102 protein-coding genes, 3 tRNA genes and 4 pseudogenes (1 of these 109 cut by a window edge) are annotated in these 112279 nt (G+C 72.4%); 47 read left to right on the top strand and 62 right to left on the bottom strand.

The genetic code is table 11. The features are described 5' to 3' along the window. From ACTT8P_RS06105 to ehuB, 5 genes are all read right to left on the bottom strand, one after another. Nucleotides 1-208, bottom strand: the 5' portion of a protein-coding gene (locus ACTT8P_RS06105) for an IclR family transcriptional regulator (RefSeq protein WP_442830484.1). It extends 551 nt beyond the left edge of the window; the window shows 208 of its 759 coding nt (coding positions 1-208); it begins with the start codon at nucleotides 206-208; its stop codon lies off the left edge, out of view. A gap of 106 nt (nucleotides 209-314) precedes the next feature. Continuing rightward, nucleotides 315-1100 (bottom strand): ectoine/hydroxyectoine ABC transporter ATP-binding protein EhuA, encoded by a 786-nt coding sequence (gene ehuA, locus ACTT8P_RS06100; protein WP_361159463.1) that lies wholly within the window; start codon nucleotides 1098-1100, stop codon nucleotides 315-317. Then, nucleotides 1090-1740 (bottom strand): ectoine/hydroxyectoine ABC transporter permease subunit EhuD, encoded by a 651-nt coding sequence (gene ehuD, locus ACTT8P_RS06095; RefSeq protein WP_442830483.1) that lies wholly within the window; start codon nucleotides 1738-1740, stop codon nucleotides 1090-1092. The genes ehuA and ehuD overlap by 11 nt, the downstream gene beginning before the upstream one ends. Further along, entirely contained in the window at nucleotides 1737-2444 is a 708-nt protein-coding gene (ehuC, locus tag ACTT8P_RS06090; protein ID WP_442830482.1) for an ectoine/hydroxyectoine ABC transporter permease subunit EhuC, read from the bottom strand. Before ehuC ends, ehuD begins: the two co-directional genes overlap by 4 nt. Then, entirely contained in the window at nucleotides 2441-3334 is an 894-nt protein-coding gene (gene ehuB, locus ACTT8P_RS06085; protein ID WP_442830481.1) for an ectoine/hydroxyectoine ABC transporter substrate-binding protein EhuB, read from the bottom strand. The genes ehuC and ehuB overlap by 4 nt, the downstream gene beginning before the upstream one ends. Before the next feature lie 152 nt (nucleotides 3335-3486). On the opposite strand from ehuB, the gene ACTT8P_RS06080 reads away from it, so the two are divergent. Continuing rightward, on the top strand, nucleotides 3487-3984 hold the full coding sequence (locus ACTT8P_RS06080; protein ID WP_442830480.1) for a DUF3830 family protein: 498 nt from the start codon (nucleotides 3487-3489) through the stop codon (nucleotides 3982-3984). Here the strand turns inward: ACTT8P_RS06080 and ACTT8P_RS06075 are convergent. Genes ACTT8P_RS06075 through ACTT8P_RS06065 form a run of 3 tightly spaced genes read right to left on the bottom strand, consistent with a single transcriptional unit; the run spans nucleotide 3962 to nucleotide 6831 of the window. Beyond that, complete coding sequence (locus ACTT8P_RS06075) at nucleotides 3962-4453, bottom strand: hypothetical protein (protein ID WP_442830479.1); 492 nt, start codon at nucleotides 4451-4453, stop codon at nucleotides 3962-3964. The genes ACTT8P_RS06080 and ACTT8P_RS06075 overlap by 23 nt on opposite strands. 16 nt (nucleotides 4454-4469) lie before the next feature. Then, on the bottom strand, nucleotides 4470-5858 hold the full coding sequence (locus ACTT8P_RS06070) for an amidase (RefSeq protein ID WP_442830478.1): 1389 nt from the start codon (nucleotides 5856-5858) through the stop codon (nucleotides 4470-4472). A 16-nt stretch (nucleotides 5859-5874) separates the two neighbouring features. Next, entirely contained in the window at nucleotides 5875-6831 is a 957-nt protein-coding gene (locus ACTT8P_RS06065) for a D-2-hydroxyacid dehydrogenase (RefSeq protein WP_442830477.1), read from the bottom strand. A 194-nt stretch (nucleotides 6832-7025) separates the two neighbouring features. Between ACTT8P_RS06065 and ACTT8P_RS06060 the strand changes: the two genes are divergently transcribed. From ACTT8P_RS06060 to ACTT8P_RS06050, 3 genes are all read left to right on the top strand, one after another. Then, the gene (locus ACTT8P_RS06060) at nucleotides 7026-7811 is read left to right on the top strand and encodes a maleate cis-trans isomerase family protein (protein WP_442830476.1); all 786 of its coding nucleotides are present in this window, start codon (nucleotides 7026-7028) and stop codon (nucleotides 7809-7811) included. Continuing rightward, nucleotides 7808-8539 carry a maleate cis-trans isomerase family protein gene (locus ACTT8P_RS06055; protein WP_442830475.1) on the top strand — a complete coding sequence of 244 codons (732 nt, stop codon included), beginning with the start codon at nucleotides 7808-7810 and terminating at the stop codon, nucleotides 8537-8539. The genes ACTT8P_RS06060 and ACTT8P_RS06055 overlap by 4 nt, the downstream gene beginning before the upstream one ends. A gap of 227 nt (nucleotides 8540-8766) precedes the next feature. Continuing rightward, entirely contained in the window at nucleotides 8767-9567 is an 801-nt protein-coding gene (locus tag ACTT8P_RS06050; RefSeq protein WP_442830474.1) for a hypothetical protein, read from the top strand. Between the two features lie 511 nt (nucleotides 9568-10078). Here ACTT8P_RS06050 and ACTT8P_RS06045 read toward each other — a convergent pair. The 5 genes and pseudogenes from ACTT8P_RS06045 to ACTT8P_RS06025 all read right to left on the bottom strand — a co-directional run. Beyond that, a tRNA-Gly gene (locus tag ACTT8P_RS06045) sits at nucleotides 10079-10151 on the bottom strand. 84 nt (nucleotides 10152-10235) lie between these two features. Further along, complete coding sequence (locus ACTT8P_RS06040) at nucleotides 10236-10886, bottom strand: hypothetical protein (protein WP_442830473.1); 651 nt, start codon at nucleotides 10884-10886, stop codon at nucleotides 10236-10238. A 9-nt stretch (nucleotides 10887-10895) separates the two neighbouring features. Next, nucleotides 10896-11140, bottom strand: a pseudogene (locus tag ACTT8P_RS06035) (ATP-binding protein); the annotation flags it as partial. A gap of 127 nt (nucleotides 11141-11267) precedes the next feature. Further along, complete coding sequence (locus ACTT8P_RS06030) at nucleotides 11268-12884, bottom strand: reverse transcriptase/maturase family protein (RefSeq protein ID WP_442830493.1); 1617 nt, start codon at nucleotides 12882-12884, stop codon at nucleotides 11268-11270. Between the two features lie 454 nt (nucleotides 12885-13338). Further along, nucleotides 13339-13512 (bottom strand): annotated as a pseudogene (locus ACTT8P_RS06025) (ATP-binding protein); the annotation flags it as partial. Between the two features lie 150 nt (nucleotides 13513-13662). Between ACTT8P_RS06025 and ACTT8P_RS06020 the strand changes: the two are divergent. The 3 genes from ACTT8P_RS06020 to ACTT8P_RS06010 all read left to right on the top strand — a co-directional run bounded on the left by ACTT8P_RS06020 (nucleotide 13663) and on the right by ACTT8P_RS06010 (nucleotide 16112). Then, nucleotides 13663-14514, top strand: coding sequence for a helix-turn-helix domain-containing protein (locus ACTT8P_RS06020; protein ID WP_442830472.1), 852 nt, complete (start codon nucleotides 13663-13665; stop codon nucleotides 14512-14514). A gap of 8 nt (nucleotides 14515-14522) precedes the next feature. Further along, nucleotides 14523-14714, top strand: a complete 192-nt coding sequence (locus tag ACTT8P_RS06015; protein ID WP_442830471.1) for a DUF397 domain-containing protein — start codon at nucleotides 14523-14525, stop codon at nucleotides 14712-14714. A gap of 291 nt (nucleotides 14715-15005) precedes the next feature. Further along, the gene (locus tag ACTT8P_RS06010; RefSeq protein ID WP_442830470.1) at nucleotides 15006-16112 is read left to right on the top strand and encodes an LLM class flavin-dependent oxidoreductase; all 1107 of its coding nucleotides are present in this window, start codon (nucleotides 15006-15008) and stop codon (nucleotides 16110-16112) included. Here ACTT8P_RS06010 and ACTT8P_RS06005 read toward each other — a convergent pair. After that, a complete protein-coding gene (locus ACTT8P_RS06005; RefSeq protein WP_442830469.1) occupies nucleotides 16088-17947 on the bottom strand; it encodes a putative bifunctional diguanylate cyclase/phosphodiesterase in 1860 nt (619 codons plus the stop codon). The genes ACTT8P_RS06010 and ACTT8P_RS06005 overlap by 25 nt on opposite strands. A gap of 285 nt (nucleotides 17948-18232) precedes the next feature. Here ACTT8P_RS06005 and ACTT8P_RS06000 point away from each other — a divergent pair, with 285 nt between their 5' ends. Next, nucleotides 18233-19609 carry a M6 family metalloprotease domain-containing protein gene (locus tag ACTT8P_RS06000; protein ID WP_442830468.1) on the top strand — a complete coding sequence of 459 codons (1377 nt, stop codon included), beginning with the start codon at nucleotides 18233-18235 and terminating at the stop codon, nucleotides 19607-19609. 58 nt (nucleotides 19610-19667) lie between these two features. Here ACTT8P_RS06000 and ACTT8P_RS05995 read toward each other — a convergent pair. The 8 genes from ACTT8P_RS05995 to ACTT8P_RS05960 form a co-directional block, all read right to left on the bottom strand. Continuing rightward, a tRNA-Lys gene (locus ACTT8P_RS05995) sits at nucleotides 19668-19741 on the bottom strand. Further along, a complete protein-coding gene (locus ACTT8P_RS05990; protein WP_442830492.1) occupies nucleotides 19732-20400 on the bottom strand; it encodes a bifunctional DNA primase/polymerase in 669 nt (222 codons plus the stop codon). The genes ACTT8P_RS05995 and ACTT8P_RS05990 overlap by 10 nt, the downstream gene beginning before the upstream one ends. A gap of 46 nt (nucleotides 20401-20446) precedes the next feature. Further along, a complete protein-coding gene (locus ACTT8P_RS05985) occupies nucleotides 20447-20794 on the bottom strand; it encodes a hypothetical protein (RefSeq protein ID WP_442830467.1) in 348 nt (115 codons plus the stop codon). A 101-nt stretch (nucleotides 20795-20895) separates the two neighbouring features. Then, nucleotides 20896-21042, bottom strand: coding sequence for a hypothetical protein (locus ACTT8P_RS05980; RefSeq protein ID WP_442830466.1), 147 nt, complete (start codon nucleotides 21040-21042; stop codon nucleotides 20896-20898). Next, nucleotides 21030-22376, bottom strand: coding sequence for an AAA family ATPase (locus ACTT8P_RS05975; RefSeq protein WP_442830465.1), 1347 nt, complete (start codon nucleotides 22374-22376; stop codon nucleotides 21030-21032). Before ACTT8P_RS05975 ends, ACTT8P_RS05980 begins: the two co-directional genes overlap by 13 nt. Continuing rightward, nucleotides 22373-23968, bottom strand: coding sequence for a hypothetical protein (locus ACTT8P_RS05970; protein ID WP_442830464.1), 1596 nt, complete (start codon nucleotides 23966-23968; stop codon nucleotides 22373-22375). Before ACTT8P_RS05970 ends, ACTT8P_RS05975 begins: the two co-directional genes overlap by 4 nt. A gap of 102 nt (nucleotides 23969-24070) precedes the next feature. Further along, nucleotides 24071-25300 (bottom strand): hypothetical protein, encoded by a 1230-nt coding sequence (locus ACTT8P_RS05965; RefSeq protein WP_442830463.1) that lies wholly within the window; start codon nucleotides 25298-25300, stop codon nucleotides 24071-24073. Beyond that, a complete protein-coding gene (locus ACTT8P_RS05960) occupies nucleotides 25197-26186 on the bottom strand; it encodes a phosphatase PAP2 family protein (RefSeq protein WP_442830462.1) in 990 nt (329 codons plus the stop codon). The genes ACTT8P_RS05965 and ACTT8P_RS05960 overlap by 104 nt, the downstream gene beginning before the upstream one ends. A gap of 214 nt (nucleotides 26187-26400) precedes the next feature. Here ACTT8P_RS05960 and ACTT8P_RS05955 point away from each other — a divergent pair, with 214 nt between their 5' ends. Further along, entirely contained in the window at nucleotides 26401-27000 is a 600-nt protein-coding gene (locus tag ACTT8P_RS05955; RefSeq protein WP_442830461.1) for a histidine phosphatase family protein, read from the top strand. Between the two features lie 3 nt (nucleotides 27001-27003). On the opposite strand, the gene ACTT8P_RS05950 is transcribed toward ACTT8P_RS05955, so the two are convergent. Together ACTT8P_RS05950 and ACTT8P_RS05945 are read right to left on the bottom strand one after the other, a co-directional pair. Next, entirely contained in the window at nucleotides 27004-27129 is a 126-nt protein-coding gene (locus ACTT8P_RS05950) for a hypothetical protein (protein ID WP_442830460.1), read from the bottom strand. Nucleotides 27130-27142: 13 nt separating this feature from the next. Next, entirely contained in the window at nucleotides 27143-28597 is a 1455-nt protein-coding gene (locus ACTT8P_RS05945; RefSeq protein WP_442830459.1) for a hypothetical protein, read from the bottom strand. Nucleotides 28598-28879: 282 nt separating this feature from the next. Between ACTT8P_RS05945 and ACTT8P_RS05940 the strand changes: the two genes are divergently transcribed. Together ACTT8P_RS05940 and ACTT8P_RS05935 are read left to right on the top strand one after the other, a co-directional pair. Next, the gene (locus ACTT8P_RS05940; RefSeq protein ID WP_442830491.1) at nucleotides 28880-29278 is read left to right on the top strand and encodes a hypothetical protein; all 399 of its coding nucleotides are present in this window, start codon (nucleotides 28880-28882) and stop codon (nucleotides 29276-29278) included. Between the two features lie 240 nt (nucleotides 29279-29518). Then, on the top strand, nucleotides 29519-30388 hold the full coding sequence (locus ACTT8P_RS05935; protein WP_442830458.1) for a spermidine synthase: 870 nt from the start codon (nucleotides 29519-29521) through the stop codon (nucleotides 30386-30388). Nucleotides 30389-30412: 24 nt separating this feature from the next. Here the strand turns inward: ACTT8P_RS05935 and ACTT8P_RS05930 are convergent, their stop codons facing one another. Continuing rightward, nucleotides 30413-30955 carry a hypothetical protein gene (locus ACTT8P_RS05930; RefSeq protein ID WP_442830457.1) on the bottom strand — a complete coding sequence of 181 codons (543 nt, stop codon included), beginning with the start codon at nucleotides 30953-30955 and terminating at the stop codon, nucleotides 30413-30415. 97 nt (nucleotides 30956-31052) lie between these two features. On the opposite strand from ACTT8P_RS05930, the gene ACTT8P_RS05925 reads away from it, so the two are divergent. The 3 genes from ACTT8P_RS05925 (at nucleotide 31053) to ACTT8P_RS05915 (ending at nucleotide 34762) form a co-directional block, all read left to right on the top strand. Next, nucleotides 31053-31757, top strand: coding sequence for a response regulator transcription factor (locus ACTT8P_RS05925; protein WP_442830456.1), 705 nt, complete (start codon nucleotides 31053-31055; stop codon nucleotides 31755-31757). Beyond that, entirely contained in the window at nucleotides 31754-33172 is a 1419-nt protein-coding gene (locus ACTT8P_RS05920; protein WP_442830455.1) for a sensor histidine kinase, read from the top strand. The genes ACTT8P_RS05925 and ACTT8P_RS05920 overlap by 4 nt, the downstream gene beginning before the upstream one ends. Before the next feature lie 132 nt (nucleotides 33173-33304). After that, on the top strand, nucleotides 33305-34762 hold the full coding sequence (locus ACTT8P_RS05915) for a glycoside hydrolase family 18 protein (RefSeq protein WP_442830454.1): 1458 nt from the start codon (nucleotides 33305-33307) through the stop codon (nucleotides 34760-34762). Nucleotides 34763-34839: 77 nt separating this feature from the next. On the opposite strand, the gene ACTT8P_RS05910 is transcribed toward ACTT8P_RS05915, so the two are convergent. Beyond that, complete coding sequence (locus ACTT8P_RS05910) at nucleotides 34840-36276, bottom strand: GH1 family beta-glucosidase (protein WP_442830453.1); 1437 nt, start codon at nucleotides 36274-36276, stop codon at nucleotides 34840-34842. Between the two features lie 275 nt (nucleotides 36277-36551). Beyond that, a complete protein-coding gene (locus ACTT8P_RS05905; RefSeq protein ID WP_442830452.1) occupies nucleotides 36552-37592 on the bottom strand; it encodes a LacI family DNA-binding transcriptional regulator in 1041 nt (346 codons plus the stop codon). A 524-nt stretch (nucleotides 37593-38116) separates the two neighbouring features. Between ACTT8P_RS05905 and ACTT8P_RS05900 the strand changes: the two genes are divergently transcribed. From ACTT8P_RS05900 to ACTT8P_RS05880, 5 genes are all read left to right on the top strand, one after another. Beyond that, nucleotides 38117-39442, top strand: a complete 1326-nt coding sequence (locus tag ACTT8P_RS05900) for an ABC transporter substrate-binding protein (RefSeq protein WP_442830451.1) — start codon at nucleotides 38117-38119, stop codon at nucleotides 39440-39442. Between the two features lie 423 nt (nucleotides 39443-39865). After that, a complete protein-coding gene (locus ACTT8P_RS05895; RefSeq protein ID WP_442830450.1) occupies nucleotides 39866-40861 on the top strand; it encodes a carbohydrate ABC transporter permease in 996 nt (331 codons plus the stop codon). A gap of 41 nt (nucleotides 40862-40902) precedes the next feature. Next, nucleotides 40903-41799 carry a carbohydrate ABC transporter permease gene (locus tag ACTT8P_RS05890; protein WP_442830490.1) on the top strand — a complete coding sequence of 299 codons (897 nt, stop codon included), beginning with the start codon at nucleotides 40903-40905 and terminating at the stop codon, nucleotides 41797-41799. 236 nt (nucleotides 41800-42035) lie between these two features. Next, nucleotides 42036-43502: a GH1 family beta-glucosidase gene (locus ACTT8P_RS05885; protein ID WP_442830449.1), complete on the top strand. Its 1467-nt coding sequence runs from the start codon at nucleotides 42036-42038 to the stop codon at nucleotides 43500-43502. 237 nt (nucleotides 43503-43739) lie between these two features. Continuing rightward, a complete protein-coding gene (locus ACTT8P_RS05880; protein WP_442830448.1) occupies nucleotides 43740-44798 on the top strand; it encodes a LacI family DNA-binding transcriptional regulator in 1059 nt (352 codons plus the stop codon). A gap of 18 nt (nucleotides 44799-44816) precedes the next feature. Here the strand turns inward: ACTT8P_RS05880 and ACTT8P_RS05875 are convergent, their stop codons facing one another. The 5 genes from ACTT8P_RS05875 to ACTT8P_RS05855 all read right to left on the bottom strand — a co-directional run bounded on the left by ACTT8P_RS05875 (nucleotide 44817) and on the right by ACTT8P_RS05855 (nucleotide 50929). After that, a complete protein-coding gene (locus ACTT8P_RS05875) occupies nucleotides 44817-46073 on the bottom strand; it encodes an RICIN domain-containing protein (RefSeq protein ID WP_442830447.1) in 1257 nt (418 codons plus the stop codon). A 37-nt stretch (nucleotides 46074-46110) separates the two neighbouring features. Continuing rightward, the gene (locus ACTT8P_RS05870; protein ID WP_442830446.1) at nucleotides 46111-48615 is read right to left on the bottom strand and encodes a hypothetical protein; all 2505 of its coding nucleotides are present in this window, start codon (nucleotides 48613-48615) and stop codon (nucleotides 46111-46113) included. Nucleotides 48616-48859: 244 nt separating this feature from the next. After that, nucleotides 48860-48932, bottom strand: a tRNA-His gene (locus tag ACTT8P_RS05865). A gap of 84 nt (nucleotides 48933-49016) precedes the next feature. Further along, nucleotides 49017-49619 carry an oligoribonuclease gene (gene orn / locus ACTT8P_RS05860; RefSeq protein ID WP_442830445.1) on the bottom strand — a complete coding sequence of 201 codons (603 nt, stop codon included), beginning with the start codon at nucleotides 49617-49619 and terminating at the stop codon, nucleotides 49017-49019. Nucleotides 49620-49708: 89 nt separating this feature from the next. Next, a complete protein-coding gene (locus tag ACTT8P_RS05855; protein WP_442830444.1) occupies nucleotides 49709-50929 on the bottom strand; it encodes a helix-turn-helix domain-containing protein in 1221 nt (406 codons plus the stop codon). 832 nt (nucleotides 50930-51761) lie between these two features. Here ACTT8P_RS05855 and ACTT8P_RS05850 point away from each other — a divergent pair. Continuing rightward, nucleotides 51762-52289, top strand: a complete 528-nt coding sequence (locus tag ACTT8P_RS05850) for a universal stress protein (protein WP_361159953.1) — start codon at nucleotides 51762-51764, stop codon at nucleotides 52287-52289. A 139-nt stretch (nucleotides 52290-52428) separates the two neighbouring features. Here the strand turns inward: ACTT8P_RS05850 and glmS are convergent, their stop codons facing one another. Together glmS and ACTT8P_RS05840 are read right to left on the bottom strand one after the other, a co-directional pair. Then, nucleotides 52429-54246 (bottom strand): glutamine--fructose-6-phosphate transaminase (isomerizing), encoded by a 1818-nt coding sequence (gene glmS, locus ACTT8P_RS05845; RefSeq protein WP_442830443.1) that lies wholly within the window; start codon nucleotides 54244-54246, stop codon nucleotides 52429-52431. 14 nt (nucleotides 54247-54260) lie between these two features. Next, on the bottom strand, nucleotides 54261-54518 hold the full coding sequence (locus tag ACTT8P_RS05840) for a hypothetical protein (RefSeq protein WP_442830442.1): 258 nt from the start codon (nucleotides 54516-54518) through the stop codon (nucleotides 54261-54263). Between the two features lie 165 nt (nucleotides 54519-54683). Between ACTT8P_RS05840 and ACTT8P_RS05835 the strand changes: the two genes are divergently transcribed. Next, nucleotides 54684-56246 (top strand): purple acid phosphatase family protein, encoded by a 1563-nt coding sequence (locus ACTT8P_RS05835; RefSeq protein WP_442830489.1) that lies wholly within the window; start codon nucleotides 54684-54686, stop codon nucleotides 56244-56246. Between the two features lies 1 nt (nucleotide 56247). Here the strand turns inward: ACTT8P_RS05835 and ACTT8P_RS05830 are convergent, their stop codons facing one another. The 8 genes and pseudogenes from ACTT8P_RS05830 to ACTT8P_RS05795 all read right to left on the bottom strand — a co-directional run bounded on the left by ACTT8P_RS05830 (nucleotide 56248) and on the right by ACTT8P_RS05795 (nucleotide 65564). Further along, complete coding sequence (locus ACTT8P_RS05830) at nucleotides 56248-57120, bottom strand: DUF4429 domain-containing protein (protein ID WP_442830441.1); 873 nt, start codon at nucleotides 57118-57120, stop codon at nucleotides 56248-56250. 46 nt (nucleotides 57121-57166) lie between these two features. After that, entirely contained in the window at nucleotides 57167-57637 is a 471-nt protein-coding gene (locus ACTT8P_RS05825; protein ID WP_442830440.1) for a GNAT family N-acetyltransferase, read from the bottom strand. Then, nucleotides 57621-58637 (bottom strand): annotated as a pseudogene (locus ACTT8P_RS05820) (pyridoxal phosphate-dependent decarboxylase family protein); the annotation flags it as partial. The pseudogene ACTT8P_RS05820 and the gene ACTT8P_RS05825, both read right to left, overlap by 17 nt. Nucleotides 58638-58803: 166 nt before the next feature. Beyond that, the gene (locus ACTT8P_RS05815) at nucleotides 58804-59847 is read right to left on the bottom strand and encodes an ABC transporter substrate-binding protein (protein ID WP_442830439.1); all 1044 of its coding nucleotides are present in this window, start codon (nucleotides 59845-59847) and stop codon (nucleotides 58804-58806) included. 77 nt (nucleotides 59848-59924) lie between these two features. Next, nucleotides 59925-61085 carry an acyl-CoA dehydrogenase family protein gene (locus ACTT8P_RS05810; RefSeq protein WP_442830438.1) on the bottom strand — a complete coding sequence of 387 codons (1161 nt, stop codon included), beginning with the start codon at nucleotides 61083-61085 and terminating at the stop codon, nucleotides 59925-59927. 5 nt (nucleotides 61086-61090) lie between these two features. Beyond that, nucleotides 61091-62011, bottom strand: a complete 921-nt coding sequence (locus tag ACTT8P_RS05805) for a hydroxymethylglutaryl-CoA lyase (protein ID WP_442830488.1) — start codon at nucleotides 62009-62011, stop codon at nucleotides 61091-61093. An 8-nt stretch (nucleotides 62012-62019) separates the two neighbouring features. Continuing rightward, nucleotides 62020-63933 carry an ATP-binding protein gene (locus ACTT8P_RS05800; RefSeq protein ID WP_442830437.1) on the bottom strand — a complete coding sequence of 638 codons (1914 nt, stop codon included), beginning with the start codon at nucleotides 63931-63933 and terminating at the stop codon, nucleotides 62020-62022. Between the two features lie 14 nt (nucleotides 63934-63947). Beyond that, nucleotides 63948-65564: a carboxyl transferase domain-containing protein gene (locus tag ACTT8P_RS05795; RefSeq protein WP_442830436.1), complete on the bottom strand. Its 1617-nt coding sequence runs from the start codon at nucleotides 65562-65564 to the stop codon at nucleotides 63948-63950. A gap of 96 nt (nucleotides 65565-65660) precedes the next feature. On the opposite strand from ACTT8P_RS05795, the gene ACTT8P_RS05790 reads away from it, so the two are divergent. The 4 genes from ACTT8P_RS05790 (at nucleotide 65661) to ACTT8P_RS05775 (ending at nucleotide 69340) form a co-directional block, all read left to right on the top strand. After that, entirely contained in the window at nucleotides 65661-66245 is a 585-nt protein-coding gene (locus tag ACTT8P_RS05790; RefSeq protein ID WP_442830435.1) for an SACE_7040 family transcriptional regulator, read from the top strand. A gap of 98 nt (nucleotides 66246-66343) precedes the next feature. Further along, nucleotides 66344-67501 (top strand): acyl-CoA dehydrogenase family protein, encoded by a 1158-nt coding sequence (locus ACTT8P_RS05785; protein WP_442830434.1) that lies wholly within the window; start codon nucleotides 66344-66346, stop codon nucleotides 67499-67501. A gap of 10 nt (nucleotides 67502-67511) precedes the next feature. Then, nucleotides 67512-68384: an acyl-CoA thioesterase gene (locus ACTT8P_RS05780; RefSeq protein WP_442830433.1), complete on the top strand. Its 873-nt coding sequence runs from the start codon at nucleotides 67512-67514 to the stop codon at nucleotides 68382-68384. 5 nt (nucleotides 68385-68389) lie between these two features. After that, nucleotides 68390-69340 (top strand): cation diffusion facilitator family transporter, encoded by a 951-nt coding sequence (locus ACTT8P_RS05775; RefSeq protein WP_442830432.1) that lies wholly within the window; start codon nucleotides 68390-68392, stop codon nucleotides 69338-69340. Here ACTT8P_RS05775 and ACTT8P_RS05770 read toward each other — a convergent pair. Further along, entirely contained in the window at nucleotides 69337-70125 is a 789-nt protein-coding gene (locus ACTT8P_RS05770; RefSeq protein ID WP_442830431.1) for a phosphatase, read from the bottom strand. The two genes, ACTT8P_RS05775 and ACTT8P_RS05770, sit on opposite strands and share 4 nt — an antisense overlap. Nucleotides 70126-70240: 115 nt before the next feature. On the opposite strand from ACTT8P_RS05770, the gene speB reads away from it, so the two are divergent. Beyond that, entirely contained in the window at nucleotides 70241-71209 is a 969-nt protein-coding gene (gene speB, locus ACTT8P_RS05765; protein ID WP_442830430.1) for an agmatinase, read from the top strand. Continuing rightward, nucleotides 71206-72849 carry a thiamine pyrophosphate-binding protein gene (locus ACTT8P_RS05760; protein WP_442830429.1) on the top strand — a complete coding sequence of 548 codons (1644 nt, stop codon included), beginning with the start codon at nucleotides 71206-71208 and terminating at the stop codon, nucleotides 72847-72849. Before speB ends, ACTT8P_RS05760 begins: the two co-directional genes overlap by 4 nt. 10 nt (nucleotides 72850-72859) lie before the next feature. Here the strand turns inward: ACTT8P_RS05760 and ACTT8P_RS05755 are convergent, their stop codons facing one another. The 3 genes from ACTT8P_RS05755 to ACTT8P_RS05745 all read right to left on the bottom strand — a co-directional run bounded on the left by ACTT8P_RS05755 (nucleotide 72860) and on the right by ACTT8P_RS05745 (nucleotide 76641). Next, nucleotides 72860-73669: an endonuclease I family protein gene (locus tag ACTT8P_RS05755; protein WP_442830428.1), complete on the bottom strand. Its 810-nt coding sequence runs from the start codon at nucleotides 73667-73669 to the stop codon at nucleotides 72860-72862. 154 nt (nucleotides 73670-73823) lie between these two features. Further along, entirely contained in the window at nucleotides 73824-75962 is a 2139-nt protein-coding gene (locus ACTT8P_RS05750) for an ArnT family glycosyltransferase (RefSeq protein ID WP_442830427.1), read from the bottom strand. A gap of 70 nt (nucleotides 75963-76032) precedes the next feature. Further along, nucleotides 76033-76641 carry a hypothetical protein gene (locus ACTT8P_RS05745; protein WP_442830426.1) on the bottom strand — a complete coding sequence of 203 codons (609 nt, stop codon included), beginning with the start codon at nucleotides 76639-76641 and terminating at the stop codon, nucleotides 76033-76035. Between the two features lie 326 nt (nucleotides 76642-76967). On the opposite strand from ACTT8P_RS05745, the gene ACTT8P_RS05740 reads away from it, so the two are divergent. Continuing rightward, nucleotides 76968-77972, top strand: coding sequence for a S66 peptidase family protein (locus tag ACTT8P_RS05740; protein ID WP_442830425.1), 1005 nt, complete (start codon nucleotides 76968-76970; stop codon nucleotides 77970-77972). Nucleotides 77973-78256: 284 nt separating this feature from the next. Further along, nucleotides 78257-78631, top strand: coding sequence for a VOC family protein (locus ACTT8P_RS05735; protein WP_442830424.1), 375 nt, complete (start codon nucleotides 78257-78259; stop codon nucleotides 78629-78631). Here the strand turns inward: ACTT8P_RS05735 and ACTT8P_RS05730 are convergent. The 3 genes from ACTT8P_RS05730 to ACTT8P_RS05720 are packed head-to-tail and all read right to left on the bottom strand — an operon-like array spanning nucleotide 78622 to nucleotide 79878. Further along, nucleotides 78622-78837: a DUF397 domain-containing protein gene (locus ACTT8P_RS05730; RefSeq protein WP_442830423.1), complete on the bottom strand. Its 216-nt coding sequence runs from the start codon at nucleotides 78835-78837 to the stop codon at nucleotides 78622-78624. The genes ACTT8P_RS05735 and ACTT8P_RS05730 overlap by 10 nt on opposite strands. A 38-nt stretch (nucleotides 78838-78875) precedes the next feature. After that, complete coding sequence (locus tag ACTT8P_RS05725) at nucleotides 78876-79091, bottom strand: DUF397 domain-containing protein (RefSeq protein ID WP_442830422.1); 216 nt, start codon at nucleotides 79089-79091, stop codon at nucleotides 78876-78878. Beyond that, complete coding sequence (locus ACTT8P_RS05720) at nucleotides 79084-79878, bottom strand: helix-turn-helix domain-containing protein (protein WP_442830421.1); 795 nt, start codon at nucleotides 79876-79878, stop codon at nucleotides 79084-79086. Before ACTT8P_RS05720 ends, ACTT8P_RS05725 begins: the two co-directional genes overlap by 8 nt. A 125-nt stretch (nucleotides 79879-80003) precedes the next feature. Between ACTT8P_RS05720 and ACTT8P_RS05715 the strand changes: the two genes are divergently transcribed. The 6 genes from ACTT8P_RS05715 (at nucleotide 80004) to ACTT8P_RS05690 (ending at nucleotide 87267) form a co-directional block, all read left to right on the top strand. Continuing rightward, the gene (locus tag ACTT8P_RS05715; protein ID WP_442830420.1) at nucleotides 80004-80141 is read left to right on the top strand and encodes a hypothetical protein; all 138 of its coding nucleotides are present in this window, start codon (nucleotides 80004-80006) and stop codon (nucleotides 80139-80141) included. Continuing rightward, the gene (locus tag ACTT8P_RS05710) at nucleotides 80138-80416 is read left to right on the top strand and encodes a hypothetical protein (RefSeq protein ID WP_442830419.1); all 279 of its coding nucleotides are present in this window, start codon (nucleotides 80138-80140) and stop codon (nucleotides 80414-80416) included. The genes ACTT8P_RS05715 and ACTT8P_RS05710 overlap by 4 nt, the downstream gene beginning before the upstream one ends. A gap of 50 nt (nucleotides 80417-80466) precedes the next feature. Beyond that, nucleotides 80467-81516, top strand: coding sequence for an esterase-like activity of phytase family protein (locus tag ACTT8P_RS05705; RefSeq protein WP_442830418.1), 1050 nt, complete (start codon nucleotides 80467-80469; stop codon nucleotides 81514-81516). A gap of 97 nt (nucleotides 81517-81613) precedes the next feature. Then, on the top strand, nucleotides 81614-85345 hold the full coding sequence (locus tag ACTT8P_RS05700; RefSeq protein ID WP_442830417.1) for an ABC transporter ATP-binding protein: 3732 nt from the start codon (nucleotides 81614-81616) through the stop codon (nucleotides 85343-85345). A 47-nt stretch (nucleotides 85346-85392) separates the two neighbouring features. Then, nucleotides 85393-85773, top strand: a complete 381-nt coding sequence (locus ACTT8P_RS05695; RefSeq protein WP_442830416.1) for a hypothetical protein — start codon at nucleotides 85393-85395, stop codon at nucleotides 85771-85773. A gap of 69 nt (nucleotides 85774-85842) precedes the next feature. After that, nucleotides 85843-87267 carry a S28 family serine protease gene (locus ACTT8P_RS05690; protein ID WP_442830415.1) on the top strand — a complete coding sequence of 475 codons (1425 nt, stop codon included), beginning with the start codon at nucleotides 85843-85845 and terminating at the stop codon, nucleotides 87265-87267. Between the two features lie 12 nt (nucleotides 87268-87279). Here ACTT8P_RS05690 and ACTT8P_RS05685 read toward each other — a convergent pair whose 3' ends face one another. From ACTT8P_RS05685 to ACTT8P_RS05675, 3 genes are all read right to left on the bottom strand, one after another. Further along, nucleotides 87280-87924 carry a hypothetical protein gene (locus tag ACTT8P_RS05685; RefSeq protein WP_442830487.1) on the bottom strand — a complete coding sequence of 215 codons (645 nt, stop codon included), beginning with the start codon at nucleotides 87922-87924 and terminating at the stop codon, nucleotides 87280-87282. Between the two features lie 162 nt (nucleotides 87925-88086). After that, a complete protein-coding gene (locus ACTT8P_RS05680) occupies nucleotides 88087-89952 on the bottom strand; it encodes a glycoside hydrolase family 3 protein (protein WP_442830414.1) in 1866 nt (621 codons plus the stop codon). A 564-nt stretch (nucleotides 89953-90516) separates the two neighbouring features. Further along, nucleotides 90517-91434, bottom strand: a complete 918-nt coding sequence (locus ACTT8P_RS05675; RefSeq protein WP_442830413.1) for a LysR family transcriptional regulator — start codon at nucleotides 91432-91434, stop codon at nucleotides 90517-90519. Between the two features lie 93 nt (nucleotides 91435-91527). Between ACTT8P_RS05675 and ACTT8P_RS05670 the strand changes: the two genes are divergently transcribed. Both ACTT8P_RS05670 and ACTT8P_RS05665 read left to right on the top strand, forming a co-directional pair. Further along, nucleotides 91528-92454 (top strand): EamA family transporter, encoded by a 927-nt coding sequence (locus tag ACTT8P_RS05670; protein WP_442830412.1) that lies wholly within the window; start codon nucleotides 91528-91530, stop codon nucleotides 92452-92454. Nucleotides 92455-92792: 338 nt separating this feature from the next. Continuing rightward, nucleotides 92793-93872, top strand: coding sequence for a hypothetical protein (locus tag ACTT8P_RS05665; protein WP_442830411.1), 1080 nt, complete (start codon nucleotides 92793-92795; stop codon nucleotides 93870-93872). Between the two features lie 18 nt (nucleotides 93873-93890). Here ACTT8P_RS05665 and ACTT8P_RS05660 read toward each other — a convergent pair whose 3' ends face one another. Further along, complete coding sequence (locus ACTT8P_RS05660; protein ID WP_442830410.1) at nucleotides 93891-94691, bottom strand: sugar phosphate isomerase/epimerase family protein; 801 nt, start codon at nucleotides 94689-94691, stop codon at nucleotides 93891-93893. A gap of 136 nt (nucleotides 94692-94827) precedes the next feature. After that, nucleotides 94828-95874 (bottom strand): LacI family DNA-binding transcriptional regulator, encoded by a 1047-nt coding sequence (locus tag ACTT8P_RS05655; RefSeq protein WP_442830409.1) that lies wholly within the window; start codon nucleotides 95872-95874, stop codon nucleotides 94828-94830. Between the two features lie 163 nt (nucleotides 95875-96037). On the opposite strand from ACTT8P_RS05655, the gene ACTT8P_RS05650 reads away from it, so the two are divergent. The 3 genes from ACTT8P_RS05650 to ACTT8P_RS05640 are packed head-to-tail and all read left to right on the top strand — an operon-like array spanning nucleotide 96038 to nucleotide 99167. Then, on the top strand, nucleotides 96038-97189 hold the full coding sequence (locus ACTT8P_RS05650) for a Gfo/Idh/MocA family protein (protein WP_442830408.1): 1152 nt from the start codon (nucleotides 96038-96040) through the stop codon (nucleotides 97187-97189). Further along, nucleotides 97186-98337, top strand: a complete 1152-nt coding sequence (locus tag ACTT8P_RS05645; protein ID WP_442830407.1) for a dihydrodipicolinate synthase family protein — start codon at nucleotides 97186-97188, stop codon at nucleotides 98335-98337. Before ACTT8P_RS05650 ends, ACTT8P_RS05645 begins: the two co-directional genes overlap by 4 nt. Further along, nucleotides 98334-99167 (top strand): sugar phosphate isomerase/epimerase family protein, encoded by an 834-nt coding sequence (locus ACTT8P_RS05640; protein WP_442830406.1) that lies wholly within the window; start codon nucleotides 98334-98336, stop codon nucleotides 99165-99167. The genes ACTT8P_RS05645 and ACTT8P_RS05640 overlap by 4 nt, the downstream gene beginning before the upstream one ends. Before the next feature lie 188 nt (nucleotides 99168-99355). On the opposite strand, the gene rbsD is transcribed toward ACTT8P_RS05640, so the two are convergent. Next, nucleotides 99356-99742: a D-ribose pyranase gene (rbsD, locus tag ACTT8P_RS05635; RefSeq protein WP_442830405.1), complete on the bottom strand. Its 387-nt coding sequence runs from the start codon at nucleotides 99740-99742 to the stop codon at nucleotides 99356-99358. Further along, nucleotides 99739-100641, bottom strand: a complete 903-nt coding sequence (locus ACTT8P_RS05630; protein ID WP_442830404.1) for a ribokinase — start codon at nucleotides 100639-100641, stop codon at nucleotides 99739-99741. Before ACTT8P_RS05630 ends, rbsD begins: the two co-directional genes overlap by 4 nt. Before the next feature lie 242 nt (nucleotides 100642-100883). On the opposite strand from ACTT8P_RS05630, the gene ACTT8P_RS05625 reads away from it, so the two are divergent. Then, nucleotides 100884-101504 (top strand): TetR/AcrR family transcriptional regulator, encoded by a 621-nt coding sequence (locus tag ACTT8P_RS05625; RefSeq protein WP_442830403.1) that lies wholly within the window; start codon nucleotides 100884-100886, stop codon nucleotides 101502-101504. On the opposite strand, the gene ACTT8P_RS05620 is transcribed toward ACTT8P_RS05625, so the two are convergent. Further along, entirely contained in the window at nucleotides 101481-102341 is an 861-nt protein-coding gene (locus ACTT8P_RS05620; RefSeq protein WP_442830402.1) for a helix-turn-helix domain-containing protein, read from the bottom strand. The genes ACTT8P_RS05625 and ACTT8P_RS05620 overlap by 24 nt on opposite strands. Before the next feature lie 90 nt (nucleotides 102342-102431). On the opposite strand from ACTT8P_RS05620, the gene ACTT8P_RS05615 reads away from it, so the two are divergent. Both ACTT8P_RS05615 and ACTT8P_RS05610 read left to right on the top strand, forming a co-directional pair. Then, complete coding sequence (locus ACTT8P_RS05615) at nucleotides 102432-103346, top strand: alpha/beta hydrolase (RefSeq protein ID WP_442830401.1); 915 nt, start codon at nucleotides 102432-102434, stop codon at nucleotides 103344-103346. Nucleotides 103347-103383: 37 nt separating this feature from the next. Then, nucleotides 103384-104238: a MerR family transcriptional regulator gene (locus ACTT8P_RS05610; protein WP_442830400.1), complete on the top strand. Its 855-nt coding sequence runs from the start codon at nucleotides 103384-103386 to the stop codon at nucleotides 104236-104238. On the opposite strand, the gene ACTT8P_RS05605 is transcribed toward ACTT8P_RS05610, so the two are convergent. Together ACTT8P_RS05605 and ACTT8P_RS05600 are read right to left on the bottom strand one after the other, a co-directional pair. Beyond that, a complete protein-coding gene (locus tag ACTT8P_RS05605) occupies nucleotides 104213-104596 on the bottom strand; it encodes a hypothetical protein (protein ID WP_442830399.1) in 384 nt (127 codons plus the stop codon). The two genes, ACTT8P_RS05610 and ACTT8P_RS05605, sit on opposite strands and share 26 nt — an antisense overlap. Before the next feature lie 173 nt (nucleotides 104597-104769). Then, nucleotides 104770-105180, bottom strand: coding sequence for an ATP-binding protein (locus tag ACTT8P_RS05600; protein ID WP_442830398.1), 411 nt, complete (start codon nucleotides 105178-105180; stop codon nucleotides 104770-104772). A 135-nt stretch (nucleotides 105181-105315) separates the two neighbouring features. On the opposite strand from ACTT8P_RS05600, the gene ACTT8P_RS05595 reads away from it, so the two are divergent. After that, nucleotides 105316-106152, top strand: a complete 837-nt coding sequence (locus tag ACTT8P_RS05595; protein WP_442830397.1) for a helix-turn-helix domain-containing protein — start codon at nucleotides 105316-105318, stop codon at nucleotides 106150-106152. An 8-nt stretch (nucleotides 106153-106160) separates the two neighbouring features. Then, the gene (locus ACTT8P_RS05590; protein WP_442830396.1) at nucleotides 106161-106373 is read left to right on the top strand and encodes a DUF397 domain-containing protein; all 213 of its coding nucleotides are present in this window, start codon (nucleotides 106161-106163) and stop codon (nucleotides 106371-106373) included. Between the two features lie 39 nt (nucleotides 106374-106412). Here the strand turns inward: ACTT8P_RS05590 and ACTT8P_RS05585 are convergent, their stop codons facing one another. Continuing rightward, nucleotides 106413-107093 carry a hypothetical protein gene (locus tag ACTT8P_RS05585; RefSeq protein WP_442830395.1) on the bottom strand — a complete coding sequence of 227 codons (681 nt, stop codon included), beginning with the start codon at nucleotides 107091-107093 and terminating at the stop codon, nucleotides 106413-106415. Between the two features lie 119 nt (nucleotides 107094-107212). After that, complete coding sequence (locus ACTT8P_RS05580; protein WP_442830394.1) at nucleotides 107213-107785, bottom strand: Uma2 family endonuclease; 573 nt, start codon at nucleotides 107783-107785, stop codon at nucleotides 107213-107215. Between the two features lie 68 nt (nucleotides 107786-107853). Here ACTT8P_RS05580 and recD2 point away from each other — a divergent pair, with 68 nt between their 5' ends. Beyond that, a complete protein-coding gene (recD2, locus tag ACTT8P_RS05575; RefSeq protein ID WP_442830393.1) occupies nucleotides 107854-110115 on the top strand; it encodes an SF1B family DNA helicase RecD2 in 2262 nt (753 codons plus the stop codon). Nucleotides 110116-110319: 204 nt separating this feature from the next. Next, entirely contained in the window at nucleotides 110320-111609 is a 1290-nt protein-coding gene (locus tag ACTT8P_RS05570) for a citrate synthase (RefSeq protein WP_442830392.1), read from the top strand. Nucleotides 111610-112168: 559 nt separating this feature from the next. Here ACTT8P_RS05570 and ACTT8P_RS05565 read toward each other — a convergent pair. Continuing rightward, nucleotides 112169-112279, bottom strand: a pseudogene (locus tag ACTT8P_RS05565) (HAD-IC family P-type ATPase); the annotation flags it as partial.

Here is a 112279-nt window from a genome sequence, read left to right as displayed (position 1 = left end):
CCAGGTACGTCCCGTCGGCGGTCTGCCCGACGTATCCCTCGCGGCGCAGCATCCGCAGCAGCGGGGTCAGCCGCTCCCGGCCGAGGCCCGTGCGCCGGGCCAGCTCGGTGTCGGTGACGCCGGTGGTCTGCCGCGCCACCGTCTCCAGTACGCGCAGGGCGTCCTGGACCGAGTGGTGCGGCGCGGTCGGCTCGTGGTGCAGCGCCACGGTGGTCTCCCCCTGCGCTCGCCGGTGAAGCTCCCTCCACGATAGGGGCGGGCGGCCGGAAGCGGGCGGTGGTTGACCACATCCACCGCCCGCCCGGCCCGCCGCGTCACAGCACGGCGCTGAGGAACTCCCGGGTCCGGTCGTGCTCCGGCTCGTTGAAGATCTTCTCCGGCGAGCCGGCCTCGATGACATGCCCGGAGTCGAACATCAGTACCTGGTCGGAGATGTCCCGGGCGAAGTTCATCTCGTGGGTCACGCAGAGCATCGTGATGTCCGTGGAGCGCGCGATGTCCCGCAGTACGTCCAGGACGCCGGCCACCAGCTCCGGGTCGAGCGCGGAGGTCACCTCGTCAAGGAGCAGCACCTGCGGCCGCATCGCCAGCGCGCGGGCGATCGCGACGCGCTGCTGCTGGCCGCCGGAGAGCTGGGTGGGCCGGGCGTCGCACTTGTCGGCGAGCCCCACCAGGTCGAGCAGCTCCCGGGCCCGGACCTCGGCCTCGTCCTTGGACATGCCGAGCACGGTGACCGGCGCCTCGGTGATGTTGCGCAGTACCGACATGTTCGGGAACAGGTTGAACTGCTGGAACACCATCCCGATCTTCTTGCGGACCTCGCGGACCTGCTTGTCGGGCGCCGGGAAGAGCTGCTGCCCGGCCACCGTGATGGTGCCCTCGTCGGGCTTGAGCAGCGTCATCAGCAGCCGCAGGATCGTCGTCTTGCCGGACCCGGACGGGCCGATCAGCGTGACGTGCTTGCCGGCGTCGACGGAGAAGTCGAGGTGGTCCAGGACGGTGTTGGTCCCGAACCGCTTGGTGACCTGCTCCAGACGGATCAGCTCACCGGCCGGCTTCTCGGGGCTCTTCTCGGGCTGGGGGAGGGTGTCAGTGGGCAAGGCGTCGCTCCAGGGCTCGCAGGGCAAGGGAGGCCAGATAGGAGATGACGATGAAGGCGAGGCCGATCACCGTCAGGGGTTCGGTGAACCGGAAGGTCTCCTGGGAGAACAGGCGGGCCTCACCGAGCATCTCCAGCACGGTGATCGCCATCAGCATCGGCGTGTCCTTCAGCATGGAGATCACGTAGTTGCCGAGCGCGGGCACCACCCGGCGCACCGCCTGCGGCAGGATCACCGCGGTCCAGGTGCGGCGCAGTGGCAGGTTCAGCGCCGTCGCGGCCTCCCACTGGCCGACCGGCACCGCCTCGATGCCGGCCCGGTAGACCTGCATCGTGTACGTCGAGTAGTGCAGGCCGATGCCGATCACACCGGTGGTCATCGCGGAGGCGGTGATCCCCCACTCGGGCAGCACGTAGAAGAGGAAGAACAGCTGCACCAGCAGCGGGGTGTTGCGGACGAACTCCGTGACCACCCCGACCGGCCAGGTCACCCAGCGCGACGGCACCCGCATCAGCAGCGCCCACACCAGGCCCAGCAGGAACGAGATCACCGAGCCGAGGACGAGGATCTGCAGGGTGACCAGCAGCCCGTCCCAGAAGTGCGGCATGAAGTCGGACACCGCGTCCCAGTCCCAGTTCATCGCGCACCCGCCTCGATCTCGACCGGCTCGGGCAGGACCGTCTTCTTCTTGGCCGGCGCCTTGCCGACCCCCGCCTTCAGCTTCTTCTCCAGTCCGCGCATCACCCGCGTGAGAGCGAAGGCGATCACGAAGTAGATGAGGAGGATGTACGTGTAGATCTCCGCGCTCTCCTGGAGCGCGAGGCGCACCAGGTTGCCGCTGAACGCCAGGTCGCCCATGCCCATGACCGACACCAGGGCGGTGCCCTTGAGCAGTTCGATCAGCAGGTTGGAGAACGGCGGGATCATCTCCGGCACCGCCTGCGGCAGCAGGATCAGCCGCATCCGCTGCCAGGGCGTGAAGCTGAGCGCGATGCCGCCCTCCTTCTGCGCCGGGTCGACGGCGCGCAGTCCGCCGCGCACGATCTCGGCGCCGTACGCGCCGTAGGTCAGGCCGAGCGCCAGGGTGCCCGCCCACAGCGGGACGAGCTGCCAGCCGAACGCCGGGGGCAGCACGAAGAACACCCAGAAGATCATCACCAGCGCCGAAGTGCCGCGGAACACCTCGGTGTAGAAGCCCGCCAGGAAGCGGACGATCCACAGCCGGTGGGTGCGCGCGACGCCGACCACGAAGGAGACGGCGGTCGCGAGCAGCGCCGAGCAGACGAGCAACTGGATGGTGACCCAGACGCCCTTGAGTACGAGTTCCCACAGTCCCGAGGTCATCCGCCGCACAGCTCCTTCGCGGTCAGATCCGTCATCTCGTCCTCGGTGAACCCGAACGGCTTGAGGATGCGCAGCAGTTCGCCGCTGTCCTTCAGCTTGTGGAGTTCCTCGTTGAAGGCGTCCCGGAGGTTGGTCTCGGTGGGCCGGAAGGCGAACCCGCCGCCGTCCACGTGCGGTTCGCCGTCGACGACCGGCTTGAACGCCTCGGTCACCTCGGCCTTGCTGGACTTCTTCACCACCTCGCGGGTGGTCAGCGCGGTCCCCGCGAACACGTCCACCCGCCCGGCCTCGACGGCGTTGAGGCCGGCCACCTGGTCGGGGACGATCAGGATGTCGCTCTCCTTGTAGCCCGCCTCCACCGCGTAGGCGATCTCCGCGTATCCGGTGCCGGTGGCGAACTTCGCCTTCTTCGCGACGACGTCCGCGTAGTTCTCGATCCCCAGCGGATTGCCCTTGCGGACGATGAAGGAGTCGAGCATCTGGTAGTCGGGGTCGGAGAAGATGACCTGTTCGCAGCGCTCGGGGTTGATGTACATCCCGGCCGCCACGACGTCGAACTGCTGGGAGGCCAGCCCCGGGATGAGCGAGCCGAACTCGGTCGGCACCGGCTGCACCCGGTCCACGCCGAGCCGCTTGAAGATGACCTTGGCCAGCTCCGGCGCCTCGCCGGTCAGCTCCCCGTTCTTGTCGATGTACCCGAACGGGATCTCCCCGGCGATACCGAGCCGCGCCACGCCCTGCGCCCGCAGCCGGTCCAGGAGGTCACCGCCCTCGGTGTCGGAGGCGGTGGCCACCCGCGAACATCCGGCGGCGCCCAGCGCGCCGAGCGCCGCGACCCCCGCGAGCAGCGTTCGGCGACTGGGCCCGGGGGTCCCGGATATCCCGCGCATGCGGTCGAATCGTCCCCGTGTCGGGGTTCTGTGTGGTGGAGCCATGGGCGCGCGCCTTCCCGACTCCCGGGAAGTTATGCCGGTCTTTTCCGGCCCCTTCGCGCGGGCGGGCCCTCTTGACCCGCGCGGCCGGGGGCACTGCCATGGACGGCATGACCGATCGCTACCTCGAGGTCTCGCTGGTCAAGCGCGGGATCCAGTGCACCGCCCGGCTGCTCGACGACCGCGCCCCGCGCACCTGCGCGGCCGTCTGGGACGCGCTCCCAGTGTCCGGCGACGTCTACCACGCCAAATACGCCCGAAACGAGATCTACGCCCTCTTCTCCCCGTTCGCGACAACCGAACCACCCATGGAGAACCCGACCGTTACCCCCATCCCCGGCGACCTGTGCTATTTCGCCTTCGCCGGCGCCGAGCTGGGCACCAAGGCATACGGCTACGACCGCCGGGTCGACGCCGGCACCACCCTGGTCGACCTGGCCCTCTTCTACGAACGCAACAACCTGCTGCTCAACGGCGACGTCGGCTGGATCCCCGGCACCGTCTGGGGCCAGGTGACCGAGGGCCTGGACGAGATGGCCGCGGCCTGCAACGACCTGTGGCGCACGGGCGCGCAGGGCGAGACCCTCAGCTTCCGCCGGCGGGCTTAGCGGACGTCACGGAGAACCCCTCACCGCCGTACAGCGACTCGTACTCGACCTCGATGACCAGCCGCCGGTCGATCAGGCTCCAGAACTCCTGGAGCCGGTCGGGACCGGGCCCGTCCAGCCGCACCAGAAAAACCTCCTGCCCGGCGAGCACCACCGAGCCCGCCCGCAGGGAGTACGTCCTCGGCCACCGGCCGGGAGTGAACAGGACCGCTTTGACCTCCCGGTTCCACTCCCCGGCCGGCACGCCGTCCAGGAACACCACGCTGCGCGTCACGACGGCCGGCCCCAGCCCGGCGTTGACGAGCTTCAGCCCGACCAGGTCGTCCTGCCGTATCCGGCGGATCCGCAGCAGCGGTCTGACCGACTGCCGGTTGTGCAGCCGGGTCGCCCTGGTCTGCGCCCAGCTGACCCAGAGCGAGCCGAGCGCGATGACGGTGGCGGCGACCGCGATGACCGTCTCCGCGCTCACCCCGCTCTCCGCACGGTCATGCGGCGGCCCCCGCCTCGTACAACGCGTGCGCCGCCCGCAGCACCAGGTCGTCGCGGTGCCGGGCGGCCACGATCTGCATCCCGATCGGCAGCCCGTCGCCGTCGTGGCCGACCGGGACCGTGGCGGCCGGCTGCTGGGTCAGGTTGAAGGGGTAGGTGAACGGCGTCCAGCCCGTCCAGCGCCGGTGCCCCGAGCCCTTCGGCACCTCCGCGCCCGCCTCGAACGCCGTGATCGGCAGGGTCGGGGTGAGCAGCAGGTCGTACACCTCGTGGAAGCGGCCCATCCGCCGGCCCAGCTCCATCCGGGCGTCCACCGCGGCGAGGTACTCCAGCGCCGAGTACCGCGCGCCCTGCCCGCAGATCTCCCGCAGCCCCGGGTCGAGCACCTCCCGGCGGCCCGGCCCGAGGTGCTGCACGACCCGAGCCGCCCCGCTGAACCACAGCGTGTGGAAGGCGTCCACCGGGTCGGTGACGTCCGGGTCGGCCTCCGTCACGTACGCGCCCAGCTCCGCCAGCCGCTCCACCGCCCGCCGTACCGCCGCCGTCACGGCCGGCCGCACCGCCACCTGCCCGCCGAGGGTGGGGGAGTACGCCACCCGCAGCCCCCGCACCCCGGCGCCGAGCACCTCGCGGTACGACACCGCCGGCGGCCCCAGCGCCGACCAGTCCCGGGCGTCCGGCACCCCGATCACGTCCAGCAGCAGCGCCGCGTCCGCCGCGTCCCGGGTCATCGGACCCACGTGCGCGAGGGTCCCGAAGGCGCTCGCGGGGTACAGCGGCACCCGCCCGTACGTCGGCTTCAGTCCGAAGATCCCGCAGAACGACGCCGGGACGCGCACACTGCCGCCGCCGTCCGTGCCCAGCGCCAGCGGCCCCGCGCCGAGCGCCACGGCCGCCGCCGCGCCCCCGCTGGAGCCGCCCGCGGTGCGGGTCGGGTCGCGGGGGTTGCGGGTCACGCCGGACAGCGGCGAGTCGGTCACCGCCTTCCAGCCGTACTCGGGTGTCGTCGTCTTGCCGAGGAACACCGCGCCGTGCTCGCGCAGCCGGGCCACCGACGGCGCGTCCTCGTCCCAGGCGCCCTGTTCCGCGACGGCCCGGGACCCCTTCAGCGTCGGATGCCCGCGCATCAGCAGGATGTCCTTCACCGTCACCGGCACCCCGTCCAGCAGCCCGCGCGGCTCCCCGCGCCGCCACCGCTCCTGCGACTCCCGGGCCCGGACCAGCGCCTCCTCGGCGGTGATCCGCACGAACGCGTTCACCTCCGGCTGGATCTCCGCGGCCCGCGCCAGCGCCGCGCGAGCCGCGTCCACGGGGCTGAAGGCGCCCGTACGGTAGCCGTCGAGGAGTTGCGATGCGGTCAGTGTGCTGAGGTCATGGTCGGTCATGCACCCTCCAGGGGCGTCAGTGTCCGGGTACGTACCCGCGCTTCTTGTCGACCACGTTCGGCAGCGGCCGGCCCGTCGCCCACAGCTCGAACAACTCCACGAACTGCGCGCCCAGTTGGTCCCGCCAGCCCACCGTGTCGCCGCTCATGTGCGGCGACACGAGCAGACCGGGAACGTCCCACAGCGGGCTGTCGGCGGGCAGCGGCTCGCGCGCGAACACATCGAGGGCGGCCCCCGCGATACCGCGCTCGCGCAACGCCCGGACCAGCGCCTCCTCGTCGACCAGCGGCCCCCGCCCGACGTTGACGAACCGCGCGGACGGCTGCATCACCCCGAACCGCCGGGCGTCGAACATCCCCCGGGTCCGCTCGGTCAGCGGCGCCGCCGCGACCACCCAGTCGGCGCGGGCGAGCAGCCGGTCCAGCTCCTCCGGACCGTGGGCGCCGGGGCGCGCGACCCGTCCCACCAGCGCCGTCCTGATACCGAGCGCCCCCAGAGTGCGCCCGATCGCCCGCCCGATCGGCCCCGTACCGACCACCACCGCCCGGCCACCCGCCACCCGCTGCGACTCCCGGTGGTGCCAGACCCGCTCCCGCTGGAGCTCCAGCGTCCTCGGCAGATCCTTGGCCAGCGCCAGCACCAGCGCGGCCACGTACTCCGCGATGGGCTCGTCGAAGACGCCGCGCGCGTTGGTCACCACCGTGTCGCAGGCGGCCAGCTCCGGGCCCATCAGATGGTCCACGCCCGCGCTCGCCGTGTGCACCCAGCGCGGCCGCGGCCCCGGGCCCGGCCAGGCCCGGCGCACGGCGTCCGAGAAGAAGTCCCACACCAGCAGCACGTCGGCCGACGGCAGCCGCCCGGCGAGCGCGGCGGGAGCCACGTACTCGACGACGGCCCGCCCGGTCAGCCGGCCGAGCCGGGGCCGGGGATCGGCGTCGAGCACGAGGACACGGGGACGGCCGGAAAGGGACACGGATGATCTCCACGAAGAGGGCCTGAGTGATGGGCCTGAGCGATGGATTAACCAGCTGTTGACCTGCCGGTGACGCGGGCGGATTGACCACGCTCGCACCGGAACCTACCTTCGTCAACACGGCCGTGCGCACGGTGCGTTGTCCACTCCTCGCTCAGTGTGAGGCTCCTTCGGTGTGAGGTGGGTGCGTGCCCATGGACATCTCCTTTCTCGGCGGTCCGGCCCCGCAGCGCGGGGTCGGTGTCGTCGCTCCCTTCGACTTCGCACTCGACCGCGAGCTGTGGCGCTGGGTCCCCGACGAGGTCTCCCTGCACATGACCCGGACCCCGTTCGTCCCCGTCGAGGTCGGCCTCGACCTGGCCCGCCTGGTCAGCGAGCACGAGACCCTTCAGGAAGCCACCCGGACCCTGAACGCCATCTCCCCCGACGTGGTCGCCTACGCCTGCGCCTCCGGCAGCTTCGTCGGCGGCGTCCCCGGCGAGCGCGCGATGTGCGCGGCGATGACCCGGGCCGGCGCCACCCCGTCCGTCACCACCTCCGGCGCGCTCCTGGAGGCCCTCGCCGAGCTGCGCGCCCGCCGGGTGGCGCTGGTGACGCCGTACACCGTGTCGGTCACCCGCTCCCTGGCGGAGTACGTCGCCGAGGGCGGCGTCACGGTCACCGGCTGCGCCTTCATGGGCCTGACCCGGCACATCTGGAAGGTCCCCTACCGGGAGGTCGCCGCCATGGCCCGGCAGGCCGTCCCGCGCCCCGGCGCGGCGGACGCGCTGTTCATCTCCTGCACCAACCTGCCCACCTACGACGTCATCCCGCAACTGGAGGCCGAGCTGCGGCTCCCGGTGATCTCGGCCAACCAAGTGACGATGTGGGCGGCACTGCGCCGACTGGGTACCCGTGCCGTGGGGCCGTACCAGGCGCTGACCGATCCGGCGGCGCGGTGCGTGCCGGAAGAAGAGCAGCAGCAGGAAGGGTGGACATGACAGCACTGGGATTCCTGTACCCGGGCCACTCCGGCGAGGACGACTACCCACGCATCGAGCAGCTGCTGGGCAGCGACATCCGGGTGGACCTGGTGCACACCGACATCGGCGAGGACGCGCACCGGGTGGACGCGCTGCTGGAGATGGGCTCCTCCGCGCGGCTCGCGGCGGGCGTCGAGGAACTGCGGCACGCGGGCGCCGACGCCGTGGTGTGGGCCTGCACCAGCGGCAGCTTCGTGCACGGCTGGGACGGCGCCCACGAGCAGGTCCGCGCGCTGGCGGCGACGGCCGGCCTGCCGGCCTCCTCCACGTCCTTCGCCTTCGCGCACGCGGTACGGGAGCTGGGCGCGCGCCGGGTCGCGATCGGCGCGACATACCCCGAGGACGTGGCCCTCCTCTTCGCGGACTTCCTCCGCGCGGCCGGCCTGGAGGTCCTCGGCGTCCGCGGCGCGGGCGTGGTCACGGCGGCCGAGGTCGGCACCTGGGGCGAGACCGAGGTGCTGTCCCTGGCCCGCGCCGCGGACCACCCGGACGCGGAGGTCCTCCTGCTCCCGGACACGGCCCTGCACACGGCCGCGTACATCCCCGCCCTGGAGAAGGAGCTGGGCAAGCCGGTCCTCACCGCCAACCAGGTCACCGTCTGGGAGGGCCTGCGGCTGGCGGACCGCCGGGTGAACGCGCCGGAACTGGGCGCGCTGTTCACACGGGAGCCACTGGTCCAGGCGTGAACGAGGAAGGGCCCGGTACCGCTCTCGACGAGCGGTACCGGGCCCTTCCTTCGGTGGAGCGCCGGGCAGGCCTTGCACCTGCATCTCCCCGCAGGAAGCGGGACGTCTTTCCTTGGACCACCAACGCGTCGCTGGCTGACCAGCAAGATGATCATAACGCACGCCGGCGGGGAACGCACATCCGAATACCCGTACAACCTTGAACGGTCCATGCCGGTCTTGCTCACGTGAACAGCACCATACGATCCACCGTCCTGTCCGCCGGCACGGTCACCCTGGCCCTCCTCGTCACCGCGTGCGGCGGCGGAGACGACGACACCGCCGACGCGAAGCCGAAGGCAAGCGCCACCACCACCGCCTCCGCCGCGAAGGCGCTGACCGCGGCCGAACTGGACGAACTCATCGTCGCCAAGGGCGACATCAAGGGCCAGGAAGTGGCGAAGCCCACCGAGGACGACGTCTCCGACGCCGCCTCGCTCTCCGTGCCGAAGACCGAGTGCGAACCCGTGGCCCAGGTGCTGTCGGCGCTGCCCGCGGGCAAGCCGGCGGCGACCGTCCAGCGACTGGTCACCGAGGAGTCCGAGGCGTACAGGGCGGGCCTGCCCTCGATGGAGGAACTGGCGCAGATGACGGAGGAGGAGGCCGCCGATGCCACCCTCGCCTCCCTCGACATCACCAAGACGATGACCTCCCTGTGGTCCTACGACGCGGACGGCGCCGAAGCCGCCCTCACCGCGCTGCGGCAGGCCGGCGAGAAGTGCGCCTCGGGCTTCGCCATGTCGCTCGACGGGGACGAGCAGCAGGTCACGAAGATCACCGAGGAGCAGGTCTCGGCCGGCGAGGACGCCGTCGCCTGGACCGTGGCCACGAAGATCGACGGCGACCCCGTCGAGACGAAGGTGGTCGTCTTCCGGCAGGGCAGCACCCTCGCCGGCTTCTCGTCCTTCAACATCGCGGCGGTGGGCCGCGGCGAGTCCTTCCCGCAGCCGACGGCGGTCATCGAGGCCCAGGCCGCGAAGCTCGGCTGACCCCGGACTCAGAGCACGCCGGGGGGGTCGTGCAGTACCACGCTCCGCTGTCGTACATCGGTGAGGACCGGTCGCCGGGCCCGAAGGAGATGCCGAAGCGCAGTTTCAGCTCCGCGGGAACGCCCAGCGCCGCACGGAACGTGTCGGCGTACACGCCGAGGATCGTCTGCGGGATGCCGTGGAAACCGCGGGCGGTGAGCGAGAGCAGGAAGTTCCGCGCGTCCTCCAGCACACCTCGGATGTCCGAGGCGGACAGCGGGGTGGGCAGGAACTGCCGGGGGGGAGTGCCGGGTCCGCGCGAGCTCGGCGAAGTACTCCTCCAGGGCCCGCAGCCACTGCCGCAGCGCCTCACCGGCGTCACCGAGCCCGGCGATCTCCGCCCGGCGGGCCACCAGTTCCTCGGTACGGGTCTGGACGGAGGCGCCCTCCGGTCAACCCGCCCCCGGCTTCGCCAACGCCAAAGAACCCCGGCCCGCCGAAGCGGCGGACCGGGGTTCTTCGTTTCCTTCTCTGGAGCGCCGGGCAGGCCTTGCACCTGCATCTCCCCGCAGGAAGCGGGGCGTCTTTCCTTGGACCACCAACGCACTGCCGGCTGTTCGGAGTTGCTCCGTCGACCAGCGCATGATGATCGTACCGAATGCCTGCCCGATCCGCACATCAAGCCGCCGTCACCCCCGGAGGGCGGCGTGATAGGCGTCGGCGAGCGCGTCGAACTTCCTCCGCTGCTCGTTCCGCGGCTCGCGAGCCTCGGCGCTTCTCGGATCCAGAAGATGCCCGAGCGGCCTGACGCACCGCCGGAAGCCGATGTCCTCCCACAGTCCCGTGAGCTGCTCGCTGACGTGCGTCGCCACGGTGACGGCGCTGCACCCGCCCGCAAGCGCCCAGACCGCCTGGCAGGCAAGGACCGGCCCCAGCCCGAACCCACGCCACGCCTTGTCCAGCGTGATGTCGTAGAGGGCCAGCAGATCGCCGTCGGCGGACGTAACGCTGTCACGGAACTCCTGCCGATAACCGCCGCGCCCGAGGTCGTAGACGCCGAGGACGAGCTGGAAGAGGTCATGGTCGGCTCCGTCCCGCTCCGCGTCGGACCACGGCCAGGGGCTGAACCGTTCGTCCTGCCGCAGACGGAAGAACGTCATGGAGCCGACAGCGGCGCCTGCGTCCCGGTCCCCGGGCCGTCGCAGCCGCACGGAGACCGACCACTCGTCGAGCCCGTCCAGGTCGTCCTCGCGGCGCGCGTACTCCCAGGAGTGGTATTCCAGGGTCAGCTGTCGAGGGTCCCCTGGCAGCTCACGCACCGAACGTTTGAACGACTCCATCTCGGCAGCCTAACCTGCCGCCCGTCCCAGCTCGCACCATACGAACTTGCCCCGGTTGCCCTCCCTGACCAGCGGCTGCCACCCCACCCGTCCGAGCACGCCCGCACCAGCGCCAGCCCCCGTCCGTCCTCCGCGCGCGCGGCCGGCTCGGACGGCCGAGGCGGCGACGGATCCGCGTCCCACGCGCCGATCCGCAGCACCCCGTCCCTCGACCAGCGCACCCGCAGCGCCGCCGGCCCCTTGGTGTGCCGTAGTACCGGTAGGCCACTGGCGAGGTTTCTGCTGTGCAGATCCTTTTCCAGTGGCCCCCGGCCCGAACCCGCCGTGCACCCTTTCTGTGCAGCGGGCTCTCCAGTGACTGCTGCGTGATCCTGACTCCCGTTATGCATGGATGCCTTGATGGCAGGGCGGGCAGACCACGAGGGTTCTGCGCCGCTTCTTGACCATCAATTGGACCCATGCGGGCTGCTCTTTCCACGCTTGGAGCTCTGCGAGGTGACGAATTTGGTGGACTTGCACCTGGGTTCGTCTGTCGCAGAGTTCACACCACCCCCTGCGAAGCCGGTCAATGAGCTGGCTTCCGCGTGGGCGGCTGCGGGGAGTGAACGGGGTGGACGGAAGGTCGTCGATGACGGCTTTCCGTTGCCGGGTCAGGGGAATGCCACGATACTGCGCTCCATAGATTCTGACGATGTCGAAGGGTGTGCAGCTCGCCAGCTGGGGCAGGTGCGCGGGTTTTCCGCGCCGGAGGAACGGGGCACATTTGGCCTTGATCACGTCCTTGGGCACGCAGAGTTTGATTTTCCCGTTGATGGTGCGTCTGCCGCGGTTGATACGGCTGCTCCGGGTGATCTTGGCGTCGGCGTGCTGAACGCTGATCTCGTAGCCGAGGAATCGGGCCGACTGGGTGCGGCCGTGGGTGATCAGTGTTTTGTCCTGGTTCAGTTCCAGCTTGAGATCATCGTGCAGGAATTCGGCCAGGCGCTGTTTGATCGTCTCGGCTTCGGCCTTGGGTCCGATGAACCCGAGGATGTGGTCGTCCGCGTAGCGGAGGTAGCGCAGTCGCCGGTAGCCGGGATCCTGTGGGTCTCCGGACGGCAGGCGTCGCAGCTCCTTGCGCCATTGGCGGACTTGGGCGGTCTCTGTGTGCTCCTTCCTTCTTCTGAGCCGCTTCCGGGTGTTTCCGATCGCGTTGTCCAGCTTCTGGTAGGCCGGGTTCCTGCGCCGGGTGGCACCTCGGGTGCATTCCGGAATGAGGACTGTTTCGACGAATTTGTCCAGCCGGTCCATGTAAATATTGGACAGGAGTGGAGAGAGGACGCCGCCTTGCGGGGATCCCGACAGGGTGGCGTGCCATTTCCAGTCCTCCAGGTATCCCGCCTTCAGCATCTGTTGGATGAGGCGAAGGATCCGGTTGTCGTGGATTTTCTCAGACAAGATAGCCAGCAGGACCTTATGGTCGAGCGAGCCGAAGCAGTCGGAGATGTCTCCTTCGATGAACCAGGTTGTCCCGGTCCAGTTGTGTGCCAGGTCGGACAGTGCCGTGTGGCAGCCCCGGCCGGGTCGGAAACCGTGGGAGCGGGCGGAAAACCGTGGCTCATAGTATGCCTCCAGCAGGAGGCGGATCACTTCGCCGACGAGTTTGTCCGACCAGGACGGCAGACCGAGCGGCCGCGTCTTTCCGTTGGGTTTCGGAATGTGGACACGTCGTACCGGACGGAAGCGGTAACGCTCGTGGCGCAGCGCTTCGATGATGCGCCCGATCTTGGCCTCCGACATGCCGTCCGCGGTTTCCCCGCAGGCCCCGGGGGTCATCGCGCCCTGATTGGCATAGATGCGCCCGTAAGCCGGCAGATACAGGTTCGGGTTGAACAGCTGTCGATACAGCTCATCGCACGGCAGGTTCCGCCTGCCGCGTTCACGCAGGACATCAAGTACCGCTTCCGAATCACCTGGCCCCCTTCGCCCTGCGGGCGGCTTTCCCGCCCTCCTTGGCAGGTCGTTGCTCCTGCGACTACTACGGGGCCTCCGTCACCTTGGGGCTCGCGCCCTTTAGGTGGTCCCATGTTCATCTCTGTTGTACGTATCTAGCGCGACTTAGGCGCCCCACTCATCTCCTTGAATTCCCTCACTGGGAATCATTCCGCGACCCGAAGGGTGCGATGGATACGCAGTTACTCCACCGCAGGGTGCGGCGCCGGTGTCACGTGCAGATTTCCGGCGGATGTGACTCGTTTCATCTTTTGGAGATTGGGGTTCAGGCAGTACAGCTTTCGCCATATCGCGCGGGTCCCTCCGCGCCTCGCTTCTACACGTGAACACGAGCACTGATTTCCTGGCATGCTGCTGTCCCCTTCACCTTTCAGATCCAGGTAAGCCATCGGACCCAGGAACCTCCCTTCAATTCCTCCCGGCTCAGCCGGGGATACAACAGAGCGCCTCATGGCGCACCGGCATTGGACACCAACTCCGCCGCGAGCAGCTCCGCGACGTCGACGAGCCCGATCAGTCCGTGCATCGTGAGGATCAGCCGCAGGGTGCGGCGACACACGGTGACGGCGCGGACGTCGTTGGGGATGTGGAGGGAGTACTCCCACGGTTCGCACACGGCCAGCTCTTCGGACATACGGGTGCCTCCGTCGACGGAAATGTGGTTGCGCACGGTGCGTGCCGCATCACTGACGGTAGGGCATAGATTTATTACTGAGCAAGCCGATCGCGTAACCTGGGCTCGAACGGGTCGCTCAGGAACGGCCATTGAGGCGAGGGGGAAGTTGTGCCTCCCAGACGTCAGCCCACAGCGCGCCAGGAGCGGCTGGGAGTTGAGCTGCGAAAGATGCGGGACGCCGCCGGACTCAAGGCGACCGAGGCGGCGAGTCGGCTCGGAGTGAATTCCGTGCAGATCAGTCAGATCGAGTCCGGGATCGCCGGCGTGAGTGAAGAACGCTTGCGGCGACTGGCCGCGCACTACGCCTGTACGGACGAGGAGTTGGTCGCGGCGCTGGTGGCGATGGCGACGGACCGCACGCGTGGCTGGTGGGAGGAGTACCGGGGTTTGCTGCCCCACTCGTTCCTCGACCTCTCCGAGCTGGAGCACCACGCCGACTGCCGATGGGACGTGGACTTCCTGCACGTGCCAGGACTCCTGCAGACCGAGGACTACGCCCGCGCCCTCTTCTCCTACGTGAACCACGAGTCCCCGGCGAGCGAGGTGGAACGCCGGGTGGAGCATCGGATGCGGCGCAGGGCCATCATCGAACGCCCCGACCCGACCCCGTACGAGACCGTGATCCATGAAGCGGCGCTGCGGATCAGGGTCGGTGACCGGGCCGCGATGAGGGCCCAGCTGGCTCGTGTCCTGGAGCTGTCCACCGCCGATCACATCACCGTCCGCGTCATCCCGTTCGACGTCGACGGCTTCGCCGGAGCCGGTGGCGACATGGTGTACGCCTCAGGTCCGGTCCCCAAGCTGGACACCGTCGTACGCGATGGACCGCAAGGCACCGTCTTCGTCAACGCCGAAGCCCAACTCGGCCGCTTCCGCGACCTCTTCCATAGGCTGGAAGCGGTGGCGCTCGAACCCGTGGGTGCCCGTGACTTCATCCACAAGCTGGCGAAGGAGCTGTGAGGCACGCTATGACGACGCCCCCCGACATCTGGAAGAAGTCTTCCTACTCCGGCGGAGGCGACGGCAACGCATGCGTAGAAGTCGCTCAGCGCCGCACCTGCATAGCCATCCGGGACTCGAAGGCGCCGGATCGGGCGGTGCTCACGTTCCGGGGTCCCCTGTTCACCGTCTTCCTCGACTCCCTGAAGACCGTCCGATAACCGGTGAACACTTCGGCCCGAAGTGTTCACCGTTTCCAGACCACCCACCGCCGCCCGCCGCCCCTCCCCACTCACCGTTCGCCGCCGAACCGGCCCGGCGTGCAGGCGAGGCGCCGTCGCGCCCGTCCTCGCCGCCGCCCGCCCGGCCGACGGAGGGGCCCAGTGACCGGGGCCACCACTCCCCCACCCCGCAGAGACACCCCGTAGATCCCGTAGGGAATAGCCACCCGCCCCCTCCCGTTGAACCCCGGGCGAGCGCAGCACACCCGGAAACACAGGAGGCACCCCACCATGGCCACGTCCACAGACGCCGCAGAGGAAATCCGGGGCACCACCCACGGCACCGCCCCCGTCCCCCTCTCCGTCCTGGACCTGGTCACCGTCGGCGCCGGCCGCACCGCCACCGACGCCCTCCACACCAGCGTGGACATCGCCCGCCTCGCCGAGACCCGCGGCTACCACCGCTACTGGGTCGCCGAGCACCACTCCATGCCGGGCGTCGCCTCCTCCTCACCTGCCGTGATCCTCGCCCACCTCGCCGCCCACACCGACCGCATACGCCTCGGCTCCGGCGGCGTCATGCTCCCCAACCACGCCCCGCTGGTCATCGCCGAACAGTTCGGCACCCTCGAAGCCCTGGCCCCGAACCGGGTCGATCTCGGCCTCGGCCGAGCCCCCGGCACCGACGGCGCCACCGCCGCCGCCCTGCGTCGCAGCGACCGACTGCACGAGGGCGCCGATGATTTCCCCCAGCAGCTCATCGAGCTGACCCGGTTTCTCGACGACGACTTCCCCGACGGGCACCCCTACAGCCGCATCCACGCCGTCCCCGGCCCGGTCCAGGCGACCTCCCCCGGCGGCGTCCAGTCCCCGCACCGCCCCCCGGTCTGGCTGCTCGGCTCCTCCGGCTTCAGCGCCCGGCTGGCCGCCACCCTCGGCCTGCCGTTCGCCTTCGCCCACCACTTCTCCGCGCAGAACACCATCCCCGCGCTGGACCTGTACCGGGAGAGCTTCCGCCCGTCCGAGCTGCTCGCCGAGCCCTACGCCCTGATCGGCGTCGCCGCCCTCGCCACCGACGACGAGCAGGAGGCCCGCCGCCAGGTGCTCGCCGCGGCCCTCAACATGGTGCGGCTGCGCACCGGCCGCCCCGGCCTGGTCCCCACCCCGGCCGAGGCGGAGGCGTACGACTTCAGCCCGCTGGAGCAGGAGTTCGTCGCGTCCTGGAACAGCAACGTCATCCACGGCACCCCGGACGCCGTCCGGGCCGGCCTCGACGACCTCCAGAAGCGTACCGGCGCCGACGAACTGATGATCACCGCCAACGCACACGGCGGCGACGTGCGCCTGCGCAGTTACGAACTGATCGCCGACGCCTACGGCCTGCCCGCGACCGCCTGAACCAACAGCTCGGAGATCCGGTCCGGCGGCACGGGACGGGAGTACAGCCAGCCCTGTCCCGTGTCGCAGCCGATCCGCCGCAGCCGGGTGGCCTGGTCCGACGTCTCCACGCACTCCGCCGTGACCGTCAGCCCGAGCCGGTGCGCGAGCTGCACCATCGCCTCGACGATGACCTCGTCCGCCGGATTGGCGCTCTCGTCCTCACCGTCCCGCTCGGCGCCCCGCGCGTCGTACTGGAACCCCCGTACGAACGACCCGTCCAGCTTCAGCACCGACACCGGCAGCCGGCTCAGATACGCCAGGTTCGAATACCCCGTGCCGAAGTCGTCGATGGCGATGTGCACCCCCATGTCGCTGAGCGCCTTCAACGCCTGCAACGGCCGCCCCGCCGACCCCATCACCGCCGACTCGGTCAGCTCCAGTTGCAGCAGCTCCGGCGCCAGCCCCGTCTCCGCCAGCGTCCGCGCCACGTCCGCCACCAGGTCGGAGTCCCACACCTGCCGCACCGCGACATTGACACTGACGAAGATCGGCGGCTCGTCGGGACGGTCCAGCTGCCAGCGCCGCGCCTGCTCGCACGCCGTGCGCAGCACCCAGCGGCCCAGTGGAACGATCGAGCCGTCCTCCTCCGCCAGTGCGATGAACCGATTCGGCGCCAGTACGCCGAACTGAGGATGTTTCCAGCGGATGAGCGCCTCGACGCCGCGCAGCCGCCCGTCCTCCATGCCGACCAGCGGCTGGTACTCGAGCGCGAACTCGCCGCGGTCGATCGCCGGACGGAGCGTCGCGGCCAGCGCCTGCCGGGTCATCCGGTGCGCGTTGCGCTCCGGGTCGAAGAGCGTCCAGCGGGCCTTGCCGTCGGCCTTGGCCCAGTACAGTGTGGTGTCGGCGGCCTGCATCAGGGCGGTCGGGGTGGTCCCCGCGGCATGCCGCTCGACGACGCCGACCGACGCGGTGACCGACAGATGACGGCCGGCCAGATCGACCGGCTCGCGCAGCGCGGCCAGCGCCGACTCGGCGAGATCGGCGAGCTGGTCGGTGCCGGTCGACCCCTCCACCAGCAGCGCGAACTCGTCCCCGCCGAGCCGGGCCACCAGCGGCGTACCGGCCCCGGTGCGCGGCGGCGCGGCCTCCTCGGCACAGCGCGTCAGCCGTTCGCCGACGGCCGCAAGCAGCCGGTCCCCGGCGCGGTGGCCGAGGGTGTCGTTGACCGCCTTGAAACCGTCCAGGTCGAGATAGCACAGCCCGATCCGTCCGGTGCCGCCCGCGTAGGACTCCGGCTCCAGGGCGGCGGTCAGCCGCTCGAAGAACAGCGCCCGGTTGGGCAGCCGGGTTACCGGGTCGTGCATCTGCAAGTGCCGCAGCCGGGCCTGGAGTTCGTGCCGGGCACTGATGTCGGCGACCGACAGCAGCAGCCCGGACGCCGCCCCGGCCAGCGGCTCCACGGTGACCTGCGCCCACAGGAACTCGCCGTCCGGCCGCTTCAGCCGCCGGGTGCAGCGCAGCCGGGCCCGGCTGCCGCACAGCACCTCGCGGTAGGCCCGCCAGGCCCGGGTGTCGGCGGCCAGGTCCACCAGCTCCGCCGCCGCGCGCCCGGTCAGCGCCTGGGGCGGGGTGCCGAACAGCGCGCCCAGGGTGTCATTGGCGCTGACCACCGTCCCCTCGGCGTCGACGACGGCCATCGCCAGCGGTGCCGCCGTGAACGCCGAGCGATAGGCCGGGGGTTCCGTACGGCATGGACGTACAGCACTGGGCGCCATGTCAGTGTCACTCTCTGTGACGGCCGACCTGTCGAGGTCTGCCGCGGGCGCCGGCCCTTCGGACGTTCCGCTCACCGCTAGCTCCCGCAGTGCCTCGATCTCTGTCCGTGTCTCTGTCCGCGCAGGAAAGTGTGCCGATCATAGAGGGTGGCTCCCGGCCCTTCCAGCCGCACAGCGGTCACCGGCTCCCGCGGATCCTCCTGACAGATCGTTTCTGCTCGCAGCTGGCCGGGTTCTAAACACCCCCGACCAGTTGTGACGTTCTGTGAGGGGAGTGAAGGGGTACTTTCGGCAATCCGCGGACGGCTCACGGACGGCTCACCCGTCCGGCCCATGCGAACAGGGCGCAGTACGACAAATATGCACAAGCTGGATGCGGTGTTCCGCGAACCGCACCCGGAGGTCCATGTGCCGCGCCAGCTCCCCCTGAGGCGACTTCCCCGTGAGGCCCTCAAGGGCCTCGGCGCGGGCGGCCGGCCGGGCGGCGGGGCCCGGCCGGGACTGCGCAAGTCCGCGGCGGTCGCCACCATCATGACGGCACTGGCCGCGACCTCCCTGATCAGCGCCCCCTCGGTCGCCGAACCCTTCTCGCCCCAGCCGTGCGCCCTGCGGCGCACCGCGGCGCACCACTCCGAGGGCGTGCACACCTGGAACGCCGCCTACCCCCGCCCGTCGCGCGCGCTGGACGCGGTGATGGTGTTCCTGTCCTTCCCCGACTCCCGCCCCCTGACCGCGCCCCGCGAACTGGCCGCCGACCACTTCCCGGCCACCACCCGCTTCTTCCGGCGCGCCTCCTACGGCAAGTTCACGCTGCGCCCGCACCCGCTGCGGCACTGGGTCCGGATGCCGCGCCCGTCGACCGCGTACGCCATACAGCGCGACTGGAGCGCCGAGCATCGCGCCGCCTATCTGCGCGACGCGCTGACCGCCGCCGACACCGAGGTCGACTTCTCCCGCTACGACGTCGTCTACTTCGTCGCCGACCCGCACGCGCCCGGCGTGGACTCCGACGCCACCAAGGTCGTCAACCTGAACACCCCGCTGCGGGCCGACGGCACCGACATCCACCGGGTCGTCACGGTGTTCGAGAACCACCCGCCCGACCGTCTGGTCCTCGCCCACGAGACCGGCCATGTCTTCGACCTCCCCGACCTCTACCACCGGCCCGTCGACGGCAAGGGCGACTGGGACACCCATGTCGGCGACTGGGACCTGATGGGCAGCCAGTTCGCGCTGGCACCGGACCTGTTCGGCTGGCACAAGTGGAAACTGGGCTGGCTGGAGCCCCGGCAGGTGGCCTGCGTACGGGGGACCGGGCCGGTCCGGCTGACCCTGGAGCCGCTCGGCGCCGGGCCCGGGGTGCCGGTGACCGGCGCGGCGGGGGCGCCGGCCTTCGGGCTCGGCCGGGGCACCAAGCTGGCGGTGGTGCGCACCGGCGCCGACGAGGTGCTCGCCTTCGAGGCGCGCGGGCCGGTCGGCAACGACGCCGCCGCCTGCCGGGCGGGGGTGCTGGTGTACCGGGTGCGCGGCGGTACGGAGTCCGGCGGCGGGCCGGTCGAGGTGATCGACGCGCACCCGCGCACCGAAGCGTGCTGGGAGCGTTCGGTCTACCCGCCGCTGGCGGACGCGCCGGTCGCGCTCGGCGAGAGCTTCACGGTGCCGGGGGAGGGCGTCCGGGTGGAGGTGGAGGGGCGCACGGTGTCGGGGGCCTGGACGGTGAAGATCACGCCCGGCTGAGCAGGACGGGACGCCACGCGAAAGGCCCCCCGCTCACGCGAGGGGCCTTCACTGTCGGTGCGCCGCCAGGGACTCGAACCCCGGACCCGCTGATTAAGAGTCAGCTGCTCTAACCAACTGAGCTAGCGGCGCCTGCTGACGTCGTAGACATTAGCACCCAGGTCGGCGGGAGGAAAAATCGATATCCGCACGGCCGCGCGGGCCGCCCGCACCGCCGCCCACAGCAGGATCTCCGGGCCGGGCAGCCAGGGCCGGCGGATGTCCGGGGCGACCAGCCAGCGGGCCGCCGCACGGTCGGGCCCGGCCGGGGCCGGCACGGTCACCGCGTCCCCGGTGCCGTGACAGAGCAGCGGCGGTACGGTGCCGGTGCGGCCGTCCCCCTCGGACCGGCCGCGGGTTCCCCACTCCTCCCACTCCAGCAGCGAGGGCAGCCGCTGGGCCGTGCCGGGCGCGGCGAACAGCAGCATCCGGCCGCGGTACTCCGCCACCGGCCCGGAGCCGGGGCCCTCGGCCCACATCCGGTCCAGCATCCGGCGTCCGAACATCGCCGGGGCGCTCACGACATCGAACACCGAGCCGCACGGCAGGACCACCGGGGCCTCGGGGTGCTCCTCCCAGAGGGCGAGCGTGCTGCGCGGATACGTTCCGGCGGAGGCCAGCCAGGCGGCGCCGGCCGAGGTGACGTGGGAAGCGTGCGGAGTGCTGCTCATGGGATTCATGTCTACCGACGGTGCGGGAACCGTCTCCCTGAGTTGCCGGAATCCGGGACAGACGCCGGGGCGGGAAGGTATCTTGCCCACCCCCGTGGCATATGCCGATCGGCTCGGGACGCCGCCCTCAGGCGGGCTCTTCCCGGCGCATCAGCTCCCGGCCGAACTCCACCATCTTCTTGGCATAGTCCTCGGTCCACTCGGCCCGTTCCGCGATGTCCGCGGTGGTCAGCCGGTCGAACCGGCGGGGATCGGCGAGCTGCGCCGCCGCCATCGCCTGGAACTCCACCGCGCGGTCCGCCGCCGCGCGGAACGCGTGGGTCAGCTCCGTGGCCCGCTCCAGCAGGGCCCGCGGATCGTCGATCGACTCGAGATCGAAGAAGTGCTCCGGATCGGCGGCGGCCGCCGCCGGCTCGAAGAGCAGGGGCGCGGGGCGTAGCCGCGGTTCGTGGTGACGCGGCGTGGGCTCCGCCATGTCTCTCCTCCTGGTACGTCGCACATGACCCGAGTGGAATGGGCCACCGTCCATTGTCCCGCGCCTGTGCAAGAGGGCGTCCCGCCGGCCGGGAACGAGGGTCAGGGCCGGGGCGGCCAGGTGACCCGGTGCCGGGCGAGGTGGGTGAGTACCGCGTGGTTCGCCTCCCAGCCGTCCGGGCTGTGTCCGTTGGCCGCCTCCGGCGGCGTGCCGGACTCCGTCCGGCGGGCCCCGGTCAGGGCCGCCAAGTGACGCGGTGCCGGGACAGGTGGGCCAGTACCGCGTGGTTCGCCTCCCAGCCGTCCGGGAACTTCACGTCCGTGCCCAGCTGGACCGGCTCCGTGGACGGGTACGCGTCCAGGAGTTCGTCGACGCCCGCGCGGCAGACGACCACGCAGGCGTGCCGGTGCCGGGAGGCCAGCACGCACAGGCGGCCGGTCTCCAGGTGGAACGCCGTTGCGTCGGGGCGGCCGGACAGCGGATGCAGGACGACCGTCACGTCGTACTCCCGGCCCTGGAGCCGGTTGGCCGTGTCGACCGTGACCCCGGTGACACCGAGGTCGGCCAGCGCGGCGCGCACCGCCGCCGCCTGGTCGCGGTGCGCGGTGCCGACGGCGATCCGGCCGGCGGTGAGGGGAATGGGGGAAGGGGAGCGTTCGGAGCGCGCCGCGCCCCGCCGGTCCAGGAACCGGCGGACCACCGCCGCCACCGCCCCTACCGCCTCCGGGTCCGTGCGCGGGGTGTGCCGCGGCGGCAGTTCCAGCAGGCCCCAGCCCGAGGCGGCGGCCTCGTCGATCACCCGGTCCGGGCCCGAGCCGTCGGAGGGGACGGCGAAGGAGAGCCGGCGGTCGTCGGGGCCGGTGCCGCTGCGGAACGGCGTAAAAGGGTAGAACGCGTCGGAGACCAGGGGGGCCGCCGACGCCGGCAGCCGCCAGGAGACCGGCAGCCGGTGCTGCGGCAGCCCCGGGTTGTGCGCGAGCAGCGTGGCGACGGCCGAGGCGGACGGGTCGTAGGACAGGCCCGCCCACTGCTCGCCGCCCACGATCGAGAACGGGTCGAGCTGTCCCGGGTCGCCCACGAACAGCGCCCGCTCGAACAGCCCGGCCACCGCCAGCAGCGCGTCCGACCGCATCTGGTACGCCTCGTCGACGATCGCGTGCCGCCACGGCTCGTCCACCGTCACGTGCGCCCACTTGGCGGCGGTGGACACCACCACCGCCTGCCCGGCCAGCTCCGCCGCCTTCGCCGACTTCCGTACGCTGTCCAGCGCGTCCAGCGCCTTGTCGTAGGGGTCGGCGTCGCTGCTGTGCAGCCGGCCCACCGGCAGCTCGGGGTTCTCCTCGGCCAGCCGCAGCACCAGGTCGTCGACCTGCGCGTTGGTCTGCGCCACCACCATCAGCGGGCGGCCCGCCGCCGCCAGTTCCAGCGCCGCCCGCACCACCAGCGTGGACTTGCCGGCGCCCGGCGGGGAGTCGACGACCACCCCGCGCTCGGTGCCGTGCAGCGTGTCGTCGAGGATCGCGGCGGTGGCCCGGGCGGCCGCCGCGCCCGGGGCGTCGTCCACCAGGGTCTCGGTGGTCACAGGACGTCCTCCTCGGTCAGCGGATCGGCGGCCTCCGGTACGGCGGACCGCTCGCCGGGCGGCCCGCCGTGCGTCCACGGCGTCTGGTCCGGGTCGGGCAGCCTCGCCCCGCCGCGCTGCTCGTGCTCGAAGAGGGTGAAGCAGACCAGGTCGCCCTTCTCCGGCACCGACCCGGCCTCCGGCTCCCGGCCGCGGCCCATCTTGTCGACGATCCGCAGGACCAGGACGCCGTCCTCCGGCCGCTCGACGTACTCGGCCGCCTGCGGCTTGCCGCCCAGCGACCGGTACACCTTCATCCGCTCGGCGAGCTGCGGCTGGTCCGCCGTGCGCACGGTGACCAGCGGGCGGGGGCTCGGCCGTTTGCCCTCGCTGTACGTCAGCACCACGTCCGTGACCTCCCCGGCGAACGCCTCCCCGGCCAGCCGCCGCCCCGCCATCACCAGCGGATCGTCCAGTGCCTCCTGGGCGTCCAGCCGGGCCTGCTCGCGCTCCCGGGTGGCCAGCTTGTTGGCCGCCGTCACCGCGTCGTCGCGGCGCGGCTGCGGGGGCTCGCCGGAGACGATCCGGTCGCGGTGCCCGGTGAACGACCAGCGGTCCCGGGTCCACCGGTCACCGACATGCGCCCCGGCGGGCAGCCGCCGCAGCAGGTCCAGGCCGTGCCACACCGCGTCCCAGGCGGGCCGGGTGCGGCTGAGCACCAGGTCGCGGACGTCCTGCTCGGCGGCGCGCACCGCCCCGTACCGCGCGTCGGCCTCCAGGCCGTCCTCGGCGGCGGCGAGCGCGGTGCGGGCCCGGTCGTAGCGCTCGATGGCGGGCGCCAGCAGCCGGTTGTCGAACGCCGGGTCGGTGGCCGGTCCGGCCGGCGGGCACAGCAACTGGCCGTCCGGGTCCCGGGCCAGCTCCGCCCGCAGCGCCGCCGCGGCGCCCGAGATGCCGTCCGGCGGGTCGATCCAGGCCAGCAGCGCGCCCAGGTGCTGGTCCTCCAGGGCGGACTGCCCACTCGCCCAGTGCCGGCCCAGCAGCTCGGTCATGGCGAGCAGGAGGGAGGAGCCCGGCACGCGGGCGCGTTCCCCGTAGTGGGTGAGCCAGCGGCCGAGCAGCGGCACCCGCGGCGGCGCGGGGTGCGGCGTCTCCGGGTCCTGGTCGGCCGTACGCCGGAACCGCATCGAGCGGCCCAGTAGCCGGACCAGGTCGACGCCCGCGCGGCTCGGCACGATCAGCTGCGCGGCGTCCGCGCACAGCTCGACCTCCACCTTGACCCGCTTGCCGGTCTCCGGGTCGGTCTCGGTGCGCTCGGCGGGCTCGACCGCGGCGGCGGACGCCTCGATGTGCGGCAGTACGACGTCGGCCAGCTCGGCCAGGAACGCGAACCGCAGGTCGCGGTCGCGGGGCTGCGGGACCACCAGCAGCCGCGGCGCGTCCCGGTCGGTGCCGACCAGGGCGCCGAGCGGGGCGCCCACCTCACCGGCCGTGACCAGCGGGACCAGCACCAGCGGTGTGTCCGACAGGTGCCGGTGCCGGACCGTGGCGGCGGGCTGCGCGCGGCCGGTGCGCACCGCCTCAAGGCGGGCCAGCGTGCCGATCAGGGACATGCCGCCTCCAGTGCCCGTACCGGGTCCAGCCGGGCGAGCGTGCCGATCAGGGACATGCCGCCTCCAGTGCCCGTACCGGGTCCAGCCGGGCGAGCGTGCCGATCAGGGACATGCCGCCTCCAGTGCCCGCACCCGGTCCGCCGCCGCCAGTGTCTCGGCCCGCGGTTCCGCCGTCTCCAGCGCCTCGGCCCGCAGCTGAGCCGCCCGGCGCAGTGCCGCCACCGCCGGGTCGGCCGGGTCGCCGGCCGTGCCGTCGGCCGCCGCCAGTACGTCGTCGACCGTCGCCAGGTCGCCCAGCTCGGCGCGGGCCGGCCGGCCCAGCGTGGTGACCGCGCCGGCCGCCCGGGACCCGGCCCGGCAGTGGAAGGCCAGCTCGCAGGCGGCCAGGCACTCGGGCGCGTACGCCGCCGGGACCGACTCCACCGCGGCCGTCAGCTCCTCGGCCGGCCGGTCGGGGGCGAAACAGGTGCCCTCGGGGAGCGCGTCGGCGATCTCCTCGATCCGGGTGAGCCGGGTCAGCTGGCGGGCGGTCACCGCGCGCTGCTTGCGGACGTCGACCGCGGCGGCGGTGGGCAGATTGGAGAAGTCCTTGGGGCACACGAGCAGCACCCGGTGACGCACCCGCGGCGCGGGGCGCAGCCGGGCGGCGACCTCCTCCAGCGCCAGTACGTACACCGCGGCCTGCCGGGCGGCGGCGCCGACCTTCGCCGGGTCGGCCGAGCCGTCCAGCATCGGGAACGACTTGATCTCCACGACCGTCCAGCTGCCGTCCGGGTGCACCACCACCGCGTCCGGCTCCAGATAGGCGGCGGAACCGGCCACGTCCAGGGCGAGCATCGGATGGTCCAGGAGGGTCCAGCCGGCCGCCCCGGTCGCCTCCCGCAGCGCCAGCTCGGTGCGCGCCGCACGCCCCTGCGGGCCCGGCGCGGTCAGATCCGGCACCCGCGCCTCGCGCGGCGGCTCGGCGCCCCGGTCCAGCGTCTCGCGCACCAGCCGCAGCAGCTCCGCGCCGCCGTCCGCCTTGACCCGGGCCTCGAACGCGTTGCCCCGCACGAAGGCGAACTGGGACTGGCCGAACACCGACGGCGCGCCCAGCGCGCTCGCCAGGCCGGTCTTGTCCACCCCGGCGCCGTCCAGGAGCGCGCGCCGTCTGCACCCCGGGTTGGCCGCGAGGGCGGCCAGGGCGCGGGCGTCCAGGGCCTTGGGCGGTACGTCGGGGCCGCGCAGCTCAGCGAGCCGGTGCCGGAGCGCCGTCTCCCGTGTCCGCGGGGGAGGCGTCCGGCTCGGCTCCGGACCGGGGCCGCTCGTCGCGCTGGCGTGGAAATCGCTCACCCGCCGAAGTCTCGCATCCCCCACTGACAACAGGACCGACAACCGGACCGGCGACGCGGGAGACCGGGCCGGCCGAGCGCCGGGTGAACGCGCCGGCCGCCGGGCCGGACCGTTCCACCGCCCGGACACGCCCCCACCGCGCGCAGCGCAGCACGTACGGCGTCAGCAGCAGTCCCGCGCCCATCGCGGCGGCGCCCGCGACCGCGTCGAGGAAGTAGTGGTTGGCGGTGCCCATCACCACGACCGTGGTCACCAGCGGGTAGACCACGCCGGCCACCCGCGTCGCGCGCGTACCGCCGAACCGCCACAGCATCACCCCGCACCACAGTGCCCAGCCGACGTGCAGACTCGGCATCGCGGCGTACTGGTTGGTCATCCCGCCCAGCCCGCGCGGCGCGCTGGCCTCACCGCCCCACCAGCCCCACGAGCTGTAGTGGGCCATCGTGTCCACGAAGCCGTGGCCCGCGTCGAGCAGCCGCGGCGGGCAGGTCGGCAGCAGGGTGAAGCCGATCAGGCCGATGAACGTGGACGTCATCAGCCAGGTCCGGGCGGCCCGGTAGCGCACCGCGCGGGAGCGGAACAGCCACACCAGCACCAGCGGGGTGACCAGGTAGTGCAGGGACGCGTACCAGAAGTCGGCGGGCACCCCGAGCCAGGGCTCGTGGGTGAAGAGCCGGTTGAGCGGGTGCTCGGCGTTGAGGCGCAGCGCCTTCTCGACGCGCAGGATGGCGAGCCCGTGGTCGACGGCGTCGGAGACGTCGCCGCGCACCAGCAGCCGGCCGGCCGAGTAGCAGGCGTAGACGAGGAGGATCAGCGGCAGCTCCGTCCACCAGCGCAGACGGCCCGGCGGGGCCGCCTCGGTGCCTGGTGTGTCGGCGCGCGGCATCCGATCGACCTCCCCTTCTTCTTCGCGTACGGACCCGGGTACCCGCCGGTTCCGGGCGTGTCACTCTACGGCGTGGGCGGCCCCCCTCAGTGGAGCGCCCCCAGCCCTGACAGACGTCGTCCGCGCCCTGCGGGTTGCCCGTACGGGGCGTACGCGATGATGGAAGAGCCGCACCTCACCTTCACTGTCAATCACCCGGAAAGGTCCTCTTCCCATGGCACCGCGCATCCTGCTCGCCCGGCACGGACAGACGGAGTGGTCGCTGTCCGGCAGACACACGGGCAGGACCGACGTGCCGCTCCTGGAGGAGGGCCGGCGCGGCGCCAAGCTGCTCGGCGAGCGGCTGCACCGGGCGCCGCTGGACGGCCTGCCCGGCGCCGAGGTGCGCACCAGCCCGCTGGTACGCGCGCGGGAGACCTGCGAACTGGCCGGGTTCGGCGACCGGGCCCAGCCCTGGGACGCGCTCATGGAGTGGGACTACGGGGCCTACGAGGGCATGACACCGGCCGAGATCCAGGCCGTCCGGCCGGGCTGGCTGATCTGGCGGGACGGCGTCCCCGAGGGCGAGAGCACGGCGGACGTCACCGCGCGGGCGGACGAGGTGGTCGGCTGGGCCCGCCAGGCCGACCGCGACGTCCTGGTCTTCGCCCACGGCCACATCCTGCGCTCGATCGGCGCCCGCTGGCTCGGCCTGCCGCTGGACTTCGCGGCCCGCATACGCCTGAACCCGACGTCCCTGTCGGTCCTCGGCTGGGCCTACGGCGAACCCGCCATCGAGAACTGGAACGACATCGGCCACCTGGCAGCGGCTTGACGATCACCTGACGGCGACGGTGACGGCGACGGTGACGGCGGCCTGCCGGCGGGCCGGACCGTCCGCCCCGGGGGACGGGGAGGCGTCCTTCCCCGGAGCGGCCGGCCGTTTCTCACCCGGGCGGCGCACCGCCCGGGTCTCCTCACGCGGTGCGCGGCAGCGCCCGGTGGCGCTCCAGGAACGCCGCCACCCCCCGCGCCCCGCGATGCGGCAGCAGCACCCGCGCGGTGCTCGCCAGCATCGTCTGCACCCGGGTGGACTGGACCTCCCCGAGCAGGTCAAGCACCCGCAGCCCGGCCGCGGCCGCCGCGTCGGGCCGGCCGCCGCGGGCCAGGTCGTCGGCGAGTTCCGCCGCGTACAGGGCGGTGTTCCGGGTGAAGTGCGGGTCCTGGAGCCGCACCGCCCGGCGGGCGTGCCGGGCCGCCCGCGGCCAGTCGCCCAGCGTGGACCAGCACTGCGCCTCCAGCCCCTCCAGTTCGGCCTCGCCGTAGAAGCTCATCCAGTCGGGGTCGGCGTCGCCCGGCCCCCGGTCGAAGAACGCCTGCGCCCGAGCCAGGGCCTGTTCGCAGCCGACCCGGTCGGCCAGCCCCGCCCAGCCGCCCGCCTCCCGCAGCGCCAGCAGCGACAGCAACCGCGCGGAGCCCAGCGGCCGGGCGGCGCGCTGCGCGGCCTGCGCGGCCCGCACCGCCTCCCGGGGCCGGCCGGTGTCCCGGGCGAGGAACGCCGTGTTGCAGAAGGCGTGCGCCTCCAGCCCGGCGTCCCCGGTCATCCGCGCGGTCGCCAGCGCCTCCGCGTAGTGCGAGCGCGCGTCGTCGAAACGCCCGGAGTCGTGGGCCAGCCAGCCCACGGAGAGCGCCAGTTCACCGGCGCCCGCGTAGAGCCGGTCCGCCGTCGCCTGCCGCATCGCCCCGGCGTCCAGCAGCGCGTACGCGGCGCGCAGCGGGGCCGCCGCGCGCCGGTAGAGTCCGTCGGCGCCGTGCCGGTCGTCGAGCAGCCGGATCCGGCGGACGGCGTCCTCCAGGGCGCCGGCGTCGCTCGCCCCGCAACGGCGCACCGGGCGTTCGGCCGCCGCGGCGTCCAGGGCGAGCCCCAGCGGGCCCAGTGAGGCGGTGGCCACCGTGGCGGTGCCGCCCCTCATGAATGCGCGACGCAGCACGTCGCTCTCCTCGTGGTCGTCGTACGTGGGGTACGGGTCTGCCCGGTCGTACGGTCCGGGGAGCGCCGGCGTCTCACCGGCCGCCGCCTGCGCCCCCGCCGCCGGTGCCGTGCCCGCCGCCCGCTCGGCGCGCGCCCGCCGGCCGCGGACGGCCGAACGGGGCGCGAACCCCAGGTCGGTGAGGCTGCGGCCGGGGAACATGTGCAGGAACACCCGCTCGTACGCGTAGTTGGGACAGCGGATCTCGCCCGTCTCCACCCGCCCGACGTACCGCGCGTCACAGCTGACCCGCTCGCCGATCTCCCGCGCGGCCCGCCGGACCGCCGCCGCGAACTCGGCCGGCGAGCGCCGGCCGCGCAACTGGCGGAAGACCAGGTTCGGCCGCGCGGGCCGGTCGGGCTCGGGTGCTGGCTGAGGTGAGGTCCCCGTCGACGACGCCATGGCCGGTCCTCTCGTGCGAACCGTCGAACCGTGCCGCACCCGGGGCGACTTGCCGGGAGTATTCCCTTTGTCACCCCGCGTCCGGCGAGCACGAACGTACCCCCTGTGACGGTGCCGCCACGCGGAGTTTGAGCACAAAAGCGGATAACTCCTCCGTGATCCGCCATGAAATGCCATTCTTTGCGGCGGAATCACGCCGTAGCCGTTGACGGTCCGGCGCGTTGAACCCTGTGGGCCCGGAGAGCGACTCCCGGTCCGCTCGTCCAAGGAGTTGTTTCCGTGATGGTGGAGGCGGGGATGGAGACCAGCCGGATCAGCGACGCCCTGGGCACGTGCGACGCCTGCGACGTCGTCATCGTGCCGACCAGGCAAGGACTGGAGGCCGTCGACATCCTCAGACGGGGAGCGAGCGAAGCGGTGGGCCCGGTGCTGCACGACGACGGCCGCGGCACCCTCGGCTTCCTGGTGCCGCCGGGCACCGCCGCGGCCTGGGACGTGCCCGGGAGCACCTGTACGGAGCCGGACCGGCGGAGCCCGGCGCCGGCCCCGCGGCTCCCGGCGCCGGGCCCCGGCTGGCTGCTGCCGCCCGAGGAGACGGACCCCGCGACCGACCCGGCCGACCTGCGCGCCGCGCTCGGCGAGGCGGCCCGGCTGATCGAGGCGGCCGACAACTGCCGCTGAGCCGCGGCGCGCGGACGCCGGTCCGCCGCTGTCCGACCCTGCCGCCGGACCCGTACGGCACCGACCGCGCCCCCGTCCGGCTCCCCCTCGCTCGGCGAGGCGGCCCGGCTGATCGAGGCGGCCGACAACTGCCGCTGAGCCGCGGCGCGCGGACGCCGGTCCGCCGCTGTCCGACCCTGCCGCCGGACCCGTACGGCACCGACCGCGCCCCCGTCCGGCTCCCCCGGCGATAATGGCCCGATGGGAAAGTCCAGAAGCCCCCGGCGCGGGCGGGCCGGCGCGGAAGCCGTGTCGGCGGACGTCGACGGCGGCCGCGCCGAGCTGCTGCCCGACCGGGACCGGCCGCGCGGCTGGACGCTGCTGATCGACGGCGCCCCGCAGTCGCACGTCGACCTGGCCGACCCGGCCCACCTCTCCTTCGAGTACCAGCGCCGCTTCGGGCACGTCGTCGACCTCGTCGCACCGCCGGGACGGCCCGTGCACGCCGTGCACCTCGGGGGCGGCGCGCTCACCCTGGCCCGCTACGTCGCCGCCACCCGGCCCCGCTCCACCCAGCAGGTCGTGGAGCGGGACGCGGCCCTGGTCCAGCTGGTCCGCCGGGAACTGCCGCTGGACCCCGGCGCCCGCATCCGGGTCCGGACCGCCGACGCCCGCGCCGCGCTGGCCAAGCTGCCGCACGGCCGGGCCGACCTGATCGTCGCCGACGTCTTCAGCGGCGCCCGCACCCCCGCCCACCTGACCTCGGCCGAGTTCCTCGACGAGGTCCGGCTCGCCCTCGCGCCCGGCGGGGTCTACACCGCCAACCTCGCCGACGGCCCGCCGCTGGCCCACCTGCGCGGCCAGATCGCCACCGCCGCCGCCCGCTTCACCGAACTCGCCCTCGTCGCCGACCCGGCCGTACTGCGCGGCAAACGCTTCGGCAACGCCGTGCTCGTCGCCTCCGACCGGCCGCTGCCGCTCGCCGAGCTGACCCGCCGGGCCGCGTCCGACCCGCAGCCCGCCCGGGTCGAACACGGCAGGGCGCTCACCGACTTCACCGGCGGCGCCACCCCCGTCACGGACGCCACCGCGGTGGCCTCCCCGGCACCGCCGCCCGCGGTCTTCCAGTAGGGGCCGGGTGCGGGCCGTGACGGTTCAGTAGGTCCCGATCTCCACCCGCGGCGGCCCGTCGTGCCAGGTGCAGAACACCGACACCCGGTCCGCGCCGGAGGTGAACTCCACCCGGATCCACGTCTCCGTCTTCCACACCTGCATCGACCAGCCCGCGCCCGGCGTCGCCGACACCAGCGACGCCGAGACCGGCCCGAGGTCGAACACCGCCCGGCCGCCCTTGGTGTCGTACCCCTTGACCTGGCCGGATGAAGTGGACGACGGGGAAGGCGACGTGGGGGAGGACGACGGCTTCGGGGACGACGGGGTCGCGCTCGGCTCGTGCGTCGTCGCGGTGGGCGTCGGCGTCGGCGTCGGTGTCGGACTGTCCGACGGGGCCGGCCGGCTGGTGGAGGACGCCAGCGCCGGCGACGCCCGCGCCGACTCCTCGACCGCCGTGATCGGCAGCGCCCGGGGCGGGTCGTACGCCGTGCCCGCCATGACCGTGTGCACACCCCACCACGACAGGGTGACCGCCGCGCCCGTGGCGAGCAGCCAGGCCAGTACGTGTACGAGTCCTCTGCGCATCGCCGCCATACTGCCCCACCCGCCCCACGCGTGTCGCGCACGGGGAGTTGTCCACAGGCCCGAACTCGGCTCGCCCGGATGGCGTACGGTGCCGCCCATGGCAAGTGTGCTCGTGGTCGAGGACGACCAGTTCGTCCGCTCGGCGCTGATCCGGCATCTCACCGACGCCGCCCACACGGTGCGCAGCGTCGGCACCGCCCTGGAGGCGCTGCGCGAGGTCGCCCAGCTCCGTTTCGACGTGGTGATACTGGACCTCGGACTCCCCGATCTCGACGGGTCCGAGGCCCTGAAGATGCTGCGCGGCATCACCGACGTGCCGGTGATCGTCGCCACCGCCCGGGACGACGAGACGGAGATCGTCCGGCTGCTCAACGCCGGCGCGGACGACTACCTCACCAAACCGTTCTCCGTGGAGCACCTGTCGGCCCGGATGGCCGCCGTACTGCGCCGGGCCCGCACCGGCGCGGGCGAGGCACCGCCGTCCACCGTGCTCGGCGTCGGCGGCCTCACCGTCGACCCGCTGCGCCGCCAGGCCGAGCTGGACGGCGTCCGGCTCGACCTGACCCGGCGCGAGTTCGACCTGCTCGCCTTCCTCGCCGCCCGCCCCGGCGTGGTCGTCCCCCGCAAGGAACTCCTCGCCGAGGTCTGGCAGCAGTCCTACGGCGACGACCAGACCATCGACGTCCATCTGTCCTGGCTGCGCCGGAAACTGGGGGAGACCGCCGCCCGGCCGCGTTACCTGCACACGCTGCGCGGGGTCGGTGTGAAGCTGGAGCCGCCCGGCGCGGAGCCCGCGCGATGAGGTGGGCGCTGGTCAAGGTGTCGCTGGCGGTGACCGCGATGGTCGTGGTCGCCTTCGCCGTGCCGCTCGGCCTGGTCATCCGGGAGATGGCCCGCGACCGCGCGTTCGCGGGCGCCGAACGGGAGGCGGCGGCGGTCGCCCCCGCGCTGTCCATCACCACCGACCGCGAGCAACTGGAACGCGTCGTCGCCGCCGCCGGCTCCGACGACGCGGCGATGGCCGTGCACATCCCCCCGGCCGCCGACGCCGAGGACGGGAAGGGCGTCGACATCGGCCAGGAACGGGCCGCCGCCGCGGACATCGAGGCGGTACGCCGACTGGGGCGCGCCTCCACCACCCAGGTGCCGGACGGCTCCGTGCTGCTCCAGCCGGTCGCGATCGGCTCCGGCGCGATCGCCGTCGTCGAGGTGTACGTCCCCGAGTCCGAGGTCAGCAACGGGGTGGGCACGGCCTGGGCGGTGCTGGCCGCCGTCGGCGCCGCGCTGATCGTCGGCTCGGTCGCGGTCGCCGACCGGCTCGGTGTCCGCATGGTGCAGCCCGCCCAGCGGCTGGCCGAGGGCGCCCAGGAGCTGGGGGAGGGCCGGCTCGGCGCCCGGGTGCCGGAGGAGGGACCGCCCGAACTGCGCTCCGCCGCCGTCGCGTTCAACTCCATGGCCGACCAGGTCGTCCAGCTCCTCGCCAACGAACGGGAGCTGGCCGCCGACCTCTCGCACCGGCTGCGCACCCCGCTGACCGTGCTCCGGCTGAACGCGGCCTCGCTCGGCGAGGGTCCGGCCGCCGAGCAGACCCGGGCCGCCGTCGAGCAGCTGGAGCGCGAGGTCGACACCATCATCCGGACCGCCCGGGACGCCCGGCCGCAGACCGCGGCGGCCGGACCCGGCGCCGGGTGCGACGCCGCCGAGGTGGTGCGCGAGCGGATGGGGTTCTGGTCGGCGCTGGCCGAGGACGAGGGCCGCAAGTGGCGGGTGGCCGGCGCCGACCGGCCGGTGCGGATACCCGTGGCCCGCGCCGATCTGGCCGCCGCCCTCGACGCGCTGCTCGGCAACGTCTTCCGGCACACCCCGGAGGGCACCCCCTTCGCGGTCGACGTGCACAACGCCGAGGACGCGGTGATCGTGCTGGTCTCCGACGCGGGCCCCGGCATACCCGACCCGGAGGCGGCGATGGCACGCGGCCGGGGATCGGGCAGCGACGGGTCGACCGGGCTCGGGCTGGACATCGTGCGCCGGCTCGCGGAGTCCACCGGCGGCGACGTCCGGATCGGGTCCTCCGTGCTCGGCGGGACCGAGGTGCGGATCTGGCTCCAGCTCGACGGCCGGGCGGCGCCCGAGCGGCGCGGCCACCGGGGGACCGTGCGGCGGCGCCGGCCGCGCGGCGCGGTCCGTACCTTTAATCGCTCCCGATCCCTTCCTTAAGCGCACCCTAAGATCGCCAACCCCCGTCCGGATCAGGCTCTTTGCCCGTTTCGGCATCGCTAGCGTGCTGCCGCACCCCCACCCCCGGCAAGAACCGGCAAAGAACCGGCAAGAACCGAAGGCAGGCACGCGATGAGTACCCACCGGCGCAGGATCAGCGGCAGGAACAAGGCGATCGGCGCGGTCGTGGCAGCGGCCGTCGCGGGCGGCGGCGCGCTGCTTTTCACCAGCTCGGCGCAGGCGGCGGCGGTCGGCGCCGCGTACACGAAGACCAGCACCTGGGAGACGGGGTACACCGCCCAGTACGTCGTCACCAACGACAGTACGCAGCAGAAGGCCAACTGGACGCTGGAGTTCGACCTGCCCGCGGGGACGAAGCTCGGGTCGCTGTGGAACGCCGAGTCGAGCGTGAGCGGACAGCACGTCACCGTGACCGCGCCGAAGTGGGACACCGACGGGCTCGCGGCCGGCGAGTCGGTCACCGTCGGCTTCGTCGCCCAGGGCACCGGCGACCCGGCCGGCTGTCTGGTCGACGGCGCCTCCTGCGCCACGGACGCGGGCGCCACCCCCGAGCCCAGCGGTCGGCCCACCGACACCCCCACCCCCACCCCCACCCCCACCGACACCCCGACCGAGGACGAGACCGCCACCCCGGCCCCCACCGCGACCGAGGACACCGGCAGCGGCACCACCGGCGGCGCCGGCTTCGCGCCGTACGTCGACACCTCGCTCTACCCGGCCTACGACCTGCTGGCCAACGCCGAGGCGACCGACGTCAAGGAGTACAACCTCGCCTTCGTCACCGACGGCGGGAGCTGCACCCCCAAGTGGGGCGGCGTCACCGACCTGGCGAGCGACGCCGTGGCCGCGCAGATCGGCGACCTGCGCGCGGCGGGCGGCGACGTCCGGGTCTCCTTCGGCGGCGCGGCCGGCGCCGAGCTGGCCACCACCTGCGCCTCGGCCGACGCGCTGGCGGCGGCGTACGAGAAGGTCGTGACCGCCTACGGGCTGACCAAGGTCGACTTCGACGTGGAGGGCGGCGCGCTGCCCGACACGGCCGCCAACACCCGCCGGGCGCAGGCGATCGCGCGGCTCCAGGCCGACCACCCCGACCTGGACGTCTCCTTCACCCTCCCGGTGATGCCCGAGGGCCTGACCCAGCCCGGCGTCGACCTGCTCGCGAACGCGAAGGAGAACGGCGTCGCGGTGGACACCGTCAACATCATGGCGATGGACTACGGCGCCGCCTACAGCGGCGACATGGGCAGCTACGCCGAACAGGCCGCCACCGCCACCCAGGCCCAGGTCAAGGGTGTCCTCGGGCTCGACGACAGCGCGGCCTGGCAGGCGGTCGGCGTGACGCCGATGATCGGGGTCAACGACGTGACCACCGAGGTGTTCACGGTGGCCGACGCCACCCAGCTGGTGGAGTTCGCCGAGAGCAAGGGGCTCGGCAGCCTGTCCATGTGGTCCGCCACCCGGGACAAGGCGTGCCCCGGCGGCCCGAAGCAGCAGGCCGACGCCACGTGCAGCTCCATCGACCAGACGGACGGCGCCTTCGCCAAGGCGTTCGCGGCCTACCAGCAGTAGCCGAGCGCTGGGGCGCGGCACCCCCGTCGGATGCCGCGCCCCGTTTCCCCGCTCCCCTGGTCAGGTGGTCTGTTCGGTCAGGAGGTCCGTCCGGCCGTCTCGACCGGCGGGAGCGTGCCCGTGCGGGCCGCCTCGCCGTACCACAGGGCGCTCGACTTCGGGGTCCGCTCCAGGGTCACGTAGTCCACGTAGACCCCGCCGAACCGCTTCTCGTAGCCGTACGCCCACTCGAAGTTGTCCAGCAGGGACCACAGGTAGTAGCCGCGGACGTCCGCGCCGTCGGCGATGGCCCGGTGGACCGCCGACAGGTGCCCGTTCAGGTAGGCGACGCGCTCGGGGTCGTGCACCCGGCCGTCGGAGTCGGGCTTGTCGTCGTAGGCGGCGCCGTTCTCGGTGATGAACAGCTGGAGGCCCGGCGCCTCGCGCGAGTAGCGCATGATCATGTCGTACAGGCCGGTCGGGTCGACGGTCCAGCCCATCTCGGTGCGCTCGCCCGGCGACTGGTGGAAGGCCACGTCGTCGGCGGCCGGCCAGGGCGAGAAGTCGCTCTCCCCGTGCCCGTCCGAGCGCGGGCCGCGGGCGTCCGCGTCGGCCGCCGACACCAGCGTCGGGTTGTAGTAGTTCAGGCCCAGCGCGTCCAGCGGCTGGTGGATGGCGGCGAGGTCGCCGTCCTGCACATGGGACCAGTCGGTGACCGACGCCGTCGCCTCGAAGAGGCGCTCGGGGTAGGCGCCGTGCAGGATCGGGCCGTGGAAGACGCCGCCGGACAGGTCGTCGATCTTGCGGGCCGCCAGCAGGTCCTCCGGGCGCCGGGACAGCGGCCGGACCACCGCGGTGTTCAGGCTCACCGCGACCGAGTTGCGGGCCGGCATCACCGACCGCAGGGCGGTGGTGGCCAGACCGTGCGCCAGATTGAGGTGGTGGGCCGCGCGCAGGGCGGCCGCGTGGTCGGTGCGGCCCGGCGCGTGCACCCCGGAGCCGTAGCCGAGGAAGGCGCTGCACCAGGGCTCGTTGAGCGTCATCCACTGCTCCACCCGGTCGCCGAGCGCCGCGCCGACGATCCCCGCGTACTCGGCGAAGCGGTACGCCGTCTCCCGCTCGGGCCAGCCGCCCGCGTCCTCCAGCTCCTGCGGCAGGTCCCAGTGGTAGAGGGTGAGGGCCGGCTTGATGCCCTTGTCCAGCAGCTCGTCGACCAGCCGCCGGTAGAAGTCCAGCCCGCGCTGGACGGCCGGGCCGCGGCCGGTGGGCTGCACCCGGGACCAGGAGACGGAGAAGCGGTAGGCGTTCAGGCCCAGGTCCGCCATGAGCGCCACGTCGTCGCGGTAGCGGTGGTAGTGGTCGACGGCCGTGTCACCGGTGTCACCGCCGGCCGTCTTGCCCGGGGTGTGGCTGAAGGTGTCCCAGATCGACGGGGTGCGGCCGTCCTCGCGCACCGCCCCCTCGATCTGGTACGCGGAGGTCGCGGCGCCCCAGAGGAACGCTGGAGGAAAAGCGGCGGGCATCGGTTCTGGCATGGAATCGCTCCCACGGGTCGGGGAACCTCATTATGCATGGGAGCGCTCCCACCAGGAAAGGCCGAGTCCGTGCCGCCCGGGGTGCCGGTCTGTCTGAGGGGGCGGCGGGTCGGGTTGGCGTGGGGATCGGGTCGACGTGGGATCGGGTTGGCGTGGGGGTCGGGTTGGCGTGGGGATCGGGTCGACGTGGGATCGGGTTGGCGTGGGGATCGGGTTGGCGTGGGATCGGGTTGGCGTGGGATCGGGTTGGCCTGGGAATCGGGCCGATGCCCGGATCAAGCCGACGCCCGGATCACCAGTTCCGTCGGCAGGACCACCTCGCGGTGGCCGGTGCCGCGGTCGGCTATCTCGGCCAGCAGGAGCCCGGCCATGGCCCGGCCCATCTCCTCCAGCGGCTGCCGGACGCTGGTCAGCGGCGGATCGGTGTGCCGGGCCACGATCGAGTCGTCGAAGCCGATCACGGCCACGTCGTCGGGCACCCGCAGCTCGCGGGCGCGCAGCTCCTGGAGGGCGCCCGCGGCCATCACGTCGGAAGCCACGAACACGGCGTCCAGGCCGGGGCGCCGGCCCAGCAGGTCCCGCATCGCCGCCCGGCCGCCCTCCTCGGTGAAGTCGCCGTACGCGATCAGCCCCTCGTCGTGCGGGACGCCCGCGCCGCGCAGCGCCGCGTGGTAGCCGTCGATCCGGTCCTGCGCGGCCTCCATGTCCAGCGGCCCGGTGATGGTGGCGATGGTCCGGCGGCCCCGGGCCAGCAGATGCCCGACCGCGCTCTCGGCGCCGCCGCTGTTGTCCGCGCGGACGTGCCCGAGGGTCTCCCCCGCGCCGCGCCGGCCGGCCAGCACGGTCGGGATGGCGAGACCGTCCAGCTCGTCGGGGAGCGTGTCGTCGCGGTGCACCGCGATCATCAGTACCCCGTCCACCCGGTGCGCCGCCAGATACGAGGCGAGCCGCGCGTGCTCCTTCTCGTCGCGCGCCAGGACCAGCAGCAACTGCATTCCCGCGCTCGCGAGTCCGGCGGACACCCCCCGGATGATCTCCGAGAAGTACGGCTCGGTGAACAGCCGGGTCTCGGCGTCGGGCACGACCAGCGCCACCGAGTCGGTGCGCCGGGTGACCAGGGAGCGGGCGGCCCGGTTGGGTACGTAGCCGAGCTCGGCGATCGCCTGCTCGACCGCCGCGCGGGAGCGGGGGCTGACTTTGGGGGAACCGTTGATGACCCGGGAGACCGTGCCGCGGCCGACACCGGCGCGGGCGGCAACGGCGTTCAGGGTCGGACGCCGGATGTCCGCGGTCCTGGGCGGCTCGGCAGGGCTCATCGTTCACCTTCCGGCGTTCGGTGGGGGGCGGCTTCATTCTGGCTCAGAAAGCTGAAGCGTCCGCCCGGCAGGGCCCCGGGGTGGTCCAAGTGCCGCGCGCCGCCCAGGTGTTGTCGGGGAGAACGGCTTGAAACCGGCCGGAAAACAGGCAGGAAACGGAACCAAACCGGCATCGGCGCGGCCGAGGAAGGGGCATGGCGCGACACATTCACGTGACGTCCGGAACACGCTTACGCAACAACGCCGTTTTCAAGTCTTGACACTTGGGCCCGGCACCGAGGAGTCTTCGGGGCAAGCCGCGTGGGAGCGGTCCCACGGACGAACGGGACGCTCTCCGTGCGGACCAACGCACCATCGGCCCTTCCCTCCACTTGGCATGGCACACCTCTGACCAGCAGCTTCGCACCGCACGCCGCGTCGCACTGGGTTGGCCGCTGCTCGAACCGAGAGGGCAGGTCGGGACCGCCGAACTCGGCGGTCTGATCCCTGAGGTCCCCGTTCCCACTGGAACAAGGAGTAGTGGAATGCGCATCACCCGTACCGGCGGCGGTCGTAGCCGCAGAGCAGCGGTCCTCACCACCACGTCGGTCCTGACGGCCTCGGCCCTGCTGCTGACCGCTTGCGGCGGCAGTGACAGTGACTCGGACGCCAAGGACTCCGACGGGAAGATCACCCTCACGGTGGCCGACTACGGGCAGTTCGGCTACAAGGAGGCCGGCCTGTTCGAGAAGTACCACGAGCTGCACCCGAACATCACGGTCAAGGAAGAGACCACCGCCAACGAGCAGGACTACTACCCGAAGCTCCTTCAGCAGCTGAACACGGGCAGTGGACTGGGCGATGTCGTCGGTGTCGAAGTGGCCCGCGTCAAGGAGGTCGTCGACACCCAGGCGGCCAAGTTCGTCGACCTGAAGGACTCCATCGACGTCAGCCAGTGGGTCGACTGGAAGGCGAAGCAGGCGACCGCGGCCGACGGCAAGGTCATCGGCGCCGGCACCGACATCGGCCCGATGTCGCTGTGCTACCGCCGCGACCTGTTCGAGAAGGCGGGCCTGCCGACCGACCGGGAGGACGTCGCCGAGGCGGTCGCCGGCGGCTGGGAGGACTACATCAAGCTCGGTGAGCAGTACAAGGCGAAGGCGGCCTCCGGCACCTTCTTCATGGACTCCGCGAGCGCCATGTTCAACGGTGTCGTCAGCTCCTCCGAGCAGCAGTACTACGACACGGACGGCAAGGCGATCTACAAGGACAGCCCCGGTGTGCAGGAGGGCTGGGACCTGGCCGCCGAGGTCGCTTCGAAGAAGCTGAGCCAGGGCCTGCCGCAGTTCCAGGACTCCTGGGAGGCGGCGCTGCGCAAGGGCAGCGTGGCCACGGTCGTGTGCCCCGCCTGGATGGCCGCCCAGATCGAGACCTACTCCGGCGACGACTACAAGGGCAAGTGGGACATCACCAGCGCGCCCGGTGACACCGCGGCCAACTGGGGCGGCTCCTTCCTGACCGTTCCCGAGAGCGGCGACCACACCAAGGAAGCGACCGAGCTGGTCAAGTGGCTGACGGCGCCCGAGCAGCAGGCCGCCGTGTTCAAGGCGGTCGGTATCTTCCCGTCCAACCAGGGTGCCTACGAGCTGCCCGAGGTGAAGAACGCGACGCTGCCGTACTTCAACGACGCCCCGGTCGGCCAGATCTACGCCGATGAGGCCAAGACGATCCCGGTCGCGGTGCTCGGTGCGAAGGACGGCGTCATCAAGGACACGATCTCCACGCAGATCAACAACATGGAGCAGCGCGGTACCAAGCCGGACGAGGCCTGGGAGGCCGCGACCGAGACGATCGACAAGGCGATCGGCTGAGCCCGACGGTGCGGGCGGCCGCACCGGCCGCCGGCACCGCTCGCTCACCGGGGCCGTGACCGCAGTCGTACGGCGGCGGTCCGCGCCCTCGGGCGGGGGACGCCCCGCAGCAGACCCGGCCGTCAACGGCGGGTCTGCTGCGGGGCGTCCGGGAGCCGGCCGGGCCGGCGTCCGGACCGAACGGCCCGGTGCCGCCCGGGAGTTCCCGTCCACGTCCCACGGCTCCCCGTCCGCCCCGCGCCCGCCGCACCGACCCGAACCCGATGCGGACCGAGCACCACTCGGTCCGGACCGGACCCGATCCGGACCGAACTCCATCCGTCCCAGGGAGCCCAGGGAGGGAACGGCGGGCCGGGGCCCGGCCCGGCGACCCGCCTCCTGCCCGCTCCACTCGGCCAGACCTCCCAGGGAAGGACTCCCTCTGTGGCAACGACAACCCCCACACGGGGTGCCGACAAGCCGTCCACCGGCGGCTCCGGTGCCACGTCGAAAAAGGCGCCCAGCGCGTGGCGTACGCGCTTGTGGCGCTTCGACGACAAGGCGTCTCCGTACGCGTACATCGCCCCCTTCTTCCTAGTCTTCGGCGCCTTCGGGCTCTACCCGCTCCTCTACACCGGCTGGATCGCCCTGCACCGGGTGGAGATGACGGCTCTCGACCAGTCCGAGTGGGTCGGCTTCGAGAACTTCACCAAGATCCTCCAGGACTCCGAGTTCTGGACGGCCGTTTCCAACACCTTCGTCATCGGCGTCATCTCCACCGTCCCGCAGTTGCTGGTCGCGCTGGGCCTGGCCCACCTGCTCAACTACAAGCTGCGCGCCAGCACCTTCTGGCGCACGGTGATCCTCACCCCGTACGCCACCTCGGTGGCCACCGCCGCCCTCGTCTTCGCCCTGGTGTTCCGGGCCGACGGCGGCATCCTCAACTGGGTGCTCGGCTTCGTCGGCGTCGACAACATCGACTGGGGCAGCGGCGAGTGGACGTCCAAGATCGCGATCTCGGTCATCGTGATCTGGCGCTGGACCGGTTACAACGCCCTGATCTACCTGGCGGCCATGCAGGCCGTGCCGAGCGACCTGTACGAGGCGGCGTCGATCGACGGCGCGTCGCGCTGGCAGCAGTTCCGCAAGGTGACCATTCCCTCGCTGCGGCCGACGATCCTGTTCACCATCGTCATCTCGACGATCGGCTCCATGCAGCTGTTCGGTGAGCCGCTGCTGCTGGAGGGCGGCACGCTCGGCGCCGTCGGCGGCAGCGAGCACCAGTACGAGACGCTCAGCATCTACCTCTACAACTACGGCTGGAAGCTGGGGCACCTCGGTCCGGCCGCGGCGGTGGCCTGGGCCATGCTCGTCCTGCTGCTGCTCATCGCCCTGATCAACTGGATCGTCAGCCGGTTCATGCGCAAGAGCGCGGCGTGACGGGAGCGACTTCGATGACCACGACCAGCAGTCCCACCAAGATGACCGCGCCGGGCCTGCCCCCGGCCCCGCTCTCCGACCCGGCCGGCCGGCGCCGCCGGCTCCAGCTCGGCGCCGGCCAGCAGCTCAAGGGCGGCCCGTACACCTACCTCGCCCTGATCGTCGTCGGCCTGGGCTCCCTCTTCCCGCTGTACTGGACGCTGGTGGCCGCCTCCCACGACCAGCAGCGGGTGCTCGACAGCCCGCCGCCGCTGATCCCAGGCGGCAACCTCTTCAGCAACCTGGAGGCGGCCTGGGAACAGGCCAACCTCGGCAAGGCCATCGTCAACAGCTTCATCGTGTCCGCCTCCATCACCGCGGCCACGCTGTTCTTCTGCACCCTGGCCGGCTACGCCTTCGCCAAGATGCGCTTCCGCGGCCGGGGAGCGCTGATGACCGCGGTCATCGCCACGCTCACGATCCCGCCGCAGCTCAGTGTCGTACCGCTGTTCATGATGATGTCGGACATCGGCTGGGGCGGAAAACTGGAGTCGGTGATCTTCCCGACCCTGGTCGGCGCCTTCGGTGTCTTCTTCATGCGCCAGTACCTGCTGGAGGCGCTGCCCTACGAGCTCATCGAGGCGGCCAAGATGGACGGCGCGAACAACCTGCGCATCGTCTGGAACGTGGTGCTGCCCGCGGCCCGGCCCGCCATGATGGTGCTCGGCATGCTCACCTTCGTCCAGGCGTGGAACGACTTCTTCTGGCCCTTCCTCGCGCTGAACCAGGAGAACCCGACGCTCCAGGTGGCCCTCGGCCAGCTCAGCGCCTCGTACACCCCCGACCAGAGCATCGTCATGGCCGGAGCGCTGATCAGCACGCTGCCGCTGCTGGTGGTCTTCGTGGTCTTCGGCAAGCAGATCGTCGGCGGCATCATGGCGGGCGCGGTCAAGGGCTGACGCCCTGCCGCGCGGCCCGGCCGGTCCGCCGAGCCGGTCGATCCGCCGAGCCGGCCGGTCCGCCGAGCCGGCCACCACCGGCAGGGCCCGCCGTGCAGGCGGGCCCTGCCGGTGCCCCGGGTCTCGTACTCGCGCCCCGTACACCCCGCCGGCCTCCCCGCCCGGCCCCCCACCTCACATCCCTCCCGTCCCTCCCGTCCCTCACGTCCCTCACGTCATTTGGGAGCGTCCTCACCATGACCGCTGTACGACCCGAGACCACTGCCCGGCCGGCCTCCGGCACCTCCTTCCCGGCGGACTTCGTCTGGGGCACCGCCACCGCCGCCTACCAGGTGGAGGGCGCCGCCGCCGAGGACGGCCGCACGGCCTCCATCTGGGACACCTTCAGCCACACCCCCGGCAAGGTCCGCAACGGCGACACCGGTGACATCGCCGCCGACCACTACCACCGGTACCGCGACGACGTGGCCCTGATGAAGGACCTCGGCCTCAAGGCGTACCGGTTCTCGGTCTCCTGGTCCCGGGTGCAGCCCACCGGCCGGGGGCCCGCCGTCGAACGCGGCCTGGACTTCTACCGCCGGCTCACCGACGAACTGCTGGCGGCCGGCATCACCCCCGTCGCCACCCTCTACCACTGGGACCTGCCCCAGGAACTGGAGGACGCGGGCGGCTGGCCGCAGCGCGAGACCGCCGACCGGTTCGCCGAGTACGCCGGCATCATGGCCCGCGCCCTCGGCGACCGGGTCGGGGTGTGGACCACCCTCAACGAGCCCTGGTGCAGCGCCTTTCTGGGCTACGGCTCCGGCGTGCACGCCCCCGGCCGCACCGACCCGGCCGCCGCCCTGCGCGCCGCCCACCACCTCAACCTGGCGCACGGCAAGGCGATCGGCGCGCTGCGCGCGGACCTGCCGGCCACCGCGCAGACCTCCATCACCCTCAACCTCCACCAGGTGCGCCCGCTCACCGCCGGCGCCGAGGACGTCGAGGCGGCCCGCCGCATCGACGCGGTCGGCAACCGGGTCTTCACCGGGCCGCTGCTGGACGGCGCCTACCCCGCGGACCTGCTCGCCGACACCGCGCACATCGTCGACTGGGGGCAGCTGGTACGCGACGGCGACCTGGCCGAGATCTCCCGCCCCATCGACCTGCTCGGCGTCAACTACTACGCGCCGACCGTGGTGTCGATGCCGGCCGCCGGCACCGACACCACCGCCGGCACCAAGAACGACGGCCACGGCGCCAGCGACCACTCCCCGTGGACCGGCTCCGAGCACGTTTCCTTCCACCTCGCCAACGACGACCTCACGGCGATGAACTGGGCCATCGACCCCGACGGGCTGCACACCCTGCTGACCGGCCTGGCGAAGGCGTACCCGGACCTGCCGCTGATGGTCACCGAGAACGGCGCCGCCTTCGACGACTACATCTCCCCCGAGGGGGTGGTGAACGACCCGCAGCGGATCGTTTACCTGCACGCCCACCTGGACGCCGTGCGGCGGGCCGTGGCCGACGGCGCGGACGTCCGCGGCTACTTCCTGTGGTCCCTGCTGGACAACTTCGAGTGGTCCTACGGTTACTCGAAGCGCTTCGGCGCCGTCTACGTCGACTACGCCACCCAGCGCCGCGTCCCCAAGGCCAGCGCCCACTGGTACGCCGACGTGATCCGGCGCAACGCCCTGCCGGCGGCCGGCGCGGGACGGTAGCGGGGCCGGCGCGGGACGGCAGCGGGGACGGCGCGGGCCGCGGCAGCCCACCGCGACCGCGGCGGGCCGCGGCAGCCCGCCGGCTCGCCGCCGTCGCCCGCCGTCGCCCGCCGCGTCGCGCCCCGAGACCCCCGGTAAGGTCGGACGGTCAGAGACGACCCGGGCCGGAGTCCCTGGGCTTCAGGCCGGCTAGCCCGTCGAGTTCTGGCCGACAGCTGTGAAGGGAAGGTGGCGACCATGGTGGTCGGCGAGGGGCGGAGCAGCCGGGGCGTGCGGCGGCCGACGCTGGAGGAGGTCGCCGCCCGCGCCGGAGTCGGCCGCGGCACCGTCTCCCGGGTGATCAACGGTTCCCCCCGGGTGAGCGACGCGACCCGCGCGGCCGTCGAGGCGGCGGTCGCCGAACTCGGCTACGTCCCGAACACGGCCGCCCGCGCCCTGGCCGCCAACCGCACCGACGCGATCGCCCTGGTCGTCCCCGAACCGGAGACCCGGTTCTTCTCCGAGCCGTACTTCTCCGCCATCCTGCGCGGCGTCGGGTCCGAGCTGGCCGACACCGGGATGCAGCTGCTGCTGATCTTCGCGGGCAGCGACCGGGAGCGGCGGCGGCTCGCCCAGTACCTCGCCGCCCACCGGGTGGACGGCGTCCTGCTGGTCTCCGTGCACGCCGACGACCCGCTGCCCGACCTGCTCGCCCAGCTGGAGATTCCCGCCGTGATCAGCGGCCCGCGCTCGGCCGCCGAGTCGCTCGCCTCGGTCGACTCCGACAACTACGGCGGCGCCCGCTCGGCCGTCGAGCACCTGATCTCCCGGGGCCGCGGCCGGATCGCCCACATCACCGGCCGGCTCGACGTCTACGGTGCCCAGCGCCGCGTCGACGGCTACCGCGACGCCCTGCGCGGAGCCGCCCTGGAGCTGGACGAACGTCTCATCGAACCGGGCGACTTCACCGAGGAGGGCGGCCGCCGCGCGATGACCGAACTGCTGCGCCGTCGCCCCGACCTGGACGCGGTGTTCTGCGGCTCCGACGTGACCGCGGCCGGCGCCCGCCAGGCGCTGCGCGAGGCCGGCCTGCGCATCCCCGAGGACGTCGCCCTGGTCGGCTACGACGACTCGGCCATCGCCCGCCACATGGACCCGCCGCTGACCAGCGTCCGCCAGCCCATCGTGGAGATGGGCCGGGCCATGATCGACCTGCTGCTCACCGAGATCGCCGACCGCCGCCCGGCCGCCGCCCGCGGACCGGAGCGGCAGCAGGCGGTCCTGGCCACGCGGCTCGTGGAGCGCAAGTCGTCCTGACCGTCAGGAGAAGACCGGTCAGGAGAAGACCCAGCGCTGCGCGGTGTACTCGTTCTCCCCGCAGGTCATCACCTGGAGCCGGGCGTCGTCACCGGCGCTCTTGCCGCCGTTCACGCCCAGGCACAGGTTGCTGACGAGATTGCGCAGCGCGTACGTGCCGCCCGCGCGCGGTTCCAGGTACCAGAGCTGGTTGTCCGCCCGGGTGGTGTTGCAGTGGTACTCGGCCAGCTGGGTGCCCTTGCCGACACTGCCGTAGTTGGGCAGGTCGAAGCAGAGCCCGTCCTTGACGTTCTTGACGACGAACAGGCTCGCGCCGTCCGGGCCGCCGCTCGCCTCCACCACGTTCAGGTTCCACTGCTGGTTGTCGGAGCCGCCGTCCCGGCAGATGTACTGCGTGACGGGACCGTCGACCGACCCCTTGCCGTAGGCGGGCAGGTCGGCGCACTTGCCGGTCGCGGTGTTCTTCAGCAGGACGGCCGACTGGCTGGAGGCGGCGTTGGCCAGCTCACGGGCGGTGGGCCCGGCCGCCTTCTTGGTCGTGGCCGTCGTCTTCTTTTTCTTCGTCTTCGCGGCCGCGGTGGTCTTCTCGGCGGCCGGCTCCTTCTCCTCCGCCGTATTCTCGGCGCCCTGCGGCGCGGCCCGCACCCCGGCGGGCGACGGCGACTTGGAGGCGGCCGCGGACTTCGACGGGCTGGGCGAGGGGGACTCGGCCGCGTAGTCGGCGGGCAACTCGTCACCGGCCGTGCCCGGATCGAGCGTCGTACCACCGACGGGCGCGGTGGCGACCGACCGGTCGTCGTCGTCCCCGAGCGCGGCCATCACCAGGAACGGTACGGAGATCAGCAGCGCGCCCGCGATGCCGGCCGCGGCCAGCAGGGGGCGCCGGGGGCGGCCCGAGGGCTGCTCATCGGGCTCCGCGGCGGCCTTGTCGACGCCGGGGAGCGGACTGGGGGCGGCCTCGGCGACGGCCACGGCCACGGGGGCCTCGGCGGCCTGCCCGGCAACCGGCTCCGGCTCCGCCTGCCCGTCCTGTGCCTTCTCCTCCTGTGCCTTCTTCTCCTGTGCCTTCTTCTCCTCCTCCTTCTTTTTCTTCTCGGGCTGTTCGGTGCGGGGCGCGGGCTCCGCCGCCGGGGCCGGGGGAGTGGCGGTGGTGGCGGGGACGCGTGGGCTGAGGGCGGCGCCGGGGTCCGGTCCGGGATCCGGTACGGCCACCGCCCGCCGGACGGCGACGGGGGACGCCGGCTCGGAGGAGGGCGGTTCGTTCTGACGTGGCATGAACACTGCTCCTTGTCGAAGGGTGGGAGGTGCGGTGTCAGGGCGCGCCGACCGGACCGGCGCACCGGTCCGGCCACGCGCCCGTGCCGGGCGACGTGCGGTCCGCCAGGGCGTGGTCCAGGCGGGCGAGCGCGGTCTCGTCCGCGTCTTCCAGCACGGTGGACGCGGTGGGTACGTCGGGCAGCTGGCGCAGCAGGACCAGCGGCCCCGAGGCGCCGGCCGCCCGGACGCCGAGGACCTTGAAGGCGGTGCCCGGCGCGAAGACGACCTCGTCGGGCGCGTCCGGCAGTTGTCCGACGCGGCGGCCGGTGATGGACCAGATCGCGAAGCCGACGCCCGCGACCGGCTCCGTACGCCCCGGACCGAACGGCAGCCCGCTCAGCGGCGCGGGGTCGCGCAGCACCTGCCCCGGCCGCAGCGTGTCGAGCCCGGCCGCGTCGCCGCGTCCGCGCAGCACGGCACCGCGGTACGCCGGCAGCCGGGCGAGTCCGGACGCCAGACAGCCGGCGTACGGCACGAGGCGCTCCGCGCCCGACCGCAGGGACTGTGTCAGCGCCCGGTGGCCCAGCGGTCCGTCGTCGTCCTGGAGGTACAGCCGCAACGCGACCAGGTCGGCCCGCGCCACGTCCTGCCGCCCCCACCGGGCCCCGGCCAGCGCCCGGAAGGCGGCGCGCTCGGGGGCGGTGCTGCGGTGCCGGGGGGAGACGGGGACGTCCGGGAGGGGGAGGGCGGCGGGGCCCGGACCGGGCTCGGCGACGGCGGCGCGCTCGGGTACGGCGGCGGCGGTCGGCTCGGACGCCGATTCCGCGACCCGTTCCGCCGGCGGTTCGGGGGCCTTCGGGGCGGCGGGGGCGCCGGCCCCCGCCCGGCTCTTCGGTATGGCCGGTAGCCGCGGCGCGCTCCGCGCGGTTCCGGTCACCGGCGCGGCCGGGACGGACGCGACCGCGGCCGTCGCCACGGGACCGGCGGGACCGGCGGAACCGGACACCCCACTGCCCACGGGGGCGCCGGCCACCGGGGCCGGGCGCGGGGCGCTGGGAAGCGCCGTCGACCCGGTCGCGATCGGCGACGGCGGCTTCGCCGCTCCCGCCGGTGCCGTGGCCGTGGTCGTGGTGAAGCGGATGACGCGCAGGGCGTGGTCCGCCGCCAGCGTGCGCAGGGCGAGGCCGCCGTCGGGCGGGGTGGCGTGGACGTGCAGGGTGGTGCGGGTGCGCAGGTCGGCCGGGAGGCGGCCGAGGAGGCGGGACAGCACCGGCCAGAGCGAGTCGTCGAGCCGGTCGCCGCTGACGCCGATCTCGACGGTGGGGCCCTCGGAGCTCACCGGGCGGGCGCTCCAGGGCGGCGGCGGACCGTCCCGGCGGTCCACCCACAGCCCGGCCCGGGTGATCGTGGCCCGCCACGTGTCGGAGAGGTGCAGGACGCCGTCCTCGGGGCCCCGGGGGTCCGGCAGCGGCGAGGTCCAGCGCAGCAGCCGGGGAGCCGGAGCGGGGCCGGGGGCGGCGGCCGGGCCGTCGGGTCCCGGGGCCGGCCGGGCCGGGGCCGGCGGCGGGCACAGTACGGCGTCCACGAACGGCAGCCAGCGCGCCGCCCCGTCCGGCCCGACCAGCACGGACCGGACGCCGTACGTGCCCAGCGGGCTGTCGGCGGCGAAGAGCGGGACGCCGGTGGAGACCTCCACCTCGGCCTTCAGCTCCGTAGCCACCGCGCGGCCCAGCGGCAGCAGGTCGCGCCGCCCGCCCGGGGCGAGCCGGACGCCGGCGCGGACGGCGGCCGGCAGCGCGGCGAGCACCTCGGCCACCTCGCTCGCCAGGACGTCCTCGCCCCACGGCACCCCGACGATCACGGCGGGCCGCTTGGGGTCCACGGGTACGGCGTGGAACAGGTCACCGGGCCGGGCCGCGGTCGCCTCGGCGGGCCGGATCAGCAGACCGGCCGGTATCTGCTCCACCACGCAGCCGTCCGAGGTCCGCGCGGGCGCCCCGCGCAGCGCGGCCTGCCAGTGCGGGGCGGGGGTGCGCGGCCCGAGCATCGCGGGCCGCTCGCCCGGCGCGAACCGCCACCAGCCGCCGTCCCCGGGCGGTACGAAGACCGAGCCGCCCGGCACCACGAGCACCGGCCCGTCGGGGGCCTCGACCGTCAGCCCCCAGGCGTCGGCGATCCGGCGGGCCGGGGCGGGCCGGTCCGGCCGGTCGAGTCCGGCACCGGACAGCACCAGCCGCACGGACCGGGTGCCGGCCTCCCGCAGCGAGTCGAGCGACTCGCTCAGCCGGGACCAGAGCGCCGCCGACGCGTCCGCCCCGGCGGCCGCCACGATCGTGACGGTGTCCGGGCCGGCGGCGCGCAGGGCGCGGGCCAGGTCGGTGACGTCGGCGGCGAGCAGGGTGTCGTCCGTGGGCAGGCGTAGCAGGAGCAGGCCGTCGTGGTCCTCGACGAGGACGCGCGGCCCGGCCGGTTCCCCGGCGGCCGGGGCGGGCCCGTCCCGGTGCTCCGGCGCCCGCGGGCCGGCCCGCCGCCGGGCCCGGCGACCGCTCCAGAGGCTCACCTCGTCTCCCCCGCCAGCCTTCTTCCGACGCACCCGAACCCCATTCCAGTCCAGCCCCACCAGTCCAGCCCACAGCAATGGTCACTCAACCCGACCAACTGTGGACACTACTGGTTGCGCTCGAGCGTCAGAACGGTGAACTGCTGTTCCTGCCCTCGGGGTTGGCGGGAAGGGAACGGAAGGGCAGCCGAACGCGACGAAGCCCCTGATGCGCGTCTCCGCGCATCAGGGGCTTCCCTGTCAGGGTGAGTGACGGGACTTGAACCCGCGACTTCCTGGACCACAACCAGGTGCTCTACCAGCTGAGCTACACCCACCATGACCGGTGCTGGGATTCCGTCTGGTTTCCCCGACCGGCCGAGAAAAAGTGTACAGGGTCCGAAGGGGTGCTCGCGCCCGCCTTACTCGGCGCGCACGACATGCCTGGCCGCGATGGCCTTGGCGGTCTCGGAGTCGGGGCCGGGCTGGGGGACGAAGACGGCCTCGCGGTAGTAGCGCAGCTCGGCGATGGACTCGCGGATGTCGGCGAGCGCGCGGTGGTTGCCGTTCTTCTCCGGACTGTTGAAGTAGGCCCTCGGGTACCAGCGGCGGGCCAGCTCCTTGACCGAGGAGACGTCGACGATCCGGTAGTGGAGGTAGTCCTCCAGGGTCGGCATGTCGCGGAGCAGGAAGCCGCGGTCGGTGCCGACGGAGTTGCCGCACAGCGGGGCCTTGCCGGGCTCCTTGACGTGTTCCCTGACGTACGCCAGGACCCGTTCCTCGGCGTCGGCCAGCGTCGTGCCGTGCTCCAGTTCGGTGAGCAGGCCGGAGGCGGTGTGCATCCGGCGCACCACGTCCGGCATGGTCAGCAGGGCCTGGTCCGGCGGGCGGATGACGATGTCGACGCCGTCGCCGAGGATGTTCAGCTCGGAGTCGGTGACGAGGGCGGCCACCTCGATGAGCGCGTCGTCGGACAGCGAGAGGCCGGTCATCTCGCAGTCGATCCACACCATGCGATCGTTCATGCGAACACCCTACGGCTGACGTCAGCTTTTCAGTCCCCCGGTGTCTGTGTGGGCCCCGTGGGGGCCCACACAGACACCGGGCCGCCGGGTCAGGGTGCGCTGCGCTGGCCCGGGAGGCTGGGGCGGGGGCCCGCGTAGGCCTCGCGGTCGGCGTCGGCGGGGGCGTGGTGCGGGGCGGGGCGGCGGGTCTGGAACGGTACGCCGCCCTCCGGGTGCGGCGGGGCCGGGTGCGCCCCGGCCGCCTCGGCCGCGACCGGGGCCCGCTCACCGCTGTCCGCCGGGCGGTCGGCCCCCGGCCGGCGGGCCCGGTACGCGGCCCGGTAGGCGGCCGGGGAGGAGCCCAGCTGGCGGCGGAAGTGGCCGCGCAGCGCCACCGGCGAGCGGAAGCCGCAGCGGCCGGCCACCTCGTCCACCGAGTAGTCGGACGTCTCCAGCAGGCGCTGCGCCTGGAGCACCCGCTGGGTGATCAGCCACTGGAGCGGGGCCGAACCCGTCAGCGAGCGGAACCGGCGGTCGAACGTACGACGGCTCATGTACGCGCGCGCGGCGAGCGTCTCCACGTCGAACTGCTCGTGGAGGTGCTCCAGCGCCCAGGCGACGACCTCGGCCAGCGGGTCGGCGCCGATCTCCTCCGGTAAAGACCGGTCCAGGTAGCGCTCCTGGCCGCCGCTGCGGCGCGGTGGCACCACCAGGCGCCGGGCCAGCGCGCCGGCCGCCTCGTTGCCGTGGTCGGTGCGCACGATGTGCAGACACAGATCGATGCCGGCGGCGGTGCCGGCCGACGTCAGCACGTCGCCGTCGTCCACGAACAGCTCGCGCGGGTCGACGTGCACCGACGGGTAGCGCTTGGCCAGCGTCGGCGCGTACATCCAGTGCGTGGTGGCCGGGCGGCCGTCCAGCAGCCCGGCCGCGGCCAGCACGAACGCGCCGGTGCACAGGCCCACGATGCGCGCGCCCTCCTCGTGCGCCCGGCGCAGCGCGTCCAGCGCCTCCTCCGGCGGCGGTGAGGTGATCGACCGCCAGGCGGGCACCACCACGGTGCCGGCCCGGGAGATCGCCTCAAGACCCTGCGGCGCGGTCAGCTCCAGACCTCCCGTGGTCCTGAGCGGGCCGTCCTCGCCGGCGCAGACCAGCAGCCGGTAGCGCGGTACGCCGGCGTCCTGCCGGTCGATACCGAACACCGACAGCGGTATGGAACTCTCGAAAATGGGGCCGCCGCTGAACAGCAGCACCGCGACGATCTCCTTGCGGCGTCGCCCGGAGAGTTTCCGGGACGCGGCTTCCGGCGCGGCAGTGGAGTCGTGGCTCATGCTGCTAAGCCCCCCTCGGTGGTCGCGGCGCCCTGATCCTTTCGGGTCTGTCGCTCCAACACGTTTCCCCTCGGTCCTGCACGAGTCCCCCGCCGTAGACAGTCAAGATCGAATCTACTGTGTCCCGTCGCGCCGGGATGGCCGGTTCGGCACTTGGGACATTGTCGACATGGCAACTTGGCGTGAAGCATTCGATCACGAAGCGTTGCACTCCCGGGCGCCGCAGGGAAGTGCGCCTTGTGACGGTGGCCAATCCCCGTAGGGTGCGCAGGGGCTCCGAGACCCTTTCCGTGCAGGTGGAACGGGGATTGGGGGGTGGTCCGGGGCGGGGATGCGCCATGTGTCGAAGTTGGCTGAAAAGAAGCGGGCGCGGGTACGGAAACCGGTCAGGCGACCGGTGCGCTTTCCCCGATGTGCCGCCCGCTCCCGCGCGCCCCCGTTTCCGTACCCGCGACCGTCCCGTCGCCGGCCCCGGCCGCCGGGCGGCGCGCGCGGGAGGCCCCGCACCACAGGAGCACGACCGGGACCAGGAGGCAACCGAACGCCGCCCGGCGGGCCGGACCGGTACCTCGGACGACCGTACGAGGGGCGTACGCGCGCGTGAATCCTGTGTGAACCGCCTGTACAGCGCAGCAACCATTGCGTAACGGGCGCCCCCTCGTGCATGCTCCGGGGAACCCCGGCGGGCAGCCCGCCGGGAACCGGGTGAAGGAGGCGTGCCGCCGTACCCTTGGGGGTATGGGGTTGGGAAGACGATTCCCGGACACTGATGCGCACACCGCTCCGCCGCACCCTGTCGGCCCACATAAAGGATCACAACGCCGAGACAGCCATGGCCGGTCACGAATTCTTCGAACCCGCGGACCGCAAGCGGCCGGTCGCCGATCCGACGGCGGCCGATCCCCTGGCGGAGCCAGAGCCACGCCACGCGTGCGACCCCGCCTTCAAGCACGGTGTCGTCGTGGGCTTCGACGGCTCCACGTCCAGTGAACGCGCCCTCGCGTACGCCATCGGCATGGCGCTGCGCCAGGCCCAGGGCCTGATCATCGTCCATGTGGCCAACCGGCTGCCCACCACGGTGTGGGCGGGCTGCGAACCACCCGTCTTCGTGGACGTGCCGGACCACCGCACCGAGGTGCTGGGCCTCGAGCTGGCCTGCGCGGACTATCTCGCCGAGGTGCCGTGGATTCTCGTCGAGCGGGGTGGCGACATCTGCCACGAACTCGAAGAGGTGGGGCGGGAGTACGAGGCCGACGCGATTGTCGTGGGTTCCACCCACGGGCTCGTCGGGCGGCTTTTCGGGTCGGTTGCGGGGAGGCTGGCCAAGCGGGCGCAGCGGCCGGTTGTGGTGATTCCCTGACAACAGGGTGGCCCCCTGCGTGTGTTGGCACACGTGGGGGGCCACCCTGTTGTCTTGCCTGTGCGGGTGGTTCGTGGTTGCTCGCGCCCACGCGGCGGAGCCGCACATCGATACAGCCCCGCGCCCCTTCGGGCGCTTCTTACTCCACCGTCACTGACTTGGCGAGGTTGCGGGGCTTGTCGATGTCCCGGCCCAGGGCCAGCGCCGTGTGGTAGGCGAGGAGTTGGAGCGGGATGCCCATCAGGATGGGGTCGAGTTCGTCCTCGTTCTTCGGGACGACGACGGTGTGGTCGGCCTTCTCCTGGTGCTGGTGGGCGACGGCGAGGATCTGGCCGCTGCGGGCCTTGATCTCCTCCATCGCGGCGCGGTTCTTCTCCAGCAGGTCGTCGTCGGGGACGATCGCGACGGTGGGCAGGGCCGGCTCGATCAGGGCCAGCGGGCCGTGCTTCAGCTCGGAGGCCGGGTACGCCTCGGCGTGGATGTAGGAGACCTCCTTGAGCTTCAGCGACGCCTCCCGGGCCACCGGGTAGCCCCGGACGCGGCCGATGAAGAGCATCGAGCGGGCCTCGGCGTACTCGGCGGCCAGCTTCTTGATCTCCTCCTCCTGCGCCAGCATCTCGGAGATCTGGCCGGGCAGCTTGCGCAGCCCCTCGATGATCCGCTTGCCGTCGCGCACCGACAGGTCGCGGGTGCGGCCCAGGTGCAGGGCGAGCAGCGCGAAGGCGACCGTGGTGTTGGTGAAGCACTTGGTGGAGACCACGCAGACCTCGGGCCCCGCGTGCACGTACATGCCGCCGTCCGCCTCGCGGGCGATGGCCGAACCGACCACGTTGACGATGCCGAGCACCCGGGCGCCCTTGCGCTTCAGCTCCTGCACGGCGGCCAGCACGTCGTACGTCTCGCCGGACTGGGAGACGGCGACGTAGAGGGTGTCGGGGTCGACGACGGCGTTGCGGTAGCGGAACTCGGAGGCCGGCTCGGCGTCGGCGGGGATGCGGGCCAGCTCCTCGATCATCTGGGCGCCGATCATGCCCGCGTGGTACGAGGTGCCGCAGCCGAGGATCTTGACCCGGCGGATCCGGCGGGCCTCGCGGGCGTCCAGGTTGAGGCCGCCGAGGTGCACGGTGGAGAAGCGGTCGTCGATCCGGCCGCGCAGCACCCGGTCGACCGCCTCGGCCTGCTCGTGGATCTCCTTGTGCATGTAGGTGTCGTGGCCGCCCATGTCGTAGGAGGCGGCCTCCCACTCCACGGTGGTCGGCTCGGAGGTGGTGCGGGTGCCCTCGGTGGTGTAGGTGCGGAAGTCGTCGGCCTTGAGGGTGGCCATCTCGCCGTCGTCGAGGGTGACTATCTGCCGGGTGTGGGCGACCAGCGCGGCGATGTCGGAGGCGACGAACATCTCCTTCTCGCCGATGCCGAGGACGACCGGGGAGCCGTTGCGGGCCACCACGATGCGGTCGGGGAAGTCGGCGTGCACGACGGCGATGCCGTAGGTGCCCTCGATCAGCCGGAGGGTCTCGCGGACCCGGTCCTCCAGCTTCTCGGCCGCCGAGCGGGCGATGAGGTGGACGAGGACCTCGGTGTCGGTCTCCGAGAGGAACTCGACGCCGTCCGCCTCCAGTTTGCGGCGCAGGTCGGCGGCGTTGTCGATGATGCCGTTGTGCACGACGGCGACCTTGTGGTCGGCCGACAGGTGCGGGTGGGCGTTGGCGTCGGAAGGGGCGCCGTGGGTGGCCCAGCGGGTGTGGGCGATGCCGGTGGTGCCCTTGAAGCGCGCCGGGACCTTGGCCTCCAGGTCCCGGACCCGGCCCTTGGCCTTGACCATCTTCAGACCGGCCGCCTTGGGGGCGGTGACGACGATGCCCGCCGAGTCGTAGCCCCGGTACTCCAGGCGCTGGAGGCCCTCCAGAAGCAGGGGCGCCACATCACGCCTGCCGATGTAACCGACGATTCCGCACATAAAAACGCTGTCCCTCAGCCGTAGACGACGCGGCGCAGTTGACGGAGCGTCAGCTCCGGTGGTGCGACCGCCCGGTATGCGAGTTCCGCCTTGATCCGTTCGAAGATCGTCGCGTTCACCAGGCCCTGGGCCTGGAGCTCGCGGTGGCGGCGACGGACGTACTCCTCGGTCGTCTCGTCGAAGTAGGCGAGCACGTCCTGGACCACGCGCAGCGCCTCGCCCCGGTTGAGGGGCGTGGACCGCGTCAGATGATCAACGAGTTCGTCGTGCACCCGGTAGATCCTGGGGGACGAAAGGCGCCTGTGCAAGAAACCTGCCCGAATTCGGGCAAGAGCCTGTTGAAACTCTCATGGGAGGCTGTTTGCCGCCTGTCCATCCTGTGGCCGAAAACTCGTTGCCTCGGGAGACGAGTTTCAGACGCCATGGACATACCTCGTATGGGCGTTCCCGAGCAGCTGGCCGCGCGGATGAGCATGGCCGAACAGCACGAGTACCTGCGCTCCAAGTTCTCGCGCCGCACGCTGGTGCGGGGCGGCGCGGTCACGCTCGGTGCCGTCGTCGGCGGCGGCTACGTGGCGGGCGGCGCCGCCCAGGCCGCCACGCCGGCCTCGTCGAAGGCGAGCACCGAGACCGTCGACGGCGCCCTGGTCGCCCCCTTCGGCCGGCACCTGGCCTACGGCACCGACCCGCGCACCGAGATGACCGTCTCCTGGCAGGTGCCGGTCGCCGTCAAGAAGCCGTTCATCCGGATCGGCGCCCACCCCTGGGACCTCTCCCGCAAGATCGACGTCGAGGTCCGCACCCTCTACACCCCGGCCGGCGTCGGCGCCAGCGGCGACTACACGCAGTACTACCTGCACGCCAAGCTCACCCACCTCAAGCCCGGCCGGACCTACTACTACGGGGTCGGCCACGCCGGCTTCGACCCGGCCGAGGCGCACCTCGCCGGCACCCTCGGCACCTTCACCACCGCCCCCGCCAAGGCCGAGCCGTTCACCTTCACCGCCTTCGGCGACCAGGGCGTCAGCTACCACGGCCTGGCCAACGACGCGCTGATCCTCGCCCAGAACCCGGCCTTCCACCTGCACGCCGGCGACATCGCCTACGGCGACCCGGCCGGCCAGGGCAAGGCCACCGACGCCGGCTTCGACTCCCGGGTCTGGGACCAGTTCCTGTACCAGACCGAGTCGGTCGCCAAGCAGGTCCCGTGGATGGTCGCGTACGGCAACCACGACATGGAAGCCTGGTACTCGCCCAACGGCTACGGCGGCGAGAACGCCCGCTGGGAGCTGCCCGGCAACGGCCCCGACCAGGACAACCTGCCCGGCGTCTACTCCTTCGTGCACGGCAACACCGCGGTCATCTCGCTGGACGCCAACGACATCTCCTTCGAGATCCCGGCCAACCTCGGCATCTCCGGCGGCACCCAGACCACCTGGCTGGAGCGCAAGCTCAAGTCCTACCGCGCGGACAAGGACATCGACTTCGTCGTCGTCTTCTTCCACCACTGCGCCTACTGCACCTCCACCGCGCACGCCTCCGAGGGCGGGGTGCGCGACGAGTGGGTGCCGCTGTTCGAGAAGTACACCGTGGACCTGGTCATCAACGGCCACAACCACGTCTACGAGCGCACCGACGTCATCAAGAACGGCGAGGTGGTCAAGAAGCTCCCGATCGGCGGCACCGCCTACCCCGAGACCGAGGGCGTCGTCTACGTCACCGCGGGCGCGGCCGGCAAGAGCCTGTACGCCTTCAGCGCCGACGAATCCTACGAGGGCAACGTCAAGGACAACGAGTCCGTCGCCTCGTTCATCTGCGTCGACGGCGGCAAGCAGAGCGAGACCGTCGCCTGGTCGCGGGTGCGCTACCTCGACTACTCCTTCCTGCGGGTCGACGTCACCCCGGCCGCCAAGGGCCGCACCGCCACCCTGAAGGTGCGCGGCATCGCCGAGACCGGCGAGCAGGTCGACCACTTCACCGTGGCCCGCAAGGCGAAGTAGCTCACATCCGCTTCAGTACCGCCGTCTTGGCCAGCGCGAACTCGTCGTCGGTCAGGACGCCGTCGCGGTGCAGTTCGCCCAGTTCCCGCAGCCGGCGCAGCAGGGCGTCGTGGTCGTCCTCGACGGGGGCGGGCGCGGCGGGCTGCCCGGCGGCGGGGGACCGGTCCGGGCGAGTCGCCGGGTGCGGCAGGCGGGCCTGCACCGCGGCGGCCACCAGGGCCATCAGGGGGTCCTTCTTGAACCCCCACAGCTCGATGGCGTTCGGGTCGTACTTGGGCGGTGCCTTGGTCGGCGTGCCGCGCACCGTGAACCGCAGATGCCCGTTGTCCAGACCGATCGACGGCAGCCACTGGACGGCGGTGATGTCGGCCAGCGGCAGCACCCGGGTGCCGGCCGCGACCTTGGCGTCCTCCGTCTTCCAGTTCCACTCCAGCCGCACCCGCTCGCCGTCGAAGCTCGCGGAGCCGTCCCCGGCGGAGACGGAGAGCGGTACCGCCGGACCCGGCAGCAGGTACGCGCCGACCGGATCGGCCGGCACCCCGTCCAGGAGCAGCGCGCCGCGCACCTCGTCGGTGAAGTACTCGGCCACGCCGTAGCGGTCGGCCTCGACGATCAGCTGGTACGGGTCGTGCGGCTCGGTGAGCCGGCCGCCGGTGGCGTGCAGCAGTGGATCGGCGCCGTCGCGCAGCCTGAGCCGCAGCCGGCCGGCCTTCTTGCCCTGCTCGAACGAGATCCCGGCCAACGCGCCGAGTGGTACGACGAGTTCGCCCAGTTCTCTGCGGAGCAGGCCGACGTTCTTGTCCCGGCCGGGCGTCAGGCGCAGGGCGTCCCCGTCGAAGGCCCAGGTGCCGTCCTTCTGGATGATTTCCGCCATACGGGGATTGTCTCCCGGCGGGTGCCCCGCCCGGGAGGGCGCCGGTTCAGACGGCCGCCGCGGCCGTCCCGAGGAACTCTTCCCGGGTGCAGAAGGTGAGGAGGGAGGCGCGCTCGGACCGCTCGCCGGGCAGTTCCGGGGTGACGACGCGCCGGACCGCCGGGTCCCGGAAGAGGCGGGCCAGGGCGGCGCCGAGGAGGAGGCCGCGCGCCGGGACCAGGGCCGGCGCGGGCAGCAGCCGCATGCCGAGGTCGCCGGGCTCGGCCTCGTACACGCCGGCCGGGTCGTAGGTCACCATCAGGAAGGCGGGCCGGCCGGCCCGCAGGGCGAGCAGCGGCCGGTGCTGTTCGTCGGCGGCCATCCGCATGCAGGCCCGTTCGACCTCCACCAGTTTCGCGTTCGGCCTGAGCCAGCAGGCGGCGGCTCGGGGGTGGGTGACCCAGCGGTGCACGAGGGCGGAGTCCCGCAGCGGGTCCAGGGCACGGAAGACGAAGGGCGGTTCAGCTCGCGCGGACAAGTCGCTCTCCCAGATAGCGCTCGGCGTGGCCGGCGATCAGATCGAATACGGCGGTCAGGTCGGCCGGGGTGGTCGCGGGGTCGAGCAGGGTGAGCCGCAGGTAGTGCCGGCCGGCCACCTCGGCGCCCGCCACCACCGGGTCACCGGCGGCGAAGAGGGCTTTGCGGGCGTACAGGTTGGCCCGGTCGATCCGGGCCGGGGCGGTCACGGCCGCCGGGATGTAGCGGAACACCAGCGTGGACAGGGCGGGTTCGGCGACCACGTCGAAGCGGGGGTCGGCGGCGAGCAGTTTCCAGCCCTCGGCCGCCAGGTCGCACACCTCGTCGAAGAGCTGTCCGACGCCGTCGGTGCCCAGGATCCGCAACGTCCGCCACAGGTGCAGGACATCGGGGACGGCGGGGCGGACCGCGGGGTGCGCGGCGGTGTGCCGCAGTACGGCCGCGTCCCGGACCAGCAGGGCGGCCGGGCCGGCCGGCTGGAAGAAGGCCGTGCCGTAGTCGACGGCGACCGAGTCGGCCCGCTCGACGCCGGCCAGCCGGTCCCGGTATTTCGCGGAGGCGAACAGTCCGCAGCCGTGGCCGGCGTCCACATGCAGCCACGCGCCGTACCGCGCGCACAGCGCGGCCGTCTCCGGCAGCGGGTCGATGGCGCCGAGGTCGGGGGTCCCGGCGGTGGCGACGACGGCCGGCGGGACCAGGTCCGCGCCGAGGCAGCGCTCCAACTCGCGGGCGAGGGCCACGGTGTGCATCCGGTGGTGGCGGTCGACGGGGACCGGCACGACGGCGCCCGGACCGAGACCGAGCGCGCGCGCCGCTTTCCGTACGCCCAGGTGGGCGGCCGCGGAGACCAGGACGCGGAGTTTCCCCGCGGCTTCGGGGGCCGTTCGGGCGCGGGCCAGCAGCAGGGCCTGGCGGGTGGACTCGGTGCCGTCGGAGGTGAACATCCCGCCGGCGAGGGGGCCGAGGCCGGCCTGGGCGGCCGTCCAGTCGATCAGTTTCCGCATGTGGGGGCACTTTCGGGGAGTTACTGAGCTTCTCGCACCAGCGAGTTGCTTAGGTAAGGCTAACCTAACTAACTCTTCTCGCTCTGGCAACAGCCCCCCCCCGGAAACGCGTCGAGCCGCCACGTCCGGGGAGGACGGGCGGCTCGTGCGGGACGGGGAGGGGTCAGCTGACCTTCTTCGCCTTCTCGATGGCCTCGGCCAGGTTGGTGAGCAGCGGCGTGCACTTGTCGTAGGACAGGATCGGCTCGGGGGAGCGCGAGATGACCTGGCCGGCCTTGACCGCGGGCAGCTTCTTCCAGGTGCCCTCGGTGATGTCGGCGGGCTGGATGGTCGAGGAGCGGTCGTCCATGATGATCACGTCGGCCGGGTACTTGTCGACGTTCTCCCAGCTCAGCGACTCGAACCAGCCGCCGGTCGCCTTCTTGGCGGACTCCGGGGGCTCGACGAAGTTCACCCCGAGGGCCTTGAAGTACTCCAGGTCCACGGAGAGGTTGGTGCCGGAGACGTAGAACAGGTCGGGGCTCGCGGAACCGGCCAGCACCTTGATCTCGGGGCGGGCCTTGGCGGCCTTGCGCAGCCGCTCGGCGGCGGCCTCGAAGTCCTTCTTCGCCTGGACGGTCTTGGCGGCCGTCAGGTCCGCGCCCAGCGACTCGGCCAGCTCCCACATCCGCTGGAGCGGCTTGGTGAGCTGCCGGTCGAAGACGGAGATCGCGACGCTCGGCGCCAGCTTGGCGATCTTGTCCTTGGACTCCTCCGGCACCGACCACAGGGTGCCCGCGTCGTCGAACGTGGTGGTGATCAGCACCTCGGGGGCGAGGGCGGCGTACTTCTCGACGTTGAGCTTGCCCCAGGCGTTGCCGAGCACGGTCACCTTGCTGACGTCCATGTCGCCGGCCTGCACGTCGGCCTTGCCGTCCTTCGTCGTCGTCGGGCCGAAGACGCCCTTGACCTGGACGCCGTAGTCGTACAGGGCGGCGGCGACTCCGGTGAAGGCGACGATGCTCGTGGGCACCTGGTCGAGCTTCACCGTGGTGCCGCGGTCGTCCTTGAACGTCCAGGGGCCGGACTTGCCGGTGCCTGCCCCGTCCGCCGAGCCACTGTCTTTGTCGTCGCTCCCGCAGGCCGTGAGCGCGGCACCGAGGCCGAGGGCGCCGCCGGCCGCGAGGATGCCGCGGCGGCTCAGGAAGGTGGCTCTGGCGTTGGACATGGCGTGGCTGCTTTCAAACGGAGCGGAGCGTCCGCCGATCACTCGAACGGACATTTCGAAGGCAGGGTAGCCTAACCTCAGCTCACCAGTCCCAGCTCCCGGGCGATCAGCATCCGCTGCACCTCGCTGGTGCCCTCGCCGATCTCCAGGATCTTGGCGTCCCGCCACATCCGGGCCACCGGATACTCGTTCATGAACCCGTACCCGCCGTGGATCTGCGTGGCGTCCCGGGCGTTGTCCACCGCGACCGTCGACGAGTACAACTTCGCCAGCGCCGCCTCCTTCTTGAACGGCTCGCCCGCCACCAGCCGGGAGGCCGCGTCCCGCCAGGCCAGCCGGGCGGTGTGCGCCTTCATCTCCATGTCCGCGACCTTGAACTGGATGGCCTGGTTGGCCCCGATCGGCCGCCCGAAGGCGTGCCGCTCCTTGGCGTACTTCACCGACTCGTCCACACAGCCCTGCGCCAGACCGGTCGCCAGCGCCGCGATCGCGATCCGGCCCTCGTCCAGGACGCGCAGGAACTGGGCGTAGCCCCGGCCCTGTTGGCCCAGCAGGTTGGCGGCCGGCACCCGGACGTCGTCGAAGGACAGCTCCCGGGTGTCGGAGGCGTTCCAGCCGACCTTCGAGTACGGCGGGGCGACGGTGCAGCCGGGGGTGCCCGCCGGCACGATGATCGAGGAGATGCGAGGGGCGCCGTCGGGTGTGCGGCCGGTGATGGCGGTGACCGTGACCAGGCCGGTGATGTCCGTACCGGAGTTGGTGATGAAGCACTTGGTGCCGTTGATCACCCACTCGCCGGCCGGCTCGTCCAGCCGGGCCGTGGTCCGGGTGGCGCCCGCGTCCGAGCCGCCGTCCGGCTCGGTCAGCCCGAAGGCGCCCAGGATCTCGCCGGCGCACAGCCTCGGCAGCCAGGTCCGCTTCTGCTCCTCGGTGCCGAAGAGATGGATCGGCATCGCGCCCAGCGAGACGCCCGCCTCCAGGGTGATGGCCACCGAGGAGTCCACCCGGGCCAGTTCCTCCAGGACGACGCCGAGGGCGAGGTAGTCGCCGCCCATCCCGCCGTACTCCTCGGGGAAGGGCAGTCCGAACAGCCCCATCCGGGCCATCTCGCGGACGATCTCGTAGGGGAACTCGTGCCGCTCGTAGAAGTCGCCGATCTTGGGGGCGACCACGTCGTGCGCGAACTCCTCGACGGTGCGGCGCAGTTCGTCCAGTTCGGGGGAGAGCCGGTGGTCCATGCTGATCACTGGTCCTTGTGGGAGAGAGCGCGGACGGTACGCGACGGACTGGGCCGGTTCAGGTGGGCGGCCATCCAGACGCTGGTGGCGACGAGCCGGTCGAGGTCGACGCCGGTGTCGATGCCGAGGCCGCGCAGCATCCACACCAGGTCCTCGGTGGCCAGGTTGCCGGTGGCCGACTTGGCGAACGGGCAGCCGCCGAGGCCGCCCGCCGAGGCGTCGACGGTGCTGACGCCCCGCTGGAGCGCGGCGAGGGTGTTGGCCAGGGCCTGGCCGTAGGTGTCGTGGAAGTGGACGCCGAGGGCCGCTACCGGCACGCCCTGGGCGGTCAGCTCGTCCAACAGGGCGGTGACGTGCCCGGGGGTGGCGGCCCCGATGGTGTCGCCGAGGCTCAGTTCGTCGCAGCCGAGGTCGAGCAGCGCCCGGCAGACCCGGACCACCTGGGGGACCGGGACGGCGCCCTCCCAGGGGTCGCCGAAGCACATCGACAGATAGCCGCGCACGTGCCCGCCGGCGGCCTTGGCGCGGGCCACCACCGGCGCGAACATGGCCAGCGACTCGTCCACCGTGCGGTTGAGGTTGACCTTGGCGAAGGACTCGGTGGCACTGGCGAAGACGGCGACCCGGCGGGCGCCGAGGGCGAGCGCCCGGTCCAGGCCGCGTTCGTTGGGGACCAGCACCGGCAGGGCGACCGGGAGCGCGGCGACCTGCGGGAACAGCTCTTCCGCGTCGGCCAGTTGGGGCACCCACCCGGGGTGCACGAAACTGGTCGCCTCGATCGTGGTCAGCCCCGACTCGGCCAGCCGGCGCACGAAGTCGGCCTTGACGGCGGTCGGGACGGTCGCCCGCTCGTTCTGGAGGCCGTCGCGGGGGCCGACCTCGTGGATGCGGACGCGGGCCGGCAGGCCGGCCGCCGGGACGGTCATGGGCAGGGTCACGGGATCTCCTCGGCGGGGGCGATGACGGCCAGCACCTGGTCCATGGCGACCGTCGTGCCGGGGGCGACGTCGAGTTCGGTGACCGTGCCGGCGTGCGGGGCGGAGATGACGTGCTCCATCTTCATCGCCTCGACCACCAGCAGGCTCTGCCCGGCGGCCACCTCGTCGCCGACGGCGGCCTTCACCACCGTCACCGTGCCCGGCATCGGCGCGGTCAGCGAGTCGGCGCCCGCGTGCGCGGCGCGGGTGAGGGAGGCGGCGACCGGGTCGTGGTCCCGCACCTGCCAGGCGGCACCGTCCCGGCCGAGCCAGTCGCCGGCCCGGTGGAAGGTGTGCCGGACGCCGTCCAGGGTGACGGTGACGGTGTCGTCGGCGACGGTGTGGGTGCCGCGCGGGGTGTACTCGACGGGATCGCCGACGCGCAGGTGGAAGGCCGGCGGCTTCGGCTCCCCGCCCAGCCGCCACCCGCTCGGCACCGCGAACGGGTCCGTCCAGCCGTCGCCCTTCGGGGTCAGCGCGTCCAGCCGGACGGCCGCCGCCGCCTCGTACACCTCCTCCGGTACGCCGGTGACGACCAGGTTCGCCACCTCGCGCTCCACCAGCCCGGTGTCCAGGTCGCCCGCCACCACCGCCGGGTGGGCCAGCAGCCGCCGCAGGAACGCGGCGTTGGTCGGCACCCCCAGCGTCACCGTCTCGGCGAGCGCCGCGCGCAGCTTGCGCAGCGCCGTCGCCCGGTCCGGGCCGTACGCGATCACCTTGGCCAGCATCGGGTCGTACCGGCTGCCCACCTCAGTGCCCTCGGTCAACCCGGAGTCGGTGCGCACCCCGTCGCCGTGCGGTTCGCGCAGCCGCAGCACCGTGCCGCCGGTCGGCAGGAAGCCCCTGGCCGGGTCCTCCGCGCTGAGCCGGGCCTCGACCGCGTGGCCGGCGAGCCGGACGTCCCGCTGGGCGAAGCCGAGTTCCTCGCCGGACGCGACCCGCAGCTGCCACTCCACCAGGTCGAGCCCGGTGACGTACTCGGTGACCGGGTGCTCCACCTGGAGGCGGGTGTTCATCTCCATGAAGCAGTACCCGGCCGGGTCGGCGCCGGGCACGATGAACTCCACCGTGCCCGCGCCCCGGTAGCCGCAGGAGCGGGCCGCCTGCACGGCCGCCGCGCCCATCGCGGCCCGGGTCTCCTCGTCCAGGAGCACACTGGGCGCCTCCTCGACGATCTTCTGGTGCCGGCGTTGCAGCGAGCACTCGCGCTCGCCCAGGTGCACGACGCCCCCGTGGCCGTCGGCCAGCACCTGGATCTCGATGTGCCGGGGCCGGTCGATCCACCGCTCCACCAGCAGCGTGTCGTCGCCGAAGGAGGCGCGGGCCTCGCGGCGGGCCGCGGCGATCTCCTCGTCCAGCGCCGCCAGGTCCCGCACCAGCCGCATGCCCTTGCCGCCGCCGCCCGCCGACGGTTTCAGCAGCACCGGCGCGCCGAGCGCGCGGGCCGCCTCGGCCAGGTCGGGGTCGCGGCCGCCGGGGACCACCGGCACGCCGGCCGCCGCCACCGTCTCCTTGGCCCGGATCTTGTCGCCCATCAGCGCGATGGCGTCGGCGGGCGGCCCGACGAAGACCAGCCCGGCGGCTTCGCAGGCCCGCGCGAACTCCGCGTTCTCCGCCAGGAAGCCGTATCCCGGGTGCACCGCCTGGGCGCCGGTGCGCTCGGCGGCCACCAGCAGCCGCGAGATGCTCAGATAGCTGTCGGCGGCCGGCGCCGGGCCGATCCGTACCGCCGTGTCCGCCTCCCGGACGTGCCGGGCGCCGGCGTCGGCGTCGGAGAAGACGGCCACCGAACGCACCCCCAGCGCGCGCAGCGTCCGGATCACGCGAACGGCGATCTCGCCCCGGTTGGCCACCAGCACGGTGTCGAACATGACGTGTCCCCCTCTCACATCCGGAAGATGCCGAACCGGGGTTCGGCCAGTGGCGCGCCCGCGCACGCGGTCAGGGCCAGGCCCAGGACCTGCCGGGTCTCCAGCGGGTCGATCACCCCGTCGTCCCACAGCCGGGCGGTGGCGTAGTAGGCGTTGCCCTGCCGTTCGTACTGGGCGCGGACCGGGGCCTTGAACGCCGCTTCCTCCTCGGCCGGCCATTCCTCGCCGCGCGCCGCCAGCTGGTCCCGCTTGACGGTCGCCAGCACGGACGCGGCCTGTTCGCCGCCCATCACGGAGATCTTGGCGCCGGGCCACATCCACAGGAAGCGGGGCGAGTAGGCCCGGCCGCACATCGAGTAGTTCCCCGCGCCGTACGAGCCGCCGATCACGACCGTCAGCTTCGGTACGCGGGTGCAGGCGACGGCGGTGACCATCTTGGCGCCGTGCTTGGCGATGCCGCCCGCCTCGTAGTCCTTGCCGACCATGAACCCGGAGATGTTCTGGAGGAAGAGCAGCGGGATGCCGCGCTGGTCGCACAGTTCGATGAAGTGGGCGCCCTTCTGGGCGGACTCGGAGAACAGGATGCCGTTGTTGGCGACGATGCCGACCGGATGGCCGTGCAGGTGGGCGAAGCCGGTGACCAGGGTCTGGCCGAACTCGGCCTTGAACTCCGCGAACCGGGAGCCGTCCACCAGGCGCGCGATGACCTCGCGCACGTCGTAGGGGGTGCGGGAGTCGGCGGGCACGACGCCGTACAGCCCGTACGGGTCCACCTTCGGTTCGACGACCGGGCGCACCTCCCAGGGCGGCGCGCCGCGCGCGGGCAGCGTTTCCACGATGGTCCGGACGATCCGCAGCGCGTGCGCGTCGTCCTCGGCGAGGTGGTCGGCGACGCCCGACACCCGGGCGTGCACCTCGCCGCCGCCCAGTTCCTCGGCGGTGACCACCTCGCCGGTGGCGGCCTTCACCAGCGGCGGACCGCCCAGGAAGATGGTCCCCTGACCGCGCACGATGACCGCCTCGTCGCTCATCGCCGGGACGTACGCGCCGCCCGCCGTGCACGAGCCGAGGACGGCGGCGATCTGCGGGATGCCCGCGCCGGACATCCGGGCCTGGTGGTAGAAGATCCGCCCGAAGTGCTCGCGGTCCGGGAAGACCTCGTCCTGCATCGGCAGGAACGCGCCGCCCGAGTCCACCAGGTACAGACACGGCAGCCGGTTCTCCAGGGCGATCTCCTGGGCCCGCAGGTGCTTCTTCACCGTCATCGGGTAGTACGTGCCGCCCTTGACCGTGGCGTCGTTGGCGACGATCACGCACTCCCGGCCGCCGACCCGGCCGATCCCGGCGATCACCCCGGCGGCCGGGGCCTGCCCGTCGTACATCCCGTCCGCCGCCAGCGGGGCCAGCTCCAGGAACGGGGAGCCGGGGTCCAGCAGCCGGTCCACCCGCTCGCGCGGCAGCAGCTTGCCGCGCGCGGTGTGCCGGGCGCGCGCCTGCTCGCCGCCGCCGAGGCGGGCCGCGGCCAGCTTGCTCCGCAGCTCCTCGACGAGGGCGCGCTGCGCCGCGTCGTTGGCCTGGAAGGCCGCCGACGCGGGGTCGGCCGCGCTCGTCAGCTCCGGCGCCTCGGGCATCTCGCGCTCCTTTGTCCATGAGCGTTTGTTAATGAGCGTTAACACGTACGTCCCACAGGTTAACGACCGCTAACCTCTCTGTCTAGAATTGGTTCCATGGCCACGAGAACCGACGCCCCGACCCGACGCGAGCAGATCCTCAAGGAGGCCGCGCGGCTGTTCGCCGAGCGCGGGTTCCACGGGGTGGGCGTGGACGAGATAGGGGCGGCGGTCGGCATCAGCGGTCCGGGTCTGTACCGGCACTTCGCCGGCAAGGACGCGATGCTCGCCGAACTGCTGGTCGGCATCAGCGGTCAGCTCCTGACGGGTGCGAAACGGCGGCTCGCGGAGGCCGACGGCGAGGCCCCCGGGGCGGTCCTCGACTCGCTGATCGAGGGGCACATCGACTTCGCGCTCGACGACCGCCCGCTCATCACCCTGCACGACCGTGAGCTGGACCGCCTCCGGGACAGCGACCGCAAGCTGGTGCGGCAGTTGCAGCGGCAGTACGTGGAGCTGTGGGTGCAGGTGGTGCGGGAGCTGTACCCGGGGGTTTCCGAGCCCATGGCGCGGTCGGCGGTGCACGCGGTGTTCGGGCTGCTCAACTCCACGCCGCACCTGAGCCGCCCGTCCCGGGCGGCGACGGCGGGGCTGTTGCACCGGATGGCGCGGGGGGCGTTCGCGGCGGCGGGCGAAGGGTGACGCGGGTTACTCCCGTCCCACCCTGGACGCCCGTCCCTACCCACCGGTACCGTGGGCTGAGCAAGCGCTTAGATACGTACCCGTGGAGGTGGGCGCCCGTGCGCCGTACGGTGTTCAACGAGGATCACGAGGCGTTCCGGGAGACCCTGCGCGCCTTCATCGAGGCCGAGGTCGTACCGGAGTACGACAAGTGGTTCACCGAGGGCATCGTGCCCCGCGAGTTCTACTACAAGCTCGCCGAGCTGGGCCTGTTCGGCATCAACGTGCCGGAGGAGTTCGGCGGCGCCGGCCTGGAGTCGCACAAGTTCGAGGCGATCCAGTACGAGGAGACCGCCCGCGCGGGTGTCACCTTCGGCGGCTCCGGCGTGCATGTGCTGCTCGCCCTGCCGTACCTCAAGATGCTCGCCACCGACGAGCAGAAGAAGCGGTTCCTGCCCAAGTTCGTCTCCGCCGAGGAGATGTGGGCGATCGCGATGACCGAGCCGGGCACCGGCTCCGACCTGGCGGGCATGAAGTCCACCGCCAAGCTGAGCGAGGACGGCACGCACTACGTGCTGAACGGCGCCAAGACCTTCATCACCGGTGGCGTGCACGCCGACCGTGTCATCGTCTGCGCCCGCACCGCCGCGCCGACCGCCGAGGACCGCCGGCACGGCATCTCCCTGTTCGCCGTCGACACCAAGTCCGAGGGCTACTCGGTGGGCCGCAAGCTCGACAAGCTCGGGCTGAAGACCTCCGACACCGCCGAGCTGGCCTTCGTCGACGTGAAGGTGCCGGTGGAGGACCTGCTCGGCGAGGAGAACAAGGGCTTCTCCTACCTCGGCGCCAACCTGCCCTCCGAGCGCTGGGGCATCGCCTACGGCGCCTACGCGCAGGCCGCCGCGGCCGTCCGGTTCGCCAAGAGTTACGTGCAGGACCGCACCGTTTTCGGCAAGACCGTCGCCAGCTTCCAGAACACCAAGTTCGAGCTGGCCGCCTGCCAGGCCGAGGTGGACGCCGCCGAGGCGGTCGCCGACCGCGCCCTGGAGGCCCTGGACGCCGGGGAGCTGACCGCCGCCGAGGCCGCCAGCGCCAAGCTGTTCGCCACCGAGGTCGCGCACCGCGTCATCGACCGCTGCCTCCAGCTGCACGGCGGCTACGGCTACATGAACGAGTACCCGATCGCCCGCCTGTACGCCGACAACCGCGTCAACCGGATCTACGGCGGCACCAGCGAGGTCATGAAGATGATCATCGCGAAGAACATGGGCCTGTGACCATCAGCGCATGAGCGAGGCACTTGAGTCGCTGCTCGATCTGCTCGACCTGGAGCGGATCGAGCAGGACATATTCCGCGGCCGGTCCCGGTCCGCCGTCGTCCCCCGGGTGTTCGGCGGGCAGGTGGCCGCCCAGGCGCTGGTCGCCGCCGGACGCACCGTCCCCGCCGACCGGCCCGCGCACTCCCTGCACGCCTACTTCCTGCGCCCCGGCGACCCGGGCGCCCCCATCGTCTACGAGGTCGACCGGCTCCGCGACGGCCGCTCCTTCACCACCCGCCGGGTGGTCGCCGTCCAGCACGGCAAGCCGGTCTTCACCCTGTCGGCGTCCTTCCAGACGTACGAGGACGGCCTCGACCACCAGGCGCCGATGCCGCCCGCGCCGGACCCGGCGACGCTGCCCACCAACGCCGACCGGCTGCGCTCCTACCCGCACCTGCCCGCCGAGACCGTCGAACGGTTCCTCCAGGCCCGCGCCGCCGTCGACCTGCGGCACGTCGAGGACCCGCCGTACGGCGCCTTCGGCGGCCCGCGCGAGCCGCGCTCCCAGGTCTGGTTCCGCACCGACGGCAAACTCGCCGACGACCCCCTGCTGCACGTCGTCCTCGCCACCTACGTCTCCGACATGACCCTGCTCGACTCGGTGCTGCTCGCGCACGGCCGGGGCGGCTGGGCGGTCGGTGACGTCGTCGGCGCCTCCCTGGACCACGCCATGTGGTTCCACCGCCCGTTCCGCGCCGACGAATGGCTGCTCTACGACCAGCAGTCGCCGTCCGCGTCCGGCGGCCGGGGCCTGGGCCAGGCCCGGATCTACACCCAGGACGGACGGCTCGCCCTGACGGTGATCCAGGAAGGCGTGGTCCGCGTCCCTCGGGAACACTGAGGGGTATGGCACCACCGGGACAACAGGAGCAGACCGGCGGCGGCGAGAGCACCAGCACGGTGATCGTCGCCGCCCTCGCCAATCTGGGCATCGCGATCGCCAAGGCCGTGGCCGGCCTGATCAGCGGCTCCAGCGCCATGCTGTCGGAGGCCGCGCACTCGGTCGCCGACACCGTCACCGAGGTGCTGCTGCTGACCTCCCTGAAACGCAGCGTCCGCCCCGCCGACGAGGACCACCCCCTGGGCCACGGCCCCGAGCGCTACATCTGGGCGCTGCTCGCCGCCGTCGCCACCTTCGTCGGCGGCGCCGTCTTCTCCTTCTACGACGGCCTGCACACCCTCACGCACGGCGAGGAACTCGGCAGTCCGCTCGTCTCCTACCTCGTCCTCGCCGTCGCCTTCCTGCTGGAGGGCTACTCGCTGCGCACCGGCGTCCGGCAGGCCCGCGGCGAGGCGGCCCGGGCCCGGGTGCCGTTCGGCCGCTATCTGCGCCGCACCCCCGACACCGCCGTCAAGGCCGTCGTCCTGGAGGACTCCGCCGCCCTGATCGGCCTCGTCCTCGCGGCCGGCGGCCTGCTCGGCGGCCAGCTCACCGGCTCCGGCGTCTTCGACGGCGTCGCGTCCCTGTGCATCGGCGCCCTGCTGCTCTACGTGGCCTGGGTGCTGGGCCGGTCCAACGCCGAGTTCCTCATCGGCCGCCCGCTGCCGCGCACGGTGCGGGACCGCATCCGTGCCGAGCTGCTCGCCGAGGAGCACATCGAGGGTGTCCTGGAGCTGACCACCCTGGTCCAGGGCCCCCGGGAGGCCCTGGTCGCCGCCAAGGTCGACTTCCGGGACGGCGCGAGCGCGCAGCAGATCGAGTGGACCTGCGAACGCGCCGAACGGCGGCTGCGGGCCGAGCTGCCGATGGTGCGCCGGGTCTATCTGGACCCGACGCCCGGAGAACTCAGGCCCTAGACCAGCCCCGCCTCCGCCAGCAGGTACGCGGTCATCGGGTCGTAGTAGCGCGGGCTGAGCACGTGGTCGTCGAGGGGAATGGTGACCTGGACGGTGCCCTCGGCCTCGGCGAGGAACAGCGCCGGGTCGTTGCAGTCGGCGTACCCGCAGGAGTCCACGCCGTGCTGCCCGGCGTACCCCGCCCAGCCGTGGTCGGCGACGACCAGGTCCGGCAGCGGGCGGCCCGCGCGCTCCAGGCCGGTGAGGATCGCCTTCATCGGTTCGCCCGAGTGGGTGTGCCACAGCGTCGCGCCGTGCTCGAGCACCGCCACGTCCGCGAACTGCACCACGTACCCCTCGTCGGTCTGCAGCCCCTCCGGGATGACGACGATCTCGCAGCCGGCGGCGCGCAGCGCGGCGGCCGTCGCCCGGTGCACGTCCAGCAGCCCACCGGGGTGACCGGTGGCGAACAGCACCCGCTGCGCGCTGTCGGCCGCCTTGCGCAGCCGCCCCGCCAGCCGCTCCAGAGCGGCCACGGTCAGCTCCGGGTCGATGGTGTCCTGGCCGTGGCGGAACTCGGCGTCGTCCACCACACCGACCCGCTCCGCCATCACCGCGAGCACGTCCTGCTCGTCCGTCCAGCGGTCGCCCAGCTCCAGGCCGAGCCAGTAGTTGCGGTCGCCGTTCGCCAGCTTCCGGTAGTGCGAGAGGTTGTTCTCGCGGGGCGTGGCGACGTCGCCCGCGATACGGGTGCGGGTGAGGTGTTCGACGAGTTCGGCGCGGCTGGGTGTCCCGGGTATCGGCATGACTCCCATTGTGAGGCAGCCGTCTGTGGGCGTCTGCGCCACGGGTACGTCCGGGGCACCCCGATGAACGAGACGTGCACTTCGCTGTCGTTCTGTGGCCATTTAAGGTCTGGGTATGAGCAACGATGTCTCGCCGCGCGGTCCCGTCGACTCCTCCCGCGTCCCGCGCTACGCGGGCCCCGCCACCTTCGCCCGGCTGCCCCGGCTGGACGAGGTCGGCCGCGCCGACGTCGCCGTGGTGGGCGTGCCGTTCGACTCCGGCGTCTCCTACCGGCCCGGCGCCCGGTTCGGCGGCAACGCCGTCCGCGAGGCGTCCCGGCTGCTGCGCCCCTACAACCCGGCGCAGGACGCCGCCCCCTTCGCCCTCGCCCAGGTCGCCGACGCCGGCGACATAGCCGTCAACCCGTTCGACATCCACGAAGCCGTGGAGACCGTCGAGGCGGCGGCCGACGAACTGCTCTCGACCGGCGCCCGGCTGATGACCCTCGGCGGCGACCACACCATCGCGCTGCCGCTGCTGCGCGCGGTCGCCAAGCGGCACGGCCCGGTCGCGCTGCTCCACTTCGACGCCCACCTGGACACCTGGGACACCTACTTCGGCGCCGAGTACACCCACGGCACGCCCTTCAGGCGGGCGGTGGAGGAAGGCGTCCTCGACACCGCCGCCCTCTCCCACGTCGGCACCCGCGGCCCGCTCTACGGCAAGCAGGACCTCACCGACGACGAGAAGCTGGGCTTCGGCATCGTCACCTCCGCGGACGTCATGCGGCGCGGCGTCGACGAGGTCGCCGACCAGCTGCGGCAGCGGGTCGGCGACCGCCCGCTGTACGTCTCCGTCGACATCGACTGCCTCGACCCGGCGCACGCGCCCGGCACCGGCACCCCCGAGGCCGGCGGCATGACCTCCCGCGAGCTGCTGGAGATCCTGCGCGGCCTGGCATCGTGCAACCTGGTGTCGGCGGACGTCGTCGAGGTGGCCCCCGCGTACGACCACGCGGAGATCACGTCGGTGGCGGCCGCGCACACCGCCTACGAACTGACCACCCTGATGTCCCGCCGGACCGCGGAGGCCCGCTCCCAGTGACGCACGACCACGACCTCGTCCTGAGCCCGACCGAGACCCAGACCCGGGCCGCGCTGCGTCCGCCTCCCGGCCGCACCGGCTCGGACCTGGTCGTGGAGACCCTCGCCGGGCTCGGCGCGACCACCGTCTTCGGCCTGCCCGGCCGGCACACCCCCGGCCTCTTCGACGCGCTCGGCCGCTCCGGCCTGCGCTACCTCGGCCTGCGGGTGGAGAACAACGCCGGTTTCGCCGCCGACGCCTACGGCCGGATCACCGGCGAGGCCGCCCCGCTGCTGCTGTCCACCGGACCGGGCGCGCTCGCCTCGCTGGCCGCGCTCCAGGAGGCCCGCGCCGCCGCCGCGCCGGTCCTCGCCATCAGCGGCCAGGTCCCCACCGCGGGCCTGGGCGGCGGCCGCCACGGCTGTCTGCGCGAACTCCCCGACCAGGCCGCCTCCTTCCGGGGCGTGGTGAAGTCCGTGCACACCGTGCGCGCCCAGTCCCAGATCCCGTCCGCGATCGCCGCGGCCTGGCGCTCCGCGCTGACCGCCCCGCACGGCCCGGTGTGGGTGGAGATCCCCGAGGACGTGCTGCGCGCCGAGACGACGCTGCCGGAGGTGACCGGCCTCGACGCCACCCCCGAGGAACTGGTCCCCCGGGTGGAGCTGACCGCCGTCGCCGCCGACCTGCTGACCCGCGCCGAACGCCCCGCGATCATCGCGGGCGGCGGAGTGGTCCGCGCCGACGCCGCGGGCAAGCTGCGCCGGCTCGCCGAACGCCTCGACGCCCCCGTCGTCACCACCTTCGGCGGCAAGGGCGCCTTCCCCTGGACCCACCCGCTCTCCCTCGGGTCCTGGCTTCAGGACCGGCACACCACCGACTTCCTGGAGGACGCCGACGTCCTCCTCGTCGTCGGCTCCGGCCTCGGCGAACTCTCCTCCAACCACCACACCTTCCGCCCCCGCGGCCGGGTCGTCCAGATCGAGGCCGACCTCGGCAAACTGGAGTCCAACCACCCCGCCCTCGGCATCCACGCCGACGCCCGCCTCGCCCTCCAGGCCCTGCTGGAGACCACCGGCGAACGCACCGACCCGACCGCCCCCGAACGGGTCCGGGCCGTCCTGGGCCGGGTCCACGACCGCATCGCCGCCCAGGAACTCACCCTGGAACAGGACGTCCTGGCCGCCGTCCGCCGCGCGCTGCCCGCCACCGCGCCGTCCTTCTGGGACATGACGATCCTGACCTACTGGGCCTGGTCGGCCTTCGATCCCAAGGCGCCCGGCACCATGCACTCCGCCCAGGGCGCCGGCGGCCTCGGCTACGCCTTCCCGGCCGCCCTCGGCGCGGCCGCCGCCGACCCGATCCGCCCGGTGCTGGCGGTGTCCGGCGACGGCGGCGCGCTCCACTCCGTCGCCGAACTGGCCACCGCCCGGCGGTACGGCCTGGACGTCACCTGGCTGATCGTCGACGACGGCGCGCCGACGGCGACCGACCTGCCCGGCCCCGACTGGGTGGCGCTGGCCGAGTCGTTCGGCGTCCCGGGTCTGCGCACCTCGCCCGGGACGCTGGCGGCGGACCTCGCCAAGGCGCTGGCGACGCCCGGTCCCTCGGTGGTCGTCCTGCCGGCCGCCCTGCGCGAGTTCGCGCCGACCCGCCTGGAGTGACGGGACCGTCCTACCAGATCGCCTCGACCCACTCCGGGTGGTCGATGAACGGGTTCCGGTTGTGCTGGTAGTCGTCGTAGATGACCTGGTTGCGGTTCTCCTCGAAGGCGCTGGGCGGGTCCTCGTCGTTCCACGCCTTGAGGACCGCGAGCTTGCCGATGTACGGGTTGCTGCCGTTGCCGACCTTCTCGTTGGGCTCCAGGTCGGCCCAGCCGTCGTCGCCCTCGTAGCGCACGGCCATGTAGAGGATCATGCGGGCCACGTCGCCCTTGTCGGCGTCGCGCGGCTCGAAGGAGTCGGAGTCGACCAGGCTGCCGCCGCCGTTGCTGACGGTGGAGCCGCCGTTGTCGAAGTCCAGGTTGCCGCGGACGCTGTTGACCTGGACGTCGGCCGGGCGCAGGTGGTGCAGGTCGGTGCCGGGACCGGTGGCCTCGCCGAAGTCGCCGTGCGACTTGGCCCAGGTGTGCTCGCGGTTCCAGTCGCCGACGTCACCGCCGTTGAGGGACTTGCTGCGGGAGACGCCGCTGTACAGCAGGATCACGTTGCCGCTGTTGTTCGGGTCCTCGTCGGTGGACTTGAGGGCGTTCCAGACGGCGGAGTACGAGATCTTCGTCTGGCTGCTGATGATCGTGTGCAGCGAGGACTTGAGGCTGGTCCCGGTCTTGCCGATCGCGTTCTTGTAGTACGTGGTGTCGTAGTCCGTCGTCGTGGCCGCGGCCTCGGTCACCGTCAGGGACGGGGCGACCAGGGCGGTGAGGACGGCGGCCGTGGCGAGCGCCAGGGCCTTGCGGCGGGGTCTGGGGATGCGTATCGCGAGCATGTGGGGTGTCCGATCTACGCGTGTTGCATGAAGGGATACCCGGAGAATGACATGGACATGGTAGAGGTGTGGTGTACATGGCGTGTCGATTGCGTGACGACGGCCCCCGACCTGGGGGTCGGGGGCCGTCGCGTCAGGTGCGCGGTGACGCCGGTCAGTTCACGTCGGACGCGTCCAGCCGGTAGACGCCCGAGGTGTCGTCGACGGCCGTGACCTCGGTGCCGTGCTGCTGCACCCACTCGGTGACCTCGGTGCTGAGGCTGTTGTCACCGCCCATGCCGCCGCCGCCCGTGCCGCCGGAGGAGATCTGGATGTAGTGCAACTGCCCGCTCCTCACCAGCTCCTTGAGCTTGGCCAGGGTCATCGCCTGGTCGCTGCCGGACCAGCCCCACATGGAGATGACCGGCTCACCGCTGCTGAGGATGAGCTGCGCGGCGCTCTGCGAGCTGGAGACGGCGAGCAGCCAGGTGGCGCCGTCCTGGTGCTTCTTGAGGTAGGAGACCAGCTCGGTGCTGGTGGCTCCGCCCATGCCGCCGCCCATGCCTGCGCCGCCCATGCCGGCCGCGCCGGTCGACTCGCCGGACTCGTCGCCGGATGCGTCGCCGGACTGGCCGCCGGACTGGTCGTCGGCGCCGCTGGGCGGCGTGCCGCCTGCCTCGGCCGAGCCGCCGGGCGGCGTACCGCCGCTCTCCGGCAGCTCGCCGCCCTCCGGCATCTCGCCCCCGCCGGGGAAGCCGCCGCCCGGCTGGCCGCCACCCTGCTCGGAGCCGCCCGGCATGCCGCCACCGCCACCACCGCCGCCTCCGGGGCCGCCCATGCCGCTGCCCGTCGTCGGGCCGGCGGTCGGGTTGGTGCCGCCCATGCCGCCGCCCGAACCGGACGGCACCGACCAGGCGTACGCCGCCGGACCCGCCACCGACGCGATCACCGCCGCGGCCACCGACACCGCCAGCAGCCGCACCCGCCGCCCGGAACGGAACACCAGCAGGCCCGCGATGGCCAGCGCCATCACCACCGCGACGGCCGGCCACAGCCAGCTGTTCCAGCCGGCGGCCCGGCGCAGCAGCACGACCGCCCAGATCCCGGTGACACCGAGGGCCAGCGGCAGCACCCACACCCACCGCCGGTCGGCCCGGAAGGCGCGCAGCAGCAGTACACCGCCGCCTCCGCACAGCGCCGCGATGCCGGGGGCGAGCGCGGTCGTGTAGTACGGGTGCATGGTGCCCTCGGCCATGGCGAAGGTCAGGTAGTGCAGGACCGTCCAGCCGCCCCACAGCACCAGCGCGGCCCGGGTCGGGTCGGTGCGCGGGGCCCGCCCGCACCGCACCAGGCCGCCGACGAGCGCGATGCCCGCGAACGGCAGCAGCCAGGAGATCTGGCCGCCGAGCACGTCGTTGAACATCCGGCCGATCCCGGCCGTCCCGGCGAAACTGCCGCCGCCCCCGCCGCCGCCACCGTTGCCCTCGCCGCCGAAGACGCGGCCGAGGCCGTTGTAGCCCATGATCAGGTCCCAGGCCGTGCCGTCCGTCGAGCCGCCGATGTACGGCCGCTCGTCGGCGGGCACCAGGGAGACGGCCGCCGCCCACCAGAACGACGACACCGCCAGCGCGACGGCGGCCAGCACCAGGTTGCGGACCTTCTTCAGCCAGCCGAGCCGGGAGGCGTACACGTACACCAGGAACACGGCGGGCAGCGCGATGTAACCCTGGAGCATCTTGGTGTTGAAGGCGAGCCCGAAGCACACCGCCGCGCCCAGCAGGGGCGCCAGCCGGTCGGTGCGCGTCGCCCGCAGTCCCAGCGCCGCGCCGCTCACCATCAGGAACACCAGCAGGGTGTCCGGGTTGTTGTCCCGGTTGATGGCGACGGTGATCGGGGTCAGGGCGAGCACCAGCGCGGCGACCGTCGCCGCGCCGTGGCCCCACACCCGCTTCACGGACGTGTGCAGGATCCAGATCGTCGCCAGCGCGGCCACGATCATCGGCGCCATCATCTGCCAGGTGCCGTATCCGAACACCCGGCAGGACAGGCCCATGACCATCAGCGCCAGTGGCGGCTTGTCGACGGTGAGGAAGTTCCCCGCGTCCAGCGAGCCGAAGAACCACGCCTTCCAGCTCTCCGTGCCGCTGAGCACGGCGGCGCTGTAGAAGCTGTTCAGGCCGGAGGAGGAGAGGTTCCAGGCGTACAGCGCCGCCGCCAGGGCGAGGATCGCCAGGAGTGCGGGCAGCGACCAGCGCGGCGCGGTGGGCGCGGCGGGCGCGGGGGTCGGGGGGAGTGGATCGGTGGCAGATGTCACCAGAACACCTTCCACAAGGGCGATGAGCGCGGACTGTCCCCGGCCTGGGAGATTTCTGTGAATCAGGCGGTCAGCCAGGGGCGTCCCACGGGGCGAGCAGATCACGCAGCAAGGCGTCGAAGGCCCCGTCCAGGACGTCCTCCCGGCGCTGGTCCCCGACGGCCTCCGGGCACAGGGCGGCGGGCCGGGCGATCCACAGGATCTTCCAGGCCCGGGAGTTCAGCGCGGGATCACCGCCGACGCCGCCGTACGGCACCAGCGGGTGGAGCACATCGTTGATCAGCTCTGTCACCGATGTCACCAGTGGCCCCTCGATGGCGGTCTGCGCCCGCGCGAACGCGGTGGGGGAGGTCCGGGCGACGGCCGCCGTGGTCGGGTGGCGGCGGACCAGCCGGACGACCTGGGACAGGTGCCCGGCGATACCCGCGACGGTGCCGTCGCTGGGGTGGGTGCGGTCCGCCATGACGAAGGCGTGCACCAGTTCCGCCCGCAGCGCGTGCAGGTGCAGCGCGGCGACGGTGCGCCAGTTCTCGTAGAGGAAGTTGCGCGAGGTCCCGCAGTCGCGGGCGATGGCGGTCAGGGAGACGTCCAGGCCGTCGCTCCGCATGAGGGTGCGTACGGTGTCGATCACATGCCTGGTGCTGTAGGGGTTGCTGCCCCATGCGGCTGCGGGAGTCATGAACTCATCGTGGGAAAAGGGCGAGCGGGTGGAGGGGGAATGTCAGGGAGGCACTCGAATGAGCGAGGGGAGGACGAGGGGGCGGGGAGTGTTCACGGTTTGGGGTTCGATTGCTGCTGCGGTACGGCATGTCTCCTTCGTGGACGCACCGTGTCGGGGCCGGGCGTCGAGGACACGGCGGTGACCCGGCAGACGGTGCGGGGGTTGACGGCGACCACGTTGACTGGCCGGTGTTGACCCGAGTCGGTCCGCGTCGTAGGCGGTGAGGAATACCGGTGGTGGGGGCCTTGTTGTTCGCGGCTGTCGATCAATGAGGAAGAGGTTCCATGCCCGCGATACTTCGGCCCCGCGCACTGTGTCCCGGCGACCTCGTGGTCGTCACCGCGCCCTCGGGGCAGCTTGAGCCGGGTGAGGAACCCCTGCTCGCCCGTGGGGTGGCGGTACTGGAGCGGATGGGGTTCCGGGCGCGGGTCAGTCCGATGGTCGACCCGGCGCGGCGGCGCTGGTGGGCGGCGGGCACTCCGGCGGAGCAGGCCGACGAGCTCAACGCCCTGCTCCGGGACCCGGAGGTGCGGGCCGTCGTCGCGCACACCGGGGGACAGGCGACCATCGGCTATCTCGATCTGATCGATCTCGACGCGATCCGGGCCGACCCGAAACCGATCATCGGCTACAGCGACATCTCGCTGCTGCACATGGCGCTGCACGCCAGGACCGGCCTCGTCGGCTTCCACGCCGACATCGCCACCCACGGTTTCGGCAGCGACTGGTACACGCTGGGCGACCGGGCCCGCCGCGCCGAACTGGTCGACCTCTACACCCGTGTGCTCACCAGGGCCGAGGCGCCGGGCGCGCTGCCGGCGCGGGAGGTGTGGGAGACCTGGCGGCCGGGTCGCGCGGAGGGACCACTGTTCGGCGGTCTGCTGAACCGCCTGATTCTCCTCCAGGCGACACCGTTCGCACCGGCCCCCGAACTGTTCGACGGCGCCGTGCTGTTCTGGGAGGAGCTCCAGCGGCCGGTCTCGCGGATCTGGAACGACCTGCACACCTTGCGGCTGTCCGGGGTGCTGGACCGGATCGCGGGCATGGTGGTCGGCGTCCCGACCGAGGTCACGCCCCACGAAGACGGCGGGGACCGCGCGGATCTGCGTGACGTGGTGCTCGACGTCCTGGCCGACCGTGGCATCCCGGTGCTCGCCCAGGTCGACTTCGGCCACACCGCACCGAACCTGCCGCTGCCCATCGGAGTCCGCGCCCACGTGGACGCGGACAACCGGACGCTGGCCCTGCTCGAACCGGCGGTCGCGGCCCCTGTCGGCCGGAAAGCGTGAGCAGACGACGGGGGAGTGTCATGGGGGTGCTCGGATGAGCGAGGGGAGGACGGTGGGGGCGGGAGTGTTCGGGGGTTTGGGTGGAGGGGTGTTGGGGGGCGGGGGGATTCCCGTAGATTTTTCGGCGTGAACACCGGACCGGCGCCACGCCACACACGGATCGGCTATCCGGTGCGGGACTGACCCCGCACCGGCGGCACTCTCCCGCTCCGGCACGCGGACCTCCCGCGGACTCGTACGTCACCACGAGTCCCTTCCCGTGCCGAGCCGAGTGAGGCAGTCGTATGCCGGCCACGTTCACCCACACCATCATCGCCGCCAAGGACCGCCAGGAATCCGCCCGCTTCTTCCGCGAACTGCTGGAAGTGCCGGAAGCGCCGTCCTGGGGGCCGTTCACCAACATCCAGCTCAACGACGGCGTCCTGCTCCAGTTCGCCGAGCCGCCGGTGGAGATCCAGATGCAGCACTACGCGTTCCTGGTCGACGACGACCACTTCGACCGGGCCTACCGACGGCTCCGCGAACGCGGCATCGAACACTGGGCCGACCCCCAGATGCGCCGCCCAGGCGAAACCAACACCGAACACGGCGGCCGGGGCGTCTACTTCAAGGACCCCGCCGGCCACGCGATCGAACTCCTCACCCGCCCCTACCTGTAACCGCCCTTCACCGACTCGATGAACGCGCCCCACGGCTCCGCCGGGAACACCACGGCGGGGCCGTGCGACACCTTCGAGTCCCGGACGGGGACGACGCCCCCGTGTCCGTCGGCGACTTCGAGGCAACTCCCGGCCTCGTCATTGCTGTAGGAGGACTTCCGCCAGCCCGTCTGTGATGTGGCATCGCGTACGGTCGCGTCAGTCATGGCGTACATGGTCCTCCCCAGCCGCCTGCCTGTCACCCCTACCGGGGACCGTCCTGGACAGCCGAGACGAACGCCGCCCACACCGACGCCGGGAACACGACGGCGGGGCCGTGCGGCATCTTGGAATCGCGGACAGGGAGGACATCGTCGTAACCATCGGCGACTTCCAGGCAACTCCCGCCCTGGTCGTTGCTGTAGGAGGACTTCCGCCAGCCCTCAAGCGACGCGGCATTGCGTACGGTTCCATCAGTCATGGGGTCCATAATCCCTGGCGGTAGCCCTCAGCAGAGCAAGTGTCTCCTTGAGCGGCAGGGCGTTGCCCAGCGTGAAGTCGTAGCGGTGATGCAGCTCTTGGACCACCGACGAGGCGTCGTGCAGCTTGCCCATGTACAGGCCCTCCCCGTAGACAGCCGGCGGCTGATCCTCGAACCACATCAGCGTAAGCATGTTGTTGAGCAGCGGATACCCGCCCATGGCGAACGGCACCACATGCACCTGAACCCGTCCGCTCTCCCCGAGCTGGACGAGATGGTCGAGCTGTTCCGCCATGACGTCCGGCCCGCCGATGCGACGGTGCAGAACCGACTCGTCGAGCAGCGCCCACACCACAGGAGTGAGGGGATCGTCGAGGATCTTCGCGCGCTGGAGGCGTGTGACAACGCGTCTGTCACGCTCTTCCGCGCTCACGGGAGGGAATCGTCTGCCCAAGACCGCACGTGCATATCCCTCGGTCTGGAGGATGCCCGGGATGAACGACAGGGCGTACTCCCGGATCATCACCGCCTGTTGTTCGAGTTGCCGTGCCGCCTCGAAGTAGTCGGCGACCGCCGGTTCCTTCTCCGGCAGGAAACTGCTCAGCACGTTCCCCGTGTTCAGGGCCGCGTCCAGGCGCCGTGCGTCCTCCCGGGACGGCAACCGCCGCCCCGCCTCGATATGCGCGATGTGCGACCGCGTCATCAACGCCAAGTCGGCCAGTTGCTGCTGCGTCAGCCCCGCCGCCTCCCGCTGCTGCCTGAGCCAGTTGCCGTAGACGTTGCTCACCCGTTCGACCCCCGCGTGACAAAGGAACCGGCACATCCATACCTCTGGCGAGCCTAGCTTCGACAACTCCAAGGTGTGAGGGAATCGCTACGCAAAGCGATGCCCACACTTACGGAGCCGATGCCATGCGTCACCGAACCGCCCGCCGCACCAGGTCACCCCTGCTTCTGCTGCTCGACCTCCTGCTGCCCGCCACGGGCCGGCGCCGACGACGGCGACGCCCGGCCGTCACCCGCTACGCGCTGGCGGAGGCGACCCGATGACCGACGGCATGCGCGCCGCCCGGCAACTGCCCTGGACCGGACCCGAGGGCAAACCCGCATACCTGCTGACCGACGGGACCGGTCCCCTCTCCCGTCTCGCCGACGCCGTCGACACCGCCCAGCTCGACATGGCCGGCCAACTCCTCTGCCACGCCGCCGACCTCCTCGACGACCCCAGATCCACCCCCGACCAGCTCCGTTACCTGCTGACCTGCATGTACGCCGCGCTGACCGACGTACACCGGATCGCCGAAAACCGGCTCGCCGCCCGCTGACTTCACCGGACGGCCCACCCCGCGTCACCACCGCGCCGTACCGTGCCGCCATGCACACGAGAACTCTGCGCACCGCACTCGCCACCGTCACCGCCGGTCTGGCGGCCGCCACCTGTCTCTCGGCCGCCGGGCCCGCCACCGCCGCACCCGCGGCCGGGGCGGCCGGTGCCGCGCGGAACGCCTGTTCGTCCTCCGTCGCCATCGACGGCTTCTCCGACGCCCTCGACAAGACGACGTTCCAGGGCACCTACGTCGGCAACTTCTCCGCGCTGGCCACCGACCGGCACGGCACGATCGCCGCCCTGTCCGACCGCTCCTCCCTCTTCCGGCTGGACGCGAAGACCCTGGAGCCGAAGTCCGTCGTCCCGCTCGCCGACGAGAGCGGCGCCGCGCTGGACAGTGAGGGCCTCGTCGTCGACAAGGACGGCACCTACCTCGTCTCCTCCGAGACCGAGCCGTCCGTCCGCCGCTACTCCCGCACCGGCGAGATCCTCGACACCCTTCCCGTGCCGGACGCGCTGCGGACCACGCCCGCCGGGCGGGGACAGTCGAACGGTACGTTCGAGGGGCTCACCCTGCTGCCCGACGGAAAGACGCTCGTCGCGTCGATGGAGTACGCCCTGTCCGGCGACGACACGGGCCTCGTCCGCGTCCAGACCTGGCAGCGGACGAAGAGCAATCACTTCCGGCTCGGCGCGCAGTACGCCTACCCCGTGGACGCCGGGCTCGGGGTGCCCGAGGTCACCGCGACGCCCGACGGCCGCCTGCTCGTGCTGGAGCGCGGGTTCACCTCCGGCGTCGGCAACACCGTCCGCCTCTACCTGGCCGACCCGCGCCGGGCCACGGACGTCAGCGACACGGAGACCCTCACCACCAGCGGCATCCGCACGGTGCGCAAGTCCCTGCTCACCGACATCGCCGCCTGCCCCTCGCTCGGCGCCACCGCCAAGCAGCCGCAGCCCAACCCGCTGCTCGACAACATCGAGGGCATGGCGGTCACCGGCCGCACCAAGGGCCGCCTCGACGTGCTCCTGGTCAGCGACGACAACCAGGGCGCGACCCAGACCACCCGCTTCTACCGGCTGCGGGTCCGGGTCTGACAGCCGTCTGACGGCAGCCGAATTGTTGCGGCGGGATGAAATCCCGCCCGTCCCGCGTTGGTGCCTTCCGGCAGATCAGATGACCGGAGGGCACGGCGTGGACGCACAACGGGGATGGGCACGACGACTGGCGGGCTACGCCTGGCGCTACCCCAAGGACGTCGTCCTCGCCCTCGGCGCCTCGCTGGGCGGCATGGCCGTCATGGCGCTGGTCCCGCTGATCACCAAAGTGATCATCGACGACGTCATCGGGGACAAGAGCAGGCAGATGGCCACCTGGGCCGGGCTCCTGGTCGGCGCGGCGGTCGTCGTCTACGGGCTGACCTTCGTACGGCGGTACTACGGCGGCCGGCTCGCCCTGGACGTCCAGCACGACCTGCGCACCGACATGTACGGGGCGATCACCCGGCTGGACGGGCGGCGCCAGGACGAACTGTCCACCGGGCAGGTGGTCGGGCGGGCCACCAGCGACCTCCAGCTGATCCAGGGTCTGCTGTTCATGCTGCCGATGACCATCGGGAACGTGCTGCTGTTCCTGATCTCCCTGGTCATCATGGCGTGGCTGTCGCCGCCGCTCACCCTGGTGGCGCTGGCCGTCGCGCCGGCGCTGTGGTTCATCGCCCGCCGCAGCCGCACCCGGCTGCACCCGGCCACCTGGTACGCGCAGGCCCAGGCGGCGGCCGTCGCGGGCGTGGTGGACGGCGCCGTCAGCGGCGTACGGGTGGTGAAGGGGTTCGGGCAGGAGGACCAGGAGACCGGGAAGCTCCGGCAGGTCGGGCGGAAGCTGTTCGCGGCGCGGCTGCGGGCCGTCCGGCTGAACGCCGCCTACACCCCGGCCCTCCAGTCGGTGCCCGCCCTCGGCCAGGTCGCCATGCTGGCCCTCGGCGGCTGGCTGGCCGTGCACGGCCACATCACCCTCGGCACGTTCGTCGCCTTCTCCACCTACCTCGCCCAGCTGGTCGGCCCGGTCCGGATGCTCGCCGTCGTCCTCACCGTCGGCCAGCAGGCCCGGGCCGGCACCGAACGCGTCCTGGAGCTGATCGACACCGAGCCGTCCATCGCGGACGGACGCCGGGAACTGCCGGCCGACGCGCCCGCCACCGTCGAGTTCGACGACGTGTCCTTCGGATACGACACCGCCTCCGGCAAACACAGCCCCGTGCTCGACGGACTCTCCTTCGAGATCCGCGCCGGTGAGACCCTCGCCGTCGTCGGCGCCTCGGGCTCCGGCAAGTCCACCGTCTCCCTGCTCCTGCCGCGCTTCTACGACGTGACCCGCGGCGCCGTCCTGGTCGGCGGCCACGACGTGCGCGAGCTGACCCTCGAATCGCTGCGGGCCGCCATCGCGCCGGTCCCGGAGGACTCGTTCCTGTTCTCCGACACGGTGCGCGCCAACATCGCCTACGGCCGCCCCGACGCGACCGAGGAGGAGATAACGGCCGCCGCCCGCGCCGCGCAGGCCGACGGGTTCATCCGGGAGCTGCCCGACGGGTACGACACCACCGTCGGCGAACACGGCCTGACCCTCTCCGGCGGCCAGCGCCAGCGCGTCGCGCTGGCCCGCGCGCTGCTCACCGACCCCCGGCTGCTGGTCCTGGACGACGCCACCTCCGCCGTCGACGCCCGGGTGGAGCACGAGATCCACGAGGCGCTGCGGGAGGCCATGCGGGGCCGGACCACGCTGCTCATCGCGCACCGCCGCTCCACCCTGCACCTCGCCGACCGCATCGCCGTCCTCGACGCCGGCCGGCTCGCCGACCTCGGCACCCACGAGGAACTACAGGAACGCTGCGCCCTGTACCGGCGGCTGCTCACCGACCCCGACGAACTGGGCGCCGTCTCGCCCGGCCACACCGCCCGGCCCGCCGAGACCGTCGAGGACACCTCCGTACGCGACGAACTGGACGCCGAGTTCGACGCCGAGCGCGGCATCACCCCCCGGCTGTGGACGGGGGAGCGGGAGCCGCGCGACACCGCCTTCGCGGGCACCCCGGCCACCCCGGAACTGCTCGCCCAGGTCGACGCGCTGCCGCCCGCCACCGGCACCCCGGACATCGACGAGAGCCAGGCGGTCCGCGCCGAGGAGTCCTACGGCCTGCGCCGCCTGCTGCACGGCTTCGGCCGGCCGCTGCTGGTCAGCCTGGCGCTGGTCGCCGTGGACGCCGGCATGGGCCTGCTGCTGCCGGTCCTCATCCGGCACGGCATCGACGACGGTGTCACCCGCCTCGCCCTCGGCGCGGTCTGGACCGCCTCGCTGCTCGGTCTGCTGGCCGTACTCGCCCAGTGGTGCGCGCAGACCGGCGAGATCCGGATGACCGGGCGGACCGGGGAGCGGGTGCTGTACGCGCTGCGGCTGAAAATCTTCGCGCAGCTCCAGCGGCTCGGCCTCGACTACTACGAGCGGGAGCTGACCGGGCGGATCATGACCCGGATGACGACGGACGTGGACGCGCTGTCGACGTTCCTCCAGACCGGGCTGGTCACGGCGTTCGTCTCGGTCGTCACCTTCTTCGGGATCATGGGCGTCCTGCTGGTGCTGGACGTGCAGCTGGCCCTGGTCGTGTTCGCCACGCTGCCGCCGTTGATCATCGCCACGTACTTCTTCCGCCGGGCCAGCGTGAAGGCGTACGAGCTGGCCCGGGAGCGGGTCTCCACCGTCAACGCCGACCTCCAGGAGACGGTGGCCGGACTGCGGATCGTGCAGGCGTTCGGGCGGGAGCGGGACGGCGGACGCCGGTTCGCCGAGCACAGCCGCAGCTACCGGCAGGCCCGGATCAGGGGGCAACTGCTGATCTCCGTCTACTTCCCCTTCGTCCAGCTTCTGGCGTCCGCCGCCGCGGCGGTCGTCCTGGTCGTCGGCGGCGGCCGGATCGACGACGCGACGCTGACCACCGGCGCGCTGGTGGCGTACCTGCTGTACATCGACCTGTTCTTCGCGCCCGTCCAGCAGCTCTCCCAGGTCTTCGACGGCTACCAGCAGGCGTCCGTCTCACTGGGCCGCATCCAGGAACTGCTGCGGGTGCCGACCTCCACCCAGGCCGCCGACCAGCCGCTCGACGTGCCGTCCCTGCGGGGCGAGATCGCCTTCGAGGACGTGCGGTTCGCGTACGGGGATGAGGAAGAGGCCCTGGTCGGGGTGAACCTCCGTATCCCGGCCGGGCAGACCGTCGCCTTCGTCGGCGAGACCGGCGCCGGCAAGTCGACGGTGGTGAAGCTGGTGGCCCGGTTCTACGACCCGACCGGCGGCCGGGTCACCGTCGACGGGCAGGACCTGCGCGACCTCGACCTGACCGCCTACCGGCACCGCCTCGGCGTCGTCCCGCAGGAGGCGTACCTCTTCGCCGGCACCGTCCGCGACGCCATCGCCTACGGCCGCCCGGCCGCCACCGACGCCGAGGTGGAGGCCGCGGCCCGCGCGGTCGGCGCGCACGAGATGATCGCCACCCTGGACGGCGGCTATCTGCACGAGGTCGCCGAACGCGGCCGCAACCTCTCCGCCGGGCAGCGCCAGCTGATCGCGCTGGCCCGCGCCGAACTCGTCGACCCGGACATCCTGCTGCTCGACGAGGCGACCGCCGCCCTCGACCTGGCCACCGAGGCCCAGGTCGACCAGGCCGCCGACCGGCTGGCCGGCCGCCGCACCACCCTCGTCGTCGCGCACCGGCTGACCACGGCCGCCCGCGCCGACCGGGTGGTGGTGATGGACCGCGGCCGGGTCGCCGAGGACGGCACCCACGAGGAACTGCTCGCGCGCGGCGGCCGGTACGCCCGGCTGTGGCGGGCCTTCATCGGCGCCGCCGAGCCGGAGGAACCGGTCGGGGTGGCCTGATCGTCGTACACCTGTACGTCAGTGAGGGACACACAGAGGGGATCAAGGTGGGTATACGCAGACGGCTGGCGCTCGGCACGGCCGTCCTGACCGCCGCCGGGCTGTTCTCCGTCGCCGCGCCGCCGCAGCAGGCGCAGGCGGCGGCGCCCTGTCCCGGCCGCAAGGCCCGCACGCTCCCGTTCGCCACCGGTTCCGTCGTCGTCTACAAGCGCGGCGGCTACGTCTGCGCCGTCACCCTCCCGGAGAGGCCCGGCACCAAGCGGCGGATGTCGGTCAGTCTCAAGGCGCGCGGCGGGCGGCCGGTCGTCGACGAGGGCAGGTACGCGTACCGGGCCGGACCGGTGACGGTGTACGCCGGGCAGCGCTGTGTGTGGGTGAAGGGCAGGGTGGGGTCCAGGTCGGTCAGCTCCGGCTGGATCCTGTGCTGATTGTTCTGTCTTGGCGCACAGGCTTCTGCTAGCTTCCGGCGGACGTCAGTTACCCACAGGGGAGGGTGCATGCGCAAGGCGTTCAGATGGCTGCTGGCGCTCGCGGTGCTCATAGGCACCGTCAGTACGGCCCAGGCGGCCACCGCCGCCCAGCCGGAGGCCACCGACATCAAGGAAAGGCTGCTCTCCGTACCGGGGATGAGCCTGATCGAGGAGAAGCCGTACCCCGGCTACCGCTTCTTCGTGCTGAACTACACCCAGCCGGTCGACCACCGGCACCCGGCCAAGGGCACCTTCCAGCAGCGGATCACCGTGCTGCACAAGGACACCGCCCGCCCGACGGTCTTCTACACCGGCGGCTACAGCGTCTCCACCACACCCAGCCGCCGCGAGCCGACCCAGATCGTGGACGGCAACCAGGTCTCCATGGAGTACCGCTACTTCACCCCGTCCCGCCCCGACCCGGCCGACTGGTCCAAGCTGGACATCTGGCAGGCCGCCAGCGACCAGCACCGCATCTTCAAGGCGCTGAAGAAGATCTACGCCGAGAACTGGATCTCCACCGGCGGCTCCAAGGGCGGCATGACCGCCACCTACTACGAACGCTTCTACCCGCGCGACATGGACGGCGTGGTCGCCTACGTCGCCCCCAACGACGTGGTGAACAGCGAGGACTCGGCCTACGACCGGTTCTTCGAGACGGTCGGCACCGCCGAGTGCCGGGCCCGGCTGAACGGCGTGCAGCGCGAGGCCCTGGTGCGCCGGGCGCCCCTGGAGGAGAGGTACGAGGCGTACGCCGCCGAGAACGGCTACACCTTCGACACCATCGGCTCCCTGGACCGCGCCTACGAGGCGGTCGTCCTCGACTACGTCTGGGGCTTCTGGCAGTACAGCACCCTGGCCGACTGCGCCGACATCCCGGCGGACGCGAAGAACGCCACCGACGACGAGATCTGGACCAGCGTCGACACGATCTCCGGTTTCTCCTTCTACACCGACCAGGGCCTCAGCCCGTACACCCCGTACTACTACCAGGCGGGCACCCAGCTCGGCGCGCCCACCATCCACTTCCCGCACATCGAGAAGAAGTACATCCGCTACGGCTACCAGCCGCCGCGCAACTTCGTGCCCCGGGACATCCCGATGCGGTTCCAGCCGTTCGTGATGGACGACGTGGACGCGTGGGTCAAGCACAACGCCGACCGGATGCTGTTCGTCTACGGCGAGAACGACCCGTGGGGCGCCGAGCCGTTCCGCCTCGGCAAGGGCGCGCACGACTCGTACGTCTACATGGCGCCCGGCATGAACCACGGCGCCAACGTCGCGGGTCTGGTCGCCGAGCAGAAGGCCGCGGCCACCGCCCGCATCCTCGACTGGGCCGACGTCGCCCCGGCGGCCGTCGCGGCCGACCCGTCGGCGGCCAAGCCGCTGGCGACGTTCGACGCCCGGCTCGACCGCAGGGACGTCGAACGCGAGCCCGCGCTGCGGCCGTGAGCCGGTAACGCCTCACACCGGTCGGGCGCAGCCCACCGGCCGCTCCCCGCCGAGACGGACGTACAGCGCCGTCGCGGCGGGGCAGCGGGCCCGGTCGGACACCGCCTCGGTCACCTTGTACTGCGGGGCCCGTTCGCCGGTGCCCGCGCAGGCCGTCTCCCGGACCTGGCCGGCGCCCGCCTCGTACACGCAGTCCCCGACGACGGTGCGCGGGCCGCCCCCGCCGCCGGGATCGCCCGGGTGCGGCGGCTGGAGGTTGCGCATGCAGGCGTAGCCCCGGGGCACCGCGCCGTCGCCGTCCTCGTCGGCGGCGGGCCGCTGTTCGCTGATGTGGAGTACGAAGTCGGTGGTCGCCGGGCACGGCGGGCCGTCGCCGGCCCGGCCGTCGTGCCGGGCCACCACCCGCGCCGCCGCCCGCTCGCTGCCGCAGGACACCTCGGTGAAGGTCCTGATGCCGAACGAGCTGCACTCGTCGACGCCGAGGAACACCGCCCCGTACCCGGACGGCCGGACGGACGCCGCGGCACCCGCCGGGCTCTCGGCCGGCCGCCCGTCCCGCGCGGTCGTCGTCCCGGTCGCGCTCTGACAGCCGGTCAGCACCGCCGCGAGCAGTACAGCTCCGGCGGCCGCGCCGGCCGCCGCCCCTGCCCGACGCATCGATCCCATCGCCCGCATCGCCGCCCCCGCAATCCCCCCGTACGCCCCCCGCGTTCACCGGGACCACCGTCCAGCGTGACCCGCCGCGGTGGGCGCACGCCAGCGGCGCTGGGTGTATTGCGCCGCGTGCGGAGCCCGCCACCGGCGCGTGGCGTACCCGCGCTACGTCCGGTACGACAACCCGTGCCCGACCGGCAGCAGCACCGTCGCCGGGTCGTCCGCCCGCAGCACCGGCACCGGCAGCCGGCCCCGGGGCCGGACCCGGTCGCCGATCACCCGGGCCGCCGCGCGCACCTCGACATCGGTCCAGCCGTAGGCGGCCAGCACCGCCGGGACACCGGGCAGCTGGGCGACGTCGTACGGATTGCGGACGGCGACCGCCACCACCGGCTTCCCGGCCGCCACCAGCTCCCGGGCCAGCGCGGCCTGCGCGCTGCCCGCGGTGATGTTGTACGTGGTGATCACCACCGCGTCGGCGGCCCCGGCCGCCGCGACCGCCCGCGCGACGACGGCCGCGGACGGGGCGGTGCCGGTGGACAGGGCGGTGGCCGAAAACCCCAGCTCGGTCAGTGCGTTCGCCAGTACGCCGGTCGGGGGTCCCGTGGTCCCCGTCGGGGAGGCCGGGTCGGCGCCCACGACCAGGACCCTCGGCGTGCGGCGCGGCGACAGCGGCAGCACGGCGTCCTCGTTGACCAGCAGGGTGGTCGTCCGCTCGGCGATCCGGTCGGCCGCCGCCAGGTGCGCCCGGGTGCCGACCGTGCGGTCCAGCTCCCGCCGCGAGGTGTACGGGTCCCGGAACAGCCCGAGCTTGCGCTTCAGCCGCAGCACCCGCAGCACCGAGGTGTCGAGCCGCGCCTCGGTGAGTTCGCCGTCGCGTACGGCGGTCAGCACCGCGTTCCAGGCCAGATCCAGGTCGGGCGGGTTGAGGAGTTGGTCGACGCCGGCCTTGAGCGCCAGTACCGGCACCCGGTCGTCGCCGTACTTGGTCCGTACGCCTTCCATGGCGAGGGAGTCGGTGACCACCACCCCGTCGTAGCCGAGTTCGCCGCGGAGCAGGCCGGTGAGGATCGGCCGGGACAGGGTGGCGGGGTCACCGGCGTCGTCGAGCGCCGGGACCATCAGATGCGCGGTCATGATCGCGTCGACGCCGGCCGCGATCGCGGCGCGGAACGGCGGCGCGTCCAGCTCCTCCCACTCGGCGCGGCTGTGCGTGATGACGGGGAAGCCGGTGTGGCTGTCGACGGAGGTGTCCCCGTGGCCGGGGAAGTGCTTGGCGCAGGCGGCGACGCCCGCCCCCTGGTAGCCGGCCGTCTCGGCGGCCACCAGCGCGGCCACCGCCGCGGGGTCGGAACCGAAGGAACGGACGCCGATCACCGGGTTGGCCGGGTCGACGTTGACGTCGGCGTCGGGGGCGTAGTCCTGCCGGATGCCCATCGCGCGCAGCTCGGCCCCGGTGATCCGGCCGAGGGTGCGGGCGTCGGCCCGGGAGCCGCCGGCCCCGACCGCCATCGCGCCCGGGAACAGCGTGGCCGGTGCGCCGACCCGGGCCACCGCGCCGTGCTCCTGGTCGGTGGAGACCAGTACCGGCAGTCCGCGCGTCTGCTCCAGGGAGGCCCGCTGGATGCCGTCGGACAGCTCCGCGATCTGCTGCGGGTCACGGGTGTTGTGCGCCCAGGCGAAGTAGATGACGCCGCCGACCCGGTACTTCGCGATCAGCTCGGCGGCGGTGCGGACGCCCAGCTCCTTCAGGTTGGCGTCGACGTCGGCCTGGTCGGGGGCGGTGGCGGAGTGGCCGTAGACCCGCGTCACGAACAGCTGGCCGACCTTCTCCTCGAGGGACATCCGGGAGACGAGGGTGCGCAGGCCGTCGGCGTCCGGTACGGCGGTCCGGGCGGCGGCGGTTCCGGCCGCGGCGAGGGCGGCCGCGGCGAGGGCGGCCGCGGTGCCGGCGGCCGCGGTGCCGGCGCCGGCCGCGAGCAGGGCACGTCTGGAGGGCTGTGCGGCGCTTTCCGTGCTGCTGTCGGGCACGTGCGCTCCTTTTGGACTGAAGGAAACTTCCGAGAAGTCAGCAATATCCGGGAAGTTTCCGCCGGTCAAGGGAGCACACAGGGGAACGGCGCGGGGCCGTCGCCGGCGCGGTGGGAGGGGGTGCGCCGGCGACGGCGCGCTGCCGGCCCGCGGTGCGGCGGAGAGGGTTGGTCAGCGATCGCAGCCAGCAGCGAGAGCCGACACCGCACCACGGAGACTCGTCGGGCAGCGCGCGCATTGGACGAACGGACCGCCGCCGGGGTTCCCGGCTCCGCCAAGTCGGTGACGGTGGGGCCAGGGGGGTGAGCGGGGCGGGGGCGTCGGGCCGGGGCTCCGGGTCGGCGGTGGGTACTGCGGAATTGGATGACACTTCGGCCCCGAGTGTCATCCATTTCCGGGACACCCACCCCGAACCCCGCGGCGGAATCAGCCGGCGGTGGGCGGGTCGGGGCGGGGGCGCCGGGCCCGGTTCCCGGGCTGGCGGGGGTCCTCCGGAATTGGATGACACTTCGGCCCCGAGTGTCATCCATTTCCGGGACACCCACCCCGAACCCCGCCGCCGGATCAGCCCGGCGCGTGCGCCGAGGCGGCCGGCCAGTGCGCGCGCAGCGTCCGTACCGTCTCCGCGATCGCCGGGCGCCGGGCCGCTCCCGTCCGCCACAGCGCGTACAGCCGCCGTACCGGCATCGGGTCGAGCGGCACCTCCACCACCCCCGCGGGCAGCGGTCCGCGGCCGAGGCGGGGGATGAGCGCGACGCCGAGCCCCGCGGCGACCAGCGCGACCAGCGTCGGGTTCTCGTCGGCCTGGTGCACGATGTCCGGCTCGTGCCCGGCCGCCCGCAGGGTCCGGACCAGCCAGTCGTGGCAGACCCGCCCCGGTGGCTGGCAGATCCACCGCTCGCCGCCCAGCTCCGCCCGCCGCACCGCGGCCCGCCCCGCGAAGGGATGCCCCGCGGGCACCAGCAGATCGCACAGGTCGTCCCCGATGACCGCCTGCTCCACCCCGGCCGGCGCGGGCAGCGGCGCGATGTCCCAGTCGTGCGCCACCACCAGGTCGACCGCTCCCTTGGCCACCAGCCCCACCGACAGATGCGGATCGACCTCGGTCAGCCGCGCGTCCAGCGCCGGATGCTCCCGGGCGAGTTCCGCCAGCACCCCGGGCAGCAGCCCGCGCGCCGCCGACGCGAACGCGGCGACGGCCAACCGCCCGGCCGGCCGCCCCCGCCGCTCCTCCAGCTCCGTCTCGGCCCGCTCCACGAGGGCCATCAGCTCCCGCGCCGTGTCGGCCAGTTGCCGCGCCTCCGCGGTGAGCCGTACGCCCCGGCCCTCCCGCTCCAGCAGCACCGTCCGGGTCTCCCGCTCCAGCTTGGCGATCTGCTGGGACACGGCGGACGGCGTGTAGCCCAGCGCGACGGCGGCCGCCCCCACAGTGCCGTGCACCGAGACCGCGTGCAGCGCGCGCAGCCGCTGAAGATCGAGCACGGAACCCTCCCCGACATCGGTAAGCGATGCTTCATCCAACCATGCAGGAACCTTCGCTGGTGCTTCACGGTCGCCGCCGGTCATCCTCGACGCATGAGACCGTCGCACCTGCTCCTCGCCGTCCTCGTCGCCGCCGTCTGGGGCGTCAACTTCACCGTGATCGAGATCGGCCTCGACCACTTCCCGCCGCTGCTCTTCTCCGCCCTGCGCTTCCTGATCGCCGCCCTGCCCGCGGTGTTCCTCGTGGGCCGTCCGAAGGTGGCGTGGAAGTGGATCGTGGCGGTCGGGCTGGTGCTGGGCGTGGCCAAGTTCGGCCTGGTGTTCGTCGGCATGGACGCGGGTATGCCGGCCGGCCTGTCCTCCCTGGTGCTCCAGATCCAGGCGGTGTTCACGGCCGTCATCGCCGCCGCGGTCCTGGGTGAGCGGCCCACCCGCGTACGGCTGGCCGGCATGGCGGTGGCCCTGGCCGGCATCGGCGTCGCGGCCTGGGACGAGGGCGCCTCGGGACCGCTGGGCGCCTTCGCGCTGGTCGTGGCGGGGGCGGCCTGCTGGGGCGGGTCCAACGTCCTGACCCGCAAGGCGGCCCCGCCCGACGCGCTGAACTTCATGGTGTGGGTCAGCACCGTCCCGGTCCTGCCGCTGCTGGCCCTGTCCCTGCTCACCGAGGGTCCCGCCCGCGACCTGGCCGCGCTGCGCGCGCTGGACTGGCCGGGCGCCGGCACGCTGATCTACGTCGCCTGGATCTCGACCGTCTTCGGCTTCGGCGCCTGGGGCTGGCTGCTGCGCCGCCACCCGGCCTCCGCGGTCGCGCCGTTCTCGCTCCTGGTGCCGGTCTTCGGGATGTCGTCGGCGGCCCTGTTCCTGGGCGAGTCGGTCTCCCCGGCCCAGGGCTGCGCGGCGGCGCTGCTGGTCGGCGGGGTGGCCCTGACCTCGCTCCCGGCCCGGCGGCGGCCGGCCCGTCGCTCCCATTGTTCCGACAATGGAAAAAGCTCTTTTCGATACTGCGGCCGACCCGGATAAACTACTTTTCCGGCTAATTGTTCACTCGTGTGCCGCGCATCCAGAGGGGTGACCCGGCGTTAGTCGGAACATGAGCAAGGTGACTGGGTGCACAGCCGCGCCGAACGTGCTCACGTTGGGTTCCTACACATACATCCAGGCTCCGGTGCACTCGGCGGCCACGGTGAACGGAACTCTGACGAGAGGCGGACGCCCTGTGGCCCTCAGGGAGACGGAGCCGATTCTGCGAGATTTCCTGGATGTGCTGGGTGAACTTCAGGACGATTTCACCAGACGCTGGGGCGCGATCAAGGAATGGCCAGTACTGTCGCGAGCTGAATGAGCGGGCCCTATTTATCGTGTATGACGACGAACTCGTTTACGGCCGGGCATTCCCGGGATTCGTTTATGACGAGGCGGGCCACGGCCGGCACCGCGCTCCCGCCGAGGGCGACGCGGCACCCCTCGTACCGGACATGTCCTGGGACGAGGAACTGGCCGTCATGCTCCAGGACGCCCTGGAGGAACAGCGCCCCGGCGAGCCGTCGCCGCACCGGCCGGGCGGCCGCGGCGGCCCCGACGAGACACCGGCCGCCGCCCCGGCCCCGGGCAGCCCGCTGGGCAACCTGCGGGACATCACGGAGGAACTGCCCCCACTGAAGGAGCCCGCGACCGCCCGCAGCCACCGCCGGTCCCGTCCGCCCCGCGGCCCGCGCGGCGTGGAGGCGGTCAGCTACGTCACCGCCGCCCTCGCCACCGTCATCGCCTCCGCGGTGAGCCTGCTCAGCGGCATCGTGGCCTACGACCCGCTGCGCGTCGTCGCCGTCACCCGGCTGGAGTCCGGGGTCGTCGCCTGGTGGCCGCTGCTGGTCTTCGGCCCCTGGCTGATGGCGTCGCTCTCCGTCCTGCGGGCCGCCCTGCACCAGCGGCGCGCCCTGCACGCCTGGTGCGTCGTGCTGGGCTTCTCGCTGATCGCGGTGTTCCTGTGCGTGCTCCAGGCGCCCGGCACGGTCGTCGACGTCGCGGCCGCCGCGCTGCCCGGACTGGCCTCCCTGGCCTGCTTCCAGCAACTCGTCCGGCAGATCACCCTGACCCGGCCGCCCCGCCGCCGCGCCCCGCGCCACCGGGTACGCCCCGAACCCCGGCCGCTGCCCGACACGATGCCAACGACGGCGACGGCGGCGGCTCCAGCGGCGGCTCCGGATACGGTGCCGGCGGCGGAGGCCGAACCCCCGGCTCCGGCGACCGCCGAGGCCGTCACCGGCACCCGCTACGGCGGCACCGCCGAATCCCGCCGCACCGCGCCCGCGCCCGCGGCCGCGCCCCCGCCCCGGATGCCGGAGCCCGCCGTCATGACGTACGTGATCAGCAACGGCCACCCGCTGCGGACCCGGCAGACCGGCCGGACCGGTACCTTCCCGACGCCCCGGGCCGGCTGACCGCGCTACCGGCCCGGTTCAGGCCGACTCGTTGAGCAGCCGGGCCAGATGCCGCCGTCCCGCGCCCAGCAGACCGGGCAGCGGGGCGGCGTTCTCGTACCAGCGCTTCTCGTACTCCCAGCACAGCCAGCCGTCCCAGCCCTGCCGGGACAGCAGGTCGACGCAGTCGGTGAGCGGCAGCACGCCCTCCCCGAGCGGCAGCGGCGTGGTGTCGTCGGCCGAGGCGATGTCCTTGACCTGCACATAGCCGAGATGCGGGGAGAGCGCGGCGTAGGACTCCACCGGCTGCTCGCCGCCCAGCCAGGTGTGCATCACGTCCCACAGCGCACCGGCCTGACGGTGCCCGACCAGGCCGAGGACCCGGATCGCGGCGGCGCCGGTGCGGTGCGAGTCATGGGTCTCCAGCAGGATCCGCACGCCCGCCTCGGTGGCGTACTCGGCGGCCGTGCCGAGCCGCCGGGCGGCCGTCGCGTCCGCCTCCTCGGTGCTCTGCCCGGTGCCGCCGCCGGGGAAGACCCGGATGTACGGGGCGCCCAGGTCGCGGGCGAGATCGAGCAGGGCGCGGAGTTCGGCGAGGACGGGGGCGTCGTCGCCGGGGGCCGCGACGCGCGCGTAGCCCGCGACGCACAGGAGCGTGACGCCCGCCGCCGCGAACTCGGCCGCCACCGCGGCCCGTTCGGCGGGGGACAGGCCGGGGTGCACCGGTTCCTCGGGGTGGGCGCGCAGTTCGATGCCGTGCCAGCCGTGCTCCGTCGCGAGCCGCAGCACATCGGGCACGGGCATTCCGGGGACGCCGAGGGTGGAGAACGCCAGTTTCATGATTTCGGACACTACCCGCTGTGCCGCGCCTCACTCCGTCGATGAGGGCGCACCCGCGCGACTCGGTCCGTCCGGCGTTCGCGGACCAGGCCGGCCAGGTCGAACGGGGCCCGCACCGGAGCCCCGCGCCCGGCACCTACTCCCGCGGCGCGCCGGAGGACCCCCGTACCATCAGCTCCCCCCGCACCGTCGCGATCCCGCCGGGCGGCGCCTCCTCCCGCCCCATCGCGATCCGCCCGGCCCGGGCGCCCGCCGCCGCCAGCGGCAGCCGCACCGTCGTCAGCGCCGGCACCGCGTCGACGCTGAACGGCAGGTCGTCGAAGCCGGCCACCGACACGTCCGCCGGGATGCGCAGCCCGGACTCCCGCAGCGCCGCGCAGGCGCCCAGCGCGACGGAGTCGTTCGCCGCGACCACCGCCGTCAGCGACGGGTCCCGGCGCAGCAGTTCCAGCGTGGCCTCGTGGCCGGAGCGGCGGTCGTAGCGGCCGTGCACCGTCCAGCGCGGGTCCTCCGCGATGCCGTGCGCGGCCAGCGCGGCCCGGTGGCCCTCCAGCCGGTGCCGGGTGGTGGTCCGTTCCTCGGGGCCCGCGATGTACCCGACCCGCCGGTGTCCGAGCCCGATCAGATGCTCGGTCAGTTCCTTGCCGCCGCCCCGGTTGTCGAAGGTCAGCGCGATCGCCCCGGTCCCCGGGGCCGGCGGCCGCCCGCACAGCACCACCCGGGTGCCCGCCTCCGCCAGCCGGCGCAGCTTCGCCGCCACCGCCGCCTGGTGCGGCGCGTCCTCCACCGCCCCGCCGGTCAGCACCACGGCCGCCGCCCGCTGCCGTTGCAGCAGCGTGAGGTAGGTCAGCTCGCGCTCGGGGACGCCGCCCGTGTTGCAGACCACGGCGAGTCGCTCCCCGCCGGCCCGGCCGCCCGGCCCGCCGATCTCGGACTGGATCGCGCTCGCCATGATCCCGAAGAACGGGTCGGCGATGTCGTTCACCAGGATGCCGACCAGGTCGGAGGTGGCGGCGGCGAGCGCGCTCGCGGGCCCGTTGAGTACGTAGTCCAGCTCGTCGACCGCCTTCAGCACCCGCTCCCGGGTGGCCGCGGCGACCGGGTAGTTCCCGTTCAGCACGCGCGACACCGTCGCGGGGGAGACCTGCGCGCGGGCCGCCACGTCCGCCAGGGTCACCGTCATGTCCTCGTCCTCCGCGTCATTGTCCGCCGACCGCGCCTGTAACCCCCGGCCGTGGTCTTGTCCGGACCACCGTCCACAGGCTAGCTTCGTATCAGATAGAAAGCGCTTGCTATCACGCCCGCCCGGCGGATGCGGCGCGCAGACCGCGTACGAAGGGAACGACGTGACACGCAAGACGGTGCGTATCGCCATGAACGGTGTGACGGGGCGCATGGGCTACCGCCAGCACCTGGTCCGCTCCATCCTGGCCCTGCGCGAGCAGGGCGGCCTCGACCTCGGCGACGGCACCGTGCTGTGGCCGGAGCCGGTGCTGGTCGGCCGTCGCGAGTACGCGCTCAAGGCGCTGGCGGAGCGGCACGGCATCGAGCACGTTTCCACCGACCTGGACGCGGTGCTGGCCGACGACAGCGTCGACATCTACTTCGACGCGCAGGTGACCTCGGCCCGCGAGGAGGCGATCAGGAAGGCGATCGCCGCCGGCAAGCACATCTACACCGAGAAGCCGACCGCCACCGGCCTGGACGGCGCCCTGGAGCTGGCCCGGCTGGCGCAGGCGGCCGGCATCAAGCACGGCGTCGTCCAGGACAAGCTGTTCCTGCCGGGCCTGCTCAAGCTCAAGCGCCTCATCGACGGCGGCTTCTTCGGCCGGATCCTGTCCGTGCGCGGCGAGTTCGGCTACTGGGTGTTCGAGGGCGACTGGCAGGACGCCCAGCGCCCGTCCTGGAACTACCGCGCGGAGGACGGCGGCGGCATCGTCGTCGACATGTTCCCGCACTGGGAGTACGTGCTGCACGAGCTGTTCGGCCGGGTCACCTCCGTCCAGGCGCTCACCGCCACCCACGTCCCGCAGCGCTGGGACGAGAACGGCAAGCCCTACGACGCCACCGCCGACGACGCCGCGTACGGCGTCTTCGAACTGGACGGCGGCGCGATCGCGCAGATCAACTCCTCCTGGGCGGTCCGGGTCAACCGGGACGAACTGGTCGAGTTCCAGGTGGACGGCACCGAAGGGTCGGCCGTCGCGGGCCTGCGCAACTGCCGCGTCCAGCACCGCTCCGCCACCCCCAAGCCGGTCTGGAACCCGGACATCCCCGCCACCTACGCCTTCCGCGACCAGTGGCAGGAAGTGCCGGACAACGGCGAGTTCGACAACGGCTTCAAGGCCCAGTGGGAGCTGTTCCTGCGGCACGTCTACGCCGGCGCCCCCTACCACTGGGACCTGCTGGCCGGTGCTCGCGGCGTCCAGCTCGCCGAGCTGGGCCTCAAGTCCTCCGCCGAGGGCCGCCGCCTGGACGTACCGGAGATCGCGCTGTGACCCTCCGCCTTCCCGGCCCCGACGGCACCCTGCGCGCCTACCAGCCCCGCGCCGAACCCCTGGCCTTCTCCTCGGGAAGCGCTTTCACCTCCCGTACGGTCTTCTCGGCCGCGCACGTCGTCGCCGACCCGTACGCCGACACCACCCCGGACGGCCCGGCCGCCGTCGACTGGGACGCCACCCTCGCCTTCCGCCGCCACCTGTGGTCGCACGGCCTCGGCGTCGCCGAGGCGATGGACACCGCCCAGCGCGGCATGGGCCTGGACTGGGCCGGCGCCGCCGAACTCGTCCGCCGCTCCGCCGCCGAGGCGAAGGCCACCGGCGGCCGGATCGCCTGCGGCGTCGGCACCGACCAGCTGACCACCGGCACCCTCGCCGACATCCGCGCCGCCTACGAGGAACAGCTCGCCGTCGTCGAGGAGTCCGGCGCCCAGGCCATCCTGATGGCCTCCCGCGCCCTGGCCGCCACCGCCAGGACCCCGGACGACTACCTGGAGGTCTACGGCCACCTGCTGCGCCAGTCCGCCGAACCGGTGATCCTGCACTGGCTGGGCCCGATGTTCGACCCGGCCCTGGAGGGCTACTGGGGCGCCGCCGACCTCGACGCGGCGACCGACACCTTCCTGGAGGTCATCGCCGCCCACCCCGACAAGGTCGACGGCATCAAGGTCTCCCTCCTGGACGCCCAGCGCGAGATCGACCTGCGCCGCCGGCTGCCGCAGGGCGTGCGCTGCTACACCGGCGACGACTTCAACTACCCCGAGCTGATCGCGGGCGACGAGCAGGGCTTCAGCCACGCCCTGCTCGGCATCTTCGACCCGCTGGGCCCGCTGGCCGCCGAGGCGGTCCGGGTCCTGGACACCGGAGACGTCCCCGGCTTCCGGTCCCTCCTCGACCCCACCGTCGCCCTGTCCCGCCACCTCTTCCAGACCCCGACCCGCTACTACAAGACCGGCGTCGTGTTCCTGGCCTGGCTGGCCGGCCACCAGAGCCACTTCGCGATGGTCGGCGGCCTCCAGTCGGCCCGCTCCCTGCCGCACCTGGCCCGCGCCTACGAACTCGCCGACGGCCTCGGCCTGTTCCCCGACCCGAAGCTGGCCGAGGACCGGATGCGCACCTTGCTGTCCCTGTACGGAGTCCACCAGTGACCGATCTCGAACGCTTCAGCATCAACCAGATGACCGTCAAGCAGCTCACCCTGCCCGAACTCACCGCCGCCTGCCGCGAGCTGGGCGTCGGCAACGTCGGCCTGTGGCGCGAACCGGTCCAGGAGTACGGCGTCGAGGCCGCCGCGGGGCTGGTCCGCGACGCCGGTCTGCACGTCACCACCCTGTGCCGGGGCGGCTTCCTCACCGCCACCGACCCGGCCGCCCGCCGGGCCGCCCTGGCCGACAACCGGCGCGCCGTCGACGAGGCCGCCACCCTCGGCACCGACACCCTGGTCCTGGTCTCCGGCGGCCTGCCGCCCGGCGACAAGGACCTCCGCGCCGCCCGCGACCGCATCGCGGACGCCCTGGCCGAACTCGCCCCCTACGCCGAGGAGCACGGCGTCCGCCTGGCCATCGAGGCGCTGCACCCCATGTACGCCGCCGACCGCTGCGTGGTCTCCACCCTCACCCAGGCCCTGGACCTCGCCGAACGCTTCCCGGCCCATCAGGTCGGCGTCACGGTGGACACGTACCACATCTGGTGGGACGACCAGGCCCCGGCGCAGATCGCCCGGGCGGGCGCGGGCAACCGCATCCACACCTTCCAGCTGGCCGACTGGACCACCCCGCTGCCCGAGGGCGTCCTCAACGGCCGCGGCCAGCTCGGCGACGGCTCGATCGACCTGCGCGAGTGGCAGGGCTACGTCGAGGCGGCCGGCTACACCGGCCCCATCGAGGTGGAACTGTTCAACGAGGCCCTGTGGGCGCGGGACGGGCGCGAGGTGCTGGAGCAGACGGCCCGCCGGTTCACGGAGCACACGGGCCGCTGACCGTCCGAAAAAAATCTTCGGAAGCCGTGCAACCCTTCCCGCCCCCGACGTGTCGTACTTGGCATCAGGACACCCGTGGGGGGAGATCTGGGGGGATCGCGGAGTCCTGAGGGAGGGGAAACGCGAGGGGGCCCGGTCGGTGAACCGGGCCCCCGAAGTGTGTGCCGGGGCAGGTCGGCCGGGGCAGGTCAGAAGAAGACCCCGCAGCGCAGCAGGACGTTGGCGTACGGCCGGGCCTCGCCGGTGCGCACCACCAGCCGGGCGCCCGCCGACAGCTCCTTCAGCCGTTCGTGCGGGACGAGTTCGAGGGCGGGCAGGGCGGCCAGCAGCCGGGCCGCGCCGGGATTGGCCTCCCGTACCTCCGCCGCTCCCGTCGCACCCTCCACCACCAGCTCCGCCAGCAGCCCGTCCAGCACGTCGGCGAAGGACGGCACCCCGGCCCGGAACGCCAGGTCGACGACGCGCGGACCGTCCGGAACCGGCATCCCGACGTCGCACACGAGGACGCCGTCCCCGTGGCCGAGACCGGCCAGCTCGCCGGCGAGCCGGCGGTTGAGTATTCCGGTCTTCTTCACAGTGCCCGGACCTCCTCGGCCGTCGGGTACGACTCCTGCGCCCCCGCCTTCGTCACGGCCGCCGCGCCGACCCGGGCCGCGTACGCCGCCGCCTCGGTGAGGGTGGCGCCGGCGCCGAGCCGGTGGGCGAGCGCCGCGGTGAACGCGTCCCCGGCGCCGGTGGTGTCCACGGCCCGCACCGGCACCGACGGCACCCGCGTCACGCCGTCCTTCGAGGCCACCAGCGCGCCCTCGGCGCCCAGCGTGACCACCACCGAGCGCGGCCCCTTCGCCAGCAGGATCCGCGCCCAGTCCTCGGGCCGGTCGCCGACCCGGGACGCCCCGAGGAGCACCTTCGCCTCGTGTTCGTTGACGATCAGCGGATCGCAGGCGTCCAGCACCTCGCGGGGCAGCGGGCGCGGCGGCGAGGGATTGAGGACGAAGCGGTTGTCCGGCGTCAGACTCCGCACCACCTCCACCACCGTCTCCAGCGGGATCTCCAGCATCACGGACACCACCCGGGAGGCGTGGAAGAGGCTGACCGCGGCCCGGACGTCGCCCGGGGTGAGCCGGCCGTTGGCGCCCGGCGAGACGACGATGCTGTTGTCCCCGGACGGGTCCACGGTGATCAGCGCGACGCCGGTCGGCACGTCGCTCACCAGGACCCCCACCGTGTCCACGCCGGCCGCGCGCTGCGCGTCCAGCAGCAGCCGGCCGTGGTCGTCGTCGCCGACCTTGGCCAGCAGCGCCGTACGGGCCCCGAGCCGGGCGGCGGCCACCGCCTGGTTGGCGCCCTTGCCGCCGGGGTGGACGGCCAGGTCGGTGCCGAGCACCGTCTCCCCGGCGGCCGGCCGGCGGTCGACGCCGATCACCAGGTCGGCGTTGGCCGACCCGACGACCAGCAGGTCGTAGTCGTACATGGGTCAATCTCCCCGCTGTGGATGAGGTGCTCAGCCGTTGTTCTTGCAGCGGCGCTCAGCCGTCGAAGCCGGCCACATTCTCCTCGGTGACCACCTTCACCGGCACCTTGACCGTCTCCTCGGTCGACTTGCCCGCGGTCCGGCAAGGGGGTGGGGGAGGCCGAGTCCGGATCTGGACCCGCGCGGGAGTGCGGCCGTCGCCACTTCTGCACTGCCCGGTACGGAAGGGGTACGGTGGGGGCATGGAGACGCGTCCGCAGGGCAAGGGACCGGGCCGGACCGGCCGGCCGAGGGGCTTCGACGCCGAGGCGGCGCTGGAGCGCGCGATGCGGGTCTTCTGGGAGCAGGGCTACGAGGGCGCCAGCCTCACCGACCTGACCGGCGCGATGGGCATCACCCGGACCAGCATGTACGCGGCCTTCGGCAACAAGGAGGACCTGTTCCGCAAGGCGCTGGAGCGCTACACCGAGGGCCCCGCCTCCTACCTCGCCCGCGCTCTGCGGGAGCCCACCGCCCGCGAGGTGGCCACCGCGTTCCTGACCGGCTCGGTCCGCACCACCACCCACCCCGACTGCCCCGTCGGCTGCCTCGGCGTACAGGCGTCCCTGGCCGCCGGCGAGACCGGCCGCACCGCCCGGGACACCCTGACCGCTTGGCGCAACGAGGGCACGGACCGCCTGCGCGAGCGCTTCCGGCGGGCCGTCGACGAGGGCGACCTGCCCGCCGCCGCCGACCCCGGCACCCTGGCCCGCTATCTGATGACCGTCGCCAACGGCATCGCCGTCCAGGCGACGAGCGGCGCGAGCCGCGAGGAGCTCCAGCTGGTGGCCGACATGGCGCTACGGGGATGGCCGGCGGTCTGAACGGGCCGACCGCGGTACGGCGGCCGGCCAGGAGGCCAGCAGCCGCAGTCCGTCGTGCGAGGGCGTGCCGGGCGCGGCGGTGAGGGTGATGAGCTGCTGGTCCGGGTCGGCCGCGTCGGTCAGGCTGGACCACTCCAGGGTGAGGTCGCCGGCCACCGGGTGGCGCATGGCCTTGCTGCCGGCGGTCCGCGTGGCCACCCGGTGATCGTCCCACCACCGCCGGAAATCGGCGTCCCGCGCCGAGAGTTCCGCCACCAGCGCCGTCAGCCGCGGATCGGCCGGGTCCTGGGCGGTCTCCATCCGCAACTGCGCCACACACGCCCGCGCCATGTAGTGCCAGTCGACGTACAGCGCCCGTACCGCCGGTTCGCGGAACACCAGGCGTACGAAGTTGCGCCGCTCGGCCGGGAGCAGGGCGAAGTCGGTGAACAGTGCGGCGGCCGGCGGATTCCAGGCCAGGATGTCGGTGCACCGGCCGAGGACCAGGGCCGGGGTGTACGTGAGGTCGTCGAGCAGCCGCCGCAACTGCGGCCGGACCCGTTGCGCGGGGCGCCGGCGCGGCCGGCCGGAGTCCTTGCCCGAGAGGCCGAAGAGGTACGCACGCTCGTCCGCGCTGAGCCGCAGTACCCGCGCCAGGGCTTCCAGCACCGGCTCGGAGGCCCGCCTGCGCCCCTGCTCCAGGCGGGCGTAGTAGTCGGGGCTGACCGACGCCAGCAGGGCGACCTCCTCCCGGCGCAGCCCCGGCACCCGGCGCCGGCCACCGCCCGGGAGGCCGGCCGCCGCGGGGCTCAGCGCCCTGCGGCGGGCCTTGAGGAAGTCACCCAGCTCGCTGCTCACCCGCTCAAGCCTGCCATGCCGGGCCGCACGGCAAGGGGGGCCAGCCCCGACCCCTTATCCCGACGGGCGACGCCCACGAGACTCGCCGTCATGAAGACAGACGTCACCTTCCGCAGCGACAACCTCCGGCTGGCCGGCCTCCTCTTCCTGCCGGACACCCCCGCGGCCGGCCGGCTCCCGGCCGTCGTCGTCTCCCATCCGGGCGGCGGCGTGAAGGAGCAGACGGCGAGCGTCTACGCCGAGCGCCTGGCCCGCGAGGGATTCGCCGCCCTGGTCTTCGACCCGGCCTGCCAGGGTGAGAGCGAGGGCGAGCCGCGCGGCCTGGAGAACCCCTTCCAGCGCGCCGAGGACATCAAATGCGCCGTCAGCTTCCTGACCACCCGCGAGGAGATCGACCCGGAGCGCATCGGCGCCCTGGGCATCTGCGCGTCCGGGGGGTACGTCCCGTACGCCGCCCAGACCGATCTGCGGATCAAGGCGGTCGCCACGGTCAGTGCCGGGGACCTGGGCACGGTGATGCGCGACGGTCTGGACCGCACCCGGACCCCCGAGGCGCTGCGCGCCATGCTGGAACTCGCCGGGGCCGCGCGCACCGCCGAGGCCCGCGGCGAGGCCCTGCCCCGGCAGGAATGGATCACCGAGGAGGTGGACGAGGAGACCTACGAGTACTACCGCACCGCGCGCGGCCACCACCCCCGCGCGGTCCAGCCCTGGCCGGTCCGCAATCTGGACCAGATGATCCAGTACGACTCCTACGCCCTGATCCACCTCATCGCGCCCCGCCCGCTGCTGATGATCGTCGGCTCCGAGGCGAACACCGCCCACATCAGCCGGGCGGCCGTCGAGAAGGCGGCCGAGCCCAAGGAACTCTTCGTCATCGACGGCGCCACCCATGTCTCCCTGTACGACAGGGACGAACACGTCACCCCGGCCGTCACCAGACTCGCCACCTTCTTCACCACCCACCTCACCGCCACCGCACCCGCCGAACCGCGCGACTGTTGACCCTCACACCGTGTCAGGCGGTCAGCTCGGAGACATCATGTTCACCATCGGAGAGTTCGCCCGGCACGGCAGCGTCTCGGTCCGGATGCTGCGGCACTACGACGCCACCGGTCTGCTGCGCCCGGCCCGCACCGACCCCGCCAGCGGATACCGCTACTACACCGCAGCCCAGCTCGCCCGCCTCAACCGGATCATCGCGCTCAAGGATCTCGGCTTCACGCTGCATCAGGTGCGGGCCATCCTGGAGGAGAAGGTCGGCACCGGGGAACTGCGCGGCATGCTGCGGCTGCGGCGGGCCGAGCTGGAGGCCGACATGGCCGCCGCCGAGGCGCGGCTGGTCCGGATCGAGGCGAGGCTCCGAGCGATCGAGAGCGAGGGGCATCCGCCCATGTACGACATCGTCATCAAGGCCGTCCCGGCCGTCCGCGTGGCCGAACTGACCGCGACCGCCGCGAGCTTCGAGCCCGAGGACATCGGCCCGGTCATCGGCCCGCTCTACGACGAGCTGTTCCGCCGCCTGGACGCGGCGGGCATCACGCCCGCCGGTCCGGGCATCGCCTACTACGAGGACGCCCCGGAGGGCGGTGGCCGGATCGGCGTCCACGCCGCTGTCCAGGTCTCCGCCCCGCTCCGGGACGACATCTTCCGCGTCCTGGACCTGCCGCCTCTCGGCCCGGCGGCGGCCATCGTGCACCGCGGCCCGATGACCGCCGTGCTCCCCGCGGCCCAGGCGCTGGCCCGCTGGATCGACGCCAACGGCTACCGGGCGACCGGGCACCCCCGGGAGGTCAGCCTGGAGTGCCCGGCGGACCAGGACGCGTGGGTCACGGAACTACAGGTGTCCGTCGACTCCCCGTCCGCCGCCCCTACCGCACCAGCACCACGGAGTTGATCGGCGTGAAGTCGTACGGCGCGTAGGCGCCGACGGCGCGCTGCACGGGGTAGCAGTCGGCCCCGTTGTAGCCCTTGCAGATCTGGAAGCCGGCGCCTCCGGTCTGGTTGTTCACGAGCACCCGGGTGCCGGTCACGTTGGACAGGTTGTGGGCGCCGTAGCTGTAGAAGATGTTCTTGTTCAGGATGGTCCCGTTGGTCTCGCGGATGCAGACCGCGCCGGACGGACAGGGCGTGGCCGCGGCGGCGCCCGGCGCCAGGGTGACTCCGAGCGCCCCCAGGGCGAGCGTCATACCGGCGATCGATGCGGCGAGCTTGCGCAATGTTCCCCCTATGTCGGGATGCCCTGGTATGGGCATCTTGTGCTCCGAAATTAGCCCGACCGGTGGGGGCAGGCCAGAGCACCGCGACAAGTCATGCGCTTTGGTGCCCGGGTGACTCAAGAGCCGGACGTCCAACCGGCGTTGCCACAGATGTCCGGAGGTCTGGGCCTGGGTCTCTCCGGGAATGGATGACACTTGGCGCCGAAGTGTCATCGCTCAGGCCGCCCCAGCTCGCACCACACGTACTTGCCCCGGTCCCCGCCCCCGGCCAGCGGATACCACCCCCACCCGTCGGAGCACGCCCGCACGAGAGCCAGCCCCCGCCCCTCCTCCATCTCCTCCGCCCGCAGGGCCGGCGAGGACGGTTCCGGCGGCTGCGGATCGCTGTCCCACGCCCCGATCCGCAACGTCCCCGGCGGCGCCCAGCGCACCCGCAGCGCGGCGGGTCCCTTCGTGTGGCGTACGGCGTTGGAGACCAGTTCGGTGGCGAGCAGCTCCGCGACATCGACCAGGCGGATCAGTCCGTGCATGGTGAGGATGAGACGGAGGGTGCGGCGGCAGACGGTGACCGCCCGGAGGTCGTTCGGGATCTGAAGGGTGTAGTCCCAGCTTTCGGACATGCGTCATCGACTCCGGTGAGTGGGAGGAAAGTTCTGCAACGCAATGCGTTCATCGCGTCACTGACGGTACGGGTATTCTGCTACCCGTGACAAGCTGATCGCCTGATCGGCCCCCGAAAGAGGAGAGCCACCCGCATGGTGCAAAGGCGCGAACCCACAGCACGTCAGGTACGCCTGGGCACGGAACTACGCAGGCTTCGCGAGGCAGCCGGCCTGACGGTCGTCGAGGCAGCGGCGCTGCTCGGGGTGAGCAGGGCGCAGATCAGCCACATCGAACTGGGCCTCACGGGGGTGAGCGAGGAGCGCCTGCGCCGACTCGCATCCCACTACGCCTGCACGGACACGGAGTACGTCGACGCGTTGGCGGACATGGCCACGGACCGGACGCGCGGCTGGTGGGAGACCTACCGGGGGCGACTGCCCACGCCGTTTCTGGACCTGTCCGAGCTGGAACACCACGCTCGCTTCCTGCGGCACGTGGCGATTCTGTACGTGCCGGGCCTGTTGCAGACGGAGGACTACTCGCGGGCCGTCTTCTCGTCCAGGCTGCCGGAACTGACCGCCGAGGAACTCGAGGTGCGCATCGAACACCGCAGAGCGCGCCAGAAGCTCGCCATCCCGTACGAGGCGTTGATCCACGAGGCGGCGCTGCGGATCAGAGTCAGCGACCGGGCCGCGTCGAAGGCCCAGCTCGCCCGTCTCCTCGACCTGTCCGAGGCGACCCATGTCACCCTGCGCGTCATCCCGTTCGACCTGGACGGCTTCGCCAGGGCGTCGAGCACGATGACCTACGCGGGCGGCCCGGTGCCCAGGCTGGACACCGTATTGCGGGACGCGCCCCACGGCTCGGTCTTCCTCGACTCCGAAGCGCAACTCGGCGCTTATCGAACGCGGTTCCATAAGATGGAAGTCGTGTCACTGGCCCCGGAACCCTCGCGCGACTTCATCCACCGGCTGGCGAAAGAGTTGTGAGGCCCCACATGAACAACTGGCGTAAATCGACCTACTCCGGCGAAGGCGACGGCAACGAGTGCGTCGAGCTGGCGGACACCCCCACCCACATAGCCGTCCGCGACACCAAGGCCCCGCACCGGGCCACCGTCACCTTCACCGCCGCCGCCTTCACCCCGTTCCTCAAAACCCTCAAGAGCCTCAAGCCCCGCCCCACGGACGGTGGCGTCGTTCGACCCTGATGTTCGGCCGGAGCCTGCTGGCACCGGCAAGCGGGCCGGTCAGGACTTCTTCGCCCCCCGCAACGCCGCGGCGACCGCCTCCTCACCCTGCCCCCACACGTCCTCCTCCAGACTGCTGTCGTCCTCGCGGGAGAACCGTTCCCCGAGCGCCACGTCCTCCTTGCTCAGCACCCGCCCGCACCACTCGCCCTGCCCGGCGACATGGTCGTCGAACGGCACGGCCGCGCCCTCCCCGAGCACCACCCACCCGTCGTCCACCCACCGCACCGCCAGCAGATAGGTGTGCCCCGGCTCCAGCCGGGGCGCCGCCGCGGCCGTCCGCTTGACGCGCGTACCGCTCGCGTAGACCCGCCAGCCGGAGGCGACCAGGTCGAAACCGTCGCCCATCGCCTGCCGGGGCGACCCGGCGGACCAGACGACGTCGTCCGTACGGAAGGTCACGTCCCGGTCGGCCACGTACTTCACCGAACCCTCGGTGTAGTCCTTGCGGTTGGTTTCCTTCTCGCCGGTGGGCGTCGCCACGACCACGTGGTCGGCGCCCGCCACCCAGTCCGCCGCGGTCTGCGACGCGTACGCGTCCTGCGCGATCCCGCAGCCGACCACCGTGTCCAGTCCGCCCTGGCCGACCATGACACCGGCGAGCACACCGGCGGCGGCCAGTACGGCGGCGATGGGGCGGCCGGGCAGACGGTCGAACAGGGCGGGGCGCGTGGCTCTCATAGGAGGGGGAACCGTTCTCGGGCTGGCGTACGACAGGGCATACGACAAGACGATCAACAGGCCCGCACGGTTACCTCAGAAGATCGACATCCCTGTAACAGCCGCCCCGGAACCCCTTCCTAGCCGTCCTTCCCGTACCGCCGGAACTCCGACGTCGCCACGGTCCACGGCCCGAACGGCACCGAGTCGCCGAAGATGTACGGCTCCGTGCCGAGGTAACGGCCCTTGCACGGCTCGGAATGCACCTCGATCGTGCCGGTACGCGGGTCGACGATCAGGTAGTGCGGGATGCCCATGGCCGGATAGTCGGCCAGCTTCGCGTCGTAGTCATTGTTCGGGTTGGACGGCGACACGATCTCGACGGCGGCCAGCACCTGCGTCGCGTCGACGGCGAGACCCTCCTCGTCGAGGACGGCCTCAGGGATGACGACGGCATCGGGCCGACGCATGCGGCCGATCGCCGGGTGCTCGATCTCGGGGCCGTTCGCGCAGATGTAACCGGGATGAGTGCGAAGGAGCTGCGCGTCCAGTTGCTTGCAGATGCGACGAATTGCGCCCTCGTGTCGCTTCGAGGGACACATCATGGCCAGTATCGGCCCGGCCGGCCCGATCTCGACCCTCCAGCTCCCTTCCAGCTGTTCGGCGTAAGCACCGAGGTCGGCGGCGATGGCGCGCATCTTCGCGTAGTCCATGTGCCAAGGGTACTGAGCAACCCCCTGCCCGGCCGCCCTCTGTCACACCCCACCGATACCGTCGGATCATGACCGACCAGTCCGCGACCACCCCCGGCGAACGGCGACTCGCCGTCCTCGAAGGCGTCCTCGAGCGCATCACGTACGCCAACGAGGAGAACGGCTACACGGTCGCCCGGGTCGACACCGGCAGAGGCGGCGGCGACCTGCTCACCGTCGTCGGCGCGCTGCTCGGCGCGCAGGCCGGGGAGTCGCTGCGGATGGAGGGCCGCTGGGGGTCGCATCCCCAGTACGGCAAGCAGTTCCACGTCGAGAACTACACCACCGTGCTGCCCGCCACCGTCCAGGGCATCCGCCGCTACCTCGGCTCCGGCCTGGTCAAGGGCATCGGGCCGGTCTTCGCGGACCGCATCACCCAGCACTTCGGGGTGGACACCCTCCAGATCATCGAGGAGGAGCCGAAGCGGCTGATCGAGGTCCCGGGGCTCGGTCCGAAGCGGACCAGGAAGATCGCCGACGCCTGGGAGGAGCAGAAGGCGATCAAGGAGGTCATGCTCTTCCTCCAGACCGTCGAGGTGTCCACCTCCATCGCGGTGCGGATCTACAAGAAGTACGGCGACGCCTCGATCTCGGTGGTGAAGAACCAGCCCTACCGGCTCGCCTCCGACGTCTGGGGCATCGGCTTCCTCACCGCCGACAAGATCGCCCAGTCCGTGGGCATCCCGCACGACAGCCCGGACCGGGTGAAGGCGGGCCTCCAGTACGCGCTGAGCCAGGCCACCGACCAGGGGCACTGCTATCTCCCCGAGGAAAAGCTGATCGCCGACGCGGTGAAGCTGCTCCAGGTCGACACCGGGCTGGTCATCGAGTGCCTCGCCGAGCTGGCCGCCGAGCCGGCGGAGGACGGCCAGGACCCCGGCGTCGTACGGGAGAAGGTGCCCGATCCGCAGGGGGGAGACCCCGTCACCGCCGTCTACCTGGTGCCCTTCCACCGCGCCGAGCTGTCGCTGGCCGGTCAGCTGCGGCGGCTGCTGCGGGCCGAGGAGGACCGGATGCCGGCCTTCCGGGACGTCGAGTGGGACAAGGCGCTGGGCTGGCTGAAGCGGCGCACCGGGACCGAGCTGGCGCCCGAGCAGGAGGCCGCCGTGAAGCTGGCGCTGACCGAGAAGGTCGCGGTGCTGACCGGCGGGCCGGGCTGCGGCAAGTCGTTCACGGTGCGGTCGGTGGTGGAGCTGGCCCGCGCGAAGAAGGCGAAGGTGGTGCTCGCCGCGCCGACCGGCCGGGCCGCCAAGCGGCTGGCGGAGCTGACCGGCGCCGAGGCGTCCACCGTGCACCGGCTGCTTGAGCTGAAGCCGGGCGGCGACGCGGCCTATGACCGGGACCGGCCGCTCGACGCCGACCTGGTGGTGGTCGACGAGGCGTCGATGCTGGACCTGCTGCTCGCCAACAAGCTGGTGAAGGCGGTGCCGCCGGGCGCGCACCTGCTGTTCGTCGGGGACGTGGACCAGCTGCCGTCGGTCGGCGCCGGGGAGGTGCTGCGCGATCTGCTCGCCGACGGCAGCCCCGTGCCCGCCGTCCGGCTCACCCGCGTCTTCCGGCAGGCCCAGCAGTCCGGCGTGGTCACCAACGCGCACCGGATCAACTCCGGCCGGCACCCCCTCACCGACGGCATGAAGGACTTCTTCCTCTTCGTCGAGGACGACACGGAGGAGGCGGGCCGGCTCACCGTGGACGTGGCGGCGCGCCGCATCCCGGCCAGGTTCGGGCTCGACCCGCGCCGCGACGTGCAGGTGCTCGCTCCGATGCACCGGGGACCGGCCGGCGCGGGCACGCTCAACGGGCTGCTCCAGCAGGCCGTCACACCGGGGCGGCCGGACGTGCCGGAGAAGCGGTTCGGCGGACGCGTTTTCCGGGTCGGCGACAAGGTCACTCAGGTCAGGAACAACTACGAGAAAGGGGAGAACGGCGTCTTCAACGGGACGGTCGGCGTCGTCACCTCCCTCGACCCGGTGGAGCAGCGGCTCACCGTACTGACCGACGAGGACGAGGAGGTCCCGTACGAGTTCGACGAACTCGACGAACTGGCGCACGCCTACGCGGTGACCATCCACCGCTCGCAGGGCAGTGAGTACCCGGCGGTGGTGATCCCGGTGACCACCGGCGCCTGGATGATGCTCCAGCGAAACCTGTTGTATACGGCGGTCACCCGGGCGAAACGGTTGGTCGTCCTGGTCGGTTCGCGCAAGGCGATCGGCCAGGCGGTCCGCACGGTCTCCGCCGGACGGCGCTGCACGGCGCTGGATTTCCGGCTCGGCGCCGTCACCACGTAACAAATGATCGATCAAATGAGTCGCGAAGGTCACAGACCACTTCCCGACGGGGGACTCAGGGGGCAGGATGAGCAAGTTGGCGGCACTCAGTGCCGCCGATAGGCCCGATGGTCGACCCCGAGTGCACTCTCCTGAGCCAAGTGGGGGATGGTAGAGACAGTCAGGGCACCTCGAAGATGAGGCACTACGTCGGTGAGGGAAGACGTGAGCGACAACTCTGTAGTACTGCGGTACGGCGACGGCGAGTACACCTACCCGGTGATCGACAGCACCGTCGGCGACAAGGGCTTCGACATCGGGAAGCTCCGCGCCCAGACCGGTCTGGTCACGCTGGACAGCGGGTACGGGAACACCGCCGCCTATAAATCCGCCATCACGTATCTGGACGGCGAGGCGGGGATTCTCCGCTACCGCGGCTACCCGATCGAGCAGCTGGCCGAGCGCTCCACCTTCCTGGAGGTGGCCTACCTGCTGATCAACGGTGAGCTGCCGACGGTCGACGAGCTGGCGTCGTTCAAGGACGAGATCACGCAGCACACCCTGCTGCACGAGGACGTCAAGAACTTCTACCGGGGCTTCCCGCGCGACGCCCACCCGATGGCCATGCTGTCGTCGGTGGTCTCCGCGCTGTCCACGTTCTACCAGGACAGCCACAACCCGTTCGACGAGCAGCAGCGCAACCTCTCCACGATCCGGCTGCTCGCCAAGCTTCCGACGATCGCGGCGTACGCCTACAAGAAGTCGGTCGGCCACCCCTTCGTCTACCCGCGCAACGACCTCGGCTACGTCGAGAACTTCCTGCGCATGACGTTCTCGGTGCCCGCCCAGGAGTACGAGCTGGACCCGACCGTCGTCGCGGCCCTCGACAAGCTGCTGATCCTGCACGCGGACCACGAGCAGAACTGCTCGACCTCCACGGTCCGCCTGGTCGGCTCCTCGCAGGCCAACATGTTCGCGTCGATCTCGGCCGGCATCAACGCGCTGTGGGGCCCGCTGCACGGCGGCGCCAACCAGTCGGTGCTGGAGATGCTGGAAGGCATCCGCGACGCCGGCGGCGACGTCGACTCCTTCATCCGCAAGGTGAAGAACAAGGAGGACGGCGTCCGCCTGATGGGCTTCGGCCACCGGGTCTACAAGAACTTCGACCCGCGCGCCAAGATCATCAAGGCTGCCGCGCACGATGTCCTCTCCGCCCTCGGCAAGTCCGACGAGCTGCTGGACATCGCCCTGAAGCTGGAGGAGCACGCGCTCTCCGACGACTACTTCGTCTCGCGCAGCCTCTACCCGAACGTCGACTTCTACACCGGTCTGATCTACCGGGCGATGGGCTTCCCGACCGAGATGTTCACGGTCCTGTTCGCGCTGGGCCGGCTGCCGGGCTGGATCGCCCAGTGGCACGAGATGATCAAGGAGCCGGGTTCCCGCATCGGCCGCCCGCGGCAGATCTACACCGGCGTGGTCGAGCGCGACTTCGTGCCCGTCGAGGCGCGCTGAGACCGAGAGCCGAGAGTCCCGTACCGCCCGGCGGTACGGGACTTTTCGTGTACTGAGCTCACGGCGGCAAGTGAAAGGCGCCCCGGCGCCGGTCCCCCCACGGGCCGACGACCAGGGCGCCTTCCCATGTCCCGGTGCGGATTCCCCCCACGGGATCCGGCCGGGCGTATGTGAGGACAGCGCCTGAATCGCTGTACTGCCGTACTGCCGTTACTGCTGTCGACTGCGATCTGCCGGGACAGCGCACCTCCGGGAGGGCCGCTCAAAGCTTCCCGGTGTACGTGCCCCGGCAACGCATCTCCGGGAAAGTCCCCCAAGACGGTCCCGGATGCCGGTGCACGCCCCCCAAGACGCTTCCCGGCATTGTCAACTTAGACCTTCGAACCCCTCCGATGGTTACGTTCGGATCACTGTGAGCTGCGTCTCTTGGTTATGTCCAGAGAGTGGACAAGAGACCGGTATGCCGAACGAGACCCCAGCGTAAGGAAGATGCGCGAGCCTTGTGAAGAGCTTATGTGAGGGGAGTGCCGGACTCCAGAGGCAGCCGGGGTTCGAGACCTCAGCGAAATGTGCGGAGCCGGAGGCTGTTGGTGACCACGAAGACGGAGGAGAAGGCCATCGCGGCTCCGGCGATCATGGGGTTGAGGAGTCCGGCGGCGGCGAGGGGGAG

It is taken from the genome of Streptomyces sp. JW3 (assembly GCF_052216785.1).
In the GTDB taxonomy this organism is placed as follows: Bacteria; Actinomycetota; Actinomycetes; order Streptomycetales; family Streptomycetaceae; genus Streptomyces.
Note: the sequence above shows the minus strand (reverse complement) of the source record. Positions and strands in the feature narration are given on the sequence as shown.

What these genes read in the sequence shown, in the direction of transcription:
- ACTT8P_RS06000 (WP_442830468.1), top strand. Translation starts at nt 18,233, where the DNA reads ATGCACAAGCTGGATGCGGTGTTCCGCGAACCGCACCCGGAGGTCCAT.
- ACTT8P_RS05850 (WP_361159953.1), top strand. Translation starts at nt 51,762, where the DNA reads ATGGCCGGTCACGAATTCTTCGAACCCGCGGACCGCAAGCGGCCGGTC.
- ACTT8P_RS05945 (WP_442830459.1), bottom strand. Translation starts at nt 28,597, where the DNA reads ATGGCGTCGTCGACGGGGACCTCACCTCAGCCAGCACCCGAGCCCGAC.
- ACTT8P_RS05755 (WP_442830428.1), bottom strand. Translation starts at nt 73,669, where the DNA reads ATGCTCGCGATACGCATCCCCAGACCCCGCCGCAAGGCCCTGGCGCTC.
- ACTT8P_RS05745 (WP_442830426.1), bottom strand. Translation starts at nt 76,641, where the DNA reads ATGACTCCCGCAGCCGCATGGGGCAGCAACCCCTACAGCACCAGGCAT.
- ACTT8P_RS05880 (WP_442830448.1), top strand. Translation starts at nt 43,740, where the DNA reads ATGGTGGTCGGCGAGGGGCGGAGCAGCCGGGGCGTGCGGCGGCCGACG.
- ACTT8P_RS05670 (WP_442830412.1), top strand. Translation starts at nt 91,528, where the DNA reads ATGAGACCGTCGCACCTGCTCCTCGCCGTCCTCGTCGCCGCCGTCTGG.
- speB (WP_442830430.1), top strand. Translation starts at nt 70,241, where the DNA reads ATGAGCAACGATGTCTCGCCGCGCGGTCCCGTCGACTCCTCCCGCGTC.
- ACTT8P_RS05855 (WP_442830444.1), bottom strand. Translation starts at nt 50,929, where the DNA reads ATGAGCCACGACTCCACTGCCGCGCCGGAAGCCGCGTCCCGGAAACTC.
- ACTT8P_RS06080 (WP_442830480.1), top strand. Translation starts at nt 3,487, where the DNA reads ATGACCGATCGCTACCTCGAGGTCTCGCTGGTCAAGCGCGGGATCCAG.
- ACTT8P_RS05660 (WP_442830410.1), bottom strand. Translation starts at nt 94,691, where the DNA reads ATGAAACTGGCGTTCTCCACCCTCGGCGTCCCCGGAATGCCCGTGCCC.
- ACTT8P_RS05960 (WP_442830462.1), bottom strand. Translation starts at nt 26,186, where the DNA reads ATGCCGCGCGCCGACACACCAGGCACCGAGGCGGCCCCGCCGGGCCGT.
- ACTT8P_RS05790 (WP_442830435.1), top strand. Translation starts at nt 65,661, where the DNA reads ATGGCCACGAGAACCGACGCCCCGACCCGACGCGAGCAGATCCTCAAG.
- ACTT8P_RS05890 (WP_442830490.1), top strand. Translation starts at nt 40,903, where the DNA reads ATGACCGCGCCGGGCCTGCCCCCGGCCCCGCTCTCCGACCCGGCCGGC.
- ACTT8P_RS05630 (WP_442830404.1), bottom strand. Translation starts at nt 100,641, where the DNA reads ATGTACGACTACGACCTGCTGGTCGTCGGGTCGGCCAACGCCGACCTG.
- ACTT8P_RS05800 (WP_442830437.1), bottom strand. Translation starts at nt 63,933, where the DNA reads ATGTTCGACACCGTGCTGGTGGCCAACCGGGGCGAGATCGCCGTTCGC.
- ACTT8P_RS05815 (WP_442830439.1), bottom strand. Translation starts at nt 59,847, where the DNA reads ATGTCCAACGCCAGAGCCACCTTCCTGAGCCGCCGCGGCATCCTCGCG.
- ACTT8P_RS06060 (WP_442830476.1), top strand. Translation starts at nt 7,026, where the DNA reads ATGGACATCTCCTTTCTCGGCGGTCCGGCCCCGCAGCGCGGGGTCGGT.
- recD2 (WP_442830393.1), top strand. Translation starts at nt 107,854, where the DNA reads ATGACCGACCAGTCCGCGACCACCCCCGGCGAACGGCGACTCGCCGTC.
- ACTT8P_RS05615 (WP_442830401.1), top strand. Translation starts at nt 102,432, where the DNA reads ATGAAGACAGACGTCACCTTCCGCAGCGACAACCTCCGGCTGGCCGGC.
- ACTT8P_RS05710 (WP_442830419.1), top strand. Translation starts at nt 80,138, where the DNA reads ATGACCGACGGCATGCGCGCCGCCCGGCAACTGCCCTGGACCGGACCC.
- ACTT8P_RS05715 (WP_442830420.1), top strand. Translation starts at nt 80,004, where the DNA reads ATGCGTCACCGAACCGCCCGCCGCACCAGGTCACCCCTGCTTCTGCTG.
- ehuB (WP_442830481.1), bottom strand. Translation starts at nt 3,334, where the DNA reads ATGCGCGGGATATCCGGGACCCCCGGGCCCAGTCGCCGAACGCTGCTC.
- ACTT8P_RS05600 (WP_442830398.1), bottom strand. Translation starts at nt 105,180, where the DNA reads ATGTCCGAAAGCTGGGACTACACCCTTCAGATCCCGAACGACCTCCGG.
- ACTT8P_RS05770 (WP_442830431.1), bottom strand. Translation starts at nt 70,125, where the DNA reads ATGCCGATACCCGGGACACCCAGCCGCGCCGAACTCGTCGAACACCTC.
- ACTT8P_RS05925 (WP_442830456.1), top strand. Translation starts at nt 31,053, where the DNA reads ATGGCAAGTGTGCTCGTGGTCGAGGACGACCAGTTCGTCCGCTCGGCG.
- ACTT8P_RS05930 (WP_442830457.1), bottom strand. Translation starts at nt 30,955, where the DNA reads ATGCGCAGAGGACTCGTACACGTACTGGCCTGGCTGCTCGCCACGGGC.
- ACTT8P_RS05775 (WP_442830432.1), top strand. Translation starts at nt 68,390, where the DNA reads ATGGCACCACCGGGACAACAGGAGCAGACCGGCGGCGGCGAGAGCACC.
- ACTT8P_RS05970 (WP_442830464.1), bottom strand. Translation starts at nt 23,968, where the DNA reads ATGTCCCTGATCGGCACGCTGGCCCGCCTTGAGGCGGTGCGCACCGGC.
- ACTT8P_RS05875 (WP_442830447.1), bottom strand. Translation starts at nt 46,073, where the DNA reads ATGCCACGTCAGAACGAACCGCCCTCCTCCGAGCCGGCGTCCCCCGTC.
- ACTT8P_RS06070 (WP_442830478.1), bottom strand. Translation starts at nt 5,858, where the DNA reads ATGACCGACCATGACCTCAGCACACTGACCGCATCGCAACTCCTCGAC.
- ACTT8P_RS05780 (WP_442830433.1), top strand. Translation starts at nt 67,512, where the DNA reads ATGAGCGAGGCACTTGAGTCGCTGCTCGATCTGCTCGACCTGGAGCGG.
- ACTT8P_RS05740 (WP_442830425.1), top strand. Translation starts at nt 76,968, where the DNA reads ATGCCCGCGATACTTCGGCCCCGCGCACTGTGTCCCGGCGACCTCGTG.
- orn (WP_442830445.1), bottom strand. Translation starts at nt 49,619, where the DNA reads ATGAACGATCGCATGGTGTGGATCGACTGCGAGATGACCGGCCTCTCG.
- ACTT8P_RS05985 (WP_442830467.1), bottom strand. Translation starts at nt 20,794, where the DNA reads ATGGCGGAGCCCACGCCGCGTCACCACGAACCGCGGCTACGCCCCGCG.
- ACTT8P_RS05915 (WP_442830454.1), top strand. Translation starts at nt 33,305, where the DNA reads ATGAGTACCCACCGGCGCAGGATCAGCGGCAGGAACAAGGCGATCGGC.
- ACTT8P_RS05730 (WP_442830423.1), bottom strand. Translation starts at nt 78,837, where the DNA reads ATGACTGACGCGACCGTACGCGATGCCACATCACAGACGGGCTGGCGG.
- ACTT8P_RS05590 (WP_442830396.1), top strand. Translation starts at nt 106,161, where the DNA reads ATGAACAACTGGCGTAAATCGACCTACTCCGGCGAAGGCGACGGCAAC.
- ACTT8P_RS05900 (WP_442830451.1), top strand. Translation starts at nt 38,117, where the DNA reads ATGCGCATCACCCGTACCGGCGGCGGTCGTAGCCGCAGAGCAGCGGTC.
- ACTT8P_RS05585 (WP_442830395.1), bottom strand. Translation starts at nt 107,093, where the DNA reads ATGAGAGCCACGCGCCCCGCCCTGTTCGACCGTCTGCCCGGCCGCCCC.
- ACTT8P_RS05955 (WP_442830461.1), top strand. Translation starts at nt 26,401, where the DNA reads ATGGCACCGCGCATCCTGCTCGCCCGGCACGGACAGACGGAGTGGTCG.
- ACTT8P_RS06055 (WP_442830475.1), top strand. Translation starts at nt 7,808, where the DNA reads ATGACAGCACTGGGATTCCTGTACCCGGGCCACTCCGGCGAGGACGAC.
- ACTT8P_RS05580 (WP_442830394.1), bottom strand. Translation starts at nt 107,785, where the DNA reads ATGGACTACGCGAAGATGCGCGCCATCGCCGCCGACCTCGGTGCTTAC.
- ACTT8P_RS05910 (WP_442830453.1), bottom strand. Translation starts at nt 36,276, where the DNA reads ATGCCAGAACCGATGCCCGCCGCTTTTCCTCCAGCGTTCCTCTGGGGC.
- ACTT8P_RS05705 (WP_442830418.1), top strand. Translation starts at nt 80,467, where the DNA reads ATGCACACGAGAACTCTGCGCACCGCACTCGCCACCGTCACCGCCGGT.
- ehuD (WP_442830483.1), bottom strand. Translation starts at nt 1,740, where the DNA reads ATGAACTGGGACTGGGACGCGGTGTCCGACTTCATGCCGCACTTCTGG.
- ACTT8P_RS05690 (WP_442830415.1), top strand. Translation starts at nt 85,843, where the DNA reads ATGCGCAAGGCGTTCAGATGGCTGCTGGCGCTCGCGGTGCTCATAGGC.
- ACTT8P_RS06015 (WP_442830471.1), top strand. Translation starts at nt 14,523, where the DNA reads ATGACGACGCCCCCCGACATCTGGAAGAAGTCTTCCTACTCCGGCGGA.
- ACTT8P_RS05735 (WP_442830424.1), top strand. Translation starts at nt 78,257, where the DNA reads ATGCCGGCCACGTTCACCCACACCATCATCGCCGCCAAGGACCGCCAG.
- glmS (WP_442830443.1), bottom strand. Translation starts at nt 54,246, where the DNA reads ATGTGCGGAATCGTCGGTTACATCGGCAGGCGTGATGTGGCGCCCCTG.
- ACTT8P_RS05625 (WP_442830403.1), top strand. Translation starts at nt 100,884, where the DNA reads ATGGAGACGCGTCCGCAGGGCAAGGGACCGGGCCGGACCGGCCGGCCG.
- ACTT8P_RS05830 (WP_442830441.1), bottom strand. Translation starts at nt 57,120, where the DNA reads ATGGCGGAAATCATCCAGAAGGACGGCACCTGGGCCTTCGACGGGGAC.
- ACTT8P_RS05935 (WP_442830458.1), top strand. Translation starts at nt 29,519, where the DNA reads ATGGGAAAGTCCAGAAGCCCCCGGCGCGGGCGGGCCGGCGCGGAAGCC.
- ACTT8P_RS05595 (WP_442830397.1), top strand. Translation starts at nt 105,316, where the DNA reads ATGGTGCAAAGGCGCGAACCCACAGCACGTCAGGTACGCCTGGGCACG.
- ACTT8P_RS05905 (WP_442830452.1), bottom strand. Translation starts at nt 37,592, where the DNA reads ATGAGCCCTGCCGAGCCGCCCAGGACCGCGGACATCCGGCGTCCGACC.
- ACTT8P_RS05885 (WP_442830449.1), top strand. Translation starts at nt 42,036, where the DNA reads ATGACCGCTGTACGACCCGAGACCACTGCCCGGCCGGCCTCCGGCACC.
- ACTT8P_RS05795 (WP_442830436.1), bottom strand. Translation starts at nt 65,564, where the DNA reads ATGCCCGAGGCGCCGGAGCTGACGAGCGCGGCCGACCCCGCGTCGGCG.
- ACTT8P_RS06010 (WP_442830470.1), top strand. Translation starts at nt 15,006, where the DNA reads ATGGCCACGTCCACAGACGCCGCAGAGGAAATCCGGGGCACCACCCAC.
- ehuC (WP_442830482.1), bottom strand. Translation starts at nt 2,444, where the DNA reads ATGACCTCGGGACTGTGGGAACTCGTACTCAAGGGCGTCTGGGTCACC.
- ACTT8P_RS05920 (WP_442830455.1), top strand. Translation starts at nt 31,754, where the DNA reads ATGAGGTGGGCGCTGGTCAAGGTGTCGCTGGCGGTGACCGCGATGGTC.
- ACTT8P_RS05725 (WP_442830422.1), bottom strand. Translation starts at nt 79,091, where the DNA reads ATGACTGATGGAACCGTACGCAATGCCGCGTCGCTTGAGGGCTGGCGG.
- ACTT8P_RS05810 (WP_442830438.1), bottom strand. Translation starts at nt 61,085, where the DNA reads ATGGACCACCGGCTCTCCCCCGAACTGGACGAACTGCGCCGCACCGTC.
- ACTT8P_RS05605 (WP_442830399.1), bottom strand. Translation starts at nt 104,596, where the DNA reads ATGCCCATACCAGGGCATCCCGACATAGGGGGAACATTGCGCAAGCTC.
- ACTT8P_RS05655 (WP_442830409.1), bottom strand. Translation starts at nt 95,874, where the DNA reads ATGACGGTGACCCTGGCGGACGTGGCGGCCCGCGCGCAGGTCTCCCCC.
- ACTT8P_RS05835 (WP_442830489.1), top strand. Translation starts at nt 54,684, where the DNA reads ATGGGCGTTCCCGAGCAGCTGGCCGCGCGGATGAGCATGGCCGAACAG.
- ACTT8P_RS06040 (WP_442830473.1), bottom strand. Translation starts at nt 10,886, where the DNA reads ATGGAGTCGTTCAAACGTTCGGTGCGTGAGCTGCCAGGGGACCCTCGA.
- ACTT8P_RS05940 (WP_442830491.1), top strand. Translation starts at nt 28,880, where the DNA reads ATGGTGGAGGCGGGGATGGAGACCAGCCGGATCAGCGACGCCCTGGGC.
- ACTT8P_RS05610 (WP_442830400.1), top strand. Translation starts at nt 103,384, where the DNA reads ATGTTCACCATCGGAGAGTTCGCCCGGCACGGCAGCGTCTCGGTCCGG.
- ACTT8P_RS05805 (WP_442830488.1), bottom strand. Translation starts at nt 62,011, where the DNA reads ATGACCGTCCCGGCGGCCGGCCTGCCGGCCCGCGTCCGCATCCACGAG.
- ACTT8P_RS05685 (WP_442830487.1), bottom strand. Translation starts at nt 87,924, where the DNA reads ATGCGTCGGGCAGGGGCGGCGGCCGGCGCGGCCGCCGGAGCTGTACTG.